At 66.3% G+C, this 115,063-nt stretch carries 101 protein-coding genes (1 of these 101 only partly in view); 50 read left to right on the forward strand and 51 right to left on the reverse strand.

What is annotated here, in order from left to right; genetic code table 11:
- The first annotated feature begins 14 nt into the window (after positions 1–14).
- Positions 15–587, forward strand: coding sequence for an energy transducer TonB (locus ACZK3W_RS14155; RefSeq protein WP_032127721.1), 573 nt, complete (start codon positions 15–17; stop codon positions 585–587).
- 158 nt (positions 588–745) lie between these two features.
- Here the strand turns inward: ACZK3W_RS14155 and aroA are convergent, their stop codons facing one another.
- The 4 genes from aroA to ACZK3W_RS14175 form a co-directional block, all read right to left on the reverse strand.
- Positions 746–2,053 (reverse strand): 3-phosphoshikimate 1-carboxyvinyltransferase, encoded by a 1,308-nt coding sequence (aroA, locus tag ACZK3W_RS14160; protein WP_197615102.1) that lies wholly within the window; start codon positions 2,051–2,053, stop codon positions 746–748.
- A 76-nt stretch (positions 2,054–2,129) separates the two neighbouring features.
- A complete protein-coding gene (gene pheA, locus ACZK3W_RS14165) occupies positions 2,130–3,329 on the reverse strand; it encodes a prephenate dehydratase (RefSeq protein WP_014037689.1) in 1,200 nt (399 codons plus the stop codon).
- 51 nt (positions 3,330–3,380) lie between these two features.
- Entirely contained in the window at positions 3,381–4,466 is a 1,086-nt protein-coding gene (gene serC / locus ACZK3W_RS14170; RefSeq protein ID WP_197615101.1) for a 3-phosphoserine/phosphohydroxythreonine transaminase, read from the reverse strand.
- 459 nt (positions 4,467–4,925) lie between these two features.
- Positions 4,926–5,732, reverse strand: coding sequence for an FHA domain-containing protein (locus ACZK3W_RS14175; protein WP_197615100.1), 807 nt, complete (start codon positions 5,730–5,732; stop codon positions 4,926–4,928).
- Positions 5,733–5,857: 125 nt separating this feature from the next.
- Here ACZK3W_RS14175 and ACZK3W_RS14180 point away from each other — a divergent pair, with 125 nt between their 5' ends.
- The 3 genes from ACZK3W_RS14180 to ACZK3W_RS14190 all read left to right on the forward strand — a co-directional run bounded on the left by ACZK3W_RS14180 (position 5,858) and on the right by ACZK3W_RS14190 (position 7,952).
- Positions 5,858–6,133, forward strand: a complete 276-nt coding sequence (locus ACZK3W_RS14180; protein WP_005417302.1) for a polyhydroxyalkanoic acid system family protein — start codon at positions 5,858–5,860, stop codon at positions 6,131–6,133.
- Positions 6,134–6,213: 80 nt separating this feature from the next.
- Complete coding sequence (locus ACZK3W_RS14185) at positions 6,214–6,705, forward strand: phasin family protein (protein WP_164080436.1); 492 nt, start codon at positions 6,214–6,216, stop codon at positions 6,703–6,705.
- A gap of 236 nt (positions 6,706–6,941) precedes the next feature.
- Positions 6,942–7,952 (forward strand): restriction endonuclease, encoded by a 1,011-nt coding sequence (locus ACZK3W_RS14190; protein WP_197615099.1) that lies wholly within the window; start codon positions 6,942–6,944, stop codon positions 7,950–7,952.
- Between the two features lie 180 nt (positions 7,953–8,132).
- Here ACZK3W_RS14190 and ACZK3W_RS14195 read toward each other — a convergent pair whose 3' ends face one another.
- The 4 genes from ACZK3W_RS14195 to ACZK3W_RS14210 all read right to left on the reverse strand — a co-directional run bounded on the left by ACZK3W_RS14195 (position 8,133) and on the right by ACZK3W_RS14210 (position 10,917).
- Positions 8,133–8,525: a type II toxin-antitoxin system HicB family antitoxin gene (locus tag ACZK3W_RS14195; protein WP_134951390.1), complete on the reverse strand. Its 393-nt coding sequence runs from the start codon at positions 8,523–8,525 to the stop codon at positions 8,133–8,135.
- A gap of 8 nt (positions 8,526–8,533) precedes the next feature.
- A complete protein-coding gene (locus tag ACZK3W_RS14200) occupies positions 8,534–8,716 on the reverse strand; it encodes a type II toxin-antitoxin system HicA family toxin (protein ID WP_197615098.1) in 183 nt (60 codons plus the stop codon).
- 73 nt (positions 8,717–8,789) lie between these two features.
- On the reverse strand, positions 8,790–9,518 hold the full coding sequence (gene hutC, locus ACZK3W_RS14205) for a histidine utilization repressor (protein WP_049422110.1): 729 nt from the start codon (positions 9,516–9,518) through the stop codon (positions 8,790–8,792).
- Positions 9,519–9,546: 28 nt separating this feature from the next.
- Positions 9,547–10,917 (reverse strand): formimidoylglutamate deiminase, encoded by a 1,371-nt coding sequence (locus ACZK3W_RS14210; protein ID WP_197615097.1) that lies wholly within the window; start codon positions 10,915–10,917, stop codon positions 9,547–9,549.
- A 67-nt stretch (positions 10,918–10,984) separates the two neighbouring features.
- Here ACZK3W_RS14210 and hutI point away from each other — a divergent pair, with 67 nt between their 5' ends.
- From hutI to hutU, 4 genes are read left to right on the forward strand one after another with little or no spacing between them, the layout of a single operon-like run.
- A complete protein-coding gene (gene hutI, locus ACZK3W_RS14215) occupies positions 10,985–12,208 on the forward strand; it encodes an imidazolonepropionase (protein ID WP_197615096.1) in 1,224 nt (407 codons plus the stop codon).
- Entirely contained in the window at positions 12,205–13,746 is a 1,542-nt protein-coding gene (hutH, locus tag ACZK3W_RS14220; RefSeq protein ID WP_197615095.1) for a histidine ammonia-lyase, read from the forward strand. Before hutI ends, hutH begins: the two co-directional genes overlap by 4 nt.
- Positions 13,743–14,597 carry an N-formylglutamate deformylase gene (gene hutG / locus ACZK3W_RS14225; RefSeq protein ID WP_197615094.1) on the forward strand — a complete coding sequence of 285 codons (855 nt, stop codon included), beginning with the start codon at positions 13,743–13,745 and terminating at the stop codon, positions 14,595–14,597. The genes hutH and hutG overlap by 4 nt, the downstream gene beginning before the upstream one ends.
- Entirely contained in the window at positions 14,594–16,261 is a 1,668-nt protein-coding gene (hutU, locus tag ACZK3W_RS14230; RefSeq protein WP_197631839.1) for a urocanate hydratase, read from the forward strand. Before hutG ends, hutU begins: the two co-directional genes overlap by 4 nt.
- A gap of 145 nt (positions 16,262–16,406) precedes the next feature.
- Here the strand turns inward: hutU and ACZK3W_RS14235 are convergent, their stop codons facing one another.
- Complete coding sequence (locus ACZK3W_RS14235; RefSeq protein ID WP_197615129.1) at positions 16,407–17,075, reverse strand: GAD-like domain-containing protein; 669 nt, start codon at positions 17,073–17,075, stop codon at positions 16,407–16,409.
- 190 nt (positions 17,076–17,265) lie between these two features.
- Between ACZK3W_RS14235 and ACZK3W_RS14240 the strand changes: the two genes are divergently transcribed.
- Both ACZK3W_RS14240 and ACZK3W_RS14245 read left to right on the forward strand, forming a co-directional pair.
- On the forward strand, positions 17,266–18,702 hold the full coding sequence (locus ACZK3W_RS14240) for a serine hydrolase (RefSeq protein ID WP_197615092.1): 1,437 nt from the start codon (positions 17,266–17,268) through the stop codon (positions 18,700–18,702).
- 187 nt (positions 18,703–18,889) lie between these two features.
- Positions 18,890–20,998 (forward strand): TonB-dependent receptor family protein, encoded by a 2,109-nt coding sequence (locus ACZK3W_RS14245; protein ID WP_197615091.1) that lies wholly within the window; start codon positions 18,890–18,892, stop codon positions 20,996–20,998.
- A 46-nt stretch (positions 20,999–21,044) separates the two neighbouring features.
- Here the strand turns inward: ACZK3W_RS14245 and ACZK3W_RS14250 are convergent, their stop codons facing one another.
- From ACZK3W_RS14250 to ACZK3W_RS14275, 6 genes are all read right to left on the reverse strand, one after another.
- Positions 21,045–21,563: a hypothetical protein gene (locus tag ACZK3W_RS14250; protein WP_197615090.1), complete on the reverse strand. Its 519-nt coding sequence runs from the start codon at positions 21,561–21,563 to the stop codon at positions 21,045–21,047.
- Between the two features lie 13 nt (positions 21,564–21,576).
- On the reverse strand, positions 21,577–22,449 hold the full coding sequence (locus ACZK3W_RS14255; RefSeq protein WP_197615089.1) for a hypothetical protein: 873 nt from the start codon (positions 22,447–22,449) through the stop codon (positions 21,577–21,579).
- Entirely contained in the window at positions 22,449–23,294 is an 846-nt protein-coding gene (locus ACZK3W_RS14260; protein ID WP_197615088.1) for an energy transducer TonB, read from the reverse strand. The genes ACZK3W_RS14255 and ACZK3W_RS14260 overlap by 1 nt, the downstream gene beginning before the upstream one ends.
- 52 nt (positions 23,295–23,346) lie before the next feature.
- Positions 23,347–24,126, reverse strand: coding sequence for a hypothetical protein (locus ACZK3W_RS14265; protein WP_197615087.1), 780 nt, complete (start codon positions 24,124–24,126; stop codon positions 23,347–23,349).
- Positions 24,127–24,279: 153 nt separating this feature from the next.
- Positions 24,280–24,663 carry a nuclear transport factor 2 family protein gene (locus ACZK3W_RS14270; protein ID WP_049463189.1) on the reverse strand — a complete coding sequence of 128 codons (384 nt, stop codon included), beginning with the start codon at positions 24,661–24,663 and terminating at the stop codon, positions 24,280–24,282.
- A 52-nt stretch (positions 24,664–24,715) separates the two neighbouring features.
- Positions 24,716–25,291 (reverse strand): TetR/AcrR family transcriptional regulator, encoded by a 576-nt coding sequence (locus ACZK3W_RS14275; RefSeq protein WP_197615086.1) that lies wholly within the window; start codon positions 25,289–25,291, stop codon positions 24,716–24,718.
- A gap of 69 nt (positions 25,292–25,360) precedes the next feature.
- On the opposite strand from ACZK3W_RS14275, the gene ACZK3W_RS14280 reads away from it, so the two are divergent.
- On the forward strand, positions 25,361–25,906 hold the full coding sequence (locus ACZK3W_RS14280) for a thioesterase family protein (RefSeq protein ID WP_032127705.1): 546 nt from the start codon (positions 25,361–25,363) through the stop codon (positions 25,904–25,906).
- Between the two features lie 37 nt (positions 25,907–25,943).
- Here ACZK3W_RS14280 and ACZK3W_RS14285 read toward each other — a convergent pair whose 3' ends face one another.
- Entirely contained in the window at positions 25,944–26,375 is a 432-nt protein-coding gene (locus ACZK3W_RS14285) for a hypothetical protein (RefSeq protein ID WP_183080245.1), read from the reverse strand.
- A gap of 69 nt (positions 26,376–26,444) precedes the next feature.
- On the reverse strand, positions 26,445–27,575 hold the full coding sequence (locus ACZK3W_RS14290; protein WP_197615085.1) for an agmatine deiminase family protein: 1,131 nt from the start codon (positions 27,573–27,575) through the stop codon (positions 26,445–26,447).
- A gap of 105 nt (positions 27,576–27,680) precedes the next feature.
- Between ACZK3W_RS14290 and ACZK3W_RS14295 the strand changes: the two genes are divergently transcribed.
- On the forward strand, positions 27,681–28,565 hold the full coding sequence (locus ACZK3W_RS14295) for a LysR family transcriptional regulator (RefSeq protein ID WP_164080423.1): 885 nt from the start codon (positions 27,681–27,683) through the stop codon (positions 28,563–28,565).
- Here ACZK3W_RS14295 and ACZK3W_RS14300 read toward each other — a convergent pair.
- A complete protein-coding gene (locus tag ACZK3W_RS14300) occupies positions 28,540–29,328 on the reverse strand; it encodes a GDSL-type esterase/lipase family protein (protein WP_197615084.1) in 789 nt (262 codons plus the stop codon). The genes ACZK3W_RS14295 and ACZK3W_RS14300 overlap by 26 nt on opposite strands.
- Positions 29,329–29,377: 49 nt before the next feature.
- The gene (locus ACZK3W_RS14305; protein ID WP_197615083.1) at positions 29,378–30,343 is read right to left on the reverse strand and encodes a DUF2268 domain-containing putative Zn-dependent protease; all 966 of its coding nucleotides are present in this window, start codon (positions 30,341–30,343) and stop codon (positions 29,378–29,380) included.
- A gap of 138 nt (positions 30,344–30,481) precedes the next feature.
- Here ACZK3W_RS14305 and ACZK3W_RS14310 point away from each other — a divergent pair, with 138 nt between their 5' ends.
- Entirely contained in the window at positions 30,482–31,465 is a 984-nt protein-coding gene (locus ACZK3W_RS14310) for a hypothetical protein (RefSeq protein ID WP_197615082.1), read from the forward strand.
- 10 nt (positions 31,466–31,475) lie between these two features.
- Here ACZK3W_RS14310 and ACZK3W_RS14315 read toward each other — a convergent pair whose 3' ends face one another.
- The 3 genes from ACZK3W_RS14315 to ACZK3W_RS14325 form a co-directional block, all read right to left on the reverse strand.
- Positions 31,476–31,796 carry a hypothetical protein gene (locus ACZK3W_RS14315; protein WP_182266377.1) on the reverse strand — a complete coding sequence of 107 codons (321 nt, stop codon included), beginning with the start codon at positions 31,794–31,796 and terminating at the stop codon, positions 31,476–31,478.
- A gap of 215 nt (positions 31,797–32,011) precedes the next feature.
- A complete protein-coding gene (locus ACZK3W_RS14320; RefSeq protein WP_197615081.1) occupies positions 32,012–34,474 on the reverse strand; it encodes a prolyl oligopeptidase family serine peptidase in 2,463 nt (820 codons plus the stop codon).
- A 167-nt stretch (positions 34,475–34,641) separates the two neighbouring features.
- Positions 34,642–34,971, reverse strand: a complete 330-nt coding sequence (locus ACZK3W_RS14325) for a hypothetical protein (RefSeq protein ID WP_006376346.1) — start codon at positions 34,969–34,971, stop codon at positions 34,642–34,644.
- 572 nt (positions 34,972–35,543) lie between these two features.
- Between ACZK3W_RS14325 and ACZK3W_RS14330 the strand changes: the two genes are divergently transcribed.
- From ACZK3W_RS14330 to ACZK3W_RS14345, 4 genes are all read left to right on the forward strand, one after another.
- Positions 35,544–36,050 (forward strand): hypothetical protein, encoded by a 507-nt coding sequence (locus tag ACZK3W_RS14330; protein ID WP_223224724.1) that lies wholly within the window; start codon positions 35,544–35,546, stop codon positions 36,048–36,050.
- A 12-nt stretch (positions 36,051–36,062) separates the two neighbouring features.
- Complete coding sequence (locus ACZK3W_RS14335; protein ID WP_197615080.1) at positions 36,063–37,484, forward strand: XVIPCD domain-containing protein; 1,422 nt, start codon at positions 36,063–36,065, stop codon at positions 37,482–37,484.
- A 70-nt stretch (positions 37,485–37,554) separates the two neighbouring features.
- Positions 37,555–38,331: a HipA family kinase gene (locus tag ACZK3W_RS14340; RefSeq protein WP_197615079.1), complete on the forward strand. Its 777-nt coding sequence runs from the start codon at positions 37,555–37,557 to the stop codon at positions 38,329–38,331.
- Positions 38,309–38,701, forward strand: a complete 393-nt coding sequence (locus tag ACZK3W_RS14345; protein ID WP_049400180.1) for a DUF3037 domain-containing protein — start codon at positions 38,309–38,311, stop codon at positions 38,699–38,701. The genes ACZK3W_RS14340 and ACZK3W_RS14345 overlap by 23 nt, the downstream gene beginning before the upstream one ends.
- Positions 38,702–38,713: 12 nt before the next feature.
- Here ACZK3W_RS14345 and ACZK3W_RS14350 read toward each other — a convergent pair whose 3' ends face one another.
- From ACZK3W_RS14350 to ACZK3W_RS14360, 3 genes are all read right to left on the reverse strand, one after another.
- Complete coding sequence (locus tag ACZK3W_RS14350) at positions 38,714–38,938, reverse strand: hypothetical protein (protein WP_125892069.1); 225 nt, start codon at positions 38,936–38,938, stop codon at positions 38,714–38,716.
- A gap of 62 nt (positions 38,939–39,000) precedes the next feature.
- A complete protein-coding gene (locus tag ACZK3W_RS14355; RefSeq protein ID WP_197615078.1) occupies positions 39,001–40,431 on the reverse strand; it encodes a serine hydrolase in 1,431 nt (476 codons plus the stop codon).
- Between the two features lie 219 nt (positions 40,432–40,650).
- A complete protein-coding gene (locus ACZK3W_RS14360) occupies positions 40,651–41,556 on the reverse strand; it encodes a LysR family transcriptional regulator (protein WP_197615077.1) in 906 nt (301 codons plus the stop codon).
- Positions 41,557–41,675: 119 nt separating this feature from the next.
- Here ACZK3W_RS14360 and ACZK3W_RS14365 point away from each other — a divergent pair, with 119 nt between their 5' ends.
- Positions 41,676–42,665, forward strand: coding sequence for a zinc-dependent alcohol dehydrogenase family protein (locus tag ACZK3W_RS14365; protein ID WP_478450068.1), 990 nt, complete (start codon positions 41,676–41,678; stop codon positions 42,663–42,665).
- A 43-nt stretch (positions 42,666–42,708) separates the two neighbouring features.
- Here ACZK3W_RS14365 and ACZK3W_RS14370 read toward each other — a convergent pair whose 3' ends face one another.
- The 7 genes from ACZK3W_RS14370 to ligA form a co-directional block, all read right to left on the reverse strand.
- Positions 42,709–45,237, reverse strand: a complete 2,529-nt coding sequence (locus ACZK3W_RS14370; RefSeq protein ID WP_478450070.1) for a membrane-bound PQQ-dependent dehydrogenase, glucose/quinate/shikimate family — start codon at positions 45,235–45,237, stop codon at positions 42,709–42,711.
- 131 nt (positions 45,238–45,368) lie between these two features.
- A complete protein-coding gene (gene gyrA, locus ACZK3W_RS14375) occupies positions 45,369–48,083 on the reverse strand; it encodes a DNA gyrase subunit A (protein ID WP_125892079.1) in 2,715 nt (904 codons plus the stop codon).
- 218 nt (positions 48,084–48,301) lie between these two features.
- On the reverse strand, positions 48,302–49,366 hold the full coding sequence (gene mtnA / locus ACZK3W_RS14380; RefSeq protein WP_049400195.1) for an S-methyl-5-thioribose-1-phosphate isomerase: 1,065 nt from the start codon (positions 49,364–49,366) through the stop codon (positions 48,302–48,304).
- Between the two features lie 47 nt (positions 49,367–49,413).
- Positions 49,414–50,142: a DUF3011 domain-containing protein gene (locus ACZK3W_RS14385; RefSeq protein ID WP_032127686.1), complete on the reverse strand. Its 729-nt coding sequence runs from the start codon at positions 50,140–50,142 to the stop codon at positions 49,414–49,416.
- A 142-nt stretch (positions 50,143–50,284) separates the two neighbouring features.
- Positions 50,285–51,241, reverse strand: coding sequence for an EF-P lysine aminoacylase EpmA (gene epmA, locus ACZK3W_RS14390; protein ID WP_197615075.1), 957 nt, complete (start codon positions 51,239–51,241; stop codon positions 50,285–50,287).
- On the reverse strand, positions 51,238–51,723 hold the full coding sequence (locus ACZK3W_RS14395) for a GNAT family N-acetyltransferase (RefSeq protein ID WP_032127684.1): 486 nt from the start codon (positions 51,721–51,723) through the stop codon (positions 51,238–51,240). Before ACZK3W_RS14395 ends, epmA begins: the two co-directional genes overlap by 4 nt.
- A gap of 49 nt (positions 51,724–51,772) precedes the next feature.
- Positions 51,773–54,244: an NAD-dependent DNA ligase LigA gene (gene ligA / locus ACZK3W_RS14400; protein WP_197615128.1), complete on the reverse strand. Its 2,472-nt coding sequence runs from the start codon at positions 54,242–54,244 to the stop codon at positions 51,773–51,775.
- A gap of 313 nt (positions 54,245–54,557) precedes the next feature.
- On the opposite strand from ligA, the gene ACZK3W_RS14405 reads away from it, so the two are divergent.
- Positions 54,558–55,682, forward strand: coding sequence for a pyridoxal phosphate-dependent aminotransferase (locus ACZK3W_RS14405; protein ID WP_197615074.1), 1,125 nt, complete (start codon positions 54,558–54,560; stop codon positions 55,680–55,682).
- A 123-nt stretch (positions 55,683–55,805) separates the two neighbouring features.
- Here ACZK3W_RS14405 and zipA read toward each other — a convergent pair whose 3' ends face one another.
- From zipA to ACZK3W_RS14440, 7 genes are all read right to left on the reverse strand, one after another.
- Positions 55,806–56,543, reverse strand: a complete 738-nt coding sequence (zipA, locus tag ACZK3W_RS14410) for a cell division protein ZipA (protein WP_006376490.1) — start codon at positions 56,541–56,543, stop codon at positions 55,806–55,808.
- Positions 56,544–56,589: 46 nt separating this feature from the next.
- A complete protein-coding gene (gene smc, locus ACZK3W_RS14415; RefSeq protein WP_182266386.1) occupies positions 56,590–60,093 on the reverse strand; it encodes a chromosome segregation protein SMC in 3,504 nt (1,167 codons plus the stop codon).
- Positions 60,094–60,352: 259 nt separating this feature from the next.
- A complete protein-coding gene (gene rplI, locus ACZK3W_RS14420; RefSeq protein WP_014037734.1) occupies positions 60,353–60,802 on the reverse strand; it encodes a 50S ribosomal protein L9 in 450 nt (149 codons plus the stop codon).
- A gap of 105 nt (positions 60,803–60,907) precedes the next feature.
- Positions 60,908–61,138, reverse strand: coding sequence for a 30S ribosomal protein S18 (gene rpsR / locus ACZK3W_RS14425; RefSeq protein ID WP_002804494.1), 231 nt, complete (start codon positions 61,136–61,138; stop codon positions 60,908–60,910).
- Positions 61,139–61,149: 11 nt separating this feature from the next.
- A complete protein-coding gene (rpsF, locus tag ACZK3W_RS14430) occupies positions 61,150–61,587 on the reverse strand; it encodes a 30S ribosomal protein S6 (RefSeq protein WP_006452997.1) in 438 nt (145 codons plus the stop codon).
- 160 nt (positions 61,588–61,747) lie between these two features.
- On the reverse strand, positions 61,748–62,290 hold the full coding sequence (locus ACZK3W_RS14435; protein WP_121505184.1) for a CbrC family protein: 543 nt from the start codon (positions 62,288–62,290) through the stop codon (positions 61,748–61,750).
- Between the two features lie 78 nt (positions 62,291–62,368).
- On the reverse strand, positions 62,369–62,707 hold the full coding sequence (locus tag ACZK3W_RS14440; RefSeq protein WP_006376495.1) for a HesB/IscA family protein: 339 nt from the start codon (positions 62,705–62,707) through the stop codon (positions 62,369–62,371).
- Between the two features lie 128 nt (positions 62,708–62,835).
- Between ACZK3W_RS14440 and asnS the strand changes: the two genes are divergently transcribed.
- The 12 genes from asnS to ACZK3W_RS14500 all read left to right on the forward strand — a co-directional run bounded on the left by asnS (position 62,836) and on the right by ACZK3W_RS14500 (position 73,336).
- Complete coding sequence (gene asnS, locus ACZK3W_RS14445; RefSeq protein ID WP_049400203.1) at positions 62,836–64,230, forward strand: asparagine--tRNA ligase; 1,395 nt, start codon at positions 62,836–62,838, stop codon at positions 64,228–64,230.
- 30 nt (positions 64,231–64,260) lie between these two features.
- Positions 64,261–64,560 carry a hypothetical protein gene (locus tag ACZK3W_RS14450; protein WP_005417403.1) on the forward strand — a complete coding sequence of 100 codons (300 nt, stop codon included), beginning with the start codon at positions 64,261–64,263 and terminating at the stop codon, positions 64,558–64,560.
- A gap of 7 nt (positions 64,561–64,567) precedes the next feature.
- Positions 64,568–64,882 (forward strand): hypothetical protein, encoded by a 315-nt coding sequence (locus ACZK3W_RS14455; RefSeq protein WP_006453002.1) that lies wholly within the window; start codon positions 64,568–64,570, stop codon positions 64,880–64,882.
- 7 nt (positions 64,883–64,889) lie between these two features.
- Positions 64,890–65,528, forward strand: coding sequence for an FMN-binding negative transcriptional regulator (locus ACZK3W_RS14460; protein WP_049400205.1), 639 nt, complete (start codon positions 64,890–64,892; stop codon positions 65,526–65,528).
- 72 nt (positions 65,529–65,600) lie between these two features.
- Positions 65,601–66,263, forward strand: a complete 663-nt coding sequence (gene can / locus ACZK3W_RS14465; RefSeq protein WP_014037740.1) for a carbonate dehydratase — start codon at positions 65,601–65,603, stop codon at positions 66,261–66,263.
- A 19-nt stretch (positions 66,264–66,282) separates the two neighbouring features.
- Positions 66,283–66,804 (forward strand): 3-hydroxyanthranilate 3,4-dioxygenase, encoded by a 522-nt coding sequence (locus ACZK3W_RS14470; protein WP_182266388.1) that lies wholly within the window; start codon positions 66,283–66,285, stop codon positions 66,802–66,804.
- A gap of 162 nt (positions 66,805–66,966) precedes the next feature.
- Positions 66,967–68,241 carry a kynureninase gene (gene kynU / locus ACZK3W_RS14475; protein ID WP_049400209.1) on the forward strand — a complete coding sequence of 425 codons (1,275 nt, stop codon included), beginning with the start codon at positions 66,967–66,969 and terminating at the stop codon, positions 68,239–68,241.
- A gap of 31 nt (positions 68,242–68,272) precedes the next feature.
- Complete coding sequence (locus tag ACZK3W_RS14480) at positions 68,273–69,640, forward strand: FAD-dependent oxidoreductase (protein WP_032127676.1); 1,368 nt, start codon at positions 68,273–68,275, stop codon at positions 69,638–69,640.
- Positions 69,640–71,079 carry an exodeoxyribonuclease I gene (gene sbcB / locus ACZK3W_RS14485; protein ID WP_197615073.1) on the forward strand — a complete coding sequence of 480 codons (1,440 nt, stop codon included), beginning with the start codon at positions 69,640–69,642 and terminating at the stop codon, positions 71,077–71,079. Before ACZK3W_RS14480 ends, sbcB begins: the two co-directional genes overlap by 1 nt.
- Entirely contained in the window at positions 71,076–71,762 is a 687-nt protein-coding gene (locus ACZK3W_RS14490; RefSeq protein WP_032127674.1) for a DUF2461 domain-containing protein, read from the forward strand. The genes sbcB and ACZK3W_RS14490 overlap by 4 nt, the downstream gene beginning before the upstream one ends.
- Positions 71,762–72,742 carry an aldo/keto reductase gene (locus ACZK3W_RS14495; RefSeq protein WP_197615072.1) on the forward strand — a complete coding sequence of 327 codons (981 nt, stop codon included), beginning with the start codon at positions 71,762–71,764 and terminating at the stop codon, positions 72,740–72,742. Before ACZK3W_RS14490 ends, ACZK3W_RS14495 begins: the two co-directional genes overlap by 1 nt.
- Before the next feature lie 42 nt (positions 72,743–72,784).
- Positions 72,785–73,336, forward strand: a complete 552-nt coding sequence (locus ACZK3W_RS14500) for a DUF2939 domain-containing protein (RefSeq protein ID WP_071227460.1) — start codon at positions 72,785–72,787, stop codon at positions 73,334–73,336.
- Positions 73,337–73,465: 129 nt separating this feature from the next.
- Here ACZK3W_RS14500 and ACZK3W_RS14505 read toward each other — a convergent pair whose 3' ends face one another.
- The 3 genes from ACZK3W_RS14505 to ACZK3W_RS14515 all read right to left on the reverse strand — a co-directional run bounded on the left by ACZK3W_RS14505 (position 73,466) and on the right by ACZK3W_RS14515 (position 80,477).
- Positions 73,466–74,410, reverse strand: a complete 945-nt coding sequence (locus tag ACZK3W_RS14505; RefSeq protein WP_005417414.1) for a 5'-nucleotidase — start codon at positions 74,408–74,410, stop codon at positions 73,466–73,468.
- A 47-nt stretch (positions 74,411–74,457) separates the two neighbouring features.
- Complete coding sequence (locus ACZK3W_RS14510) at positions 74,458–75,231, reverse strand: NAD kinase (protein WP_006376667.1); 774 nt, start codon at positions 75,229–75,231, stop codon at positions 74,458–74,460.
- Positions 75,232–75,500: 269 nt separating this feature from the next.
- On the reverse strand, positions 75,501–80,477 hold the full coding sequence (locus ACZK3W_RS14515) for an NAD-glutamate dehydrogenase domain-containing protein (protein ID WP_197615071.1): 4,977 nt from the start codon (positions 80,475–80,477) through the stop codon (positions 75,501–75,503).
- 250 nt (positions 80,478–80,727) lie between these two features.
- Here ACZK3W_RS14515 and ACZK3W_RS14520 point away from each other — a divergent pair, with 250 nt between their 5' ends.
- The 3 genes from ACZK3W_RS14520 to ACZK3W_RS14530 are packed head-to-tail and all read left to right on the forward strand — an operon-like array spanning position 80,728 to position 85,841.
- Positions 80,728–81,384, forward strand: coding sequence for a TetR/AcrR family transcriptional regulator (locus tag ACZK3W_RS14520; RefSeq protein ID WP_032127669.1), 657 nt, complete (start codon positions 80,728–80,730; stop codon positions 81,382–81,384).
- Positions 81,384–82,652 (forward strand): efflux RND transporter periplasmic adaptor subunit, encoded by a 1,269-nt coding sequence (locus ACZK3W_RS14525; protein WP_197615070.1) that lies wholly within the window; start codon positions 81,384–81,386, stop codon positions 82,650–82,652. The genes ACZK3W_RS14520 and ACZK3W_RS14525 overlap by 1 nt, the downstream gene beginning before the upstream one ends.
- A gap of 15 nt (positions 82,653–82,667) precedes the next feature.
- Complete coding sequence (locus tag ACZK3W_RS14530; protein ID WP_107433071.1) at positions 82,668–85,841, forward strand: multidrug efflux RND transporter permease subunit; 3,174 nt, start codon at positions 82,668–82,670, stop codon at positions 85,839–85,841.
- 139 nt (positions 85,842–85,980) lie between these two features.
- On the opposite strand, the gene ACZK3W_RS14535 is transcribed toward ACZK3W_RS14530, so the two are convergent.
- Together ACZK3W_RS14535 and ACZK3W_RS14540 are read right to left on the reverse strand one after the other, a co-directional pair.
- Entirely contained in the window at positions 85,981–86,244 is a 264-nt protein-coding gene (locus ACZK3W_RS14535; RefSeq protein WP_080355173.1) for a hypothetical protein, read from the reverse strand.
- 155 nt (positions 86,245–86,399) lie between these two features.
- Positions 86,400–87,548 (reverse strand): acyl-CoA dehydrogenase family protein, encoded by a 1,149-nt coding sequence (locus ACZK3W_RS14540; RefSeq protein WP_197615069.1) that lies wholly within the window; start codon positions 87,546–87,548, stop codon positions 86,400–86,402.
- Between the two features lie 153 nt (positions 87,549–87,701).
- On the opposite strand from ACZK3W_RS14540, the gene ACZK3W_RS14545 reads away from it, so the two are divergent.
- The 3 genes from ACZK3W_RS14545 to metH are packed head-to-tail and all read left to right on the forward strand — an operon-like array spanning position 87,702 to position 92,478.
- Positions 87,702–88,631 (forward strand): ArsR/SmtB family transcription factor, encoded by a 930-nt coding sequence (locus tag ACZK3W_RS14545; protein WP_032127664.1) that lies wholly within the window; start codon positions 87,702–87,704, stop codon positions 88,629–88,631.
- Between the two features lie 13 nt (positions 88,632–88,644).
- Positions 88,645–89,736, forward strand: a complete 1,092-nt coding sequence (locus ACZK3W_RS14550) for a homocysteine S-methyltransferase family protein (protein WP_197615068.1) — start codon at positions 88,645–88,647, stop codon at positions 89,734–89,736.
- 57 nt (positions 89,737–89,793) lie between these two features.
- Positions 89,794–92,478, forward strand: a complete 2,685-nt coding sequence (metH, locus tag ACZK3W_RS14555; RefSeq protein ID WP_197615067.1) for a methionine synthase — start codon at positions 89,794–89,796, stop codon at positions 92,476–92,478.
- A 212-nt stretch (positions 92,479–92,690) separates the two neighbouring features.
- Here the strand turns inward: metH and ACZK3W_RS14560 are convergent, their stop codons facing one another.
- The 6 genes from ACZK3W_RS14560 to ACZK3W_RS14585 all read right to left on the reverse strand — a co-directional run bounded on the left by ACZK3W_RS14560 (position 92,691) and on the right by ACZK3W_RS14585 (position 98,778).
- A complete protein-coding gene (locus ACZK3W_RS14560) occupies positions 92,691–94,763 on the reverse strand; it encodes an acyltransferase family protein (RefSeq protein WP_197615066.1) in 2,073 nt (690 codons plus the stop codon).
- 48 nt (positions 94,764–94,811) lie between these two features.
- Positions 94,812–95,501 (reverse strand): DUF2058 domain-containing protein, encoded by a 690-nt coding sequence (locus ACZK3W_RS14565; RefSeq protein ID WP_180845361.1) that lies wholly within the window; start codon positions 95,499–95,501, stop codon positions 94,812–94,814.
- A 10-nt stretch (positions 95,502–95,511) separates the two neighbouring features.
- On the reverse strand, positions 95,512–95,751 hold the full coding sequence (locus ACZK3W_RS14570; protein ID WP_019660397.1) for a SlyX family protein: 240 nt from the start codon (positions 95,749–95,751) through the stop codon (positions 95,512–95,514).
- The gene (locus ACZK3W_RS14575; RefSeq protein WP_032127659.1) at positions 95,744–97,093 is read right to left on the reverse strand and encodes a UDP-glucose dehydrogenase family protein; all 1,350 of its coding nucleotides are present in this window, start codon (positions 97,091–97,093) and stop codon (positions 95,744–95,746) included. Before ACZK3W_RS14575 ends, ACZK3W_RS14570 begins: the two co-directional genes overlap by 8 nt.
- Before the next feature lie 23 nt (positions 97,094–97,116).
- Positions 97,117–98,094, reverse strand: a complete 978-nt coding sequence (locus tag ACZK3W_RS14580; RefSeq protein WP_019337358.1) for an FKBP-type peptidyl-prolyl cis-trans isomerase N-terminal domain-containing protein — start codon at positions 98,092–98,094, stop codon at positions 97,117–97,119.
- Between the two features lie 96 nt (positions 98,095–98,190).
- Positions 98,191–98,778 (reverse strand): glutathione peroxidase, encoded by a 588-nt coding sequence (locus tag ACZK3W_RS14585; RefSeq protein ID WP_019337359.1) that lies wholly within the window; start codon positions 98,776–98,778, stop codon positions 98,191–98,193.
- Between the two features lie 368 nt (positions 98,779–99,146).
- On the opposite strand from ACZK3W_RS14585, the gene ACZK3W_RS14590 reads away from it, so the two are divergent.
- The 7 genes from ACZK3W_RS14590 (at position 99,147) to ACZK3W_RS14620 (ending at position 103,736) form a co-directional block, all read left to right on the forward strand.
- Entirely contained in the window at positions 99,147–99,392 is a 246-nt protein-coding gene (locus ACZK3W_RS14590) for a hypothetical protein (protein WP_080355172.1), read from the forward strand.
- 2 nt (positions 99,393–99,394) lie between these two features.
- Positions 99,395–99,754: a GntR family transcriptional regulator gene (locus ACZK3W_RS14595; RefSeq protein WP_006453095.1), complete on the forward strand. Its 360-nt coding sequence runs from the start codon at positions 99,395–99,397 to the stop codon at positions 99,752–99,754.
- The gene (locus tag ACZK3W_RS14600; protein WP_032130455.1) at positions 99,754–100,629 is read left to right on the forward strand and encodes an ABC transporter ATP-binding protein; all 876 of its coding nucleotides are present in this window, start codon (positions 99,754–99,756) and stop codon (positions 100,627–100,629) included. The genes ACZK3W_RS14595 and ACZK3W_RS14600 overlap by 1 nt, the downstream gene beginning before the upstream one ends.
- Positions 100,626–101,654 (forward strand): ABC-2 transporter permease, encoded by a 1,029-nt coding sequence (locus tag ACZK3W_RS14605; protein ID WP_049400228.1) that lies wholly within the window; start codon positions 100,626–100,628, stop codon positions 101,652–101,654. Before ACZK3W_RS14600 ends, ACZK3W_RS14605 begins: the two co-directional genes overlap by 4 nt.
- Before the next feature lie 25 nt (positions 101,655–101,679).
- Positions 101,680–102,567, forward strand: a complete 888-nt coding sequence (locus ACZK3W_RS14610) for a DUF4097 family beta strand repeat-containing protein (RefSeq protein ID WP_197615065.1) — start codon at positions 101,680–101,682, stop codon at positions 102,565–102,567.
- A gap of 31 nt (positions 102,568–102,598) precedes the next feature.
- Positions 102,599–103,204 (forward strand): YggN family protein, encoded by a 606-nt coding sequence (locus ACZK3W_RS14615; protein WP_164081210.1) that lies wholly within the window; start codon positions 102,599–102,601, stop codon positions 103,202–103,204.
- Between the two features lie 106 nt (positions 103,205–103,310).
- Positions 103,311–103,736 (forward strand): hypothetical protein, encoded by a 426-nt coding sequence (locus tag ACZK3W_RS14620; protein ID WP_032130459.1) that lies wholly within the window; start codon positions 103,311–103,313, stop codon positions 103,734–103,736.
- Positions 103,737–103,841: 105 nt separating this feature from the next.
- Here ACZK3W_RS14620 and ACZK3W_RS14625 read toward each other — a convergent pair whose 3' ends face one another.
- Positions 103,842–105,269 carry an aspartate ammonia-lyase gene (locus tag ACZK3W_RS14625; protein ID WP_197615064.1) on the reverse strand — a complete coding sequence of 476 codons (1,428 nt, stop codon included), beginning with the start codon at positions 105,267–105,269 and terminating at the stop codon, positions 103,842–103,844.
- A gap of 294 nt (positions 105,270–105,563) precedes the next feature.
- Between ACZK3W_RS14625 and purB the strand changes: the two genes are divergently transcribed.
- The 6 genes from purB to lpdA all read left to right on the forward strand — a co-directional run.
- Positions 105,564–106,931, forward strand: coding sequence for an adenylosuccinate lyase (gene purB / locus ACZK3W_RS14630; RefSeq protein ID WP_049422054.1), 1,368 nt, complete (start codon positions 105,564–105,566; stop codon positions 106,929–106,931).
- 735 nt (positions 106,932–107,666) lie between these two features.
- Entirely contained in the window at positions 107,667–109,079 is a 1,413-nt protein-coding gene (locus tag ACZK3W_RS14635; protein ID WP_197617112.1) for a cupin domain-containing protein, read from the forward strand.
- Between the two features lie 9 nt (positions 109,080–109,088).
- Positions 109,089–109,985 (forward strand): GNAT family N-acetyltransferase, encoded by an 897-nt coding sequence (locus ACZK3W_RS14640; RefSeq protein ID WP_197617114.1) that lies wholly within the window; start codon positions 109,089–109,091, stop codon positions 109,983–109,985.
- Between the two features lie 186 nt (positions 109,986–110,171).
- Positions 110,172–113,003, forward strand: coding sequence for a 2-oxoglutarate dehydrogenase E1 component (locus ACZK3W_RS14645; RefSeq protein ID WP_032129626.1), 2,832 nt, complete (start codon positions 110,172–110,174; stop codon positions 113,001–113,003).
- 40 nt (positions 113,004–113,043) lie between these two features.
- Positions 113,044–114,243 (forward strand): dihydrolipoyllysine-residue succinyltransferase, encoded by a 1,200-nt coding sequence (gene sucB / locus ACZK3W_RS14650; RefSeq protein ID WP_032129627.1) that lies wholly within the window; start codon positions 113,044–113,046, stop codon positions 114,241–114,243.
- A 63-nt stretch (positions 114,244–114,306) separates the two neighbouring features.
- Positions 114,307–115,063, forward strand: partial view of a dihydrolipoyl dehydrogenase gene (lpdA, locus tag ACZK3W_RS14655; RefSeq protein WP_008264626.1) — the 5' portion only. It continues 680 nt past the right edge of the window; 757 of the gene's 1,437 nt are visible here — the first part of the coding sequence; it begins with the start codon at positions 114,307–114,309; its stop codon lies beyond the right edge, outside the window.

Here is a 115,063-nt window from a genome sequence, read left to right on the forward strand (position 1 = left end):
GGAAGGAGTTTGCGATGACTGCCACCACCCACGAAGACCTTCATTCGCCGCAGCTGCAGCAGGATTCCAGCGTGCAGCACAAGCCCACGTCGCCCTGGATGTGGATCGCGCTGATTGTGGCGATGTTTGCGGCCGCCCTGCTGTGGCTGCGCCATTCCAACCAGGAGGATGTGGCGCCGGCACCGGTCGGTGAGCGCATGTTGCCCGCCCCTGAGCAGGCTGCGGTGACCGATGCAGCAGCACCTGCAACGCGCCAGGCCGCCCCGGCCTCCAGCCAGCACAAGACTGCGCCGGTCGCGCGTAATCGCGAAGCACGCCCTCTGGCCAGCAACCGCATGCCCACCTACCCCGCTGCTGCACTGCGCAGTGGCGTGCAGGGCAGCGTGATCGCCAGCCTCAATGTCGATACCCGTGGCAATGTCGCCAACGCTGCGATCGTTTCGCGCAGCGGCGAGCGCAGCCGCGACCTGGACCGTGCGGTGCTGAACACCGTGCAGAACTGGAAGTTCCAGCCTGCGGTGCATGACGGCCGCGCAGTAGCAAGCGTGGTGCGGGTCCCGGTGGATTTCCGCACCGAGCAGCGTTGATCGCGGACGAGGGGTTCGTGATGTTTCGACGGAGGCTTCGGCCTCCGTCTTTTTATGCGGAAAGGCGTGCCGACCAAGGTCGGCACCTACCGGGCGATGTGAGCGTGCCAACCAAGGTTGGCACCTACCGGGTTACGTCATCTGCCGGGCGTGGCCGCTCAGGCCAGGTTGAACCCGGCGCTGCGCGCCAGGCCATCGAAGTCCGGGAAGGAGGTGGCGACGTTGGCGATGTCGTTGATGCGCACTTCGCCGTCACTGATCTGGCCGGCGATGGCGAAGGCCATGGCGATGCGATGGTCACCGTGGCTTTCGATGGTGCCACTGCCCAGGCGCACGCCGCCGTGCAGGGTGGCGCCGTCTTCGGTTTCGTCCACCTGCATGCCCAGCGCGCGCAGGCCGGTGGCCATCGCCGCAAGGCGGTCGGATTCCTTCACCCGCAGTTCGGCGGCACCGCTCACCACGGTCTGGCCTTCCGCGGCGGCGGCGGCCACGAACAGCGCCGGGAACTCGTCGATCATGTCCGGCACCAGTGCTTCCGGAATGCGTGCGCCCTTCAACTGAGCGTAGCGCACCACCAGATCCGCCACCGGCTCACCGCCCTGCTCGGCCGGGTTCTCTTCGGTGATGTCCGCTCCCATCAGGCGCAGCGCGTGCAGCAGGCCGGTGCGGCGCGGGTTCAGTCCGACCTGCTTCAGGCGCAGCTCGGAGCCGGGAATGATACTGGCCGCAACCAGATAGAACGCGGCCGAAGAGAAGTCGGCCGGCACCACGATGTCAGTCGCGCGCAGGCGCTGACCACCACGCAGGCGTGCCTTGCCGGGCGAGAATTCGATGTCCACGCCGAACGCGGACAGCATGCGCTCGGTGTAGTCACGGGTCGGGTGCGGTTCGGTCACCTGGGTTTCGCCCTGCGCGTACAGGCCGGCCAACAGCACCGCCGACTTGATCTGCGCGCTGGCCACCGGCGAGGCGAAGTCGATGCCGTGCAGCGATTGCCCGCCATGCACGTGCAGCGGCGGCGTCCCGTCTTCCTGGGTGTCGATCTTCGCGCCCATCTGTGACAGCGGGCCGGTCACGCGGCGCATCGGGCGGCCGGACAGCGACTCATCGCCGATCAGCGTGCAGTCGAATGCCTGGCCCGCCAGCAGACCGGCCAACAGGCGCATGCCGGTGCCCGCGTTGCCGCAGTCCAGCGGCGCATCCGGCGCCTTCAGGCCGTCGATACCGACGCCGTGCACGATGCGCTGCGACGGGCTGGGGGTTTCGATGCGCACGCCCAGCTGGCTGAAGATGCGCGCAGTGGCGCGGGTGTCCTCGCCTTCCAGGAAACCCTCGATATGCGAGGGGCCATCGGCCAGCGCGGCGAACATCACCGAGCGGTGCGAGACCGACTTGTCGCCGGGAATGGTCAGGCTGCCCTGCAGCGGCTGGCCCTTGCGGGCAATCCAGTGTTGCGCGTTGCTCATCGTTCGATCATTCCGTAAACGCCGGCAGCACCGGCGATGCATCAGGGGGCGGCAGCCGCAGCCACCGCAGCAGCACTCAGGGCACGGCCACCGGATAGGAACCCAGCACCTTGATCTGTGCCGAGTGCGCTTCCAGTTCGGCCAACGCGGCCTGCATCGGCGCGTCGTCGATATGGCCGGCCAGGTCGATGAAGAAGCCGTATTCCCACTTGCCGTGGTGCGACGGGCGCGACTCGATGCGGTTCATGCTGATGCCGTGGCGGGCGAACGGACTGAGCACGTCGAACAGCGCACCGGGCTTGTCATGGATGAACACCAGCACCGAGGTGCGGTCATGGCCGGAGGTCGGGAAGATGTTGCGGCCCACCACCAGGAATCGCGTGGTGTTGTCGGCATCGTTCTGGATCGGCTTGGTGACCACTTTCTTCAGGCCGTACACATGGCCGGCACTCTCGCCACCGATGGCCGCTGCGTCGTCGGCGTTGCGCGCACGGCGCGCGCCTTCGGCGTTGCTCGACACCGGAATCTTCTCGGCCTTCGGCAGGTTGGCGCGCAGCCACGCCGAGGTCTGCATGAACGACTGCGGATGCGCGTAGATGCGCTCGATGTCCTCGATGCGGCCGCTGCGCGACATCAGGTACTGCTGCACGCGCAGTTCCACTTCGCCACAGATCTTCAGGTTGGAGGTCAGGAACATGTCCAGGGTGATCTGGATGGTGCCCTGCCCGGAATTCTCCACCGGCACCACGCCGAAATCGGCGTTGCCCGCTTCCACTTCCTGGAACACTTCTTCGATGCTGGCCATCGGCAGGCCCAGCGCCGAGCGGCCGAAGTGCTTGAGCACGGCCTGCTGGCTGAAGGTGCCTTCCGGGCCGAGGTAGCCGATCTTCAGCGGCTCCTGCTGGGCCAGGCAGGCCGACATGATCTCGCGGTAGACGTGCACCAGCAGCTCATCGCTGAGCGGGCCTTCGTTGCGGTCCACCACCATGCGCAGCACCTGCGCTTCGCGCTCGGGGCGGTAGTAGTCGACGGCCGCGGCGAGCTTGCCCTTGGCCTTGCCGACCTGGTGGGCGAAACGCGCGCGCTCGGCGATCAGGCTCTGGATGTCGCGGTCGATCTGGTCGATCTTCGAACGCACATCGGCCAGCGCCAGCGGCGCCAGGGTGGGTGCCGGATTCGACGCGGCCTTGGCCTTGCCCTTCGCCTTGGTGGGCGCGCTGTCCTTGGCCGGTTCGGCCTTCTTCGGCGCCTTCTTGCTGGATTTGCTGCTTGCCATCGGAATTCCTTGTTGCGGGGCACGCACCCGACGGTGCGCGCCGTTCATTGCTCAACCGTGACGCTGCTGGAAATCGGCCATGAAGGCGACCAGCGCCTCGGCCCCGGCCAGCGGCATGGCGTTGTACAGCGAGGCGCGGATGCCACCCACCACCTTGTGGCCCTTCAGCGCCAGCAGGCCAGCGGCCTTGGCTTCGGCGACGAAGCGGGCATCAAGCTCGGCATCAGGCAGGAAGAACGGGATGTTCATCCGCGAACGGGCCGCGTGTGCGACCTCGTTGCGGTAGAAGCCGCCGGAGCCGTCGATGGCGCCGTACACCAGCGCTGCCTTGGCGGCATTGCGCTTGGCGAACTCGGCCACGCCGCCCTCGGCCAGCATCCACTTGAACACCAGGCCGGCCAGATACCAGTTCCAGGTGGGCGGCGTGTTGAGCATCGAGTCGCGAGCGACGTGCGAGCGGTAATCGAAGATGTCCGCCCGCGGCTGGCCGCTGCGCTCCAGCAGATCGCGGCGGATGATCATCACCGCGATGCCGACCGGGCCCAGGTTCTTCTGCGCGCCGGCGTAGATCACGCCATAGCGGCGCACGTCCAGCGGCTCACTGGCGATGGACGAGCTGAAATCAGCGATCAGCGGGACGTTGCCGGTATCGGGTACATCACGGAACTCGACACCGTGGATGGTCTCGTTGGCGGTGAGGTGCACGTAGGCGGCATCGGGCGACAGCTGCCAGTCGGCGCGCGGCGGCAGCGTGCGGTAACCATCGGCCTCGCTGCTGGCGGCGATGTTGACATCAACGTAGACACCGGCCTGCTTGACCGCCGTCTTGCCCCAGTGACCACTGACCACGTAATCGGCACGCTGGCCGGGGGTGGCGAAGTTGAGCGGGATCAGCGCCTGCTGGGTGGTGGCACCACCGGACAGGAACAGCACCGCATAGTCTTCGGGGATATCGAGCAGTCGACGCAGGTCGGCCTCGGCCTCGGCGGCCACGGACATGAACTCCGCGCCGCGATGGCTCATTTCCACGATCGAGGCACCGGTACCGTGCCAGTCCAGCATTTCCGCCTGCGCCTGGCGCAGGACCGATTCCGGCAAGGTTGCAGGGCCGGCACTGAAGTTGAACGCGCGCGTCATGTCACACCTGTGGGGCAAGACCCCTAGTATGCCGCAGTGCACCAGCCTTGCGGCCTTGTGCGGCAAGGGAAATTTGGTTTCATTGGAATCCATTCGCCAGCAGCACTGCCCCGGTAGTCGCCGACCTTGCTCGGCGTACGCCGTCAGGCGTCAAACCCGGCGAAGAAGCGTGCCGACCAAGGTCGGCACCTACCAGAGCGGATCCAGCGGACTCAGGCCAGGAGCAATGCCCCGGTAGTCGCCGACCTTGGTCGGCATACGCCGCCAGGCGTCATCCCCGCCGAAGGAGCGTGCCGACCAAGGTCGGCACCTACCAGAGCGGATCCAGCGAATTCAGACCAGGAGCATTGCCCCGGTAGTCGCCGACCTTGCTCGGCGTACGCCGGCAGGCGTCATCCCCGCCGAAGGAGCGTGCCGACCAAGGTCGGCACCTACCAGAGCGGATACGGCCGGTTCAGATCAGCGCGCGCCGAACCAGAGCAGCAGACTGAGCAGTGCGGCCAGCAGCAGCGCACTCACCAGCAACCACGGCCAGCGCCGGACCTTGCGCGGCGCGGCCGGCATCACCGGCGCCTGCTCGGCGTCCTGGCTGGACTCGTCTTCATCCGGCAGCGGGCGCCGGCGCGGGTCATGCGGCACTTCCAGCACGAACCGGTGCTGGCCATCGAACACCACCTGGTCGCCTGCCTGCAGCCAGCAGTGGCGCACGGCCACGCCGTTGACCCGTGTGCCATCGGCATTGCCCAGGTCACGCAGCAGCACGCGTTCGCCATGCACTTCCACGCGGGCGTGCTGTTCGGCGAAGGCTGGTTCATTGATCTCGATGTCAGCGTCGCCACCGCGGCCGATCAGGCGGGACCGCGACAGCGTGAAGCTGCGGCCATGGTGCAGGCCACCGACACCGCGCAGCAGGCGCTGCTGCTCATTGGTGCCGTCACCGCTGTTCGGTGCGGGGGCCTGCAGCAGGCTCTCCACCTCGCCCTGCAGGACCATTTCCACGCCGTCCACATACACCGCATCGCCCGCACGCAGCAGCGCCATGCGCCGCACCGGGCGACCGTTCACATGAATGCCGCAGATACCGTTGCCGACCTGCAGCCAGAGGCCGCGATCATCCACGCAGAACTGTGCCAGCAGCAGGGCTCCGTGGCCGGCGTCGCCGAGCCTCACACTGCCATTGGCCTGGCGCACGATGCGTTGCACCCCGGGCCGCAGCGGCTGGTCGGGCTGTTGTTGTTGGCTGAAGTGAACAAGCAGGTTCTGCACGCGGCGCAGCCTAGCAGGTTGGTCGCCAACGAAGAAGAACCCACGATGAGTGCTTGGCGCGAAGGCCCTCGATGCGCACAATGCTCGCCCTCATTGATCATCCCCGCTTTGCGCCAGGAGCCTGCATGTCCACCATCGATGTCCGCCACGCCCACGCCCTGCCCGATGCACAGGCGCGCGCCGCGATCGAACAGGTCGCCGCCAAGCTGTCCGAGCGCTTCGGCCTGAAGTCGTCCTGGACTGCCGACGTACTGAATTTCTCCGGCAGCGGCGTGGACGGTGCGATCGAACTGCAGCCGGGCGCCGTGCGCGTCACGGCCAAGTTGGGCTTCCTGCTGTCGGCGATGAAGGGCATGGTCGAAGGCGAGATCCAGCGCGTGCTGAAGGAAAAGCTGGGCTGAACCCCGGCGGCGGCCATCACGGCCGTGCAACGCCAGCGCGCGCTACTCTCGGGGCAGGCCCAACTCCCACGGGAAGTGCGATGAACCACTACGAGAACGACGACCGCCGCAACGACGACGCCTCTTTCGGTGACCAGGCCGAGCGCTTCTCGCGCAAGCTGAGTGACTCGGCGCAGCAGGTCTGGTTGGCCGGCCTGGGCGCTCTTGGCCGTGCACAGGCCGAAGGCAGCCGCTTCTTCGACGGCCTGGTGAAGGAAGGCGAAGCCTGGGAAGCCCGCCGCCGTGAACGCAACGGCGAACAGGGCCCGGGCTGGCGCGACAACGTTGAAACGTCGCTGGACGAGGCCCGCGAGAAGGCTTCCGGTACCTGGAACAAGGTCGAAAAAGCCTTCGACGACCAGGTGCAGGGCGTACTCAAGCGCCTGCACGTGCCCACCGCCGACGAGGTGACTGCGCTGGAGGCGCGCATCGACGCACTGCAGGCACGCCTGGCCAAGCTGGAGAATCGCGACGCCTCGGGCACTGATGCACCTGCACCGGGCAGCCATCAGTCGCCAGGCAGCCTGCCCTGACCGGCAATTGTTGCAATGCAATAAATTTTGATTGACAATCGCGAGCAACCCGCCAATCGCTTCGGCTGCCGTTTGTTCCCTCCCCTCACGGCTTCAGGATTGGCGGGTTTTTCGTGCCCGCGGTATTCCGAATTGCGTGCTCCATCACGCTTCCTGTCAGGAACCTCCTGACTCAGCGGCACGGCGCGACCTTTACACTGTCTCCTTCGCATTCGCCCCTTCCGCGCACCTCCTGCATGCTCCCTTGGATCCTGGCCCTGCTGTCGGCCCTGCTTACCTGTTCCCTGGCTGTTGTCTATCTGTGGTGGATCAAGCGGCGGCAAAAGGAGATGCAACTCGGCCTGCAGGCCCTGGCGGGCATGCACTGGCGCGAGTTCTCGGTACTGGTCAAGCGCATGCTGCGCGAGCAGCGCGGCCTGCGCGAACTGGATGACCCGGGCGAGGAATCCCGTGAGCCCAGCAGCGATTTCCTGCTCAGCGACGGCCCCAACAGCTGGCTGGTCTCGTGCAAGCACGGCTTGGCCTATCGCATCGGCACCGCCGCGGTGAACGAACTGGGCGCGGCCGCGCGCCTGGCCGGCGCCAAGGGCGGCGTGCTGCTGACCGAAGGCCGGATGGAACGCGACGGCCGCAGCGCCGCCGAAAAGCAGGCGGTTGAGGTGCTGGACGGCCCGCGCCTGTGGCCGTTGCTGCAGCCCTACCTGCCGGTTGATATCGAAGCCCGTGTGCGTGCCAGTGCCCGTCATGAAGCCCTGCGCCGCATTGCCATAGCCGCGCTCGCCGCGGTGACGCTGGGCCTGCTGGTGGGATTGAGCCTGCAAGGGCTGCATGTGCAGGACGCTCCGTCCGTTGCCGAGGAGACGGGCGCCCCCGCGCCGGTTGCGCCTGCGGTTGAAGCGGCGCCCGAACCGGCGCCGGCCCCCGCCACCACGCCGCCGGCCGCTGCGCCTGCACCGGCCGCGCCCTCAGCCGATGCGCGCAGCAATCCCAACCCGGATGCCGCCACGCTGGAGCGCTTCCAGGCCGATCTGTCCCGTGCCTTGGCCGGCAAACCCGGCATCGCCAGCGGTGTCTGGCTGACCCGGCAGACGCTGGCGATCAACCGCACCGGCGAGCTGGACGCGGTGTGGCCGCAGGTCTGCGAGGAAGTGCTGCACTACCCCGCCCTGCGCAACGTGCGCATCCAGCTCAACGCCCGCCCCGGCGTGGATGAGCCGGTGCGCTGGCGGCAGTGCGCTACGTATTGAAGAGGCCGCATCCACGCATGGCGTGGATCTACTGAATCCCGGTTGGGAATACGCGATACGTGCGAACCCTCGGTAGATCCACGCCATGCGTGGATGCCTCTGCGGCGTCGAGCCACGCTCGACTCATCGCGCATCGCGCAAAAAGCAGCCGAGATGGGCTCGGCTCTACATGGCGCCTGCTCAGCCCAATGCTGCGAGATGGGCGATGTAACTGGAGCGCGATTCACCTGCCGCTCTGGCCTGCGCATCCAGCCTCGCCAGGATCCGGCGTGGCAGGCTGATATTGACCCGCTCGATGGTGTCGTCCAGCAGGGCCGGATCAATGCAGATGTACGCAAGAATCCAACGGATGTCCTTGGATGCCTCGGCGGCGATTTTCTGCGGTGCCGAAGGTGTCGGAATCGAGCGTCCCTCATCCAGGGCCGCATCAATCCAGGCGAGCGCGGCCTCTTCCGCCGCAGTGAGCGCATCATCAAGCGTGTCGGCCGCCGAGAAGCACCCCGGCAGATCCGGAACGACCACACCCCACGCGGTGCGCTCATCGCCTGCCTCGATCAAGACTGGATATCGCATGGGCCCTCCTACGTCAGTCCTGCGAGCTTCCGCAACGCCAGCAGCAGCCCTTTCCCCAGATCCTTCCTAGGGTGAGGCACGGTGATGATGTGAGGGTGCTGCGGGTGCACGAATACATGATGGGATCCGCGAATCCGGCGACAGGTCCAACCTGCCGCCTCCAGATCCAGGATGAGGTCCCTGCTCTTCATGCGGGGACGATACACATCGTACACACGCCCCGACAGAGTTCAAGGCGACAGCGTGTCCCGAGCGGGGCCGACCCTACCTTGCGCCAGGCGCAAAGCGCGCGACCAGGTCCCAGGCGTCGCCGAGGAACACCTGGCGCACACGGGTGATCGGCTGTTCGCCGCGCCAGGTCAGGCGCTCGATCACCAGACAGGCGGTGCCGGGCTTCACGTCCAGCAGCTTGGCGGTGGCGGTGTCCGCGCCCCAGGCACTGATGCGGTGCTGGGCACGGGTCCAGGACACGTTCTGCAGCAGCCAGCTGCCCGGCGCGGTGGTACTGAAGTCGACCTCCAGCACCTCGGGCACGCCCACCGGGCTGATCAGACGATGCTCCAGCGCCAGCGGGCGGCCGTCGGCCAGGTGCAGGCAGCGCATCGCCAGCAGCATTTCGCTGCCGGCCAGCTCGACTTCACCGGCATTGCCGGCATCTGCAAGGCGCAGGTCGCGCTGCAGCAGGCGATAGGCGTACTGATGGCCACGCGAACCCACTTCCATCGCGATGTCGGGAATCTCCAGCGCCACCTGTTCCAGGTGCGGGGGCTGCCGCGCCACGAACGAACCAGCGCGGCGGCGACGCTCGATCATGCCGCTCTCGGCCAGTGCGGTCAGCACCTTGTTCACGGTCATCCGCGAGCAGCCGTACTGCTCCATCAGCTCGTGTTCGTACGGAATACGGAAGCCCGGTGCCCACTCTCCGCTGAGGATGCGGCTTTCCAGATCGCTGCGGATACGCTGGTTGAGCGTGGCGGACTTGCTGGCCTTCACGTGATGGGGTCTCGGTGGCGGGAGGCGATCAGCCCAGCACGCCACGCAGGGCGGCAGCGAAGGCGGTGGTGATCGCCTCGCGCTGCAGGTGGCGGCCGTCGGCCACGCACTGGCGGCCATGGCGCCAGACCGATCGCAGCGCGCCATTACGTGCGGCGAACACCCAGCTGTCAAGCCATGCGTCATCCTGCCGCGCCTGTAGCGCGGGGTGTGCGGCATCCAGCTCGACCAGGTCGGCACTGGCGCCAACCTGCAGCCCGGCGGCCACGCCCAACGCCTGTGCACCGCCGTGCAGCGCACCCTCGAACAGGAAGCGGCCGGTGCTGCGGGTGGCATCCGGGGCCAGCACATTGCGCCCGCGCAAGGTCAGGCGCTGACCGTACTCGAGCAGGCGCAGTTCTTCGGCCGCGTCGATCAGCACATTGGAATCGGAGCCGACACCGAAGCGCCCACCCTCGCGCGCGAACGCCTGCATCGGGAACAGGCCGTCGCCAAGGTTGGCTTCGGTGATCGGGCACAGGCCGGCCACCGCCTGGCTGGCCACGATGGCGGCGCGCTCATCGTCGGTGATGTGGGTGGCATGCACCAGGCACCAGCGCGCATCCACCGGCGCATGGTCGTACAGCCACTGCACCGGGCGCTGGCCGCTCCAGGCCAGGCAGGCCTCGACTTCACGTACCTGCTCGGCGATATGGATGTGCACCGGGCCGTCGGTCAGCGGCAGCAAAGCACTCAATTCCTCGCCGGTGACTGCACGCAGGCTGTGCGGGGCAATGCCGAGCACCGCATCGGGCAGCGCGGCCAAAGACGGCTTCGCGGCGTCCAGCAGCTGCGCGAAGCCGTCCACGTCGTGGATCAGGCGTCGCTGTGCGGGGTTCGGTGCCGCTCCGCCGAAATCGGCATGCGCATAGAACACCGGCAGCAGGGTCAGCCCGATGCCGGTCTGGTCGGCCGCCGCCGCAATCCGCGCGCTCATCTCGGCACGGTTGGCATACGGCCGGCCGTCAGCATCATGGTGCAGGTAATGGAATTCGCCGACGCGGGTGAAGCCGCTTTCCAGCATTTCCATGTAGGCCTGGGCGGCGATGGCCTGCACCGCGTCCGGGCGCAGATGGGCCAGGAAGCGATACATCAGCTCGCGCCAGCTCCAGAAGCTGCCACCGTCGCCGCCGCCGATCTCGGTCAGCCCGGCCATGCCGCGCTGGAACGCATGGCTGTGCAGGTTGGGCAGGCCCGGCACCAGGATGCCGACGCGGGTATCGCCCGCCTGCGCGCCCTGCCCCGTACTGATCGCCGTGATGCGACCGTCCTGCACCTGCAGGCGGACATCGCGGGCCCAACCCTCGGCCAGCAGGGCGTGGGCGGCATGGAAACTGTGCGGGGAACGCGAATCGGACATGGCTGGACAACCCGAAATGGACGCCTATATTGTATAGACATATAAGCACAGCCGCGTTGTGGATGCCATGCACGTCGATACCCTCTGGTCCAACGTTCACCTGATCACCCTCGATGGCGAGGGGCTGGGTGTCATCCGCGATGGCGTGCTGGCCTGCGCCGACGGACGCATCGTCCACGTCGGCACCGCCGGCAGCGATGCCCACCTGCAACCGACCACCCGCATCGACGGCGAAGGCCGCTGGATCTCGCCGGGCCTGATCGACTGCCACACCCACCTGGTCTACGCCGGCAACCGCGCCAACGAGTTCGAGCAGCGCCTGCAGGGCGTCAGCTATGCCGACATCGCCCGTGCCGGCGGCGGCATCGTCTCCACCGTGCGCGCCACCCGCGCCGCCGCGCCGGAACAGCTGGCCCGCGAAAGCCGCCCACGGTTGCTGGCGATGCGCGCCGAGGGCGTGACCACCCTCGAGATCAAGTCCGGCTACGGCCTGACCCTGCGCGACGAACGCAAGCAGCTGCAGGTGGCGCGTGCGCTGGGCGAGGAATGCCGGGTCAATGTGGTGACCACCTTCCTCGGTGCGCACGCGATTCCGCCGGGCCGTGAAGCACAGGAGTACACCGACGAGGTGTGCAATGTGATGATCCCGGCCATCGCCGCCGAAGGCCTGGCCGAAGCAGTGGATGTGTTCTGCGAGAACATCGCCTTCTCGCCGGCGCAGGCACGGCAGGTTTTCGAAGCCGCGCACACACACGGACTGGCGATCAAGATCCACGCCGAGCAGCTGAGCAACCAGCATGGCGCCGAACTGGCCGCCAGCTTCGGTGCCCTCTCGGCCGACCATATCGAACACTTGGACGATGCCGGCATCGCCGCGATGGCCGCGGCCGGTACCGTGGCGGTGCTGCTGCCCGGCGCCTTCTATTTCACTCGCGATACCACGCTGCCGCCGATCGCCGCGCTGCGTGCGGCCGGCGTGCCGCTGGCGCTGGCCACCGACAGCAACCCGGGCACCTCGCCGCTGACCAGCCCGCTGCTGGCGATGAACATGGGCGCCACCCTGTTCCGCCTGACCGTGGACGAATGCATCGCCGGCTTCACCCGTGAGGCGGCGCGCGCATTGGGCCGTGGCGATCGCGTCGGTCGCCTCGCCATCGGCATGGACTGCGACCTGGCGATCTGGGACATCGACGCCCCCGCCGACCTGGTCTATCGCATTGGATTCAACCCGCTGCACGCGCGCGTGGTGCGCGGACAGCCCGACCTGCCTGCCTCCTGGAGCAACACATGAGCAACACCCTGGTTCTTCGCCCCGGCCATGTCACCCTCGCCCAGTGGCGGCAGGCCTATCGCGGTGCGCCGCTTGCACTGGACCCGGCCGCGCTGCCGGTGGTGCGTGCCAGTGCGGCGACCGTGGCTGCCATCGTCGCCAAGGGCGCGCCGGTCTATGGCATCAACACCGGCTTCGGCAAGCTGGCCAGCGTGCGCATCGAGCGCGAGGACCTGGCCACCCTGCAGCGGAACATCGTGCTCTCGCACGCTGCCGGTGTTGGCGAGCCGATGCCCGCCAGCGTGGTGCGCCTGATGATGGCGCTGAAGCTGGTCAGCCTGGCGCAGGGTGCTTCGGGCATCCGCGAGGAAACCCTGCTGCTGCTGGAAGCAATGCTGGTCAAGGGCGTGCTGCCGGTGGTGCCCGCACAGGGCTCGGTGGGTGCCTCGGGTGACCTGGCGCCGCTCTCGCACCTGGCCAGCGTGATGCTGGGCGTGGGTGAAGCCTTTATCGGTGACGAACGCCTGCCGGCAACCGACGCACTGGCACGTGCCGGCCTGCAGCCGATCGAGCTGGGCGCGAAGGAAGGCCTGGCGCTGCTCAACGGCACCCAGTTCTCCACCGCCTATGCGCTGGCCGGCCTGTTCGAGATCGAAACCGTCTTCCAGGCCGCGTTGGTCACCGGCGCGCTGTCGGTGGAAGCGGCCAAGGGCTCGGATACCCCGTTCGACCCGCGCATCCATGCCATCCGCGGCCAGCGCGGGCAGATCGCCACGGCCGCCACCCTGCGCACGTTGATGCAGGGCTCGGACATCCGCGAATCGCACCGCGACAACGACGTACGCGTGCAGGACCCGTACTGCCTGCGCTGCCAGCCGCAGGTGATGGGCGCGGCGCTGGACATCCTGCGCCAGGCCGCGACCACGCTGGAAATCGAAGCCAACGGCGTGTCCGACAATCCGCTGGTGTTCACCGATACCGGCGAAGCGCTGTCCGGCGGCAACTTCCATGCCGAGCCGGTCGCCTTCGCCGCCGACATGCTGGCGATGGCGGTGTGCGAGATCGGTTCGATCAGCGAGCGCCGCCTGGCGATGCTGGTCGACCCGGCGCTGTCGGGCCTGCCGGCGTTCCTGACCCCGCGCCCGGGCCTGAATTCCGGCTTCATGATTCCGCAGGTGACCGCCGCCGCGCTGGTCTCGGAAAACAAGCAGCGCGCCTACCCGGCCAGTGTCGATTCGATTCCGACCTCGGCCAACCAGGAAGACCATGTGTCGATGGCCGCGCACGGTGCGCGCCGCCTGATGCAGATGGCCGAAAATGCCGCCAACGTGATCGGCATCGAGCTGCTGGCCGCTGCGCAGGGCTGCGACTTCCACGCGCCGCTGCGCTCCAGCACCGCGCTGGAAGCCGTGCGCGCCACCCTGCGCGCGCAGGTGCCGACGCTGGAAGAAGACCGCTACTTCCATCCGGACATGGTGACCGCCACGAACCTGGTGCGCAGTGGCGCGCTGGCGCAGGGTTTGGCGGAGCTGCTGCCGACTGTGGAACCGCAGGCATGAATGTCCATCCCGAATGGCTGACGGTGCACGAAGGCGATGCCCCGCTGATCGTCAGCTTCCCGCATACCGGCAGCGAGCTGCCGCACGACCTGATCGGCGACTACCACTCGCCGTGGCTGGCCCGTCGCGACGCCGACTGGTGGGTGCACGAACTGTACGACTTCGTGCGCGGCATGGGCGCGACCACGGTGCGCTCGGCGATCTCGCGCTCGGTGATCGACCTCAACCGCGATCCCAGCGGCGTGTCGCTGTACCCCGGCCAGAACACCACCGGCCTGTGTCCGCTGACCACCTTCGACAACCAGCCGCTGTACCACGCCGGGCGCGAACCGGATGACGCGGAAATCGCCCGTCGCCGCGACACGTATTTCCTGCCTTACCACGATGCGCTGGCCGCACAGATCACGCGCCTGCGTGCGAGGTTCGGCACTGTCGTGGTGTATGACGCACACTCGATCCGCTCGCATATCCCGCACCTGTTCGAAGGCGAGCTGCCGCAGTTCAACCTCGGCACCGCCGGCCCGTCCGGCGCACCGGACACGTCCTGCGACAACGCCTTGAGCGATGTGGTGGAGAACCTGCTGAAGATCAGTGGCATGAGCCAGGTGCGCAACGGCCGCTTCAAGGGCGGCTGGATCACCCGCCACTACAGCAACATCGCCGGCGGCGTGCACAGCCTGCAGATGGAACTGGCCTGCCGCGGCTACATGCACGAACCCCTGCCGGACCAGGTGGACGAGCACAGCTGGCCCACCCCGCTCGACCCCGACCACGCCGCACCGCTGCGCCACACCCTGGCGCAGGTGCTCAACGCCTGCCTTGAATTCGCTACGAACCGGAGCGCCGCATGACCCGCAACGACCCGACCCGCACCATTGCCGCGCCCACCGGCACCACGCTCAACGCCAAGAGCTGGCTGACCGAAGCGCCGCTGCGCATGCTGATGAACAACCTGCACCCGGACGTGGCCGAACGGCCGCAGGAACTGGTGGTGTACGGCGGCATCGGCCGTGCCGCGCGCGACTGGGAGAGCTTCGATGCCATCGTCGAAACGCTCAAGCGCCTGGACGACGACCAGACCCTGCTGGTGCAGTCGGGCAAGCCGGTGGGCGTGTTCCGCACCCATGCCGATGCGCCGCGCGTGCTGATCGCCAATTCCAACCTGGTGCCGCGCTGGGCCAACTGGGACCACTTCAACGAGCTGGATAAAAAGGGCCTGGCCATGTACGGCCAGATGACTGCCGGCAGCTGGATCTACATCGGCGCGCAAGGCATCGTGCAGGGCACCTACGAGACCTTCGTGGAGATGGGCCGCCAGCATTTCGGTGGCGACCTGACCGGCAAGTGGCTGTTCACCGGCGGCTTGGGCGGCATGGGCGGCGCGCAGCCGCTGGCTGCCGTAATGGCCGGCGCGTCCTGCCTGGCCGTCGAGTGCCGCAAGAGCAGCATCGACATGCGCCTGCGCACCGGCTACCTGGACACCTGGACCGACAACCTGGACGAAGCGCTGCGGCTGATCGATGAATCGTGCAAGGCCGGTACGCCGAAGTCGGTGGGCCTGCTCGGCAACGTCGCCGACGTACTGGCTGAACTGCTCAAGCGCGGCGTGAAGCCGGACCTGCTGACCGACCAGACCTCCGCGCACGACCCGGTGAACGGCTACCTGCCGCAGGGCTGGACCGTCGAGCAGTGGGACGAAAAGCGCGTGAGTGCGCCGAAGGACGTGGAGAAGGCTGCACGCGCATCGATGGCCAACCACATCCGCGCCATGCTCGGCTTCCACGCGCTGGGCGTACCGACAGTGGACTACGGCAACAATCTGCGGCAGATGGCACTGGAAGAAGGCGTGACCAATGCCTTCGATTTCCCGGGCTTCGTACCCGCCTACATCCGCCCGCTGTTCTGCCGTGGCATCGGCCCGTTCCGTTGGGCCGCACTGAGTGGCGACCCGGAAGACATTGCCAAGACCGACGCCAAGGTGAAGGAACTGATTCCGGACAACCCGCACCTGCACCGCTGGCTGGACATGGCTGCCGAGAAGATCAAGTTCCAGGGCCTGCCCGCGCGCATCTGCTGGGTGGGTCTGGGTGACCGCGATCGCCTCGGCCTGGCCTTCAACGAGATGGTGGCCAACGGCGAGCTGAAGGCGCCGGTGGTGATCGGCCGCGACCACCTGGACAGCGGCAGCGTTGCCTCGCCGAACCGCGAAACCGAAGCGATGGCCGACGGTTCCGATGCCGTGTCCGACTGGCCGCTGCTGAACGCCCTGCTCAACACCGCCAGCGGCGCCACCTGGGTGTCGCTGCACCATGGCGGCGGCGTCGGCATGGGCTTCTCGCAGCACGCCGGCATGGTGATCGTCTGCGACGGCACCGAAGCGGCGGCCAAACGGATTGGCCGCGTGCTGTGGAACGACCCCGCGACCGGCGTGATGCGCCATGCCGATGCAGGCTATGAAATCGCGATCGACTGCGCGAAGGAAAAGGGACTGGATCTGCCGGGTATCCTGGGCTGATCGCAGGGGTGCCGGCCAGCGGCCGGCACTACCGCAAGGCACCTGTAGAGCCGAGCCATGCTCGGCTCAATGCTTCCGGGTGCACGACGCCTGACCCAAAGGCAGCCGAGCATGGGCTCGGCTCTACATGATTGATGCCTTCGGATCACTTCCGGGCCAGCGGCTTCACATTGTTCGTATAGTGTGGAAACGCAGGCGCGGCGAACTCCCTCAGCATGTGCAGGTGCGGCTGAAGCTTGAACCTGCGCAGATTGCCAATGGCTACTTCGCCGCCGCACACCAGCGCTGGCTCAAAGCCATAAATCTCATCCGCCATCAAGTGCCCGCAAGTGCTCACAACCCTGTCGAAAGGCAGCTCTTCGACCCCATCCATCAGATCAAAGTCCTCAAGCTCCGCGCAAGCGAAGAATGCCTTGATGCCACCCTCCTGCCGTGCCAGAGACTTGGGTCTCAAACAGTTCTGAAGAGCAAATACTTCACTGCGGATCGGATCGATGCTCACGCCAACGCCGGATGCTTCGCCGCATAGGTAGAGCCGTCCAAACCCGCTTCTGGCAAACACATGGTAGGTATCGATCAGGGAAAATGGAGTACCAGCCAACCACGAGTGCATCAGGCCTTCGTAGTCCTCGGGATTCACCGTCCACAGCCGACCATTGCCATAGTTCGCCCATCCATCCCGACGCCAATAGCTCAAGAGCGGTTCGGGCAAGATGCCCGTCCACTTGGAGAAGCTGCTCTCTGGCACCGAGTCGTGTTCAGTCGTCTCTCCGAAGCTCTCGATGAAGAGCGCGAAATCCTCATCCTCCTCCATTAACTCTCCCATGCAAGGCTATCTCGTCGGTTTGGACTGAGACGTTCTTATATCTGGCGCTTCATCAGGTTCTAAGAGCTGTTTACGACAGGCCATTGGAAATTCACGCATTCACATAGGCGCCCGCCTCCGCTTGACCAGGTGCCCGCCGCTGACCAACATGCGCCATCACCGCTGACGGATCACCGCGATGTACCGCACCCTTGCTGCTGCATTGCTCTGTGCCCTGGCCATCGCCTTGCCCGCCTCGGCACGTGACGTCCCTACCGGCCTCTCTTCCCGACTCGACGCCCAACTGCAGAGCAACCGCGAGCGCTACGGCATCGCCGGCCAGGCCGTACTGGTCGCGCACAATGGCCAGGTGCTCTACCAGGGCGCCAGCGGCGAACGCGATCCCGCTGCCCATGTGCCTGCCACTGTCGACACCATCTTCGCCGCGCAATCCATGGCCAAGCTGCTGACCAGCACACTGGTGATGCAGCTGGTCGACCAGGGCAAGGTGGATCTGGACGCACCGGCCAGCCGTTATGTTCCGGACCTACGGACGGCATGGCAGGCGATTCACGTACGCGATTTCCTCAACCACAGCTCGGGTATCGGCGAGTATTACGACCGGGTGGACAACCGCTGGGTGAGCAAGGGCTACACCAGAGTGGCGCCTAACCTTGGCGCTGCACTGAAGGTGGCCGGCGCGACACCGATGCAGTTCGTCACCGGCAGCCGAGTGCAGTACACGCAGGCCAACTACCTGGTGCTGACCGCCTTGCTGGAAGCGCATTACGGCAAGCCCTACCCGGCCATCGCGCGCGAACGCATCCTGCTGCCATTGAAGATGACCAGTACCTCGTGGGGCATCACCAGCGTGCCGGCGCAGCGCGCGGCGGTGCCGTACATCGGCAAAGACGGCGCATTGCAGCCGGCCAATGAAGACCCCTGGCCGAACTACGGTTGGGGACACGCCGACCTGCAGACCACCGTGGGCGACATGAACCGTTTCCTGCAGGCGCTGGCGACCGGCAAGCTGCTGCGCACGGCGACCCTGGAAAAACTCTGGCAGCCGCAGAAACTGGCCGGCGGTGGCAGCAATTTCTTCTCCACCGGTTGGGATACCACCCGCAGCGACGGCTACACCCAGGTCGGCCACGATGGCGGCACCCGTGTACGTGCGCGGCTGGCCTACAAGGGCACGCTGGCCAACGGCTACTGGGTGTTCGTGTACCTGACCAACGGCAGCGCACGCAATGTCTGGTCGAGCACGCTGGTGGAGAGCACGATGGCGGTCGCCGCACCGCGGGAGTTCCCGCATGCGGTGCTGTCCGAGCGGCTGATCGCGTATGCGCTGGATGACAGTGAGGATGCGGCAGAAGCAGTGCATCGCTGGCTGCGCGACAGCAATAAGGTTGCTGCCAGCGAACTGGAACGCGCGATCAATGCCGATGCGTACGCGGTCCGCGAAAGCCTCGGGGCACGCAAGGCGGTGAAGGTGTTCGCTCTCAATACCGAGCTGTATCCGGATTCGGCAAATGCGTGGGACAGCCTGGCGGAATGCCATGCGGCGCTGGGTGAGAAGGAAGCGGCCGATCGGCTGTATGCAAAGGCCAAGGCGCTGGCGAAGCCGGCTCTGTAGAGTCGAGCCGTGCTCGACTCCGGGACACAGAGGCAGTCGAGCAAGGCTCGACTCTACAGAAAGCGAAAGACAGTCGAGCAAGCTCGACTCTACAAGGAGCGCGGGCGGCCATACGCCGCCGATGGGTGACGTGACGTCGCCGACCTGTTAACTTGCGCGCCACTTTCGTGGTTTACAGCATTCCCGCATGTCGCTCTCGTCGTACCGCCCCGCCCCGTCGCTGTTGTTCCTGGCCGTTTCTCTTGGCCTCTCCTCCACCGCCGCTGCGGCCCCGCAGGCCACCACGCTGGATGCGGTGCAGGTCACCGCCGCCGATGCCAGCGCCCAGGCGCGCGAGGCGCTGAAGCGCGTACCCGGCGCCAGCAACGTCATCGACGTGGCCAAGGCGGACAGCCGGCTGTCCAGCAGTGCCGATGTGCTGGCCTACCAGCCGGGCATCAGCGCGCAGTCGCCGGGCAACGAAGGCACCAAGATTTCGATCCGTGGCTCAGGCATCAACCGGGGCCCGGGCGCGCATGCCTCGGGTATTGCGGTGTCGATCGACGGCCTGCCACTGACCGGCCCGGGCGGCACGCCCTACGAGCTGCTGGAATCGCTGTGGCTGTCCCGCGTGGAAGTACTGCGCGGCGCCAACGGTTTCGAGCGTGGCGCGCTGGCACTGGGCGGTGCCATCGACTACATCAGCCGCAGCGGCCGTGATTCGGCGGGCGTGCAGCTGCACTACGAAGCCGGCAGCCGTGGCTACCAGAAGCGCGGCATCAGCTGGGGCGGCGTCAGTGGCGATGTCGATTACTTCCTGGCCTACACCGATACCGAGTTCGATGGCTATCAGCGCCATGCGCGCGGCGACGGCAAGGGCGCGATGGCCAACATCGGCTGGCAGATCACGCCCGACCTGCAGACACGCTTCTTCGTGCGCTACCGCGAAACCAATCACGAAACACCCGGTCGCCTGACCCGCGATCAGATCCGCAATGACCCGCACGCGGCGAACCCAGCCAACCTGGCCATCGATGCACGTCGCCCGCAGCCCGGCAGCACGTGGGTGGGCAACGTCACCACGCTGCAGATCGATGAGGATTCCTCGCTGCAGGCGGGACTGGTCTATCACAAGTACCCGATGGACTTGAACGAGAGCCTGTACCGCCAGCAGCTGGACTACGCCAACCTCAACGCCACACTGGACTACCGCCACCGCCACCGGCTGTTCGGCCTGGACAGCGAAACCACGGTCGGCCTGCGCGTCACCCACGATCTGGACGCCGATGTGCGCGAGTCGCTGCGTTTTGCCAGCAACGGCTATGCCACCGGCACGCGCACGCGTGACTTCCGCCACCACGGCACCGACAGCACGCTGCACGTTGGCAATACCCTCACCTTCAATGACCGCCTGCGCATGCAGACCGGGCTGGCACTGATCAACACCCGTCGGAATGTACAGGTGACCTGGCCGAGCAGCGGCGGCCGCCTGCGCGACCACGACTGGGACTACGCGCCGCGACTGGGCTTCACCTGGCAGCACAGCGCCCAGACCCAGTGGTTCGGCAACCTCAGCCGTTCGGTGGAGGCGCCGCACCCGTGGTCGATGATCTGGGGCTCGAACCAGTACTTCGGGCCGGGCAATGGCCCGTCTACCGGCCGCCAACGCGCGCCGGTGCCGATGCAGAACCAGACCGCCACAACGCTGGAACTGGGCGCGCGCGGTGACGCGGCGCTGGGTCGCTGGGAACTGACCGGCTACTACGCGCACGTAAACCACGAACTGCTGAGCGTCGAACTGCAACCGGTGCCGAACCTGTTCATCGCCGAGAACAACGCCAGCCCCACCGTTCACCGCGGCATCGAAGCCGGGTTGGACAGCACCCTGTGGCAGGCTGCGCCGGGCCGCCTGTCGCTGCGCCAGGCGTACACCTTCAGTGACTTCCGCTATCGCCACGATGCGCGTTTCGGCAGCAACCGCCTGCCCGGCCTGCCGCGCCACGCTTACCAGGCCGAGCTGCGCTTCGATCACGCGTCCGGCCTGTACGCTGCGCTCAATACCGAATACGCCTCGCGCATCGCCGTCGACTACGCCAACAGCTACTGGGCCGACAGCCATGTGATCTTCGGCAGCCGCATCGGCTACGACGCACCCGGCGGTCGCTGGCAGGCCTGGGCGGAGATGCGCAACATCGGCAACCGCCACTACGCCGCCACGGTCACGCCAGGCTACAACGATGCCGGCAAGGATATTGCCCGCTCGACGCCGGGCGAAGGCCGTGGCATCTACGCTGGTGTGCGTTTGCGCTTTGACTGATGACCGCAGGCGGCGCCGGGGGTGATCCAGCGCCGCCGTTTCAATGTCAGCTGATGCGCCACGCCGGCAGGCGCTCGCTGCGTTTCCAGATGGAAGGCGCGAAGCCGATCAGCACCATCGCCGCCAGCCACTTCGGTGAGGTAGTGAGCAGTGTCGATGTGAGCGAGCCATCGACGGGGGCGGCCATTTCCTGCCACGGGTTGTAGCCCAGGTAGACGACGCTGCCAGCCCACCACAGCAACGCCACACCGACACCCACCAGCAACAGGGCCAGCGTGCGGCAGGTCCAGCGTTGCGAGGTGGTGCCCCATTCGCGGGATACCGCCACCAGCAGGCCCACCACCAGCAGCGAAATCAGGGCCACCAGGCCGATATCGACCTTGGGCCCAATACGCTCATAAGTGCAGGTGCGGCATTGCGCCTCTTCCGCGGCAGTAGCGGCTTCGGCGCCATCGGCCTGCCCGGCTGCAGGCTGTGCCAGTGCTGCAAACGGCAACAACACAGCCAGCAGCGTCACCATGATCCAACGAAACAACATCCTGTTCCTGCGTGCAGCGACATCCATGCGCTCTTCCTCGTCAGTGGTTGTACGTCCAGGGCCGCAGTACGCGGCCGTCCCATACGCCGCCCAGACCCCGTTCCGGGGGTTCGGCCATCCAGCGTCCTTGTTCCCGATGCAGTACGACAAGCTCCCGGTAGACGAAATCGTCGGAACACGAATCCCAGGCGACCGCGATCATAGCCCACTGCCCATCGACGCTGAAAACGGGCCGGGTCAGATAGACGACGTGGTCGTATGTCCGAGTCGGCCGATGCACCGTTGTCCCGCACCCCTGCTCCCGCAGCGCTCGAAGCCTCGCGCTGTCCATCCGCTGCGCACCGGCCAATGCGGCCGCAGGCACTGGCGTGGAACGGTGATTGGCGGGAACCAGGTCCGCCTGCAGCTGCAACCGCAGCGCATGGATGTCCTGCGGCCACCAATCGTCCAGCGGCAGGACCAGATCGTCCACCTCCTGGCAGGTGGAGGCACTGCTGCCCGGCCAGCAATAGGGCAAGGTCTGCTCCATCACGTAGATGTCCTCCCCCACCGGGCCGGTCAACTGTGGCTGCTCCTGCGGGCGCCATCGATCGACGCGCGTGAACGGCGTCTGCGGTGCGGTGGGCACCTCGCTCAGCGGCGATGGCAGAACTGGTGTTGGCTGCGGCTCTGGCGGGGGTGGAGGGGGGAAAGGCGGCCTCTGCCGGATCGCCAGCGCCATCGCCTCCGCCTGCATCTGCGCCGTTCCCAGGTTGACCAATGGCGGACCGATCGCCTGCTGCCACCTCGGGCGCAGGCTGCAGACTCCGGCCATGAGAGCCAAAGCCGACAGCGCCGCCGCCAACGACGCAATGCGTCGCCAGACGATCCGTTGTTGGCAGTCACGGTCCGGCTTGAACGAGGTATCTGTCATCACGACTCCGGCAACGCGGGCCACAGGCCGTGGCCAAAGCTCATATAGCGGACAGGATCCACTCGAACACGCTCCCATCCGCCCTTGCTGCGGTGCAGAAGGTAGAGGGCGCGCATCGCCGTTCCTCCACTGCACAGATCCGAGGCGATCGATGCCATTGCCCAGTTCCCGTCCAGGCTGAACACAGGACGCTGCAGATAGACAACGCCCAGATCCGGATTGCCCCGGCCACCCGTGCATCCCTCGACGCCGCGTGCGCGCCGTTGATGAAGCTCGTCCCACGTCATCCGTTGCGCTCGCACATGCGCAAGCTCAAACGCGAGGTCGGGTACGCGTACAGCCCGGCGGTTCGCAACCTGCAGCATCGCCTCCAGATGCTGCTGAAGTTGAAAGGACGCCGCACTGTCATCATCGCGCCACTCGACGACGCTGTGACGAACCTGGCAGACCGGGACGGGGTCTCCTTCACCGCAGGAAGGCGCAGTCCATTCCATCACTGCAAATGGCATGTCGGGTTCCCAGCCGCGCGGCTCGAAGTGTGCTGGCGCGACATCTGCCAGTGGCACCTCCGCGGTCGCGAACCCACTGTTGCCAGTCAGCATCGGGGAGGAGACTGCCTTCATTGGAATCGGTGGTACTGGCGGCTTTCCTGGCGGTGTCGGTCGCAGGTCGATGAGCTCTGCCATCACCTCGGCCTGCATCCGTGCCGTTCCCAGATTGATCGGAGGCGGGCTGACATCCTGCCGCCACTGCGGGCGCACGCTGGCCATCAGCGCTGCGCCAGCAGCCACGAACAGGACGACCGCTGTCGTCAGGATGCGCTTCCGTGCAATGCGCTGTCGCATGAAGCTCCTCGAAGAAATGAAGCAGGTTGGGATATCGGCCGGGAACGTGGCGCTACACTGCTTGAATGACCTGCAGCAGGTGGGTCGCTCCTGGAGCCAGCGCCTGCGCAAGCCAACCCAGCACAGCAAAGAACAGCAGCAGGCCGAGCAGCGGCCAGATCGTGTGCGTCACGCATACCCGCCACCATCCCTGCTCCTGCATACCCTGCATGCGCCGGTACAGGCCTCCGGCGATGGCCGCGTCCACCAGCAGCTCAGCCATCAGCACTGGCGCCGACCACACAATCCACACGCTGGCCAGCAGAACGGTCGCCACCAACGCGACGAGGCCGAGGATCGCGAGCAACGGCAGGCCCGCTTCGTCTTCGGCCAGGCCGGTCAACGGCAGCTCACCGGCATCGTCGCCGTTGACCCGCGCCGACTCATTCCACGAAGCTGACGCGCCGCCACCTCCAGAACGGCCACCGACGCCGCTCCACGGTGGTTCCACGGCACTTCCGCGAGGCGATGGGCTGCCACTGCCCACATCCGGCGACAGGCCATCCAGCACGTTGTCCCAGCGCCAGCGGATCCAGATCCACATCAGCAGCAGGAATACGCCATAGGCCAGCAGCACGGCCATCGGGTAGCGCAGCAGCATCGCGTCGATACCGGCCAGACGCAGCAGGTGCGAGGCGAGGAAACCGGCCGCACCGGTCAGGGCCACGATCAGCGCCATCTGCAGGCGCGGCCAGCCGAGCTGCTGCAGATGCTGCCGCGCGCGCACGACTTCACTGCCGCGATTAGCCGGCAGCTTCAATGGGCTGCGTGTAAAGAAACGGGTGCGTTTCATCGGCGCCGCTGGATGCCGCAGATCGTGCAGCGTGGAAGCTCGAAAACCTGATACTGCATGCGGACATCCTTGCCGGGCACGCGTAAGCGGTGGTGGGCGGATTCTACCGCGGGCAGGTCCGCTGTCCAGACGGCGGGCCTATGCCATCGATCCTCAGCTGCGGTCGATGATCCGCACGATGCGACCGTCCTCAAAAGCGAACTCGCTGCGTCCCTGCAGGGCCAGTTCCGTGCCCGCACTGGGACCATCGGGAATGTCCTGCGCGAACACGCCACGCCAGCCGATCCTGGCCAGCGCCATGCCATCCTCGAAGGTCAACTCGAGCAACCGCTGCTCGCGCTCGCGGAACAACGGCGCCGATTGCCGTGCCAGTTCGCCGAAGGCATCGATGCCTTCGGTGACCATCGTCAGCTGGCTGCCGCTGTGGTTCTCGAAACGCACGTTATGCGCCAGCACCGCCAGCATGGCGTCGATGTCGAAGCGGTTGTAGGCCTGCAGGTAGTGCTCAATCAGGTGGCGGCAGTGCGATTCGTCCATGGCGGCGTCCAGTCAGGGCCTGCGCCGAGTCTCCCGCGACCGTGCCGCCGGATCAAGGCCGCGCGGCGGTTTTCAACAACTGCGCGGCCACCTGGTCGAACGGGGCGATGTCCTGCAGTGCGCGGCACATCGCCACCGCACCTTCCACGCTGGCGATCACCAGACTGGCCAGCCCACCCGCGGCGGCCGGATCGTGTCCGTCGGCGACGAACGCTGCGGCCAGATGGCCCTGCCAGCGCGCGAATACCTCTGCAGCTGCCGCGCGCGGCTGGCTGTGCACCGCGTCAACCGGCTCCTCCACCGCAGCGGCCAACACCGGGCAGCCGGCGCGGAAATCGGTGCGCAGCAGGCGCTCGCGCCACATCGTCAGGAACTGCTGCAGGCCCTGCACCGCCCCGCCCTTCAGCAGCTCCACCAGCAACGCTTCGACCTTGTCGCCGGCCATATGGGTGGCACGCGCCAACAGCTCCTGCTTGCCGCCGGGAAAGTGGTGATAGGTGGAGCCCAGCGGCGCCTCGGCAAGCTTGGTGACCTCACGGATGCTGGTGGCATTGAGGCCCACACGCGCCAGCATCTGTGCCGCAGCATCAATCACGCGTTGTGGCGCATCAGACGGGCGCGGGCTCACGGCAGGCTCCTTGCCAGGACAGTCGTCATAGATTAGCGTACCGGCGATTATATAACAGTCGTCATAACCATGAATCTCTGGTTCCGCCTGCTCCATCTGCTGCTGTGCAGCCTGTTCCGGCCCAAGCTGGAGGCCCCATTCGGGGTCTCGCGGCTGCAGTTCCGGGTACTGCCCAATGACCTGGACAGCAACCTGCACATGACCAACGGCCGCTACTGGAACATCTTCGACCTGGGCCGGCTGGACCTGATCCTGCGCATGGGCCTGGGACGGGTGGCGCTGCGCGAGAAGTGGGCACCGATCGTCGGCGCCGGCACCATCCAGTTCCGCCGCGAGCTGAAGCCATTCCAGCGCTTCACCCTGGAAACGCGGCTGGTCGGCTGGGTCGGCTCGCGCGGGATCATGGAGCAACGCGTACTGATCGGTACCGAGCAGAAGATCGCCACCCGTGCGCTGCTGGTCACCGGCATCTACGACCGCCGCGCACGGCAGTTCCTGGGTATGCCGAAGATGATGGAAGCGATCGGCGTGGTCGCCCCGCCGTCGCCGCCGCTCAGTGCGGCCGCCGAGGCGCTGCTGGCTGCCGATGCGGCGTTGAAACAGGACGACGCCTGAGCGCGCTGGATGTGCGCGCCATGCAGGTGCTGCCGCCTCAGTCCGGCAGCCGCAAAACTCCGACCACACCACAGGCGACGCCTGCCAGCAGGATCGAGTAGATCAACCACACCGGCCCACCCTGCGAATATCCGAAGATCACCCATGCCTCACGGATCGGACGGCGGGTCATCCAGGGAATCAGCAGCAGCGCCAACAGCGGCAGACCGCAACTCATGCCGGCTGCCAGCAGCAATGGAAGTGAATCTGTACTGGCGTAGTGACCCAACGGCCAGATCAACAGGCCGCTGATCAACCCGAGCAGGAAAAGCGCGTTTGCACTCCAGATGGAAGCGCGATGGCGGCGTCGCAGGTAGACCAGACTACGGCCGCGGTAGTGACTGGGAAGTCGACCGGCAGCTCGCCGTGCAATCATCGTGGCGATACTGCCGCCCACCAATCCACTCCATATGCCCGTATCCAGATCCATCTGCTCTCCCCGAGCATGTGTACCTGGAGCATCATGACATGACCTCCGGCGCGTCAACGCAACAGTGGACTACACCTTCGGCATGTTCTTGGTCACGCAATGGATGCCGCCACCGCCGCCCGCGATGGCATCGATATCCACCTGCTCGATCACGCGGCCGGGATACATGTCTTCCATTAGTTCGCGGCAGAATCCATCGGCTTCGTCGTCTCCGAACTGCGGCGCGACCACCGCGCCGTTGATCGGCAGGTAGTTGATGTAGCCCATCGCAAGATCATCGTTGTCGCGGGTATGCACGTTATCGCGCCCGTCCAGCGGCGGCGGCAGCGTATGCACCTGCAGGCGACGGCCATCGGCATCGGTGGCCCCGCGCAGGATCCGCAGATGCTCGCGGGTCAGGTCGTAATCGTAGGACTCCGGATCGTTGTCCAGATTGGCGATCACCACGCCCGGCCGCACGAAACGCGCATAGAAGTCCACGTGCGCATCGGTGATGTCCTTGCCGGCGATGCCGGGCAGCCAGATCACCTTGCGCAGGCCCAGGTGATGCTTCAGCTCGGCCTCGATATCCGCGCGCGACCCGTCCGGATTGCGGTTGCGGTTGACCCAGCAGCTTTCGGTGAGGATGGCCGTGCCATGGCCATCGACTTCGATGCCACCGCCCTCGCCCACCAGATCGCTTTCCAGCAGCGTCGCGCCAGTCACCTGCGCCAGCCACGGCGCCACCGCGCCATCGTTGCGCGCGCTCTGCTTGCCGCCCCAGCCATTGAAGTTGAAGTCGACCAGGCCCAGCCCGCCCTGGCCATCGGTGACGAAGCACCCACCATAGTCGCGCACCCAGATGTCATCCAGCGGCACCTCGAGGAACTCGATGTTGTCGCGGCCACAGCGATCCTGTGCCTGCTTCAACTGCGCCGGGCGGCACAGCACGCTGACCGGCTGGTGGCGCGCGATGGTACGGGCCAACCGCGCCACGGCGGTGTTCACCGCATCGGCTTGCGCGCCCCACACCCTCGGCTGCGCGGCGAAGGCAAGGAACACGCGTTCCTGTGGGCCGTGCTCGTCCGGCATGCGCCAAGTCCCCGCACCTGGCCCTGCTGCAGCCACGCGACCCGGCAGCCCGGCCAGGCCCAGAGCAGCCAGGCCGCCAAGACCGGCGGCGCCCGCCAGCTGGGTGAGGAAGTGACGACGGTTGCTCATGACAGGCTCCATGGCCGGTGTGGGATGGGCGCTATGCTGCGCTTGCCGACACATAAGAACAAACGATAGATTCAGCCATCAATTGAACAGTTTTACTTATCTTAAATGCTCAAGCACTGGCCACCACTGAACGCGCTACGGGGTTTCGAGGCTGCGGCCCGGCTGGGCAGTTTCCACCGTGCGGCGGAGGAACTGCACCTGACCCAGTCGGCCATCAGCCAGCAGATCCGGGGCCTGGAAGCGTCGCTGCAGCAGCCGTTGTTCTTCCGGCAGGGCCGCAGCGTCACCCTCACCGATGCCGGCATCGACCTGCTGGAAACAACGCAGGCGCTGCTGCGGCAGCTGGCCAGCGGCATCCGCCGGCTCGATCAGTACCGCAAGCCCAATCAACTGATCGTCAACGCCAGCCCGGCCTTTGCTCGGCATTGGCTGGTGCCACGCCTGGCCAGCTTTCACCGGCTGCATCCCGACGCCGATCTGTGGCTGCTGACCAGCGAGGAAGCGCCGGACATGACCACGCAGACGCTGGACGTAGCGGTACGTGATGACCTCGACTCACAGGCGCAGTGCCAGCATCGCGTGCTGCTGCAGGATCGTCTCTATCCAGCCTGCCATCCGGCCCTGCTCGCCACACCGGCGCACGAACGCCTCACCCTGCATGGCGAGCGCGAGATGGACTGGAGCCAATGGCAGGTACAGGGTGGCGCCGATGTCGGCCAGCGTCGCGAGGGAATGAATTTCTCCGAGCCTGGGCAGTTGCTGGATGCAGCCTGCCAAGGGCTGGGCATCGCCTTGGTCAGCGAGCTGCTGGCAGCCCGAGCCTGCGAACAAGGCCTGCTGCAACCATTGGATGATGCACGCGTGCGCGGCCCCCGCTGGAGTTGGCTGGTACATGAGGAGAGTGCAACCGATCCGCTGGTGATCAGTTTCTGCGAGTGGCTGCTGGCAAGCCTGCCCGGCGGAGCTACTTCTGCTGCAGCGCGCGCTTGACCGCCGCCTCGGCCAACGGCGCCATCACCGCATAGCCCTTCGCCGTAGGATGCACGCCGTCCTCCGCCAACTGCGGGTCCAGTCCGCCGATCGCATTGGCCATCGGCGTGTAGTAGTCCAGATAGACCAGCTGCTGTGCATCGGCATAGCGCTTCAATGCCGTGTTCAATGCACGCACCTTGGGCGCAGGTGCTGTGCCCGGCAGCCACGGGTAATCGCTGACCGGCAGCACTGATGCCAGCACTACGGCGATGCCATGTGCACGGGCCAGGTTCACCATCGCGTGCAGGTTGTCCTCGATCATCGCCTGCGTGGACGGGCCGGTGTTGCCTGCAATGTCGTTGGTGCCGGCCAGGATCACCACCACCTGTGGCTTCAGTGCCAGCACGTCCTGCGGGAAACGCACCAGCATCTGCGCCGTGGTCTGGCCGCTGATGCCGCGGTTGAGCCAGCCCTTGCCGGGGAAGAAACCGGCACTGCCTTCCCTGCCCCAGCCCTCGGTGATGGAGTCACCGAAGAACACCACGCGCGGCTGGCCGGGCACCGCATCAGGTAGGCGCGCATTGGCATCACGATAGCGTTGCAGCTCCGGCCAATCGGCCAGGCGCTGCTGCATGAAGCGCACTTCGTCAGGGCGTAGCTGATCGATGGGCGTCTGCAGCAGCGGGTTGACTGCGACGGCCTCAACGGCGCCCAGCGGAGAAGCCAACGCGAGGCCCAACGTCACGACAGTGGCAGTGGCAAGCTCAACAGGTCCACGCATGCGGGTACTCCTGAAATCATCTTCAGCAGTCTAACGCCCCACCCTGTGCTCAGCGTGCAGCCGTACGCGCCGCCACACCCGTGACTTTCGCCGGCATCCACATACCCGGCGTCCAGCCGCTGGCGGCCAGGATCGCCTTCGGGTTGTCCTGCTGGATCAGCGCACGCACCGCGTCACGCTTGTCCTTGGCCTGCAGGTAATAGGCCTTGGCGATGCGGTATCCCACCCAGTACCCCAGGTCGTAAGGTTCCTGCGAGCCTGGCTTGTAGTTGTACAGCCACGGCGACAGATCGGTGCTGTCCAGATCCAGCGCGAACGCGCTTTCGATATGCACTTCCCGACCACGGGTCCAGGCCGCATGGCGCCCGTTGCCGACGTTGCCGGAAATCAGTTCGGCGATGAACTCAGCAATGCCCTCGCCCAACGAAACACGCAGCACGGTCGCATGCGGGTCGCCCGGCTCGAAGTCGGTCAGGCCGGTCTGCTGGATGTGCACGTACTCGTGCGCGATCACATGCACGAAGCGGTCCTGCACATTGGGATTCATGAAATCGGCTGCGCACAGCGCTTCCAGGCCGATGATCACGCCGCTTTTCGAGGTCAACCCTACCGGACGACCGCGGCCGACGGCGATGGTCACCGGCGGAAACGCAGCCTGCGGATAGATGGCCTGCAGGTTGGAAAACACCTGCGCCAGACGTTGTTTCACCGCCGGCAGTTCGGCCAGGCAGCTTCGCCCCTGCACATACAGCTCCGGCTGGCTGGCGATGGACTCGGCAATGCGCTCGGGGGTGACCCGGCGTGCCTTGGCCAGCTCGGCCAGGCCCGCCGAACCCTCGGCCATGTAGCCACGCAACTGCGCAACGCTGGGTTTGCCACCTGCGTTGTCGTACAGCGCGTAGAAGCGGCTGACATCGTCAGTGACAATCTGCGGCCCGGCCGGTGCCGCCGCCGTGGCCATGCCAACCACCCCGGCACAGGCCAGGGCCAACAGGCCGCGCAGGATCATGGACATCGCTCCGTCCTTGGTGGAGTGCATGCGAAGCGCGCAATCTATCACTCCGGCCCGGCCGCCGCAGCAAGCAGATGCGGGCACCCCGGCGCTGTGCCAGACTCGCGTTGGCACCTGCCACGGAAGATAGAGCCCCCCGCGATGATGATCGTTCCCGCCTACTGGGCCGAAGCCCGCCTGCAGGCCCGTTTCCGTGGCCGGCCGGTGGTGGTGCGCCGCTTCGGCTGGTCCGACGAAGGCCCTGCCGAGGCGCAGGTGCACGCCGACCGCCGCGCCAATGAAGCCCTCAATGCCATCCTCGCCGGGCAGGTGCTGCCGCGTCGCGAAGTGCGCAGCAACTACGGCGTGGAGGGCGTGCCGATCCGCGAGCAGATCGTGCTGCGCGACGGCGACATCATCATCACCCGCAACAGCTATGGCGCACTGTGCCTCAACAGCCCGGACGTACTGTTCGCCGACATCGACCATGCGCAGCCGCCAGCCGGCTGCGTGATGCCGGCCATCGTTGCGGCGGTCGTGCTGCTTGCCGGCGCCGTCACCGGCACGCTGCTGTGGCATTGGCTGGTGGGACTGGTGCTGGGCGTGGCGGCGGTGGTTCTGGTCAATGCGGCATTGCTGATGCGCCGCAGGCAGCGGCTGGCCGCCGCCGGGGGCGCCGAGGGGTTGGCGCTGCGACGCGTGGAAGCCTTCAGCGAACAACACCCCCACTGGCATCTGCGCGCCTACCGGACGCCTGCGGGACTGCGTGTACTGGCGATGCATGCCACGTTCTCCCCGGAGGACGAGCAGCTGCAGGCATTCTTCAAGGCACTAGGCACCGATACCCTGTACGCGCGCATGTGCCGGCTGCAGCATTGCTTCCGTGCGCGACTGACACCGAAGCCGTGGCGCGTCGGCCTGAAGTACCGCATCCGCCCGCCGGTAGCCGCGTGGTCAGCCGAACAGGCCAACAACCCGGACCGACTGGCCTGGATCGCCGAGTACGAAAAGAAGAGTGCGGGATTCGCTGCTTGCGCTTATCTGCGCAGCTTCGGCGATACCACTCAGGTGCATGCCAAGGCCGAGCACGTGCGCGATCTGCATGACCGGATGTCGCACGCGCAGGACCGCCTACCGCTGGCGTGAGCGCGAATGCTCAGTCAGCGCTCTGCACGAACGGTTGCCCTGCCAGGGTAGTGCCCAGCCGCACCGCGATCTGTTGGCCGTCCTTTTCGAAGGTCGTCGCACACTGCTTTCCGTCCTTCTGGCATCCGACTTCCGGAAAGCCCTCCAGCGACTCCGGCGCGCCCTGCGCAGGTTTCGCCTGCCAGCCTGCAGCATCCAGCAGGCGCTTGGCCTTGGCGTAAGGCATGCCGGCGATGATGCCCAATTGCGTCAGCTCAGCAGGAAACGACTGAGCATATGCCGTTGAAACCAGGGCCAACGACAACGTTGCAGCAAGGAGAATGGCTTTCATTGCACCGACCTGGAACGAGCGATCAGGTTCAGCCTAGACCATTTGCGTGGCATGCGAATGTGCCGGTAACACGTCGTTACCGAGTCTCCACAGTTGATTGCAAAGCACGTGCATCTGTTTACATGCGAACAGCAGCCGAGCATGGCGCGGCTCTACAGGATGCAGGAAGGCCGCCCGAAGGCGGCCTCGTGCAAAGCAGTCGAGCTCGCTCGACGCTACTTGGCGTTCTTCACGTAGGTGTCGAACCAGTTCAGCATCTCCGACACCAGCTGCTCGTTGGACTCCAGCGCGGTGTACCAGTGCGGTTCGTTCGGCAGCATCACCAGGCGGGTGGTGCCGCCGTTGCCACGAATGGCCTGGTACAGCTTGCGCGACTGGAACGGTTCGGTACCCGGGTTGGCGTCATCCTCACCGTGGACCAGCAGCAGCGGCAGCTTGATCTTGTCGGCATAGAAGAACGGCGAGGCCTTCAGGTACACGTCCTGCGCCTGCCATACCGAGCGACGCTCGTTCTGGAAGCCGAACGGGGTAAAGGTCTTGTTGTACGAACCGCTGGTCGCCACACCGGCCTTGAACAGGTTGGTGTGCGCGATCAGGTTGGCGGTCATCAGGCCGCCGTGGCTGTGACCGGTCACGCCGATGCGGTTCCGGTCGACCACGCCCATGTCCACGGCCTTGTCCACCGCTGCCTTGGCGTCGGCTTCCAACTGCTCCAGGTAGGTGTCGTAGGCGTTCTTCGGGTCACCCACGATCGGGAACGAGGCATTGTCGATGATCGCGTAGCCGGCCAGCAGCATCAGGCGGTACGGCTGCAGGCGGGTGAAGGTCTGCTGCGAACCAGACACCTGCCCCGCCTGAGCGGCATTGGCGAAGTCGGCCGGGTACGCGTACAGGATCGCCGGCACGCGCTGGCCTTCCTTGTAGCCCGGCGGCGTGTACAGAGTGAACGACAGGTCCACGCCGTCGGCGCGCTTGTAGGTCACCAGCTGCTTCTTGATCTGGCGCACTTCCGGGGTCGGGTCGACCAGTTTGGTCAGCGCGGTCGCGGTGGACGCGAACTGCGCCTCACCGGCCTTCGCATCGGCCACTGCCTCACCCTGCTGGCGGATGAAGGCGTTCGGCGGATCGATCACCGACTGGTGCCAGGTCAGGTAGCGCCCCGGCGTGTTGCTGAAGCCGAGGAACTGTTCGTAGGCGTCGGCACTGCTACGGAACAGGCGCTCGCTCTTCAGCGTGCCCAGGTCCAGGCGGTCGAGGAACGGACGATCGCCCTGCGGCGAGGCGCCACGGCCGCTGAGGAACACGTGGTTGCCCTCACGGCGCACGACCTGCGCGCCATTCGGCAGGCGGGTGAACACCAGGTTGCCGGGGTTGCCGTACAGCTCATCGCTGGACATGTCCCACAGCAGGCGGCCTTCCTTCTTCGGCTGGTCCACATCGACGATGCGGGTCTGCATCCAGTGACGGTTCTCGTCGTTCTCGTACTGGAAGGCTACGGCCGGATCGGCGGTCCACGCGAAGCCCTCGAAGCGCTGTGCGGTGCGCGTGATCTCGGTCGGCTTGCCGTTGAACGGGGCCTTCAGCATCAGCACGCGGTCACGGTGCGGCACGCTGACCTTCCAGTCGCCCTTGTCCAGCGCTTCGGCATAGACCAGGGTCGCCGGATCGGTGGCCCGCCAGTCGAAACCGCGCGGGCCTTCCGGTACGCCGTGCACCGGCACGCGATCCGCCAGCGGCAGGCTGGCGATCGGCGTGCTACGGCCATTGCTCACGTCCAGTACGGCCACGTCGTTGGCGAAGCGCTGGTAGGTCACCGCATGTGAGTACGGCGCCTTGATCGATTCGGTCAGCACGTGCACGCCATCGGGCGCGGCGCTGACCTCGTTGAACAGCGCAGGCTGCCCGACCGGGCGCACGCTGCCCGCGGCGGTATCGACTACGGCCAGCTGCGACACGCCGTAGTAGGCGAACAGCTTCTCGTCATGCACGCTGGTCAGCGTGTCGCGGGCTTCGTAGGTGCTGCTCTCACCACTGCTGCCCAGCGATTCCTGCGCATCCGGACCGGTCGGCACGCCACCGTTGGACGGCGCCGGGCCCTGATTGGCCGGCACCAGTTTCACCAGCAGGTTCTGGCTGCCGCCCAGCCACTGCACGGTGTAGCCGAAGATCGGGTTCAGCTGCACGTTCGGCACCTGCTTCACCTGGCCGGTCGCCGCATCGCCCACCCACAGCTGCACGCTGGTATCGACCGCATTCTGGAAGGCGAAGTGGCTGCCATCGGCCGACCACAGCGCGCCAGTGGCGCAGCCCTGCGGCAGGTTGACCTTGGTCTCCTTGCCGCTGCCGATATCGACCAGGGTGAAGTCGGCCACGCAGGCCGGAATACCGTAGCCGCCGGGGGTGTCATGCCGACTGCGGTTCTTCGGCTCCAGGCGAACGCCGGCCAGCTTCAGGTATGGCTGGGCGACGCGGCTGATCGACGGGTAGGTCTGCGCGGTGGTCAGCAGCAGGCGCTGGCCGCCCGGGGCCACGTTCGGTGCTGGCGGCGGCGGTGCCTTCAGCACCTTGAGCAGGTGCTCCGGCGGCTTCGCGTAATCGGCAAGCGCCGGGCCAGCGGCCAGCAGGCCGACGGTGGCAACGGCAACAGCCGCCGCCAGAGAGGTTCGACGGATCAGCATCCTTATCCCCTGGGGTGTGAATGGGTACCCGGAATCGGGCATGGCCCCGAATCTAGCACCGCAGGAGTTGTCGTGAATGGGCCGGAAGGGCTAGTGGCCGGATGGGGCAAAGTGCAGCTCCGGGAGGTGCCGGGGAGCTGCCGGCACCTGCCAGACTTGGCCTGGCACTACTGCTGGGCGTGCAGGTCCCAGGCGGTGAGATAGTCCGGGTCGACCACGATCATGCCGCTGTTGCTCATCCGGTACTCTCCCGGCTGGGCCGGCAGGTACTGGTCGAGCATCGGAGGCAGGTAACGCTCGTGGCCATCGTTCTCGTCGGCCAGCACCACGCCTTCATCGGCACTGATGCGCAGCACCGTTCCCGCGTACTGCTCCAGTCCCTGCACCTGGCCGTCGCCGCCGTAGCGGGTCACCCCGACCAGCACCAGTTTTCCGATCATTTCCTCGACCTTGGCATCGTCCAAGGCCGGCAGCATTCGTTCGTATTGGTCGCTCATCGGTGCACCTCCAAAGCCTGCAGGATCATCATGGACAAGCCAGCCTCCGCGCTGCGAAGGCCATCGGGCAACGCAGAGGACAATCTGGCGGGCGTATGTCTGTATTGCAGGGCCGGCAAGAGCATGCCGGGACCGCATCGGGTGAACAGTGGCAGATGCTGTGGGTGGCGGCCATCCGTGCCGGCAAAGTGGCCGTATCAGACCAGGGTCAACACCACGCGTTGCATTGCATGCAGGGTAAAGCGTGACAGCTGCGCAGTTGTTGCATGACGGCCTCCTGTTGAAGGTCACACGCGAAGTTGATGCTCCATGGACCCGATGCTGACATCGCGCGCGGAATGGTCAAGTGAAGAATGCGCACCCGTTCACCTTTTGTAACGCATTCGGGTGCCTCGATTACGCTTAACCTCTGCTTCATCCGGCTGGCCCTAGGGTCAGCCTTCAATCTGCAAGGAACGCACATGCCCCGGTACGCATTCATACGACCGTGGACGCTCGCACTTTCAGCGGCCGCGCTCTGCGCCTGCGCACATGCCGCCGACCGCACGCCGACTTCTCAAGGAACCGACACCATGGCCCCCGCCGTATCCGAGACCACTTCGCCCTCCCCGCTCAATGCCGAGCAGTTGCTGCTGCGCCTGCTGGACCTGATCAAGGTCACGACCTCCACCCGCGAGCTCACCGCTGAGCGCCTGTCCGCAGCGATGCAGGCGCCGGCGCAGGTCTTCGGCCCCGGCCACTTCGGCTATGGCGGCACGCTGACACCGGAATGGGGCTATGGACTGGAAGTGCAGCGGGCCGGCACTGCCGACGCGCGGCTGGACCTGAACTTCATGGACACCAGCAGCGATCGCAAGGCCTCGGCTGCGGCGATCTGCCAGGTCGACTTCAACCACTTCGCTTCCGCACTGGATGCCGCCGGCTTCAAGCGCGAGACGGTGCGCGGCGAACACGGCCGGGTGATCTACGACCGCTTCGATCGACCGCAGCTGAGCATCAAGGTCGACACCATGCCCGAGAACCCTCACGCCCTCGGCGACGCCACGCATGCCTGCGTGCGTCTTGTCACCGTGCAGTAAGGGGAGCCATCAATGACGATCCTTTCCGCAGAAACGGAACGCCTGCTGGGCGAGTTCGCTGGCAAGACCGACGTCACCAGCGACCAGGTCGACAACCTGCGCAACGTCATCGCGGGCTCGCCCGTGCTGGCAAAGCAGGTGGACGCCGCCATCGCGGCAGGCTATCTGGAACGCTTCGAACTGTTGCCCGCCACAAGCAACGCGGGCGGCACCTACGAGACCGGCACGAAATCCATCAACCTGCCCGCCAACAGCTTGTCGACCCCGGCGGCCCCGGACAGGTTCGACGCGGCCGAGGTTGCCTTTGTGCTCGGTCACGAGATCCAGCACGGCTTCAACGATGCTGATGTCGAGCGCGCCTACATGCAGTTCGAAGCCGACGTGGAGCAGGTCGCGGGCCGTACAACGAGTCATGATTACACCGAGGCCATCGGCACCCTGCTCGCGGCCAACCGCCGCGATGAGGCTTCTTCGAACATCGCAGGCTGGAATGCGCTGGTCAGCCAGGTACGTGCCAACAACCCGGACGCCACCCTGCGCGACCTGTATGAATCCAGCACCCGCTCGACAGATGTCATCCAGTCGCGACCCGGCCCGCCGATCACCTATGCCCCGCACCCGGAGCTGACCCTCAATGCGGACCTGACCATCTCCCCCACCGCAGCCAACATCGAGGGAATGGCCAGGCACTATTACGACCAGGGCGTCAGCACCGGCCTGGGCCATCATGGGAATTCGGACTACCAGAATTTCTACGGCGCCCTGGCGATCGGACTGGCCAGCGAATTCGAGGCCGCGAATCCAGCGCCCGATGGCGTCAGCCGGATGGAAGTGAACATGAAGAAGCTGGGCCTGGACGAGCGCCTGCTGGAGCAGAACGGGCTCAACCTCGGCGAGGGCTCGCCCCCGCGCCAGCCCTACTTCGATACCAGTACCTCGCCGTCGACGCTGCGTTACTTCGACCACACTGAGGGCACGCATACGCATGTGCCGATCACCACACAGCATGCGGTGGAGGTCGATGGCTTACCGACGCTGCTTGCGGAAGGCCGTGACCGTTCGCTGCACGAGCAGATCCGCGGCAAGGTAGCTGAGCTGGATGCTGCCAACGGACGCAGTTTCGATGCGTCCAGCGAGCGCCTGAGTGCCAGCCTGCTGGTGCTGGCCCGCGAAAACGGCCTGGACCGGGTCGACCATGTGGTGCTCAGCCGCCAGACCGAGGGTGCGGGCGCGGCGCAGAACATCTTTGTGGTGAAGGGGCCGCTGGATGATCCGGCCTCGCTGCGCGCCTCATCACCCACTGCCGAGGCCGCCCAGCGCCCGGTGCAGGACAGCCTGGATACGCTTGCCGTGGTCAACCAGCGGCAGGCCGATCAGGCCACGCAGGAACAGGTCCGCGTGCAGGAACAGCAGCGCGGTGCGCTGACGCACTGACGGGGAACGACATGGAGCCGCCGGGACGCGCCCGGCGCTCCCTTGGCGGCACCCACGCTAGAATGCGCGCATGCGCACCGTACATGCCCTCCGCTACATCACCCCCTTGCGGGAAGGTGGCTCCCTGCCGGCCGTGGTTGAGACCGACGACGACGGCATGGCCGTACTGAAGTTCCGAGGCGCCGGCCAGGGCCCGAAGGCCTTGATCGCGGAGCTGATCGCCGGCGAAATGGCGCGCACGCTGGGCCTGCCGATTCCGGAGATCCTGTTCGTGGAGCTGGACCGCGAGTTCGCCCGCACCGAGCCCGACCCGGAGATCCAGGAACTGATACGCGCCAGTGAAGGTTTGAACCTGGGCCTGGACTACCTGCCCGGTGCGATCAACTACGACCCGGCGGCGATGCCGGTGGATGCCGACCTGGCCTCGCGCATCGTCTGGTTCGATGCGTTCACCAGCAATGTCGATCGCACCACGCGCAATCCCAACCTGATGGTGTGGCATCGAAAGCTGTACCTGATCGATCACGGCGCGGCGATGTACTTCCATCACGACTGGGCCAACGCCGGCGATGCCTGCGAGAAGCCCTTCGTGCTGATCCGCGACCATGTGCTGCTGTCGTTCGCCAGCCGCATCGCCGAAGTGGATGCCGAGCTGGCCGCGCGCCTGACCGATGCCGAGATCGAGCGCATCGTCGGCCTGGTGCCGGACAGCTGGCTGGTCAACGAGCCGGCATTCGACAGCCCGCAGGCCTATCGCCAAGGCTATATCAACTATCTCAAGCATCGCCTGAAAGTGCGTGCGGTGTTCGTGCAGGAGGCCGTCCGTGCCCACGCTGCACACGTATGACTACGCGGTCATCCGCGTGGTACCGCGGGTGGAACGCGAGGAATTCATCAACGTCGGGGTGATCGTCTCCTGTCCCGGCGCGCGTCATCTGGAAGCGGCCATCGAGATCGATCCGGCACGCCTGCACGCCTTCGCGCCAGCGCTGGACCAGGAGGCGCTGCAGCCGTGGCTGGATGCGATAGTGGCCATCTGCCGCGGCGATGCCAGCGCCGGGCCGATCGCACAGCTGCCAGCGCGTGCGCGCTTCCATTTCCTCACCGCCAAGCGCAGCTCGGTGGTGCAGATGTCGAGCACGCATGTGGGCCGCACGGCGGACCCGGCGGGTGTGGTGGAACACTTGATGACGAAGATGGTGCGGGTGCCGCGCTGACGCGCCCGTCTCTCACTTCCTGGCGCGCGCCCTGTGCCAGGCAATGAGCGCACAGGCTGCTGCAGCGGCAATCAACACCCACCCGGCTGCCGCTTGTCCATGCAGGTAGCCTTGTGCATACGCAGCACTGGCACCTTCGCTGGCCATGGCCGGAACACCCTTGAGTATCACGTGCACTCCACGCAGCAGCAGCACCATGCTGGCGACCAGACACACCACGGGAAGGAGTCGGCTCATGGCCCGATTCTGGTCCGCCACCTGCCCCAGCGTCAACATCGCTGTGGCATAGTCGCTCGGGACTACAGCGGCACTCTTCGCGCGATGTAGTTGACCACATTGCCGATCGCATCCGGATCGACATTGGCCAGCCCAACGATCACATAGCCCTGCGCGGGTAGCACCACGATGGCACTGTTCGATCCGGGCGCACCGCCTTCGTGGCCGTACTGATGCTCCCTGCCCTCGCCCTGCACCACGAAGCCGAACCCGTACCAGCCCTTGTGGTTCTGCGCCGTGGTGGCCTGCTGCAGCAATGCAGGTGAGACCAGCTTTCCGCTGCGCAGCGCCTCGGCGAACTTCACCATGTCGCTCACCGTGCTGTAGCCACCACCGGCTGACATGCCGCGCCAGGGCAGCGACTTCGTTTCACGCACCCATTGCCCATCCTGCTTCGTATAGGCGACCGCACGCCGTGGCACCGTCACTGTTTCCGGTTCGAAGCCGGTGCCGGTCATGCCTGCCGGGCGCAGGATGTGTTGCTCCACATAGGCGTAGTACGACTGCCCGGAGACGGCCTCGATGATCCGCCCAAGCACGATGAAGCCATAGTTCGAGTAGCTGTCCTGGCTGCCGGGCGTGAACTGCGGTGCATCCTTGGCAAAGCGCTGCACATAGTCATCCAGCGTCTTCAGCGACGCGGAATACTGCTCGAAATCGTCGCCGAAGAAATCACCCAGGCCACTGGTATGGGTCAGCAGCTGGCGAACCGTCACGCTGTTGGCAACAGCCTTGTTCGGATAGTCCGGCAGGTGCTTGCCGATCGTGTCATCGAGACTGAGTTTGCCCTCCTGCACCCGCTGCAGTATGGCCACTGCGGTGAACATCTTGTTGGAGGACGCAAGGCGGAACTGCGTATCCACGCCCACTGGAATGCCAGCGGTGCGATCGGCATTGCCACCGCGCCAGTCCAGCAGCACCTTGCCGTTCCGTGCCACCTGCAACGCACCCGACAGCGCGTCCTGGGCCCGCAGCGCCTCCAGCCTTGCTGTGGCATCGGCCATCAGGGCAGGCAAAGCAACCCTCTCCGGTCTGTACTTGTCCGGCGTTTCAGTGCCTTCGATCTGGAACTGCTTCACATGCGCCGGGCTGGCCGGATCCATGACGACCGTCACCCACATCGCGCGCTCGCTCAGCTGGCCCATCACCAGCACCTTCGCGTGACCGGGCGCGCTCTGGCGTGTTTCCAGCACACTCAGCGGGCCGGTGCTCTCGCGGAACTCGAGATAGTCCTTGGGGCTGCTGCCTTCCTTCTTCGCGTAGGTATCGGCGAACGCCTGCAGGTGCTCGAGGCTGCCAGCGTTGAAGGCCGCCAGCCAGTCATCGATGGCGTCCTGCGCACGTGGATGTGCACGCTCGGAAGATGTGGCGCCGATTGCTGGAAAAACCGGGGTAACCAGTAGAACCGAACAGGCCAGTGCACTGCAGAGAAACAGGCGTCCAACAACCCTCATGGCAGTTCCTTTGCGGGGATTCCTGGACGCATCCTAGACCAAGGATGCGGCCGCCGCATCGACACCAGGGACTCTGCCGCAACACCTCAACGGTGACGCTGAATGCATCGATGCGCTGCCATCCACTCCGCCTGCGTGGTGGAATGCGCACAGCCCCGGATGCAACGTGAGTGCGAGATCCTTCGCAGTTGATGGAAACCCTGCTACCCGCTGGCCCCGCTATCGCCTTGCCATCGTCTGTTCGCTGAATCTCGCCACGCAGAAGTCCAGGAAGCTGCGCAGCTTGGGCGTCAGCTGGCGATCGCGCGGATACACCAGGTTGATCCAGGTCGACACCGGTACGTAGTCCGGCAGCACTTCCACCAGCTCACCACGCGCCAATGCTCCGGCCAGCATTTCGTGCGGTTGCAGGATCAGCCCCAGCCCTCCGATGGCGGCGGTCAGCAGCGGCTCGGCCTGGTTGACCATGAAGCGGCTGGACACCGGCACGGTCAGCACGCCGCCATCGGTATCGCGAAAGCTCCAGCGGGTGCGGATGATCGAATGAGCGAAGCCCAGGCACTCGTGGCGGCTCAGGTCATTGGGATGGGCAATGGCCGGGCGCGAAGCCAGATAGTCCGGCGAGGCACACAGGACCAGCGGATACGGCCCCAACCGCCGCGCCACCAGCCCACTGTCGGCCAGATCGCCAGTGCGGAACACCAGGTCGTAGCCGTCTTCAACGATGTTCACCAGACTGTTGGACAGGTTCAGATCGACCTGCACGTCCGGGTACTGCTGCATGTAGGCCACCACCGCAGGGCCCAGCGCGTGCACGCCGAAGGTGACCGGCGCACTGATGCGCAGGCGCCCCATCGGCCGCCCGCGCGCCACTTCGGCCAGCTGCTCGGCCCCCTCCACTTCCTCCAGGATCACCCGCGCCCGCGCCAGATAGGCCTGGCCGAAGTCGGTCAGGCTCTGCTTGCGCGTGGTGCGGTTGAGCAGGCGCACCCCCAGATGCTGCTCCAGCGCCTGGATGTGCTTGCCGACCAGCTGCGGCGACAGGTCCAGTGCCTCGGCAGCGGCGGCGAAGGAGCCGACCTCGGCCACCTTGGCGAAGGTCCGCAGGGGAACGATCAGGTCCATTGCAAACAATTGTTTTTCAATGAAACGCCAGATTACCCCTTATTCTGGATGCAGACTACGCGCACAGTAGCGCTCACCCTTTCGCCGGCGCCCTCGCCGACCCTTCCTCGGAGCCCCCCATGAGCCAGGTTGTCCGCATCCACGAATATGGCACTGCCGATGTACTGCGCATCGACGATATCGACGTTCCCGCCCCCGCCCCTGACGAAGTCCAGATCCGGGTGAAGGCGATCGGCCTGAACCGCGCCGAGGTGATGTTCCGTAACGGCGCCTACCTGCAGGAAGCGCAGTTCCCCAGCCGCCTGGGCTACGAAGCGGCCGGCGTGGTTGAAGCCGTCGGCAGTGCAGTGAGCGGATTCACCGCGGGCGATGCGGTCAGCGTGGTGCCGCCGCTGGATATCGCGCGCTGGGGCACCTACGGCGAACTGGCCAACGTGCCGGCACGACTGGTAGTCAAGCATCCGCAGGCACTGGACTTTGAAACGGCCGCCGCGGTGTGGATGCAGTACGTCACCGCCTGGGGGGCGCTGTTGGAGCAGGCGCACTTGTCCGCCGGGGATTTCGTCATCATCACCGCCGCCAGCAGCAGCGTCGGCCTGGCCGCCATCCAGATCGCCAATGCAGTCGGCGCCACGCCGATCGCGGTAACGCGCGGCCCGGGCAAGCGCCAGGCCCTGCTCGATGCCGGTGCCGCCCATGTCATCGCCACCCAGGAACAGGATCTGGTGGCCGAAGTGGCGCGCATCACCGGCGGCGCAGGTGCCCGCGTGGTGTTCGATCCGATCGGTGGTCCGCAGTTCGTACCGCTGACCGAAGCCATGGCGCGTGGCGGCATCCTGCTGGAATACGGCGCGCTGAGCAACGAACCCACGCCGTTCCCGTTGTTCAACGTGCTGGGCAAGTCGCTGACGTTGAAAGGCTACCTGTACTCGGAGATCGTTTCCGACGATGCCGCGCTGGCCCGCGCGAAGGCATTCATCGTGGATGGCCTGGACAAGGGCACCCTGGCACCGAAGATCGCCAGGGTGTTCCCGTTCGCGCAGATCCAGGACGCACACCGTTACCTGGAATCGAACGAGCAGATCGGCAAGGTGGTAGTGACGGTGTGATCCAGCGTCATGCAACGGGGGCGGCCCACCGCCCCCGTTGCGGTTACCTCGGCAACGCAAAAGCCATCACGTAATCGCCGTTCGGGGTTTCCATGAAATGGTGGCCGCCGGCCATGATCACCACGTACTGGCGCCCGCCCTGCTCATACACCATCGGATTGGCTTGGCCTCCCGCGGGCAGCTTGGCATGCCACAACTCCTTGCCGGTCCTCAGGTCGATGGCGCGCAGCAGGTCATCGGTGGCGGCGGCGATGAAGATCAGGCCGCTGGCGGTCACCACCGAACCGCCATTGTTCGGTGTGCCGATCTCGATCGGCAGGCCGGAGCGGATGCCGAACGGTCCATTGCCACGCGCACTGCCGAACGGACGGTCCCACAGCAGCTTGCCGGTGCGCAGGTCGATGGCACGGATGCCGCCATAGGGCGGCTGCTTGCACAGCAGACCGGTGAACGGCAGGCGCCAACCGGCATTGACCTGGATGGCGTAGGGCGTGCCCACCTGCGGGTCACCCGCGCCTTCTGCTCCGCCCTTGTCGAACCGGATCTTTTCGCGCGGCAGCCAGCCCAACCGGTCGGCCTCCGCGCGTGACACCAGCCGGTTGTAGTTCGGCATGTCGTTGTAGTTGGCCACGATCACGCCGCGGCGCGTATCGATGGACACACTGCCCCAGTCCGAGCCGCCGTTGTAGCCGGGGTACTCGATGGAATGGCGCTCGCTGCTCGGCGGCGTGTAGAACCCTTCGTAGTAGGCCTTGCGGAACTGGATGCGGCAGACCAGCTGGTCGATCGGGGTGATGCCCCACATGTCACGTTCGGTCAGCTCATGCTCGCGACGCAGCGTGTGGTACAGCGAGAACAGTTGCGTGGGCGAGCGCTGCTCGGGTTCGACGCCGCCCACCGGCACCTTGCGCTCTTCGGCCGCGGTCAGAAGCTGGCCGTTGCGGCGGTCGAGGATGTAGATGTCGCCCTGCTTGGTCGGCAACAGGATCGCCGGCACTTTGCCGGCAGCGGTCGGGTAATCGATCAGGCTGGCCTGCGAACCCAGGTCGTAATCCCACACGTCCTTGCGCACCGCCTGGAAATGCCAGGCCGGCTTGCCGGTGGCCACGTCGATCGCCACCAGTGAGGTCGAGTAGCGATTCTGGTTTTCCGTGCGCGAGCCGCTCCAGTAGTCGCCTGCGGAGTTGCCCAGCGGCAGGTAGACCAGGCCCAGCGCCTCATCACCGGTGGCGGTGGTCCACATGTTGGGCGTGCCGCGCGTATAGGTCTGCTCGCGCGGCGGCAGACCGCTGCGCTCGGGCTGGTCCATGTCCCACGCCCAGCGCAGCTTGCCGGTGATGGCATCGTAGGCCTGGATCACGCCCGACGGCGCATCGCGGCGCTGCCCGTCCAGCACCTGGTGACCGGTCACGATCACCCCGCGCACGATCGCCGGTGGCGAGGTGATCGACACGTAACCCGGTGGCACCTCACCCATGCCCAGGGTGATGTCGACCTGGCCGTTGTTGCCGAAGTTGGCGCAGGGGCGGCCGCTGTCTGCGTCCACCGCGATGATGCGGCCGTCCAGGGTGCCTTCGATGATGCGGGCCCAGCACGCCGGGCGATTGCCCGGTGCAGCACTGCGGGTGACGCTGGGCGGCGGCTCCGGCAGCGCCAGATCAGCGGCGACATCGGCCAATGCCGCATCGGCAATGGTCGGCGTGCGGGGCTGCTCGTAGTAGCTCACCCCGCGGCAGGCGGCGGTGTACGGAATCGAGGCGTCCTTCACTTTGGGATCGAACCGCCACAGTTCCTTGCCGCTGGCGGCATCGAGTGCGATCAGGCGGTTGCGCGCGGTGCACAGGTAAAGGCGATCGCCGATCTTCAGCGGCGTGGTTTCCGCGCCCCAGCGATTCTTGGGCATATCGCCGGTACGGAACTGCCAGGCTGGCTGCAGCGTGGCCACATTGGCCGGGGTGATCTGCTGCAGGGGCGAATAGCGGGTGCCCGCATTGCTGCGGCCCCACGCGGGCCAGTCGCCCTCGGCGGGCTGGTCAGCCGGCTGCAGACCGGTGGTGTCGCGCGTAGGTTCCAGCCCGGCGCTGACTGCGCCCTCCGGGAACGGCAGGTGCCCGTCCACTTCGCCATGCGGTGCGAATGCGAGGCCAAACGCAGCCACGAACACCAGCATCAGCACACCGGCGACACTGCGCGACAGACGTTTTGAAACCGGCTCGTGCAGGGTGGGCGCCAGCAAGGCCAGCACGATGCCGAGTGCGGTCACCAGGCCCAGCCGGGGCACCCAGCGCCAGTAGTCGCTGCCTGACTCCCACCAGGTCCACAGCAGCGTGCCGATGAACACCAGCGCGTACAGCAATGCACCGCTGCGGCGGTTGCCGAACAACAGGATGCCGCTGGCCAGCAGGCCGAGCCCGGCGATGGCGTAGTACGCCGAGCCGCCAAGGCTGAACAGCCACGCACCGAGCCCGCCGATGACCAGGCCGAGCACGACCAGCAGCAGCGACAGCACGGTGACAAGGGGATGCCGGGAGGCGCGAACGGGGGCAGGAGCAGACTGCGGCGTGGCGGACATCGTCGATCTCCGGGGGCAGCATGCGCCGTTATCCCACCGCCTGCGTGAAGCGCGCGCGTATGTGCGGCACCCGGATACGACGACGCCGGCACAGGGCCGGCGTCGTCGGGTACCTCAACCTGATGGCAGGATCACTCCTGCGCGGCGTCCTCGCTGCTGGCAGCCGCCGGTGCGCCGTCGGTCGCGGCCGGGGCGGCGACTGCCACCTCGTCCTCGTCCTCGTCGATCGAGGCATCCATGCGCTCCACCGCCTGCAGCTTCTCGTCCTTGGACAGGCGGATCAGGGTCACGCCCTGGGTGTTGCGGCCGACGCGGCTGATTTCCGAGCCACGCGTACGCACCAGGGTGCCACCATCGGAGATCAGCAGCACTTCGTCGCTGGAGCCCATCAGCACCGCGGCGACCAGCTTGCCGTTGCGCTCGGTGGTCTGGATGCCGATCACGCCCTGCGTGCCACGGCCCTTGCGCGGGTAGTCGGGCAGCGGGGTGCGCTTGCCGTAGCCGTTCTCGGTGGCGGTGAGGATGTACTGCACGCTGGCGTCATCGGCGCCGTCGATCACCGCATCGCCATTGGCTGCGGTTTCCTCGACACCGTTGTCGTCCTCGTTCTCATCCTCGCTGCCACCGGCACTCTCGGCCACGATCAGGCTGACCACTTCCTCGCCGGCCGGCATCTTGATGCCACGCACGCCGGTTGCGGTACGGCCCATCGAGCGGACCTTGTCTTCACCGAAGCGCACGGTCTTGCCGTTGGAGGCGAACAGCAGGATGTCGCGCTCGCCGTCGGTCAGGCCGACGCCGACCAGGGCATCGCCCTCGTCCAGATTGATTGCGATCTTGCCGCGCGCCAGACGGAAGGCGAACTCGCTCAGCGGGGTCTTCTTGACCGTACCGTTCTTCGTGGCGAAGAACACGAACTGGCCGTCGGCGTACTCACGCACCGGCAGCACGGCCTGCACGCGTTCGCCCGGCTCCAGCGGGATCCAGTTGATGATCGGACGGCCGCGGGCGTTGGAACCGGCTTCGGGCAGCTGGTAGACCGGCAGCCAGAACACCTTGCCCGAGCTGGTGAAGGTCAGCAGCGTATCGTGCGTGTTGACCAGCCACAGCTGTTCGATGAAATCCTCTTCCTTGGTCGCTGCCGCACTGCGGCCGCGGCCGCCACGGCGCTGTGCGCGGTACACGCTCACCGGCTGCCGCTTCACGTAACCAGCATGCGACACGGTGACCACCACGTCTTCCGGCGCGATCAGGTCGAGGATGTCCAGGTCTTCTTCGCTGTGGCGGATTTCGGTACGACGCTCGTCGCCGAACTCGGCCTTGACGTTGACCAGCTCCTCGCGGATCACCTGCAGCAGGCGGTCGGGATCTTCCAGGATGTGGATCAGCCCGGCGATCACTTCCAGCAGCTGCTTGTACTCGTCGGTCAGGCGGTCCTGCTCCAGCCCGGTCAGGCGGTGCAGGCGCATTTCCAGGATCTGGGTGGCCTGGATCTCGGTCAGCTGGTAGCCACCCTCGATCAGGCCCACGCCCTTGGGCAGGTCTTCCGGACGCGAGGCTTCGGCACCGGCGGCACCCAGCATCGCACCGACCAGGCCCGGCTCCCACACGCGCGCCAGCATGCGCTCGCGTGCTTCATTCGGGTTCGGCGAGGTCTTGATCAGCTCGATCATCTCGTCGATGTTGGCCAGCGCAACGGTCAGGCCTTCCAGCACGTGGGCACGGGCGCGCGCCTTGCGCAGCTCGAACACGGTGCGACGGGTGACCACTTCGCGACGGTGGCGGACGAACGCCTCCAGCATCTGCTTGAGGTTCATCAACTGCGGGCGGCCATCGACCAGCGCCACCATGTTGATGCCGAACACCGATTCCATCTGGGTCTGCTGGTACAGGTTGTTCAGCACAACCTCGGCAGATTCACCGCGCTTGATCTCGATGTAGATGCGCATGCCGTCCTTGTCGGACTCATCGCGCAGCTCGCTGATGCCTTCGATCTTCTTTTCCTTGACCAGCTCGGCGATCTTCTCGATCAGACGCGCCTTGTTCACCTGGTAAGGAATTTCGGTGACGATGATCGATTCGCGGCCGTTGTCGGCCACTTCGATATCGGCCTTGGCACGGATGCGCACACGGCCGCGGCCGGTGCGATAGCCGGCGACGATGCCGGCAGTGCCATTGATGATGCCGGCAGTCGGGAAATCCGGGCCCGGGATGTACTCCATCAGGCCGTCGACATCGATTTCCGGATTATCAATCAGCGCGATGCAGGCGTTGATCGATTCGCTCAGGTTGTGCGGCGGGATGTTGGTCGCCATGCCCACCGCGATACCGGCCGAACCGTTGACCAGCAGGTTCGGGAACCGGGTCGGCATGACCGTCGGCTCCAGTTCCTTCTCGTCGTAGTTGGGCTGGAAATCGACGGTTTCCTTGTCGATGTCCGCCATCAGCTCATGCGCGAGGCGCGACATGCGCGCTTCGGTGTATCGCATCGCCGCGGCGGAGTCGCCATCGATCGAGCCGAAGTTACCCTGGCCATCGACCAGCATGTAACGCAGCGAGAACGGCTGTGCCAGGCGCACCAGCGTGTCGTACACCGACTGATCGCCATGCGGGTGGTACTTACCGATGACGTCACCGACGATACGCGCCGACTTGAAGTAGGGCTTGTTGCTGTGCGCGTTGAGTTCGTTCATCGCGAACAGCACGCGGCGATGCACCGGCTTGAGGCCATCGCGCGCATCCGGGAGCGCGCGGCCCACGATCACGCTCATGGCGTAATCGAGGTAGCTCTTGCGCATCTCGTCTTCCAGGTTGACCTGGATGATTTCCTTGGCGTTTTCTGCCATTCGGGTTCCGTTGTCTGGTAGCGGTCCAGTCCGGCGCAGCCCTCTGCGGGAGGGGGTCGTGCCGGAACCTCGATTCAACCTGTGGATACTACCACAACAGGCCGTTCCCTGCCTCCATTTACGGGGATTTTACCGGCACAAATCAGGAACTTAGGGGGGTGCCGGCCAGCGGCCGGCACTACCGGGGGCGGAGGTCACGCTGCCCCCTCCCCTGTGCCTCAGCCACCAAAGGCGGCGCGCATGTTCTCGATGGTCGGGTTCAGGATCACCCCGCGCTCGGTCACGATGGCATCGATCAGTTCACCCGGGGTGACGTCGAACACCGGGTTCCAGGCGGCGATGCCTTCGGCCACGGTGCGGGTACCGCCCACGCCGTACAGCTCGCCCGGGTCGCGCTGCTCGATCTCGATCTGGCTGCCATCCACGGTCTCCATGTCCACGGTCGAGGACGGCGCCACCACCATGAACTTGACCCCGTGGTGGCGAGCGGCGATGGCCAGCTGATAGGTGCCGATCTTGTTGGCGGTATCGCCGTTGGCGCAGATGCGGTCGGCGCCGACGATCACCCATTGCACCGCACCGGTCTTCATCAGGTGCGAGGCTGCCGAATCGGCGATCAGGGTGGCGTCGATGCCATCCTGCTGCAGTTCCCACACGGTCAGGCGTGCGCCCTGCAGCCACGGACGGGTCTCGCCGGCGAACACGCGGGCGATGCGGTGCTGGGCCATGCCGGCACGGATCACGCCCAGTGCCGTGCCGAAGCCGGCGGTGGCCAGCGAGCCGGTGTTGCAGTGGGTCAGCACGCCGCTGCCGGCCTCGATCAGGCCCGCGCCCAGCGCGCCCATGTGGCGGTTGGCGGCCAGGTCCTCCTCGGCAATGGCCTGCGCTTCGGCTTCCAGCAGGGCCTTCCAGTCGGCGCCGGCGACGTTCAGGCAGCGACGCATGCGCGCCAGCGCCCAGGCCAGATTGACGGCGGTCGGGCGCGATGCGTTCAGGCGCTGCAGCGCCGGCTCCAACTGCTGAAGCGCATGCGCGCCATCAGCGGCCTGCACGTCCCGCGCCGCCAGCACCACACCCCAGGCTGCGGCAATGCCGATCGCCGGCGCGCCACGCACGGTCAGCGCGTGGATGGCGCTGGCAACTTCGTCACTGTCATGGCAGACCACGTGCTCGACCACGAACGGCAGCTTGCGCTGGTCCAGCAGTTGCAGGGCATCGCCGGTCCAGAGGATCGGGCGGATGTGGTCATAACGGGCGTAGTCGATGTCGGAGGCAGTGTTCATGGGCCCATTGTAGGGCCACGCCCCGCGTGGTTGGAGCCTGCCCGGGCTCAATTCACCGAGAATTCGGCGCGGCAGCCGCCGTCCACCCAGATCCCGTTGCGGTTCCAGCCCCAGGTGTTGCCTTCCTCGCACGGGGTGCTGGACAACTGCTCGGTAACGACCGCGCCGACCGAAATGCTCGCCCCACAGAAGCGGCGCTTCTTCGACTTCGACTCGCAGGTCAGGCGGCGTGGCACGTCGACAAAACGGCCGTCCTCGTCAGCCACTTCGAAATCGCCCTGGCAACCACGGCTGGTCCAGACTTCATTGCGCTTGTAGCCCCAGCCCTGCCCTTCGCGGCACGGCAGCACCGACAGCTGGCGCAGCAGGCGCACCGGCGCCCCGTCCAGGCGCACCGGGCAACTCTGCGGGCGGCCATTGGATTCGCAGCGCACCACACGGCGGACCAGGCGCTTGCCTTCCGTTGCCGCAGGCGCTGCACCTTCCGCACGACGCGCACGGAACTCGGCGCGGCAGCCAAGGGTGACCCACACGCCACTGCGGTCGGTGCCCCATTCGCTGCCACGGATGCAACTGTTGCTGGACAACTGGCGCACAAGGTCGATGCCATTGCTGACGTCGATATCGCAATGCACCCAGCCCATGTCGCGCGATTCGCAGGTCACCACTTCGCCGTCATAGCCCGCCTGCTGGGCCGACGCCGATGACGGCAGCCAGGCACCCCAGAGCGCGATGGAGTACACCGGTGCAGCGACAACCGCAAACCACTTGACCAAAGCCTTCCCCAGCAGGAATGGATGAACTGCGTGCCAGTGTCCGGCATCTGCCGTGATAAGAGCATCATCCTGCTTACCGAAGCAAGCGCGGAAACGCGGAATTCCGTTCAGTCTTCGATGTTCAGGAACGTGCGCACCGCGCTCACGCGTGGGCGAAGTCGTAGGCCAGCACATCGGCGATACGCGGCGTGCGGTTCATCGCCATCAACAACCGATCGACACCCACCGCCACGCCAGCGCAGGCAGGCATCGATGGCAACGCCGACAGCAGCGCCTCATCCACGGACGGTTGCACCTGGCCCCGCTCATGGCGGCGCTGCAGGTCACGCTGGAATCGCGCACGCTGTTCTTGCGCGTCGTTCAGTTCGTGATAGCCGTTGGCCAGTTCCACGGCCCCCAGATAAAGCTCGAAACGCTCGGCCAGCGGCGGCGTGCCGGCTCGAATGCGTGCCAGTGCGGCCTGGCTGGCAGGCCAATCATGGACCACGGTCATCACCGCGTCATCGAAATGCGGCTGGATATGATGGGTCATCAGCAGATCCAGCCAGTCATCGCGGGTCAGCCCGACCGGGTCGATATGTACCTCGCCCAGCGCGGCACGCAACGCGGCCTCATCGGCATCGAACGGATCCACACCCACGTACTGCTGGAACAGCTCGCGGTAACTGAGCACACGCAGCGTCGCACTGCGCCCGACCAGGGCCAGCGCCTGGCCGACCAGCTCGGCGGTTTCCTGCACCAGACGATGGTGGTCCCAACCGACCCGGTACCACTCCAGCATGGTGAATTCCGGATTGTGGCGGCCGCCCGCCTCGCCGTTGCGGAACACCCGGCCCAGTTCGTAACAGTCACCCACGCCCGCCGCCAGCAGGCGCTTGAGCGGATACTCCGGCGAGGTGCGCAGCCAGCGGCGGCGGCCACCGGCATCGACATGGCCGGTGAAATCGGTGTGGAAGCTGTCGATGTTCGGCTCGGTGTTGCCGGCCACCGACAGGATCGGCGTCTCCACCTCCAGCACATCTCGATCGGCGAAGAAGCGGCGCACCAGCGCGTTGAGCGCGGCACGCTGCTGCAGCGCGCGCAGCAGGGCCTCGCTCACAGGATGCCCTCCGGGCGCGGATGATCCAGCGGCAGGGTCAGCAGATCGCGGGTGTCATCGATGTAGCCACTGGCCAGGTACAGGCGCCGGGCCAGTTCGTTGTGGTGGTTCACTTCCAGCCGCAGGCGGCTGACGCCACGCCCGCGAGCGCGCTGTTCGCAGATGGCCAGCGCCTGCTTGCCGCGGCCGCGGCCGCGCGCGCGGTGGCTCAGGTACAGCTCGTCCAGCAGCATGAAGTGGCCGCCCTGCTCCAGGCTGAAACCCATCGCGATCACTGCGTAGCCCACCACCTCGGCGGCCTCGTCCAGCCACAGCAGCACCTCGCCATTGCGCGGATCGGCCAGCAGCGCGTCCACGCCGCGACGCACGCGCGCGTCGTCGAAGTCGATCTTGTCTTCGGCATAGAACTCGCGCATCAACGCGATCAACAGTTCTTCGTCGGCACGGGTGGCCAGGCGGAAATCCAGCGGAGCGGTCTGCATCGGTGTTCCTTTGTGTTTCATGCCGGGCGCCAGGCACCCGGCGGGGTCATCATTCGTGTTCGGCGAGGTAGGCCAGCAGGCGGTCTTCGTCCCATACCGGCACGCCCAGCGACTGCGCCTTGTCCAGCTTGGAGCCGGCCTCGGTACCGGCCACCACGAAGCTGGTCTTCTTCGACACGCTGCCGGAGACCTTGGCACCCAGCGCTTCCAGGCGTTCCTTGGCGGCATCGCGGGTGAGCTGGGCCAGGGTGCCGGTCAGCACCACGGTCTGCCCATCCAGCGGGCCGGCCACGATCTCGGCCAGCGCCGGCGCCTTGGCCAGGATCTGCTGCATCGCCTTCTCGGCCGCCAGCAGCATCGCGCCATGGCCATCTGCATCGAGCCACGCAGCCAGGCCGCGTGCAGTGTCATCGGGCAGGCCGGCGTTGACGAACTGGCCATGCTCGGCGTCGAGCACTGCTTGCGCGCCGGAAAGCGCAGCGACCAGTTTTCCGGCGCGCAGGCGGGTGATGCCCGGGATTTCCGATTCGACCAGCAGCTGCGCCAGATCCAGCCCTTCGCGCAGCTTGGCACTGGGCGCATGCACATCGCTGATGCGCACCTGACCGACCTGCAGCAGGTCATCGATGGCCTGCTGGTTGCCCTGCTGCTCGAAGAAATGACCCAGCGAACGCGCCACTTCGCCGCCGATGTCCGGCACACGCTTGAACAACGGCCACGGCAGGTGGCGGATCAGCTCCAGGTCACCAAACCACTGCGCCAGCGCCTTGGCCGTGCTCTCACCCACGTGCTCGATGCCAAGCGCAAACAGCAGGCGCTCCAGCGTGGCCGCGCGGCTGGCGTCGATTGCCGCGATCAGGTTGTCGGCCCACTTGGTGGCGATCTTCTTCGTGTTCCATTCGAAGCTGGCCGGCTGTGCCAGCGCCTGTGCGCGCCAGCCCGGATCGTTGCCATCCAGCTTGAGCACCGCATTGAGCACCGCACCACTGCCTTCGGCGGGCAGGTGCAGCTTCAGCGCAGCCGCCAGTGCGGAAGGGTCCTCGGCATCCAGCACCAGCTTCAGATGCAGCAGCTGGTCACGGTTGAGCCGGTACAGATCGGCCACGCTTCTGACGATGCCGGCGTCGACCAGGGTTTCGATGTACTTGTCACCCAGGCCATCGATATCCATCGCGCGACGCGAGGCGAAATGGGCGATGGCTTCCTTGCGCTGCGCCGGGCAGGACAGTTCGCCCGAGCAGCGCCATGCGGCAGCACCTTCCTCGCGCACGATTTCCGAGCCGCACACCGGGCAGCGCGTCGGCATCTGCCACGGCATGGTGCCCGGCGGGCGGCGATCAAGGATGACGCTGACCACTTCCGGAATCACATCACCGGCGCGGCGCACGATCACGCTGTCACCCACGCGCACATCCAGGCGTGCGATCTGGTCGGCGTTGTGCAACGTGGCGTTGGACACGATCACGCCGGCCACCGCCACCGGTGCCAGCCGCGCGACCGGTGTGGCAGCACCGGTGCGGCCGATCTGGATCTCGATCGCCTCTACCTTAGTGCTCTGTTCCTGCGCGGGGAACTTGTGCGCGATGGCCCAGCGCGGCGCACGCGAAACGAAGCCCATGGCCTGCTGGCCGGCGCGGTCATCCAGCTTGTAGACCACGCCATCGATATCGAACGGCAGGCCATCGCGGCGCTCACCGATATCGCGGTAGTAGCCGAGCAGGCCGTCGGTGCCTTCCACGACCTTGCACAGCTCACTGACCGGGAAGCCCCAGGCACCGAGCTGGGCCAGTGTGCCCGAATGGGTGTCCGGCAGCTCGCCACCCTGCACTTCGCCGGTGCCGTAGGCGAAGAAACTCAGCCGGCGCTGCGCACTGATCTTCGGGTCGAGCTGGCGCAGCGAACCGGCGGCGGCGTTGCGCGGGTTGGCCAGCACCTTGCCGCCCTGCAGGCGCGCACGTTCGTTGTAGGACTCGAAGTCGGCGCGGGCCATGTAGACCTCACCACGCACCTCCAGCACATCCGGCCAGTCCTTGCCGTGCAGCCGCTTGGGAATATCACCGATCTCGCGCAGGTTGGCCGTCACGTCCTCGCCGGTACTGCCATCGCCACGGGTCGCGCCCAACACGAAATGCCCGTCTTCGTAGCGCAGGCTGATCGCCAGGCCGTCCATCTTCGGCTCGGCCGAGAACCGCAGGCTGCGACGGCCCAGGCGCTCATCGATGCGGCGCACGAAATCGGCCACCTCCTCATCGCTGAAAGCATTGGACAGCGACAGCATCGGCACCGCGTGGCGCACTTCCGGGAAGCGGCCGGAGGGGCGCGCACCGACCTGCTGGGTCGGGCTGTCGGCACGGGCCAGTTCCGGGTGCTCGCGCTCCAGCGCTTCCAGCTCGCGCACCATCCGGTCGTAATCGACGTCAGGGATCTCCGGCGCGTCCAGCTCGTGATAGGCGCGGTTGGCCTGGGCGATCTGCCGGCGAAGGTCTTCGGCGCGTTCGGCGGGGCTGGGGCTCATCGGGATCCGGTGGTTCTGGGATGGCCGGGGATTCTACCGCGCCCGGCTGTCAGCCCCTGTAACGCCGCCGCCTTTTGTAGAGTCGAGCCAAGCTCGACTGTTCCTCCCTCGCTCTGGCAGGCGCCATCCACTCCCCCGCTCTGGTAGGTGCCAACCACTCCCCAGCTCTGGTACGTGCCAACCACCCTCCCGCTCTGGTAGGTGCCAACCTTGGTTGGCACATTTACAGTCGAACATGGTTCGACTCCGCAGAAGAGCAGCTTGCCGCCCACGCCCACCGGCGCTAGCGTGCGACGGTCTTCCCTTCGGAATCCCGCCCGTGACCCTGCCCGCTTCCCGTCGACGCTTCCTGCAACTGGCCGGTGCTGGCCTCGCCGTCGCCGGCACCGGGCTGCCGCAGCTCGGCCATGCCCAACCCGCGACAGCCGCCGCCCCAGCCCCTGCCGAAGGCGCCGTACTACTGAACTTCAACGAATGCCCGTACGGCCCCTCGCCCGCCGCCCAGCAGGCGGCGCGCGACAGCATCACCAGCTGCGGCCGCTACCGCTTCGAACTGGCGGGCCAGGTGCGCGATGCGTTCATCGAGCAGGCCGGCATTCCGGCCGACCATATGCGCCTCTATCCGGGCTCCAGCGAACCACTGAACCGCGCTGCCACGCTGTGGACCGGCCCGCAGGCGGGGCTGGTGGTGGCCGACCCGACCTTCGAGACGCTCGGCGAGGTCGCCGCCGCACACGGTGCACACGTGCAGAAAGTGCCGCTGCGCGAGGACGGTGCACACGACCTGCGTGCGATGGTCGCCGCCGCACACGCACGCCCGACCGGGCTGCTGTATGTGTGCAACCCCAACAACCCGACCGGCTCGATCAGCCCACCGGATGAGCTCGCTTGGCTGCTGGCCCACAAGCCCGCTTCCACCCGCGTGCTGTTGGACGAGGCGTATCTGCAGTACAGCGAACAGCCGAGCCTGATCGCGCAGGTGGCGCAGCGCGATGACCTGATCGTGTTGCGCACGTTCTCCAAGCTATATGGCATGGCCGGCCTGCGCCTGGGCGTGGCGGCCGCACATCCCGACCGCCTGCGCGAACTGGCCAGCCTGGGCGACAACCCGCTGCCGGTGCCGGCGCTGGCGGCGGCACTGACCAGCCTGCGCGATCCGCAGTTGATTCCACAGCGCCGCCTGCAGAATGCCAAGGTGCGCCAGGCCACCATCGCATGGCTGGGCAAGCGTGGTTTCAGCTGCGTGCCGTCGGAAGCGAACTGCTTCGTGGTCGACGTGCAACGCGATGGAAGCGCGTTCGCCAAGGCGATGGCGGACAACGGCGTGGTGATCGGACGCAGCTGGCCGATCTGGCCACAGCGTGTGCGCGTGACCGTCGGCACCGAAGAAGAAATGGCCGCGTTCCGCCATGCGTTCGCGAAGGTGGCCGGCGTACCGGCCTGATCCTGTTGGATGGGGCGAACCTTGGTTCGCCCCATCCACGCATGGCGTGGATCTACTGTTGTGGGTGCCGACCGTTGGTCGGGGTGGGTGCCGACCGTTGGTCGGCACACCGAAAAAATGCCTTTACCAGCGCGGGGTCTTGGTCAGCGGCGGGGCCTGGTGCTGGCGGTCGTAGGCGCGCAGCTCGTCACGGATGTGTGCGATGCGCTGGCGGCCCAGGGCATTGCGGCTGTCATCGAGCACCACGCCATCCAGCAGTTCAGCCATGCGCTGCACGGTCGGCAGCATCTTCTCCCAGGCGTCCAGCGCGGTCAGCGGCGCCGGCAAGGTCAGGAAGAAGGCGATGGCCGGGGTTTCCATGGCGCGGATGTTGGCCATGTCGAAGCTGCCCGGCTTCATGATGCTGGCCATCGAGAAAATCGGGCCGCGCTCGGGGTGGCCTTCCACCAGGCGGTGGAACACGTTCATGTGGCCGAACACCAGGCCGGTCTTCTCGGCCGCCACCACGATGTCCTCACCACGCAGCTGCTCGCCGGCCCGGGCAGCCACGAACAAGGAGACGATCTTGTCGAAATCCTGGGTGGCGCGCTTGCCGAGATCACTGGCGCCCGGGTCGGTTTCGCCCAGACCAAGTTCGGCCTGCTCGCCTTCCGTGCCCATGCCCGGTTCGACGCGGCCATCGGCCACGGCGACGCCGTCTTCGCCCAGTACCGGCTCGCGGCGCTCGCCGCTGGTCGGTTCCGCGCCTTCCACGCGGCGCCCCTGGGGCTTCTTTTTCGGACGGCCAAACAGGAAGATCGCGGCGATCAACAGCAGGCCGGCGGCCAGGATGCCGATGCGCAACAGTGCCGTGTCGGACATTCGATAGGTTCTCCGGCTAGTTCATTCAGGTAACTAGGATGGCACGTCAGGCCGCGCCCGCCAATCGCGCGGCTTCTTCCAGGTCCACGCTGACCAGGCGGCTGACGCCCGGCTCGCGCATGGTCACGCCCGACAGCTGATGCGCGGCCTCCATCGTCGCCTTGTTGTGGCTGACGAACAGGAACTGCACCTTTTCGCTCATTTCCTTGACCATGTTGGCCAGGCGGCCGACGTTGGCCTCGTCCAGCGGCGCGTCCACCTCGTCCAGCAGGCAGAACGGTGCGGGGTTCAGCTGGAAGATGGCGAACACCAGCGCCACCGCGGTCATCGCCTTCTCGCCGCCGGACAGCAGCGAGATGCTGGACACGCGCTTGCCCGGCGGACGCGCCATGATGGTCACACCGGTGTCGAGCAGGTCTTCACCGGTCAGTTCCAGGTAGGCGTGGCCGCCACCGAACAGGCGCGGGTACAGCGCCTGCACGCCAGCGTTGACACGATCGAAGGTGTCCTTGAAACGACCGCGGGTCTCGCGGTCGATCTTGCGGATCGCATCTTCCAGGGTTTCCAGCGCCGTGGTCAGGTCGGTGTGCTGCGAATCCAGGTAATCCGAGCGCTGCGAAGCCTCGCCGTACTCGTGGATGGCGGCCAGGTTGACCGGCTCCAGCCGGCGCATGCGGCCATCGATCTGGTGCACGGCCTGCTCCCAGTCACCCAGGCGGGCGTCCTCGGGCAATGCGTTGAGCACGTCCTGCAGTACGAACCCGGCCTTCTCCACCGCGCCCTGCAGGGTGTCCGCGCTGAGCACCAGCGCCTGCTGGTCCAGCTTGCGCTGCGAGATACGCTCGCGCTGGGCCAGCGCCTGCTCGTCGCGCTGGTGGCGAGTCTGCTCATAGTTGCGCAGCTCGGCGTCGATGCCGTCCAGCAGCGTGCGCGCCTCGGTCAGCACGCGGTCGGCCCGCACGCGTTCTTCCAGTGCGTTCTGGTGCTCGGCCTGCAGCGATTCGACAGGCGAATCACCTTCATCCAGCTGCGAGTGCAGTTCGCCCAGTCGCGAATCCAGCTGCCCGCGCTGGGTACCCATGCGTTCCAGCGCCTGGCTCAGTGAAGCCAGCTGCGCCCGCTGCGATTCCAGGGTCAGCGCCAGCGAATGCGAGCGCTCACGCACCGCGCGTGCAGCATCGCGCGCCAGGTCGCGAGCCTCTGTCAGCTGGCGGCGCTCGCCCTCCAGCCGCTGCCGGGTCGATTCCAGGTCGCCCATGCTGCTGACCGCGTTCTCCAACCGCGAACGCGCTTCACGCGCCTGCTCGTTGTTGGCTTCCAGCGTTTCCTGCAGCTGCTTCAGTTCACCTTCGATGCGGTCGATGCGCGTGCGCGCCGCCTCCACCTTGCCCTGCTGGCCCTGCAGCTGGCCAGCCAGTTCAGAGACCGCACGGTGGGCCTGGTACAGCGCACGCTGCGCGTCTTCGCGCTGCTGCTCGGCGGCCTGCAACTGCTCACGGAAACCACTCAGCTGTTCTTCCAGCTCGGCTTCGCGATCCTGCAGTTGCTCGATCTGCTCGCGCAGCTCGTTGATCTCACGTTCGCGCAGCAGCGCGCCCTGCTGGGCCGCACCGGAGCGCGATACTCTCAGCCAGCCCTGGCCCAGGCGCTCGCCGCTCTGGGTGATGATCGAATCGCCTTCCGGAAGACTGGCCTGCAACACCTTCGCCTCGGACAGGTCCTTGGCTGCGTGCAGGTGCGCCAGCAGGCGACGGATCGCTGCCGGGCCACGCACGTGGGCCGCCAGCGAGGTCGGCGCGACCTTCAGGTCCGCGCCATCGTTGGCAACCAGCGCGATGTGGCCCTCGCCCAATTCGCCGAGGGCATCGACCAGGCTCGCCGGATCATCAACCAGCACGCCTTCGATCAATTGGCCGAGCGCGCTTTCCACCGCGTTCTCCCAGCCGGCATCAACGTCCAGGCGTTCGCCGACACGCGCCGCCGAATCCAGTTCACGTGCCTTCAACCAGGCCACGGCCGCGCCCTGCTCCTGGCCCAGCGCGGCCTGCTGCAGGGTTTCCAGCGAAGCCAGGCGACCGCGCAGGCCGTTGGCCTGCTTGCGCAGTTCGGCCAGTTCGTTCTGGCCATTGCGCTGCTGTTCCTGCACCGCCGCCACGCCCTGCTTGCGCAGCTCGACGTCTTCGCTCAATTCATCCAGCGCGGTCTTCTGTGTGTCGTGCTGCAGGTGCAGCTGCTCGAAGGCTTCTTCCAGCGCGTCCACGTCCAGCCCGGCGCGCTCGGCGGCCAGGGCCTCGCGACGCCGGTCAGCGTCGAGGATCTGCTTGTCCAGGTAGTCCACGCGCGTGCGCTCGACATCGCCGGCGCGCGACGCCTCCGAACTCTGCGAGGTGTGCTGCTCCCAGCGCTGCTGCCAGCTGGCCAGCCGGTCCTCGGCCTCGCGCAGGCTTTCCTGCTTGATCTCGTTCTCTTCCTGCAGTTCTTCCAGCTGCGGGGTGGCGGCCTCCACCGCCTCGCGCAGCACCATCAGCTTGGCTTCGTCGCCGCTGATGTGCTGGCCCAGTTCGGCCAACGCCTGGCGGGTCTCGTCGCGCGCCTTGTGCAGGCGCTGCGACAGCTCGCGCTGGTGCTGGATCTGCTGCTCCAGGCGCGCCAGCGTGCTGCCGACCTGATAGACCGCAGCCTGCGCGGTGTTGAGCGCGTCGGCGGCCTCTTCGCGGCGCACGCGCGAGGTCTCGATGCGGGCCTCGGCATCACGCTGATCGGCGATCAGCTGCTGCAGCTTCGTCTCTTCCTGCGACAGCCCTTCGCGCAGCTTGGACAGGCGACCGTCCAACCCGCGGAATTCCAGGGCCTTCCACTCGGCATCCTTGACCCTGCGCTCTTCCTGCAGCGCCTGGTACTGCTCGGCCTGCTTGGCCTGGCGCTTGAGGTGTTCGAGCTGCTTGCTGATCTCGTCGCGCAGGTCGCCCAGCCGGTCCAGGTTCTCGCGGGTGTGGCGGATGCGGGTCTCGGTCTCCTTGCGGCGCTCCTTGTACTTGGAGATGCCGGCCGCCTCCTCCAGGTACACGCGCAGGTCTTCCGGGCGCGCCTCGATGATCTGGCTGATCATGCCCTGTTCGATGATCGAGTAGCTGCGCGGGCCCAGGCCGGTGCCGAGGAACAGGTCGGTGATGTCGCGGCGGCGGCACTTGGTGCCGTTGAGGTAATAGTTGCTGGTGCCGTCGCGGCTGACCGTGCGCTTGACCGAGATTTCGTTGAACGAGGCGTACTCGCCCGAGATCGTGTGGTCGGAGTTGTCGAAGATCAGCTCAACCGTGGCCTGCGACACCGGCTTGCGGGCATTGGAGCCGGAGAAGATCACGTCGGTCAGCGAGTCGCCACGCAGGCGGCTGGCCGAACTCTCGCCCATGACCCAGCGCACGGCGTCGATGATGTTCGACTTGCCGCAGCCATTGGGCCCCACCACGCCGGTCATATTGGTCGGCAGGTGCAGGGTGGTCGGATCGACGAACGACTTGAAGCCGGACAGCTTGATCGTGGAAAGACGCATAGGGGTTCCGGACTGGGGCCGGCAAGCGGCCTGCGTTTACCCTCCAAGTCATTGATCCCATTGAAATCAATGCCCGTGGAACGGGTGTGACGCCCTGAGTATACCGATGTGGCCGTGTTCTACGAATGGGCGTGGAACATTGTCCAACCTCACCCCGTCGGCCGGACGTGGCCCGACGCCGTGAAACGGCGCCATAAAACAAAACGGGCACCCTTGCGGGCGCCCGTTCTGCGGTGATTCCAGGCCTTGCGGCGTGGGATCAGGCTTCGGCGACGACGACGACCTTGACGGTGGTCTCGACGTCGGCGTGCAGGTGGACCAGCACGTCGTATTCGCCGATGTTGCGGAAGGCGCCTTCGCCCAGGATGACTTCGCTCTTGCTGACCGGCAGGCCGGCAGCGGTGAAGGCATCGGCGATTTCGCGGGCGCCGACCGAGCCGTACAGCTTGCCTTCGGTCGAAGCGTTGGCCGGGATGGTCACGCTCGCGCCTTCCAGCTTGGCCTTGCGTGCGTCAGCGTCGGCGTGGATGGCCTGGGCCTTGGCTTCGTATTCGGCGCGCTTGGCTTCGAACTCGGCCTTGTTGCTCTCGGTGGCCGGCACGGCCTTGCCCTGCGGCACGAGGAAGTTACGGCCGTAGCCCGGCTTCACGTCGACCAGGTCGCCCAGGTTGCCGAGGTTGGTGACTTTCTGCAGGAGGATCAGCTGCATGGTATTGCTCCAGATGAGTTATTCGTTAGCGAGGCGATGCCCCGCAACAAAGGCTGTCCGAATAGCTGGCACAGCGGGGGCGGCACCGGGCCGCCCCGCCGGGCATCAGACGTCGTGGTTGTCGGTGTACGGGATCAGGGCCAGGAAGCGAGCGCGCTTGACGGCGGTCGCCAGCTGGCGCTGGTACTTCGACTTGGTACCGGTGACGCGGCTCGGCACGATCTTGCCGTTCTCGGTCAGGTACTGGCGCAGGGTGTTGAGATCCTTGTAGTCGATCTCCTTCACACCTTCAGCCGTGAACTTGCAGAACTTGCGGCGACGGAAGAACTTGGACATGGGAAGGCTCCTTAGGCGGCGGAAGCGGCGTCGTCGCCGGCTTCGTTGTCAGCGGTGGTGGTGGACTCGCCTTCTTCGTCGTCACGACGACGGCGCTCACCGCGCTCCGGCTTGTCACCCTTCTCGTCCTTGCTCTTCATGATCAGCGACTGCTCGGTGTCAGCCTCGTCACGCTTGATGACCAGGTTGCGCAGCACGGCGTCGTTGAAGCGGAAGCTTTCGGTCAGTTCGTTCAGAACGGCCTGGTCGGCTTCGATGTTCATCAGCACGTAGTGGGCCTTCACCAGGTTCTGGATCGGGTACGCCAGCTGGCGGCGGCCCCAGTCTTCCAGACGGTGGATGGTGCCGTTGCCGTTCTCGACCAGCGACTTGTAGCGCTCGATCATGGCCGGGACCTGCTCGCTCTGGTCCGGGTGGACCATGAACACGATTTCGTAATGACGACTCATGTTTTTTCTACCTTTCGGATGTGGCCTCGCGGCCGGACAGCCCCCCGCCGTTGAGACCGCGGTGGGGCAAGGATTCCCGCCAGGAAGGCAGGAAGCCGCGCATTATGGCGCAGATGGGGTGGCCGGGCAACCGGCGGGCCACAGGGCAACCTGAACCGGGCTACCCCAGATCCACATGAAGGCGGTGCTGGCCGCATTCCAGGCACTGGAACAGGCAGCCAATCATCTCCCCGTCCCGGCTCAGGTGTTCAAGCACCCAGTCGGCGTCGCGCGGATTGACCTCGACCACGTCGGGCCGGACCTCGTCGAGGATGGGCTGGAGGTCCTCGCTACCGGCGTAACCGAGGAAGGCGCAGGGCCGCTCACAATGGCTGAGCCAGACCGACTGCTGCCAGGACGAGTAGCCCGGGGTGCGCTCGCAGATCTCCAGCAGCAGCTCGCGGGCGATGGTCGGCGGCGGATCGGCCGGATCCGGGGATACCCCTTCGATATCGCTCCAGCCGGTGAATTCACCCTCGTAACTGGCCGCTGCCCTGCCATCGGCGATACACCAGGGGCACAGGTAATCGGGGCTCAGAACGGAGTAGAACGGCCCCCGGTAGCGCAGTGTGCGCGGCTGACCGCAGCAGTCGCAGACCCCGTCGACCTCTTCGAAGGAGAGGGCGTAGGCGTTGGGGTGATAAATGAAAAGCGGTCGTTCCATCCGTGGATCCCTTCCCTGCCGACCAAGGTCGGCATCTACCACCGCCCGGCCATGCCCGGCGGACGCCAGAACCAGCCCTCAGGCCTTGTCGGCGTCGGTGGTGAAGCTTTCACCGCAGCCACACTCGGCGGTGGCGTTCGGGTTGCTGAACGTGAACGTTTCGCTCAGGCCGTGCTTGCCGAAGTCGATCACGGTGCCGTCCACCAGCGCCAGGCTCTTGGCATCGACATAGATCTTCACGCCGTCCTGGTCGAAAACGGTATCGCCCTCGCGCTCGTCGCGGGCCAGGTCGGTGATGTGACCCCAGCCCGAGCAACCGGTCTTGGTCACGCCGAAACGCAGGCCCAGCGCGCCGGGGGTCTGGGCGACAAAGCGCTGCACGCGCTCGAAGGCAATGGGGGTCAGGCTGACGGCCATGGGGCTACTCCATAGGTACGGGGACATTATAAGGAGCCGTTGCCACGAAAAATGCCTCGCAAGCAGAACGCTGCAACCGGTAAACTCCCGTGTTCACAGATCGAGTCGATCAGCAGAGGATTCAAGTCATGACGGTGGTCAGCGTTGAACATGCGCTTGCCGGGAAGATCCCGGAAGGCGGCGAAGTCACGGTACGCGGATGGGTGCGCACGGTGCGCGGTTCAGCGAATCTGGCCTTCGTGAATGTGAGCGACGGCTCCTGCTTCGCGCCGATCCAGGTCGTGGCCGGCGACAGCCTGGCCAACTTCGACGAGATCAAGCGCCTGACCAGCGGCTGCTCGGTCATCGCCACCGGCACCCTGGTGAAGTCGCAGGGCAAGGGCCAGTCGTTCGAGATCCAGGCCAGCACGCTGGAAGTGGTCGGCTGGGTCGAAGACCCGCTCACCTACCCGATCCAGCCCAAGCCGATGTCGCCGGAGTTCCTGCGCGAAGTGGCGCACCTGCGCCCGCGCACCAACCTGTTCGGCGCGGTCACCCGCATCCGCAACTGCCTGGCCCAGGCCGTGCACCGTTTCTTCCACGAGAACGGCTTCAACTGGATCAGCACCCCGATCATCACCACCTCCGACGCCGAGGGCGCCGGCCAGATGTTCCGCGTGTCCACCCTGGACATGGTGAACCTGCCGCGTGACGAGAAGGGCGCGATCGATTTCAGCCGCGACTTCTTCGGCAAGGAAACCTTCCTGACCGTGTCCGGCCAGCTGAACGTCGAGGCCTACTGCCTGGCGCTGAGCAAGGTCTACACCTTCGGCCCGACCTTCCGCGCCGAGAACAGCCACACCACCCGCCACCTGGCGGAGTTCTGGATGATCGAGCCGGAAATCGCCTTCGCCGACCTGGCCGAAGACGCGCGCCTGGCCGAAGAGTTCCTGAAGTACCTGTTCCGTGCGGTGCTGAACGAGCGTGGCGACGACCTGGCCTTCATCGCCGAGCGCGTGGACAAGAACGCGATCACCAAGCTGGAAGACTTCATCAATGCGCCGTTCGAGCGCATCGACTACACCGATGCGGTCAGCCTGCTGCAGAAGTCCGGCAAGAAGTTCGACTTCCCGGTCGAATGGGGCCTGGACCTGCAGACCGAGCACGAACGCTGGCTGACCGAAGAACACGTCGGCCGCCCGGTGGTGGTGACCAACTATCCGGAGCACATCAAGGCCTTCTACATGCGCCTGAACGACGACGGCAAGACCGTTGCCGCGATGGACGTGCTGGCCCCGGGCATCGGCGAGATCATCGGCGGCAGCCAGCGCGAAGAGCGCCTGGACGTGCTGGACGCGCGCATGGCCCAGTTCGGCCTGGATCGTGAGCACTACAGCTGGTATCGCGACTTCCGCCGCTATGGTTCGGTGCCGCACGCCGGCTTCGGCCTGGGCTTCGAACGCCTGGTGGTGTACGTCTGCGGGCTGTCCAACATCCGCGATGCGATCCCCTACCCGCGCGCCCCGGGCAGCGCGGACTTCTAAGCCCCACACGACCACGGAGGTACCGCTCCCATGACCCTGTTCTTCGCCCTCTGTTTCGTCGGCGTTGCAGTGGCCGGGTTCAGTGCCTTCGTGATCTTCTGGCCGCTGACCCTGGTGCACGTACGCGATCGCCATCCGGCGCTCGCCGAGCGCTTCGGCAGCGGTGCCTTCCTCAAGCCCGATGCCCTGGCCTGGCTGCTGCGCCGTGACTATCGCCAGCAGCCGGACCGCTCGCTGTCCGGGCTGGCGACGCCGGCCTGGGTATCGCTGCTGACCCTGCTGGCCGGACTGGGCATGGCCGCCCTGCTCTGGCTGGCCTCGCTCTGGTAACACATCCATGAATGACATCACCGCCTCGCGCGACAGCTGGTGGCTGGCCAGCCTCGGCAACACCCTGATCTGGGCGCGCCTGCGCGTGCGCCCGGCCGGCACCGCCGAAGTGCTCGACAGCGATGGCAACACGCTGAGCTATGACAGCGAAGACACCGCGCGTTCGCAGCTGTTCGACGCCGAATTCGTCGAGTACGACGGCCTGGACGAGGAAGACGCGCTGGTGCGCGGCTTCAGCCTGCACGAAGTGCAGCCGCCGCAGGCCGACAGCGATGAGGGCCTGCGCGGCCGCATGATCCAGTCGCTGGGCGGGCGCGCCTGACCTCTGCATGTTCACCCCGCGCGCCTTCGCCGAGACCGATCTGCTCTGGCTGGACCGCCTGCTGGCGCGCGACCCGTTCGTTACCGTGCTCACGCCCGGCAGCGATGGCCTGCCGGAGCTGACCCGGATGCCGGTGCTGTACCGGCGTGACGGCGACCAGATCGAACTGCGCGGCCACTGGGCGCGCGCCAACCCGCAGTCGCGCCACCGCGGCGCGGCCAAGGTACTGATCGATGGTCCGCATGGCTACGTCTCGGCCAGCTGGTATCCGGACAAGGAACCCGCTGCGCGGGTACCCACCTGGAACTACGCCGCCGCCGAGCTGCGTGGCCAGCTGCAGACCTTCGACGATACCGAGGCGCTGGCCGAACTGGTCGGCGCGATCAGCGACCGCTTCGAAGCGAGTGTCGGCCAGGCCTGGCAGTTCGATGCCACGCGTGCCGAACATGGCCCGGAGCTGCGCGCCATCGTCGGCTTCCGCTTCCAGGTCGAACAGGTGCAGCTGAAGCTCAAGCTGAGCCAGAACCATCCCGATGCGAACCAGCGCGCGGTGATCGCCGAACTGGAACAGTTGGGCACCCCCGCTTCCACCGAGTTGGCGCAGTGGATGCGCTGGCACCGCGAACAGGCCGCCCGCAGCGACTGAACGCCCCAGATTCCCGCGACGACGCAGCCGGACGGCTGCGGCGAGCCCCCACCCGACGCCAGGGACCCATACATGAAAGACATCCACAAACTGCTGCAGAACAACCGCGACTGGGCCGACCGCATCGAGAAGGAAGACCCCGAGTTCTTCCACCAGCTCGCCAAGCAGCAGCACCCCGAATACCTGTGGATCGGCTGTTCCGACTCGCGCGTTCCGGCCAACCAGATCATCGGCATGGCGCCGGGCGAAGTATTCGTGCACCGCAACGTCGCCAACGTGGTCGCCCACACCGATCTGAACTGCCTGAGCGTGGTGCAGTACGCGGTGGACCAGCTGAAGGTGAAGCACATCCTGATCGTCGGCCACTACGGCTGCGGCGGCGTGCATGCCTGCCTGCACAACACCCGCGTCGGCCTGGCCGACAACTGGCTGCGCCACGTTGGTGACGTGATGCAGAAGCACACCGGCATCCTCGATGCGATCGAGACCGACGAGCTCAAGCACGCACGCCTGTGCGAACTGAACGTGATCGAGCAGGTGGCCAACCTGTGCCGCTCGACCATCGTGCAGGACGCCTGGGCCCGCGGCCAGAAGCTGATGGTGCACGGCTGGGTCTACAGCCTGAAGGACGGACGCGTGCGCGAGATGGGCATCGACGTCGGTTCGCAGGAAGAGCTGCAGCCCGCCTATGAAAAGGCCCTGTCCTACGTCCCGCGCAAGGGCAAGCGCGACTGATCCCTTACGGATGACCACCATGCTCGCTTCGCCGATCAACCTGCACGCCTGGATCGAAGAAAACCGCCACCTGCTGAAGCCGCCGGTGGGCAACAAGATGATCGACAACGGCGACTTCATCGTGATGGTGGTGGGCGGGCCGAACTCGCGTACCGACTTCCACTACGACGAAGGCCCGGAGTGGTTCTACCAGCTCGAAGGCGAGATGGTGCTGAAGGTGCAGGAAGACGGCGCGGTGCGCGACATTCCGATCCGCGCCGGCGAGATCTTCCTGCTGCCGGCAAAGGTTCCGCACTCGCCGCGGCGCCCGCCCGGTGGTATCGGTCTGGTGGTCGAGCGCAAGCGCCTGCCGCACGAGATGGACGGCGTGATCTGGCACTGCGAGCGCTGCAACCACAAGCTGCACGAAGAGTATTTCCCGCTGCAGAACATCGAGACCGACCTGCCCAAGGTGTTTGCGCGCTATCACGCCAGCCTGGAACTGCGTACCTGCAGCCAGTGCGGGCACGTGGACCCGCTGCCGGTGCCAGCGGCAGGCTGAGCCATCGAACGGTAGTTGCCCACCTTGTTGGGCGCTTGCTTGTACGTGCGCCAACCAAGGTTGGCGACAACCGGGCCATGCGGCACCGGCGTTGGGTTGGCCGCTACCGGGCCCTGGCCCAGGCGCTACACTGGCGGTCCCGTTGCAGCCTGTTGCCCGACCATGTCCGACCTGCTCAGCCGCACCCACGCCATTGCCCTGGACGCCGCCGATCCGCTTCGCCCGCTGCGCAATGAATTCCTGATTCCGCGCCATGGCGGCGGCGAGCAGACCTACTTCGTCGGCAACTCGCTGGGCCTGCAGCCGCGTGGCGCGCAGGCGGCCGTGCAGGAAGTGATGAAGCAGTGGGGTGAGCTGGCGGTGGAAGGCCACTTCACCGGCCCGACGCAGTGGCTGTCCTACCACCGCCTGGTGAGCGCGCAGCTGGCCCGCGTGGTCGGTGCGCTGCCCAGCGAGGTGGTTGCAATGAACACGCTGAGCGTGAACCTGCACCTGATGATGGTCAGCTTCTACCGGCCCACGGCCGAGCGCCCGGTGATCCTGATGGAAGCCGGCGCATTCCCGACCGATCGCCACGCGGTGGAAGCACAGATCCGCTTCCATGGTTTCGACCCGGCCGAGTGCCTGGTGGAAGTGCAGCCGGACGAGGCCAACGGCACGATTTCACTGACCGCGATCGAGCATGCCATCGCCGAGCACGGTTCACGCCTGGCGCTGGTGCTGTGGCCCGGCGTGCAGTACCGCACCGGCCAGGCCTTCGACCTCGATGCGATCACCCGCGCCGCACGCCTGCAGGGCGCGCGTATCGGCTTCGACTTGGCACACTCGGTCGGCAACCTGCCGCTGCGCCTGCATGACGTGGCCCCTGATTTCGCCGTGTGGTGCCACTACAAGTACCTCAACAGCGGCCCGGGCGCGGTTGCCGGCGCCTTCGTCCACGAGCGCCATCACCGCGACACCACCCTGCCGCGCTTTGCCGGCTGGTGGGGCCATGAGGAATCCACCCGCTTCCAGATGGCGCCGCAGTTCACCCCGGCCATCGGTGCCGAAGGCTGGCAGCTGAGCAATCCGCCAATCCTCGGCCTGGCGCCGCTGCGCGCCTCGCTGGACCTGTTCGAGCGCGCCGGCATGGAGGCGCTGCGCAGCAAGTCGCTGGCACTGACCGGCATGCTCGAAGCACTGGTGCGCGCACGCCTGTCCGGCGTGCTGGACATCATCACCCCGGCCGAGCCGCAGCGCCGTGGCTGCCAGTTGTCGCTGCGCGTGATCGGTGGCCGCGAGCGCGGCCGTGCGCTGTTCGAGCATCTGCGCGGCATCGGCGTGCTCGGCGACTGGCGCGAACCCGACGTGATCCGCATCTCGCCCACGCCGCTCTACAACCGCTACCTGGACGTGCACCACTTCGTCGAGGAAGTGGAAGCCTGGGCCGGCCTCTAAGCCGGCCCCTCCCCTACTGCTGGACAGTTCGTTGATCGCACACGCTTCCCGCTCGTTGAGCATTATCGGTGCCGGCCTTGCCGGGTCCCTGCTGGCCATCCTGCTGTCACGCCAGGGCTGGCGCATCACCTTGTACGAACGCCGCGGCGATCCACGCGTGGCCGACTACGAGAGCGGCCGCTCGATCAACCTGGCGTTGGCCGAGCGTGGGCGCAACGCACTGCGTCAGGCGGGCGTGGAAGACGAGGTGATGGCGCGCGCGGTGATGATGCGCGGGCGCATGGTGCACCCGCGCGAGGGCGAACCGCAGCTGCAGCGCTATGGCCGCGACGACAGCGAAGTGATCTGGTCGATCCACCGCAGCGACCTGAACACCACGCTGCTGGAGCTGGCCGAACAGGCCGGCGCCACCGTGCACTTCCATCGCCGCCTGCACACCGTCGATTTCGATGCGGGTTACGCACGCTTCATCGATGACCGTGACGACAGCCCGCACGACATCCGTTTCGACACCCTGATCGGTGCCGACGGTGCCGGATCGGCACTGCGTGCGGCGATGAACCGGCGCGCGCCACTGGGTGAGGACATCGCCTTCCTCGACCACTCCTACAAGGAGCTGGAGATCCCGCCGGCTGCCGATGGGAGCTTCCGCATCGAGCGCAATGCACTGCACATCTGGCCGCGCGGCCACTACATGTGCATCGCCCTGCCCAACCATGAAGGCACCTTCACCGTCACTCTGTTCCTGCCCAACCAGGGCGACCCCAGCTTCGCCACGGTCAACACCGGCGCACAGGCCGAGGCGCTGTTCGCGCGCGAGTTCGCCGACACCCTGCCGTTGATCCCGAACCTGCGCGCGGACTGGGAGCAGCATCCGCCGGGCCTGCTTGGCACGCTCACTCTGGAACGCTGGCACCAGCAGGGCCGCGCCGTGCTGATCGGCGACGCCGCGCATGCGATGGTGCCGTTCCATGGCCAGGGTATGAACTGCGCGTTCGAGGACTGCGTTGCGCTGGCCCGTCACCTGATGGAGGCCGATGATCTGGAAGGCGCGTTCGCCGCGTTCGAAGCCGAGCGCAAGCCAAATGCGCGCGCAATCCAGCAGATGGCGCTGGAGAACTACCTGGAGATGCGCGACCGCGTGGCCGATCCCGCCTTCCTGCTGCAGCGCGAGCTGGAACAGGAACTGCAGCGGCGCTGGCCGACCCGCTTCGTACCGCACTACACGATGGTCACTTTCCTGCACACGCCGTACGCCGAGGCGCTGCGCCGCACCGAACTGCAGCGCGACATGCTGGTGGCCGCCACCGCCGGTCACGATTCACTGGACAACATCGACTGGACCGCACTGGAAGCACAGATCCACGCCCAACTACCGGTCCTGGAGGGCGCGCACTGATGGCTGACAGCTTCCTGTTCTACGACCTGGAAACCTTCGGCCAGGACCCGCGGCGCACGCGCATCTCGCAGTACGCCGCGATCCGTACCGACGCCGATCTCAACGAAATCGACACGCCGGTCAGTTTCTTCGTGCGCCCGGCCGATGACCTGCTGCCCTCGCCGATGGCCACCCTGGTCACCGGCATCACCCCGCAGCAGGCACTGGCCGAGGGCATCAGCGAAGCCGAGGCCTTCGATCGCATCAACGAGCAGCTGTCGCGCCCCGGCACCTGTGCGCTGGGCTACAACACGCTGCGCTTCGACGATGAGTTCGTCCGCTACGGCCTGTTCCGCAACTTCCACGACCCGTACGAACGCGAGTGGCGCAACGGCAATTCGCGCTGGGACCTGCTGGACATGCTGCGGCTGATGCGCGCGATGCGCCCGGACGGCATCCAGTGGCCGCTGCGCGAGGATGGCGCCACCTCGTTCAAGCTCGAGCACCTGGCCGAGGCCAACAACGTGCGCGAAGGCGATGCGCACGAAGCGCTGTCCGACGTACGCGCCACCATCGGCATGGCACGCCTGTTCAAGCAGTCGCAGCCACGGCTTTGGGAGTACGCGCTGAAGCTGCGCGACAAACGCTTCGTCGGCAGCCTGCTGGACGTGGCCGCGATGAAGCCGGTACTGCACATTTCCATGCGCTACCCGGCCAGTCGCCTGTGCGCGGCCCCGGTGCTGCCGCTGGCCGCGCACCCGACCGTCAACAACCGGGTGATCGTGTTCGACCTGGAAGGCGAGATCGACGATCTGCTGGAACTGCCGGCCGAGGTGATCGCACAGCGCCTGTACATGCGCGCCAGCGAGCTGCCCGAAGGCGTGGCGCGGGTGCCGCTGAAGGAAGTGCACCTGAACAAGGTGCCCGCGCTGATCGCCTGGAACCACCTGCGCGCCGATGACCACGCGCGCCTTGGCCTGGACGTGGCCGCGATCGAGGCCAAAGTGGAACGCCTGCGCGCGTTCGCCCCGCAGCTGGCCGAGAAGGCCCGGCAGGTCTACAACCAGCCCCGCGCCGCCACCGTGGCCGATGTCGATGCCTCGCTCTACGACGGCTTCCTCGGCAATGGCGACAAGCCGCTGCTTGCGCTGGCACGCACCACCGCGCCGGAGCAGCTGGCCGCGCTGGAAGGCCGCTTCCGCGACCCGCGCCTGCCGGAGCTGCTGTTCCGCTACCGCGCGCGCAATCATCCCGACAGCCTCGCGCCGGCTGAACGCCAGCGCTGGCAGGATTACCGCCGCCAGCGCCTGCTCGGAGACGGCGGGCTGGGCGAACTCAACCTGCCCCAGTACCAGCAGCAGCTCGATGCACTGGCCGCTGAAGCGCCCGACGATGCACGGCGCCAGGCCCTGCTGCAATCGCTGCGCGACTGGGGCCAGCACCTGCAGGAGACCTTGTGAGTACCTATTTCTCGGACGCCAGCTTCAAGTTCCTGCGCAGCCTGGCGCGGCATAACGACAAGGCGTGGTTCAACGACCACCGCCAGCAGTATGAAGACCACGTGCGGCAGCCATTCCTGCGCCTGCTGGGTGACCTGCAGCCGGCGCTGGCCGAGGTCAGCGACCACTTCCGCGCCGATACCCGCGGCGTCGGCGGCTCGCTGTTCCGCATCCATCGCGACGCGCGCTTCTCCAACGACAAATCCCCGTACAAGACCTGGCAGGGTGCACGCCTGTTCCATGAGCGCCGCCGCGAGGTGGCCGCGCCCTCGTTCTACGTGCACCTGCAGCCGGGCGAGAGCTTCGTCGGTGCCGGCCTGTGGCATCCGGAACCGGAGACCCAGCGCCGCGTGCGCCACTTCATCCTCGACAACCCGGGCAGCTGGAAGGCCGCAGCGCATGCACCGGCCCTGCGCAAGCGCTTCGACTTCGAAGAGAGCGAGAAGCTGGTGCGTCCGCCGCGCGGCTTCCCGGCCGACTTCGAATTCATCGACGACCTCAAGCACCGCAACTGGGTGATGTGGCGCTCGCTGGACGACGCCACCATGACCGGCCCACGCCTGCTGTCCACGCTGGGCAAGGACCTGGCCGCGCTCGGCCCGTTCGTCGACTACCTGTGCGCGGCGCTGGACCTGGAATTCTGATGCCGTTGGCACAGCAACGCCGCACGCTGGGCCGCACCGGCCTGCCGATTTCGCCGGTGGGCCTGGGCTGCTCCGGCTTCTGGGGGCATCGCCGCTTCCCTGAACAGTCGGCCGCGCACGTGGTCGAGCATGCACTGGCACAGGGCGTGAACCTGTTGGACACCGGCCACAACTATTCCGGTTTCCACGCCGAGCCGCGGCTGGGCCGCATCCTGCGCCCGTTGCTGAAGCGATACCCGCGCGAGTCGCTGGTGATTTCCAGCAAAGGCGGCACGCTGACCGGCCAGGCCGGCGTCAGCGGCGCCGAGCAACGCAATTTCTCGCCGGCAGCCATCACTGCCAGCTGCGAGGCCTCGCTGCGCAACCTCGGCCTGGATTACCTGGATATCTACCAGCTGCACGGTGCCAGCCAGCACGACGTCAACGATGACCTGCTGGCCGCGCTGCAACGCCTGCGCGAACGCGGGCTGATCCGGCACACCGGCATCAATACGCACACGGCATCGACCCTGCGCTGGATGATCGACCATCCCACGCTGTTCGACGTGGTGCTGCTCGATTACAACGCCCTGCAGCAGGACCGTGAACCCCTCATCGACCAGTTGCACGCGGTGGGCATCGGCGTACTGGCCGGCACCGTGCTGGCGCAGGGCCATCTGCTGCCACCACGCCCGCGCCTGCCACGACCGGCGGATGCCTGGTACCTGGCCAGGGCTTGGCTAAAACCGAGCAGCCGCACACTGATGCACAGCGCACGCAACATGCGGAAGACGCTGGCCGCCATCCGCAGCCAGCGCCCCGCCCAGACCGCGTTTGCCTACGCCCTGGGCCATCCCGGCGTGGCCAGTGGCATCCTGGGTACCACCCGCACCGCCAGCCTGGAAGAAGTACTGGCAACGCGGCTTGAGGCACTGACCGCAGCCGAACGCCAGCAGCTGGTGGACGCCTTCGGTGATGGCCGCGGATCTCCCAGTCATTGAGTCTTCACCCCATGCTGCTGCGGTTGCGGCAGTCTGGGCGGCATGAAGAAACTCACCGCACTCGTTGGGCTGCTGGTCCTGGCCTTGGCCGCCTGGTGGTTCGGCGGCCCGTACATGACCGTCAATGGCCTGTCCAAGGCCATTGAGCAACGCGACACCGCGCGCCTGGAGCGTTACGTCGATTTCCCGCGCGTGCGCAGCAGCCTGCGCGCGCAGCTCAATGACTATCTGGTGCGCCAAGCCGGCCCGGATGTGGCGGCCAGCCCGTTCGGTGCCCTGCTGTACGGGCTGGGCGACCAGCTTGGTGGTGCCGCGGTGGACACCATGGTGACCCCGACCGGGATCGGCGCGATGCTGCAGGGTCACGTGCTGTGGAAGCGCGGCCGCAATGAACTGCAGGGCGGCGATGCCTTCGGCGCGACCGAACCCGCGCGGCCGCTGAAGCATGCCGAACATCATTTCGAAGCGCTGGACCGCTTCGTGATCGATGTCGATCGCGGCCCCGGCCAGCCGCCGATGAAGGTGGTGCTGGAACCGCAGGGCCTGCGCTGGAAGGTGGTGGACCTGCAGCTGGGGATGTCGGGCAGCCCGTGACCGGACCCGTGGCCTGACGGCAATGCCAACCAAGGTTGGCGACTACCGGGGTACAGCGCTCTGGTAGATGCCCACCTTGGTGGGCATGCATCCAGAACAGCGCCAACCAAGGTTGGCAACTACCAGACCCTATCCTTCGTTGGCGACACCATGTGGTACGTGGCCGGCGGCTACATGCTCTCGGGCGCTGTCGATGTTGTGCTGCGAATCATCGAAGAAGATGTCGGCGCCGAACGCCTGCAGGAACGGTCCCTTGTGGCGGCCACCGAGGAACAGCGCCTCGTCCAGGCGCACGCCCCACTCGCGCAGGGTGCGGATCACCCGCTCGTGCGCCGGCGCCGAACGCGCAGTCACCAGCGCGGTACGGATCGGTGCGCTGTCACCGGCCGGAAACACTTCCTGCAGCGTGTGCAGCGCCGACAGGAAGCCACGGAACGGACCGCCGCTGAGCGGCTCGCGGGCGCGTTCGCGCTCGTGGCGGCCAAAGGCTTCCACGCCCTGCTCGCGCGAAATGCGCTCACTTTCGTCACCGAAGATCACCGCGTCACCGTCGAAGGCGATGCGCAGCTGACCGGCCGGGCGACCGGTATCGATCTGGTCGGCCGCCGCGGCGGCGGTTTCGCCAGGCGGCTTGGGCAGGATGGTCGCCGCCGCGATGCCATGGCGCAGCGCGCTGCGCACCGATTCGGGGTTGGCCGACAGGAACAGGTCGGTACCGAACGGCTTCACGTACGGCCAGGTCGGCTCGCCGGCGGTGAACGTCGCGCGGATGATGCCCAGGCCGTAGTGCTGGATCGAATTGAAGATACGCAGGCCGGTGTCGGCCGAATTGCGCGATAGCAGGATCACCTCGACCCGCGGATTCTCCGGGCTGGCGCCCTGGTTCAGCGCCAACAACTTGCGCACCACCGGGAAGGCCACGCCGGGCCCGAGGATATCGTCCTCGTGCTGGCGCTGGAATTCGGCATAGGCCGCCACGCCATCGCTCTCGAACAGCGCATGGCTTTCCTCGAGGTCGAACAGGGCGCGCGAGGTCACCGCGACGGTCAGCAAACGGGGGGAGTTGTCGCCCATCGGTGGGGGTCCTTCAAGCGGTCGGCGGGGCCGGCCGCCTATTGTCGTCAAAAAACGAACTGTTCGCTCAGGATCCGGTCTTCCAGGTTGTGCTCCGGGTCGAACAGCAGGGTCACGCGGCGGTCCTTCGACTCGCGGATGGTCACCTCGACCACGTCGCGGGTCTCGTGCGAATCCGCTGTAACGCTGACCGGGCGCTTGTACGGATCAAGCACGCGGAAACGCACCTCGGTGTCGGCCTTGAGGATCGCCCCGCGCCAGCGTCGCGGCCGGTAAGGGGCCAGCGGCGTCAGCGCGATGGTGTGCGAGCCCAGCGGCAGCACCGGTCCGTGCGCGGAATAGTTGTAGGCGGTACTGCCTGCCGGGGTGGCCACCAGCACGCCGTCTCCGATCAGTTCGGCGACACGTTCCTGGCCGTTGAGGTCGATGCCGATATGCGCCGCCTGCCGGGTCTGGCGCAGCAGCGACACATCGTTGTAGGCCAGCGAACCGGTACTGGTGCCCGACTCGGTCAGCGCCACCATTTCCAGCGGGCGCAGGTTGGCCGGTTCGGCACGGGCAATGCGGGCCTGCACGTCGTCGTCGCCACGGTACTGGTTCATCAGGAAGCCGACGGTGCCCAGTTTCATGCCGAATACCGGCTTGCCCAGGTGCCCGTGCCGATGCAGGGTCTGCAGCATGAAACCGTCGCCGCCCAGCGGGCACAGCACGTCCGCCTGCTCCGGCGCGTGATCGCCATAGCGCGAGACCATCGCGGCGCGGGCCATCTGCGCGGGCTCGGTGGTGCTGGCCAGGAAAGCGATGCGGGGGGTGTCGCTCATCGGTGGATCCGGGGGGGACTGGTGAAGAGCATAACCGAGCGCCGGGGGGTGGACCGCGCGGGGCGGATGACCGGCGTCGGGTCAGTGATCGCAGAAAAACAGGCAGAAACAGAACGGCCCCGCTTTCGCGGGGCCGTTCCTCCAACTGCTGCAGATCAGGAGCCCCCCTGAGTCAGGGGGGCGCGCCAACGGCGCGGGGGTCTGGGAGCATGGTTGGCATGGGGCCCACGGTTTGCAGAGCAAACCGTGGGGCGTCAGCGCGAATGCGCTTACGCACCATGCGCGGCCAGCTGGCCCAGGCGCTGCACCGCGACCGAGACGGTCGGGTAGTCCAGGGTCTTCTGCTCGGCCAGTTCGGCCAGCATCGCCAGGGTGAAGCGCAGGCTGTTGTCGTCGCGCCCCATCCAGGCCGCCACCTTCGCTTCAGCACTGCTGCCCTTGGTGCCCAGCACCTGGCCCGCCAGGTTGCGGTGGTTGGCGGCCAGCTCGTCACGCAGCACGCCACGTGCCACGGCGTGCCAACGGCCATTGACCTCCAGCGCGTCGACCTGCTCGAACAGCCACGGCAGCTGCAGGGCGTCGCCCAGGCGGAAGTGAACCTTGGACACGTCCACCGGCTTCAGCTTGCGGGTGCGGGCCAGTTCGATGATGTCGAACGCCGGCTCCAGGAAGTGCAGTTCGGCCAGCTGCTGCGCCAGCGCGGACGGCAGGCCCTTTTCCTTCCACTCGGCCACCAGGGCTTCGTAGGTCGGACGCTGCGAATCCGGCAGCACACCCGAAGCAACGCGGATGTCGTTGAACGGACCCTGGTAGCGGTTGACCGCTTCGGTGATGCCCGGCATCGCGCCCGGGCGCGACAGCAGCCAGCGCACGAACGAGCGCTGCAGCTTCCAGATCACTTCCAGTGCATCGATCTGCACCGACTCCGGCACCTTGCCGTCGAGGGCATCGATCTGCGCCCACAGCGCGCGTGCATCCAGCGTTTCACGGCTGATGGTGTAGGCCTTGGCGACCTCGGCGATGGAACGACCGGTGTCTTCCTGCATGCGCATCAGGAAGGTGGCGCCCATGCGGTTGATGGTCTGGTTGGTCACGGCCGTGGCGATGATTTCGCGCTTCAGGCGGTGACGCTCCATTGCGTCGGCGTACTTCTTCTGCAGCGGGGTCGGGAAGTAGCGCTGCAGCTCCTTGGACAGGTACGGATCTTCCGGAATGTCCGAATCCAGCAGCTGGGCGAACGCCACCAGCTTGGAGTAGGACAGCAGCACCGACAGCTCCGGACGGGTCAGGCCCTGGCCGCGTGCCTTGCGCTGCGACAGCTCGGCATCGGACGGCAGGAACTCGATCTGGCGATCAAGCAGGCCCTGCTGCTCCAGGGTACGGATGAAGTGCTGCTTGGAACCCAGGCGCTTGACCGCCATCCGCTCCATCAGGCTCAGCGCCTGGTTCTGGCGGTAGTTGTCGTTGAGCACCAGCTCGGCGACTTCATCGGTCATCGAAGCCAGCAGCTTGTTGCGCTGCTCGACGGTCAGCTTCTTGGCCCGCACCACATCGTTGAGCAGGATCTTGATGTTGACTTCGTGGTCGGAGGTGTCGACACCGGCCGAGTTGTCGATGAAGTCGGTGTTGAGCAGCACGCCGGCCTGGGCGGCTTCGATGCGGCCCAGCTGGGTCATGCCCAGGTTGCCGCCCTCGCCCACCACCTTGCAGCGCAGCTCGCCACCGTTCACGCGCAGCGCGTTGTTGGCGCGGTCGCCGACATCGCTGTGCTGCTCGCTGGCGGCCTTGACGTAGGTACCGATGCCGCCGTTCCACAGCAGGTCGACCGGTGCCTTCAGGATCGCGCTCATCAGGTCGTTCGGCGACAGCGCCTTGACGTTCTCGTCCAGGCCCAGCACTTCACGCACCTGCGGGGTGATCTCGATCGACTTCAGGGTACGCGGGTACACGCCGCCGCCCTTGCTGATCAGCTTGGCATCGTAGTCCGCCCAGCTCGAACGCGGCACGGTGAACAGGCGCTCACGTTCGACGAACGTGGTGGCTGCATCCGGGTTCGGGTCCAGGAAGATGTGGCGGTGATCGAACGCGGCGACCAGGCGGATGTGGCGCGACAACAGCATGCCGTTGCCGAACACGTCGCCGGACATGTCGCCGACGCCGACTGCGGTGAAGTCCTGGCTCTGGCTGTCACGGCCCAGCGCACGGAAGTGGCGCTTGACCGACTCCCACGCACCGCGTGCGGTGATGCCCATGCCCTTGTGGTCGTAACCGACCGAACCACCGGAGGCGAAGGCATCGCCCATCCAGAAGCCGTGCGCGATGGCCAGGCCGTTGGCAATGTCGGAGAAGGTCGCGGTGCCCTTGTCGGCAGCCACCACCAGGTACGGATCGTCCATGTCGTGTCGCACGACATCCACCGGCGGCACGATCTTGTTGTTGACGATGTTGTCGGTGATGTCCAGCAGGCCCTGGATGAACAGCTTGTAGCAGGCCACGCCGTTGGCGAAGATCGCGTCGCGGTCGCCGTTCACCGGCGGGGTCTTGGCGAAGAAGCCGCCCTTCGCGCCGACCGGCACGATGACGGTGTTCTTGACCATCTGCGCCTTGACCAGGCCCAGTACTTCGGTACGGAAGTCTTCGCGACGGTCCGACCAGCGCAGGCCACCACGGGCGACCGCGCCGAAGCGCAGGTGGGTACCTTCCACGCGCGGGCCGTAGACGAAGATTTCGCGGTACGGGCGCGGCTTCGGCAGGTCCGGCACCAGCGCCGAATCGAACTTGAAGCTGATGACATGGCCGTGCTGGCCGTTGGCATCGGTCTGGTAGTAGCTGGTACGCAGGGTCGCGTCGATCACGCCCATGAACGAGCGCAGGATGCGGTCCTCGTCCAGGCTGGACACGCGGTCCATCAGCTTCAGCAGCGCATCGCGCGCGGCCTGCATCTGCGCGTCGCGGTCACCCTTGCGGGCGTCGACCACGGTCTTGAGCACCTTCAGGGTGGCGTCGTCGCCAGCGGCCAGCACATCGAAGTGGGCCTTCAGCTGGGCCTGGCCGGCGGCGATATCGTCCTTGCTTTCCTGGCCGGTAGCCGGATCGAAGCGGGCTTCGAACAGCTCGACCAGCAGGCGGGCCAGCAGCGGGTAGCGCGCGAAGGTGCCTTCCACGTAGGCCTGCGAGAACGGCACGCCAGTCTGCAGCAGGTACTTGCAGTAGCCACGCAGCATGGCGACCTGGCGCCAGTGCAGGCCAGCGGCCAGCACCAGACGGTTGAAGCCGTCGTTCTCGGCATCGCCGTGCCAGACGCGGGCGAAGGTCTCGCCGAAGGCTTCATCGACGCTGGCGGCATCGATCGCGCCGGCGGTCGACTCGACCTCGAAGTCCTGCACGTACACCGGCGCGTTGTCGACCGACAGGCGGTACGGACGCTCGGCGATCACGCGCAGGCCCATGTTTTCCATCATCGGCAGCGCGTCCGACAGCGGAATGTCGTCCAGCTGGCGATACAGCTTCAGGCGCAGGCCATCGCCGCTTTCGCGCGGCACGGCCTGCAGGCTCAGGCGCAGGTCGTCCGGGCCGGTCAGGGCATCGAGCTGGCTGACATCGTTGGCGGCAACGGCGGTGCTGTTGTCTTCGATGTAGCCGGCCGGCAGTGCCTTGCCGATACGGGCAGCAATGCGCAGGCCTTCGGTTTCGCCGTGGCGGGTCACCAGCGCTTCGCGCAGGTCGTCCTGCCAGTTGCGCAGCACCTGGGCCAGCTTCTGCTCCAGTTCGGCGGTATCGACGTCCAGCATTTCGCCCGGCTTCGGGCGCACGATCAGGTGCACCTGGGCCAGCGGCGATTCGCCCAGCACCACCGAGCTGTCCACGTACTCGCCGTGCAGCGCGTCCTTCAGCATCGCTTCGATGCGCAGGCGCACGTCGGTGTTGAAGCGCTCACGCGGCAGGTAGACCAGCGCGGAGATGAAACGGCTGTACTTGTCGCGGCGCAGGAACAGGCGGCTGCGCACGCGCTCCTGCAGGCCCAGCACGCCCATGGCAGTGCGGAACAGTTCGTCCTCGCTGGACTGGAACAGTTCTTCGCGCGGCAGGGTTTCCAGGATGTGGCGCAGGGCCTTGCCGCTGTGGCTGGCCGAGGCCAGGCCCGACTGCTTCATCACGTGCTCGTGGCGCTGGCGCACCAGCGGGATTTCCCACGGGCGACGGTTGTAGGCGCTGGAGGTGAACAGGCCGAGGAAGCGCTGCTCGCCGATGATCTTGCCCTTGGCGTCGAATTCCAGCACGCCGATGTAGTCCATGTAGCCGGCGCGGTGCACGCGCGAACGGGCATTGGTCTTGGTCAGGATCAGCGCGTCCTTCAGCCCGGACGTGGTGTTCAGGCCCTGCGCGGCCAGGGTCTTGACCGGACGGGCGGCGGACTTGTCCTTGCCGCGCATCAGGCCCAGGCCGGTGTCGTTCAGCGGCGCCAGCACCTCTTCCTTGCCCTGCTTCTCGACGCGGTACTCGCGGTAGCCGAAGAAGGTGAAGTGGTTGTCGGCGGCCCAGCGCAGGAATTCCTGTGCTTCCTTGCGCGACGCGTCGTCGACCGGCAGCTGGCGGCTGCCCAGGTCGTCGGCCAGCGCCAGTGCCTTGTCCTTCATCGGCTGCCAGTCGCGCACGATCGCACGCACTTCGTCCAGCGCCTTGCTGATGGCCTGCTCGATGGCCGCCATGGCTTCGGCCGGCTGGCGGTCGATCTCCAGCAGCATCACCGACTCGGCATCACCCTCGCCGACCTTGACCAGCTTGCCGGCCTTGTCGCGGGTGAAGCGCAGCACCGGGTGGCCCAGCACGTGGACGCCCACGCCCTGTTCGGCCAGCGACATGGTGACGGTATCGACCAGGAACGGCATGTCGTCGTTGACGATCTGCAGCACGGTGTGCGGCGATTCCCAACCGTTGGCCTTCGCGGTCGGATTGAACACGCGGACGTTGGCCTTGCCGGCCTTGCGGGCACGGGCGAATTCCAGCGTCTCAGCCGCGAGCGCGGCCCACTCTTCAGCGCTGTGGTGCGGGAACTCGTCCGACTCCATGCGCTTGTAGAAGTCAGTGGCGAAGGCCACCGCTTCGGCCTGTGCGGCCGCGGGGTAACGCTTGCGCAATGCCGTGTACACCGGCTCCAGGGAGAAACCAGCGGTCACTGCGACCTCCGACTCTGCTGGTTTGGTCTTGTTTTTCACGGTCTTGGCTGCGGTTTTTTGCGGTTTCATGGCAGAGCGATGCGCTTGCTCAGTTGGGAAAATGAAATTGTAGCCCTACCGCACGAAAAGGCCTTGCTGCAGGACGGAATAACCAGATTCGGGTTTGCTGCGGTTTAGACGCCTATTCAGTTCGCACCGGTATGGTGCTGGCGCGCGCTTCAGCACTGCCGACAGGATCGGCAAAGCGTGTTACCGGAAGACACACGCGGCGACGCCGATTCGATTCCACAATCCTGAACTGGACGGTATAGTCCACCGCGTGAACCCGGCCTACCTCCCCGTTGCCCTCGACGCACGCGATGAGCGCGTGTTCGATGCCGTGCGCGAGCTGTTGGCCCAGCAGGGCATGCAGATGAGCATGGACGCGGTGGCCCAGCATGCCGGCTGCTCCAAGCAGACCCTGTACTCGCGCTACGGCAACAAGCAGGAACTGCTGCGCCGGGTGATGCAGCGCCATGTCGGCCACGCTACCGGAGCCATGGTTCGTGCACTCCGCACTGACGACCTGCGTGCCAGCCTGCTCCAGTTCGCCACCGACTTCCTGGAGCATTTCAACCAACCGCACGTAGGGCAGGCCTGTCGGCTGATCGCCGCCGACGCGGCCCAGTTTCCCGAAGAGGCGCGTACGCTGTACCGGCATGGCGCCGGCGCGCTGACGCTTCATCTTGCTGAATGGATTGAAACCGTTTGCATGCGTGGCCAGCTCCGGCATGACGACCCGCACTTCATGGCCGAACTGCTGCTGAGCATGATCGCCGGTCAGGATTTCGACAAACAGCGTTTCCATACCCCCCATCGTGATGACGCGCAGCTGCGTCGGCGCTGGGCAGAGTTCTCCGTCGACAGCTTCCTGCGCGCCTTCGCGCCTCAGCCGTCGGCGGCCCCGTCTTCAAACCAACCCCGGAGTTCCTCCTGATGACCGCCCCACTCCGCACCCTTGCCTTGACGTGCGCCGTTGCTGTCGCGCTGGCTGCCTGCAAGAAGCCGGAACAGCAGACGCCCCCGCCGCCGGAGGTGGGCGTGATCGACGCCAAGCCGCAGACCCTGCCGCTGCAGCGTGAGCTGGTCGGCCGCCTGTCGCCGTTCCGCAGCGCCGACGTCCGCGCGCGCGTGCCGGGCGTACTGCTCAAGCGCGTCTACCAGGAAGGCTCGCAGGTCAAGCAGGGCCAGCCCCTGTTCCTGATCGACCCGGCGCCGCTGCGTGCTTCGCTCAACGCCTCCGAGGCACAGCTGGCCTCGGCCCGCGCGACCTACGCCAATGCCAAGGTCGCCGCCGACCGCGCACGTTCGCTGGCCCCGCAGCAGTTCGTCTCCAAGGCCGACCTGGACAATGCCGAATCGGCCGAGCGCACCGCGCTGGCCGCGGTCAAGCAGGCCGAAGCATCGGTGACCTCCTCGCGCATCAACCTGGGCTACACCGAAGTGACCGCACCGATCAGCGGCGTGGCCAACAAGCAGCAGGTCACCGAAGGTGCGCTGGTCGGCCAGGGCGATGTGACCCTGCTGACCACCGTTGACCAGCTCGACCCGCTGTACGTCAACTTCTCGCTGAGCGTGGACGAGCTGACCCAGCTGCGCGCGCAGCAGGCCAAGGGCGCGCTGGCGCTGTCCGGCGACGGCAAGGCCACGGTCAACGTCAAGCTGGCCGACGGCAGCACCTACAGCGAGCCGGGCACGCTGGACTTCTCCTCGACCACGGTCGACCCGGCCACCGGCGCGGTGTCGCTGCGCGCGCTGCTGCCGAACCCGCAGCAGATCCTGCTGCCCGGCGCCTTCGTCAGCTTCCAGGCCAACCTCGGCGAGCGCAACAACGCCTACCTGGTGCCGCAGCAGGCGCTGCTGCGCGACACCACCGGCGGCTACGTGATGGTGGTCGGTGCCGACGGCAAGGTGGTGCGCAAGAACGTGAAGACCGATGGCGCGCAGAACGGCAACTGGCTGGTCAGCGACGGCCTGGCCGCCGGTGACAAGGTGATCGTGGCCGGCGTGCAGAAGGTCAAGGAAGGTGCGCCGGCGGTGGCCAAGCCGTGGCCCCCGGGGCAGGACGCCAACGGCAAGCCTGCCGCAGGCGGCGCCGCTCCGGCGGGCGCAGCACCGGCCGCAGGCAAGGCACCGGCCGACGCGGCCAAGCCCGAGCAGGCCGATGCGGCCAAGCCGGCCGCCACCGATTCGAACAAGCAGTAACGGGAACCTTCCGTCATGCCTAAATTTTTCATCGAACATCCAGTCTTCGCCTGGGTGGTTGCGATCCTGATCTCGCTCAGCGGCGTGATCGCGATCCTCAACCTGGGTGTGGAGTCCTATCCCAACATCGCCCCGCCGCAGGTCACCGTCTCGGCGACCTACCCGGGTGCCAGTGCGGACACCACGGAGAAGTCGGTCACCCAGGTGATCGAGCAGCAGCTGACCGGTATCGATCACCTGCTGTACTTCAGCTCATCGTCCGCTTCCAACGGCCGCGCGCAGATCACCCTGACCTTCGAGACCGGTACCGATCCGGACATCGCCCAGGTGCAGGTGCAGAACAAGGTCTCGCTGGCCACGCCACGCCTGCCTTCGGAAGTGACCCAGCAGGGCGTGGTGGTGGCCAAGGCCAACGCCGGCTTCCTGATGGTGATCGCGCTGCAGTCCGATACGCCGGCCATCAACCGTGACGCCCTGAACGACATCGTCGGCTCGCGCGTGCTCGACCAGGTCTCGCGTATTCCCGGCGTCGGCAGCACCCAGCAGTTCGGTTCCGAGTACGCCATGAACATCTGGCTCAACCCGGAGAAGATGCAGGGTTATGGCCTGTCAGCCAGCCAGGTGCTCGCCGCGGTGCGTGCGCAGAACGTGCAGTTCGCTGCCGGTGCGCTGGGTTCGGACCCGTCTCCGGAAGGCCAGCACTTCACCGCCACGGTCTCGGCCGAGGGCCGCTTCAGCTCGCCGCAGGAGTTCGAGAACATCATCCTGCGGGCAAATCCGGACGGTTCGCGGGTGCTGATGAAGGACATCGCCCGCGTTGCCTTCGGTGCCAACAACTACGGTTTCGACACCCAGTACAACGGCAAGCCGACCGGTGCCTTCGCCATCCAGCTGCTGCCGGGCGCCAACGCCCTGAACGTGGCCGATGCGGTGCGCGCCAAGATGGACGAGCTGCAGCCCAGCTTCCCGTCCGGGGTGACCTGGTTCTCGCCGTACGACAGCACCACCTTCGTCAAGATCTCCATCCAGGAAGTGGTCAAGACACTGTTTGAAGCAGTGTTCCTGGTGTTCCTGGTGATGCTGATCTTCCTGCAGAACTTCCGCGCCACGCTGATCCCGACCCTGGTCATCCCGGTGGCCCTGCTCGGCACCTTCCTGGGCATGTGGATGATCGGCTTCACGATCAACCAGCTGACCCTGTTCGCGATGGTGCTGGCGATCGGCATCGTGGTCGATGACGCGATCGTGGTGATCGAGAACGTCGAACGCATCATGACCGAGGAAGGCCTGGCGCCGAAGCCGGCCACGCAGAAGGCGATGACCCAGATCACCGGCGCGGTGGTGGCGATCACCGTCGTACTGGCCGCGGTGTTCATCCCGTCCGCCCTGCAGGGCGGTGCCGCCGGTGAGATCTACAAGCAGTTCGCGCTGACCATCGCCATCTCGATGGCGTTCTCGGCGTTCCTGGCTCTGGGCTTCACCCCGGCGCTGTGCGCGACCTTCCTCAAGCCGACGCACAACGACAACCCGAACATCATCTACCGCACCTTCAACAAGTACTACGACAAGATCAGCCATACCTATGTGGGGCACATCACTTCGGCGGTGCGCCATGCACCGCGCTGGATGATCCTGTTCGTGGTGCTGACCGCACTGTGCGGCTTCCTGTTCACCCGCATGCCGGGCAGCTTCCTGCCGGAAGAAGACCAGGGCTATGCGCTGGCGATCGTGCAGTTGCCGCCGGGCTCGACCAAGGGCCAGACCAACGAAGTGTTCGCGCAGATGCGTGGCATCCTGGAAAAGCAGGATGGCTATGAAGGCATGCTGCAGGTGGCCGGTTTCAGCTTCGTCGGTTCCGGCGAGAACGTGGGCATGGGCTTCATCCGCCTGAAGCCATGGGAGGAACGCAAGTTCACCGCGCCCGAGTTCATCCAGAACATGAACGGCGCGTTCTACGGCATCAAGGAAGCGCAGATCTTCGTGGTCAACCTGCCCACCGTGCAGGGCCTCGGCCAGTTCGGCGGCTTCGACATGTGGCTGCAGGACCGCAGCGGTGCCGGCTACGAGCAGCTGACCCAGGCGCGCAACATCCTGCTTGGCCAGGCTGCTCAGAAGCCCGATCATCTGGTGGGCGTACGCCCGAACGGCCTGGAAAACGCCCCGCAGCTGCAGCTGCATGTCGACCGCGTGCAGGCGCAGTCGATGGGCATGTCGGTGTCGGACGTGTACAGCACCATCCAGCTGATGCTGGCCCCGGTGTACGTGAACGACTTCTTCTACGAAGGCCGCATCAAGCGCGTGACCATGCAGGCCGATGGTCCGTACCGCACCGGCCAGGAATCGCTGAAGAGCTTCTACAGCCCCTCCAGCCTGACCAAGAACGCCGATGGCACCAGTTCGATGATCCCGCTCAATACGGTGGTCAAGTCCGAATGGGTGTCGGCACCGCCGTCGCTGAGCCGCTACAACGGCTACTCGGCGATCAACATCGTCGGCTCGCAGGCCCCGGGCACCAGCTCGGGTGAAGCGATGCAGACCATGGAAGGCATCGTCAACGACGATCTGCCGGCCGGCTTCGGCTACGACTGGTCGGGCATGTCCTACCAGGAAATCCTGGCCGGCAACGCGGCGACGCTGCTGCTGGTGCTGTCGATCGTGGTGGTGTTCCTGTGCCTGGCCGCGTTGTATGAAAGCTGGTCGATCCCGGTGGCAGTGCTGTTGGTGGTGCCGCTGGGCGTGCTTGGCGCCCTCGGCCTGTCGATGCTGCGTGGCCTGCCGAACGATCTGTTCTTCAAGATCGGCCTGATCACCGTGATCGGCCTGGCCGCGAAGAACGCGATCCTGATCGTCGAGTTCGCGGTGGAACAGCGCGCAGCAGGCAAGACCCTGCGCGATGCCACCATCGAAGCGGCCCGCCTGCGCTTCCGCCCGATCCTGATGACCTCGTTCGCGTTCATCATGGGCGTGATTCCGATGGCGATCTCCACCGGCGCCGGCGCCAACTCCCGCCACGCCATCGGTACCGGCGTGATCGGCGGCATGCTGTTCGCCACCCTGCTCGGCCTGCTGATGATCCCGGTGTTCTTCGTGGTCGTGCGCCGCATGCTGGGTGACAAGCTGGATGAGTCCTCCAAGGAATTCATGGAGCGCCAGCGTGACGCGGAAGCCGCGCATCGTCCGGATCGTTGATCCGGTGGTGAGTTGAAACGAAAAGGCCCCGGAGCGATCCGGGGCCTTTTCATTCGTGCCATGAAGCCGGTAGTCGCCAACCTTGGTTGGCGCCGCTGGATCCATGCCAACCAAGGTTGGCGCATGCCAAGCCGGCGTCTCAGCGCAGCAGTGCAACCACCACGCACACCACCACGAGAGCCAATGCAGCCCATTGCATCGGCACAAAGAAGAAATGATGGGGTGCAGCCATACCCTTCTGCCGGGGCGCACGGTTGAGCCACAAACCCAGCAATACGTTCACCGCTGCGCCGATGCCTGCACCCAACAGAACCTGGGGCAGCGGCGTGTTGCCCCTGGAGCCTTCATGCGGAAAGAAGTACGCCAGCAGCAGGATGGCTGCAATCGGCGTCACCAGCGTCATGAATCCCCAACCTCGATAGATCATCTTTGCAGACCGCGTAAAAACCGGCTTGCATTGGACCAGATCGGGTATCGCTCGGCCAAGAAGACCGTGTATCCACGCATGGCGTGGATCTACTGGCCGCGCCGCCGTTGCAGCGGCGCGGCCGGTCGAACTCAGCGCAGCCCGGTCTCGTTGCGGGCGATCACCAGGCGCTGGATTTCCGAGGTGCCCTCGTAGATCTCGGTGATCTTGGCATCACGGAAGTAGCGCTCCAGCGGCATTTCCTTCGAATACCCCATGCCGCCATGAATCTGCACGGCCTGGTGGGTGATCCACATCGCCGCTTCCGAGGCGGTCAGCTTGGCCACCGCCGCTTCGGTGCTGAAGCGCTTGCCCTGGCCCTTCACCCACGCCGCGCGCAGGGTCAGCAGCAGCGCCGCGTCCAGCTTGCACTTCATGTCGGCGATCTTGGCCTGGGTCATCTGGAAGGTACCAATGGCCGCGCCGAACGCCTTGCGCTCCTTCACGTACGCCAGGGTCGCTTCATAGGCGGCACGGGCGATGCCGATGGCCTGCGAGGCGATACCGATGCGGCCAGCATCGAGCACGCTCATGGCGATCTTGAAGCCCTCGCCTTCCTGGCCCAGCACGTCTTCAGCCTGCGCCACGTAGTCGTTGAACTCGATCTCGCAGGTGGCCGAAGCGCGGATGCCGAGCTTCGGCTCCGTCTTGCCGCGACCGAAGCCCGCCTTGTCGGTATCGATGATGAAGGCGGTGATGCCGCGCGCGCCCTTCTCCGGCTCGCTCATTGCGAACAGCACGATGTACTTGGCCACCGGGCCGGAGGTGATCCAGCTCTTCTTGCCGTTGATGACGAAGGTGCCATCGGCCTGCTTCACTGCACGGCAGCGCATGGCGGTGGCGTCCGAACCGGACTGCGGCTCGGTCAGCGCGAACGCGCCGATGGCCTCGCCTTCGGCGATGGCACGCACGTAGGTCTGCTTCTGTTCCTCGGTACCGTGGGTGAGGATGCCGTTGCAGAACAGCGAGTTGTTGACCGACATGATGGTCGAATGGGCTGCGTCGGCGGCGGCGACCTCCACCATCGCCAACACGTACGCCACCGGGTCCATGCCCGCGCCACCGTATTCGGTCGGCACTTCGATGCCCATCAGGCCGTTTTCGCCCAGCAGGCGGATGTTGTCCAGCGGGAACTCGCCGGTGCGGTCATGGTGCTCCGCGCTGGGGGCGATCTTTTCCTGCGCGATGCGCCGCGCCACGTCCTGCAGCATCAACTGCTCTTCAGTAAAGCTGAAATCCACAACACCCTCCCGGGTACATGAAGTTATGGGCCGCGCACCGCGCGCCCAGGTGCCTCGATTGTACCGGGGCCCGCCAGTTTCCGTACGCCAGCGACTTGACCGCGGCAGGCCTTCTCAGCGAATATATCTCTATATCGCGATAGGTAGATATTTATGGATCTGGAAGACTGGTCGACCCGCCTCAAGGTGTTCGCCGATGCCACCCGCGTGCGCCTGCTGGCGCTGCTGGAGCAGGAGGAACTGACCGTGGCCGAACTGTCGGCGATCACCCGGCTGGCACAGCCACGGGTATCCACCCACCTGGCGCGCCTGAAGGAAGCCGGCCTGGTCCGCGACCGCCGTGCGGGCGTGTCGGCCTATTACCGCTTCGACGAGGCCCAGCTGGACCCGGCGCAGCGTGCATTGTGGCATGCCTTGAGCAATGGAAGCGACGACCCCTTGCTGCGGCAGGACGCTGAACGTGTCGCCGCCGTGCTGGCCCACCGTGCCTCCGACCAGAACTGGGCCGACAGCGTGGCCGGCGACATGGAGCGCCACTATTCTCCCGGCCGCACCTGGGAAGCCCTCGCGCGTACCGCGTTGCCGCTGCTGGAGACCGGCGACGTGCTGGACATCGCCTCCGGTGACGGCGTGCTGGCCGAACTCGTCGCCCCGCATGCCAAGCGCTACATCTGCATCGATACCAGCGCGCGCGTGGTTGCCGCCGCCAGCGAGCGCCTGCGCCGCCTGCCCAATGTGGAAGTGCGCGAGGGCGACATGCATGCGCTGCCGTTCAAGGACGGCAGCTTCGACCTGGTGGTGCTGATGCATGCGCTGACCTACGCCAGCAAACCGGCGCAGGCGGTGACCGAAGCCGCGCGCGTGCTGCGCTCCGGCGGCCGCCTGCTGCTGTGCAGCCTGGCCCGCCACGAGCACAAGGCGGCGGTGGAGGCCTACGGCCACGTCAACCTCGGCTTCAGCGACAAGGAGCTGCGCAGGTTCGTCGACAAGGCCGGCCTGCAGGTATCCAGCCTGGAGACGGTCACCCGCGAAAAGCGTCCGCCGCACTTCGAAGTGATTTCACTGATCGCCAACAAGCCCTGAGCCCGAGATCGCCATGCCTGCCCTGCCCTGGTTGCATCCTGATCGTGCCAACGCCCTGCTCGACGCCCTGCGCGAGCGGATCCTGATCATCGACGGCGCGATGGGTACGATGATCCAGCACCATGGCCTGCAGGAAGATGACTACCGCGGCGAGCGCTTCGCCGGTGGCTACGATCATGTGCATGGCCCCGCTTGCGACCACGCCGTGCAGGAAGGGCATGACCTGAAGGGCAACAACGATCTGCTGCTGCTGACCCGGCCGCAGATCGTCGCCGACATCCATACCGCCTACCTGGAAGCGGGCGCGGATCTGGTCGAGACCAACACGTTCAACGCCACGTCGGTCAGCCAGGCCGACTACCACCTCGAACACCTGGTGTACGAGTTGAACAAGGCTGGCGCAGCGGTGGCACGCGCCTGCTGCGATACGGTAGCTGCAACCACACCAGGCAAGCCACGCTTCGTGATCGGGGTGATCGGCCCGACCAGCCGCACCGCCTCGATCAGTCCCGATGTCAACGATCCGGGCTTTCGCAACACCAGCTTCGACGAGCTTCGCGACACGTACCGCGAAGCCATTGACGGCCTGATCGACGGCGGCGCCGACACCATCATGGTCGAGACCATCTTCGACACGCTCAATGCCAAGGCCGCGCTGTATGCACTGGAGGAGGCCTTCGATGCACGCGGCGCAAGGTTGCCCGTGATGATCTCCGGCACCATCACTGATGCCTCGGGACGCACGCTGTCCGGGCAGACCGCCGAGGCCTTCCACGCGTCGCTCGCGCATGCGCGCCCATTGTCGATCGGCCTGAACTGCGCACTGGGTGCCGATGCGATGCGCCCGCACGTGGAAACCCTTTCGCAGGTCGCCGACTGCTACGTCAGCGCGCACCCCAACGCAGGCCTGCCCAATGCCTTCGGCGAGTACGACGAGACGCCCGAGGACATGGCCAGCACCCTGCGCGGTTTCGCCGAGGATGGCCTGTTGAACCTGGTCGGTGGCTGCTGTGGCTCCACCCCTGACCACATCCGCGCAATCGCCGAGGCCGTGGCCGGGCTGCCGCCGCGCGCCCTGCCCGGTGTCCAGGAGCAGGCCGCATGAATGTCGCCGCCACCGTTCCGCACTTCCCGCCCTATTGCTGTTGAGCTGACGCCTGCCATGACGCCTGTCCGCCCTACCCGCCTGTCCGGCCTGGAGCCTCTGGTCATCACTCCGGACCTGCTGTTCATCAACGTCGGCGAACGCACCAACGTCACCGGCAGCGCGCAGTTCCGCAAGCTGGTCAAGGAAGGCCGCTACGAAGAAGCGGTGGACGTGGCCCGCCAGCAGGTGGCCAGCGGTGCGCAGATCCTCGACGTCAACATGGACGAGGGCCTGATCGATTCGGAAGCGGCGATGACCCGCTACCTCAACCTGATCATGTCCGAGCCGGACATCGCCCGTATTCCGGTGATGGTCGACTCCTCCAAGTGGAGCGTGATCGAGGCCGGCCTGAAGTGCCTGCAGGGCAAGAGCGTGGTCAATTCGATCTCGCTGAAGGAAGGCGAGGCGCCGTTCCGCGAGCACGCACGCAAGGTCCTGCGCTATGGCGCGGCCGCGGTGGTGATGGCATTCGACGAAAGCGGCCAGGCTGACACCTGCGCACGCAAGGTCGAGATCTGCACCCGCGCCTACCGCATCCTGGTCGACGAGATCGGCTTCCCACCGCAGGACATCATCTTCGACCCGAACATCTTCGCCGTCGCCACCGGCATCGAAGAGCACGACAACTATGCGGTGGACTTCATCGAAGCCACCCGCATCATCAAGCAGACGCTGCCGCACTGCCATGTGTCCGGCGGTGTTTCCAACGTCTCGTTCTCGTTCCGCGGCAACGAAACGGTGCGCCAGGCCATCCACTCGGTGTTCCTGTACCACGCCATTGCCGCCGGCATGGACATGGGCATCGTCAACGCCGGCGCCATGCCGATCTACGACGAACTGGAACCGGAACTGCGCGAGCGCGTGGAGGATGTGATCCTCAACCGCCGCAGCGATGCCACCGAGCGCCTGCTGGAAATCGCCGAGCGCTACAAGGGCAAGAAGGGCGCGGCGAAGACCGAAGACCTCGCCTGGCGCGAGAAGCCGGTGGCGCAGCGCCTGGCGCACGCGCTGGTGCACGGCCTGGATGCCTTCGTGGAAGAAGACACCGAACTGGCCCGGCAGGCGTCCAGCCGCCCGCTGGACGTGATCGAAGGTCCGTTGATGGATGGCATGAACGTGGTCGGCGACCTGTTCGGCGCCGGCAAGATGTTCCTGCCGCAGGTGGTGAAATCCGCGCGCGTGATGAAGAAGGCCGTGGCCTACCTGCTGCCCTACATCGAGGCCGAGAAGGCGCGCAGTGGCGACACCGCCAAGAGCAACGGCAAGATCATCATGGCCACGGTGAAGGGTGATGTGCATGACATCGGCAAGAACATCGTCGGCGTAGTCCTGGCCTGCAACAACTTCGAGGTGGTCGACCTTGGCGTGATGGTGCCGGCGCAGAAGATCCTCGATGCCGCGCGCGAGCACAACGCCGACCTGATCGGCCTGTCCGGCCTGATCACTCCATCACTGGAAGAGATGAGCCACGTGGCCCGGGAGATGCAGCGCCAGGGCTTCGACCTGCCGCTGCTGATCGGTGGAGCGACCACCTCGCGCGCGCACACCGCGCTGAAGATCGACCCACATTACAAGGCGCCCACGGTGTGGGTGAAGGACGCCTCGCGCGCGGTCGGCGTGGCCCAGTCGCTGATCTCGCGTGACCTGCGCGAGGCCTTCGTAGCCGCCAACGAGGCCGACTATGCCGAGATCCGCGCGCGCCATCGCAACCGTGGCGATGCCAAGCGCCTGGTTTCGCTGGAACACGCGCGTGGGCAGAAGTTCCAGGGCGGCTGGGACACCTACACGCCGCCGGCACCGAACCAGCCCGGCCTGCACGTATTTGACGACTACCCGCTGGCCGAACTGGTCGACTACATCGACTGGACGCCGTTCTTCCAGGCCTGGGAGCTGGCCGGCAAGTTCCCGGCCATCCTCACCGACGAGATCGTCGGCACCCAGGCCAGCGATCTGTACAGGGACGCCCGCGCGATGCTTGAGCGCATCGTCAATGAGAAATGGCTGACCGCCAAGGCCGTGTTCGGCCTGTGGCCGGCCAACAGCATCGGCGACGACGTGCGCGTGCAGCACCCGCAGGGCGAGACCACCCTGCACTTCCTGCGCCAGCAGGTGGACAAGCCGGCCGAGCGCCCGGATTTCTGCCTGGCCGATTTCATCGCCCCGGCCGACAGCGGCAAGCAGGATTGGATCGGCGCCTTCGCCGTCACTGCCGGCATCGGCATCGACGCGCACGTAGCGCGCCTCGAAGCCGACCACGATGACTACAACGCGATCCTGCTGAAGGCCCTCGCCGACCGTTTCGCCGAAGCGCTGGCCGAGCGCCTGCACCAGCGCGTGCGCATCGATTTCTGGGGCTACGACCATGCCGAGACACTGGACAACGAGGCACTGATCGACGAGCAGTACAGCGGCATCCGCCCGGCACCGGGTTACCCCGCCTGCCCGGAGCACAGCGAGAAGCGCCGCCTGTTCGACCTGCTGCAGGCCGAAGCCAACGCCGGCATGGAACTGACCGAGAGCTTCGCGATGCTGCCTACGGCGGCCGTTTCGGGCTACTACTTCAGCCATCCGCAGAGCCAGTACTTCGTGGTCGGCCGCCTCAGCCGCGAGCAGGTCAGCGACTACGCCCGCCGCAAGGGCGTGGACCGCGCCCAGGCCGAGCGCTGGCTGGCCTCCAACCTCGACTACGACCCCGAATGACACAAAATGGGGACGGAGGGGATTAAGTCGTTTTGGGCACAAACGACTTAATCCCCTCCGTCCCCTTTTCGCTTCATCATTGCGCTGGGCTTTGACGGTTTCTCGTCCGGTGTCGTTTGCCCTGGTCGGCGCACTGCTGTGCTTCTTCGCACCGAGCCTGCCACTGATCCGCGCACGCCGGAGCCGCTTCAAGGCCTGACGCCGGCGCGGTCCTACTGCTGCAGCAGTACCTGCTGCAGCGACGGCAGCAGCACACGGTTGCCATGCGCGCTGAGGTGATCGCCATCGAAGAACAACGGCCGGCCATCGCGCTGCGCCGGGCACAGCACGTCATCACACAGCACCGGCATCGGATCCCACAGCACACCCCCTGGCAGGCCATCGACCACCTGCTGCAGGCTGCCCAGCATCGGCGCACGCAGCGTTTCCATCGCCTCACGCGTGCTGTCCAGGCCGTTGCGGCAGACCTCGTTGCGTGAATTGAAGCGGTCAGAGCAGCGATACGGCGGCGCCGGCAGCACCGGTTTGGGCGCCTCCAGCACAATTCGCACACCGCGCTCGGCCAACGGTTTCCACTGGGTGATCGCCTCGGCCACTTCGGCCTCGCGTCCTGCAGTGGCTTCCGGGGTCAGCTCGCCCGCCAGCTGCGCCTGCGCATCGAACAATACGAACTGATCGGACAAGCGCGGTATCCGCAGCGACACCAGCACCACGGCATCACCTGGCTGCGCACGCTGCGTGACATCGGCGAGCATCGCTGCGTCGAAATCACTGCAACCGGCACCCGCGCCGCGCCACTTCTGCAGGCTCACCTGCGGGCATCCACCACGACCGTAGAGAATTACCTCCGAGCCACTCTCAAGCGCCAGCCGCTGCAGCAGCTCGATGTAGGCCATTGCATGCGAATCGCCAGCAACGAACACCTGCTTCGGCGCACCGGCAGACGCCGGCCGATCGCAGTCACCACGCGCATAGGTCCGCATGCTGCCACCTTCGAAGCGTCGCTTGGTGGTCACCAGGCTGCAGTCAGGATAGTCGCCTGCCACGCTCTTGCCGTTGGGATACCAGTCGCCGGGATGCCGACTGACCGTGCTCAGTGATATCCGCGGTGCCTGCAGGTACAGCAGCGTCTGGGTGCCGGCCGCGACCAGCAGCACAGCCGAACCTGCCAGCACCCAGCGACCCGGGCGCAGACGCTGCGCCAAGGGGCCCCGGAACGGTTGCTCCACCCAACGCCACGACAACCACGACAGCAGCAGCACCAGCGCCATCGCAGCGCTCATCTGCAGGGGTGTCTGCAGGCCCACGGTCCAGCGCATCAGCACGAATACCGGCCAGTGCCACAGATACAGCGAGTACGACAGCAGGCCGATGGAGCGCATCGGCCTGCTGGCCAACAGGCGTGCCACCCAGGACCGGGGATGATGATGCAGCGCCCACAGCAGGCCTGCCGCAGCAAAGGTCGGCAGCAGGCCATCAGGCCACGGCGAACGTCCGGCCCGTGCGGTCCACAATGCCCAGCACAGCAAGGCCAGCGCCACCATCGCGAGCAGCGAGAACACGGGCGCAGCGCGCTTCAGTGCAATCGTCGTCACCGCATCCACTGGCTGGCGAACATGCAGCAGCTGGAACAGCAGTACGCCAACGCCCAGCTGCCACAGCCGCGTAGTGGTGGCGTAGAACGCCCACGATGGCGGCGCCTCGCGCAGGCCCAGCACCGCCGCATGCAGCAGCGACGCCGCACTGACCACGGCAAACAGGCCAAGGCTGATCCAGCGCCCGCGCGCGCCGCGCGCCCAGGCCAGGAACAGCAGCGGGAACAGCAGGTAGAACTGTTCCTCCACGCCCAGCGACCAGGTATGGGTATAGGGATTGAATTCGGCCTTGGGCGCGAAATAGTCGTTGCCGATCAGCGCCAGCACCCAGTTGCTGAAGCCGAAGAATGCCATCAGCCCGGTCTTGTCACTGGCCTCGCTGAGCCAGGACTCGGGAATGAACAGCACGCTGCCGACGGCGGTCAACAGCAGGCAGCTGATCAGCGCAGGTGCGATGCGGCGGATGCGACGCGAATAGAAGCGCAGCATCGACTGCCACAGCGACAACGGCGGCAGCCGGTGCACCGACGCGCTGACCACGAACCCGGAAATGACGAAGAACACGTCTACGCCGGTGAACCCGCCCGGCAACCAGGCCGGGTCCAGGTGGAACACGATGACGGCCAGCACGGCAATCGCGCGCAGGCCGTCAATGTGCGGCACGTAGCCGCGGCTTGGATCAGCGGTCATCCCTTCCCCCCAACCGCGGAGGCAGTGCCGTCCGCGGTGGTTGCGCCTTTACCAGACCAGGTCGTCCGGCACCTGGTACTGCGGATCCGCATACGGATCTTCCTCGGCCGGCGCATTCGGATCGACCTTCAGCGCCACCGAGGCAGCGAACACCGCCTCGGACTGTGCCAGCACGTCGGCCGTTACCAGCAGGTAGCGGCCATTGAGCTGGACCACACCCAGCTCACCGGCATTGAGCGCGGTCAGCTGTTCGGCGGTCACATAGATGCGCTTGATCTTGCCGCCATACGGGAAGTGGCGGGCGATGTCCGCTGCCTCGGCGTTGAGGCTCTTGTCCTTCAGCAGTTCTTCCAGCTTGGCCTTTGCCTCGCGGCGCACGCGTGCTTCTTCCTGCTTCAGGCGCTCGGTCTCGATGCGCTCTTCCTTCTCCCGCTGCGCCCGGATGGCATAGGCCTTGGCCAGATCCATCTCTTCGGTGCTGCGCGGCTTGCGCGGGCCCTGCTGGCTCTGGCCACCGCGCGCATGCCCGCCGGGCTTGCCCGCGCCATGGCCCTGCCCACGACGCTCACCGGGCTTGTGCTCGCCCTTGCCTGCGCCCTGCGGCTTTCCATTGCCGTTGCCGTTGCCACCCTTGCCCTGCGGGCGGCCATCACGGCGGGGGCCATCATTCTTGCGCTCGGGCTTGGGCGCGGGCTTGAAGCCCAGGCCCATCAGCTGGTCGCGGAGGGTATCGCTCATAGGATTCGGATCAGTAGTGCGGCGGCGGCGGTTCGCTCGCCGGATCGGAAGAATTCAGTGCGTTGCGGACCTTGCCCAGGTCTTCCAGCAGCACGCGCAGCACATCGGCGTTGCGCATGCCCTGCATGCGGGCATCAGCCAGCGCGTCGCTCAGCTCGGCCAGCGCCTGTTCCTGGAAGGACACGCGCATTTCCAGCTCGACCAGGCGCGCTTCCAGCGCCTGCTCGCGTTCAGTGGGCAGATCAGACATGCAACGAGCGCCCCCGGCCAATGCCGTAGTACGCAAGACCTGCGGCTTCCACTTCGCCCGGCTCATACAGGTTGCGGCCGTCGAACACCGCCGCATCCTTCAGCTGCTCGCGCAGCTTCTGGAAGTCGGGGCTGCGGAACTGCTTCCACTCGGTGACCACCACCAGCGCGTCGGCACCCTGCAGCGCTTCATCGGCACTGTTGCAGAACACCAGGTCATCGCGTTCGCCGAAGATGCGCTGCGACTCGTGCATCGCCTCCGGATCGTAGGCACGCACCGTCGCACCGCCTTCCCACAGCTGCGCCAGCAGTCGACGGCTGGAGGCCTCACGCATGTCGTCGGTGTTCGGCTTGAAGGCCAGACCCCATACGGCGAAGGTCTTTCCACGCACGCCCTCGTCCTCGCCCTTGTCGTAATGACGCTGGATGAGGGCAAACAGATGGCCCTTCTGCGCATCGTTGACCGCTTCAACCGCATTGAGCAGCTTCGGCTCAAGGCCATACTGCTGGGCGGTACGGGCCAATGCCTGCACGTCCTTGGGGAAGCACGAGCCGCCGTAACCGGCACCCGGATAGATGAAGTGCCAGCCGATGCGTGGATCCGAACCAATGCCTTGGCGGACCTGCTCGACATCGGCACCGACGCGTTCAGCGATGTTGGCGATTTCATTCATGAACGAAATCTTGGTCGCCAGCATCGCATTGGCGGCGTACTTGGTCAGTTCGGCCGAACGCACGTCCATTTCCACCACGCGGTCGTGGTTGCGGTTGAACGGCGCGTACAGGCGACGCATCACCGCCACCGACTCTTCGTTCGCCGCACCGATGATGATGCGGTCCGGGCGCATGCAGTCCGCAACCGCATCGCCTTCCTTCAGGAATTCCGGGTTGGACACCACGTCGAAGGCGATGTCCGCGCCACGCGCGGCCAGCTCTTCGGCAATGGCGGCACGCACCTTGTCGGCGGTGCCGACCGGCACCGTCGACTTGTTCACCACCACGGTCGGCACACTCATGTGCCGACCAATGGTCCGGGCTACGGCAAGCACGTATTGAAGATCGGCACTGCCATCCTCGTCCGGCGGCGTACCAACGGCGATGAACACCACCTGGCCATGATCGATGGCGGCCGCGGCATCCGTGGTGAACGCCAGCCGCGCTGCGGCATGGTTGGCCTTCACCATCGGCTCCAGGCCGGGTTCATAGATCGGGATGATGCCCTGGTTGAGGCCATCCACCTTGGCCTGGTCGATATCGACACAGACCACCTGATGACCAACATCGGCCAGGCAGGTACCGGTCACCAGTCCAACGTAGCCGGTACCAAAAATCGCAACGCGCATATCCGTATTCGCTCCTGAATGACTTACGGCAGAACGCCCAGCAGCTCGACGTCGAACGTCAGAGTCGCGTTCGGGCCGATCGGGCCGCCCGGGGTGCCGTTCTCACCGTAGGCGAGTTCGCCCGGGATCCAGAAGCGGTACTTCGAACCGACCGGCATCAGCGCGACGCCTTCGGTCCAGCCCTTGATCACCTGGTCCAGACCGAACTCGGCCGGCTGGCGGCCGTAGGAACTGTCGAACACGGTGCCGTTGAGCAGCTTGCCTTCGTAGTTCACGCGCACCTTGCTGCTCGGCAGCGGGCGCTCGCCGCTACCCGGGCGGATCACCTGGTACTGCAGGCCCGACGAGGTGGTCACCACGCCCGGCTGGGTCTTGTTCTTGGCCAGGAATGCGTTGCCTTCCGTGCGGTTGGTCTGCGCAGCCTGGGCGGCCTTGGCCTGCATTTCAGCCTGCTTGGCCCCCATGAAGGCCTGGATGGTGGCGGTCGCGTCAGCTTCCGTCATCTTCGGCTGGCCCTTGGTCAGGCCGGTGCTGATTGCGTCAAACAACGAGGCGACATCGATATCGTCCTTCAGCTGCGCCAGCGACGGACCCACCGAGTAGGAGCCGATCATCTGCGACACCTTGACGCGGTCGACCTTCGGCGGCTGCGAGCCCGGTGCCACGCCCGGCACCTGCTGGCCGCTGCGGGCCATCACGACCTGGCGCAGGGCGGCATCGGTGGCCTTGGCCTGTTCCTGGGTGATCTGCGGCTGCAGGCCCTCGAACGAACGCTCAACGGCGGTGCGCAGGGCGGCCACATCGATCTCATCGGCGATCGGGGTGAACGACTTGGCGACATCAAGGCCGATGGCGTAGCCGAGCTTCTGCTTGGGGGAATTCAAGGTTGCGGTCTCCTTGGCGGCTGCGGGGGCAGCCGGTTGTTGCGACAGAGCGACACCCGAAGTGCCCATCGCCAGAATCAGAACCGACGCCGCGGCGCCGCGCATTCCCATCTTCATTCGCTGCATTCCTGGAAGTGTCTGGGCGCCGACGTCGGCGCGAAAAGAAACATTGTCGCACGCATGCCGTCGATGTCGAGGCATGCGTGCTGGATATCAATGCGTGGCGGCTGCCGCCAGCGCCTTGTCGATGGCCGCGGTCAGCTGCGGATCGTCCGGCGTCACCTTGCTGGCGAACTGGGCAATGACCTTGCCATCGCGGCCCACGAGGTACTTGTGGAAGTTCCAGGCCGGCGCAACGCCAGTCGCTGCGGTCAACCGCTGGTACAGCGGCGTGGCCTGCGTGCCGACCACATGCACCTTCTCGAACATCGGGAACTTGACGCCGTAGGTCAGGGTGCAGAAGTCCTGGATCTGCTTCTCGTCACCCGGTTCCTGGCCCTTGAAGTCATTGGAAGGAAAGCCCAGCACCGCAAAACCGCGGCCTGCATAGCGCTTCTGCAGCGCCTCCAGCCCTTCGTACTGCGGCGTGTAGCCACACTTGCTGGCGGTATTGACCACCAGCAGCACCTGCCCGTGATAGCGCTGCTGCAGATTCACCTGCTGCTTGCTGGCCAACGGCCGGTATTCCAGATCGAGCAGGTCGGCCGCCAGCGCACTGGCGGAACCGGCGGCGCCGGCCACCATCAGGGCCAGCAGGGACAGGCCGCGCAGGCGGCACGGGGAAACGGTCGGCAGGGGCATCAGAGGCGGTCCGCGGTAGCCATTCACAAGGCCCGGCCAGTGCTGGCCGGGAATCGGCCGAACTATAGCACCGGGCTCTGGAGCCCCTGATGGCACAGGTCCATTCCGGGCTTTGCGCGGCGTGGCGAATGTGCTGCCCGGGCGCCATCGAAGGCGCAGTGATGACATAGCATGGACATCACTGAATGGAAGGCCGCCCCGAAAATCCCCTTGCAGAAGATTCATTTCCCTTTTAAATCAATCGACTAAAGGGATGTTTCAGCAATCTGACCACCCCTGCCATCAGTTGGGGACGGCAAGGGGTTGCACGTAGGCGTGCCGGTGTTATAGTTGCATACAACACCAGTCACCTGAGACAGGGGGAAGCCATGAACGTCCGGATCCGTCGCAACCTCACCGCACCCGCGGCCGTCGCTGTTTCGACCCTGCTCGTGCTGGCCTGGTGGGCCACGCCCACCGCCCCTGTTTCCGCCGCTGCTGAAAGTGCGCAGGACGCGACTCTCTCCCCCGCAGGGAACGCCCCCTCCTCCTCCCCCCCTCCCCCGCGTCGGCTGCACAGCGCGCTGTCCATGCCGTATTTCTCGTTCGCCCAGCCGCTGACCCCACGGAGCTGAATATGAGCGACATCCAGTGGAGCGACGGCGCTCCCATCTACCGTCAGTTGAAGGAGCGCGTGATCGCCATGATGCTCGACGGAATCCTCAAGCCGGGCGATGCCCTGCCTTCGGTGCGCCAGGTGGCCGCCGACTATCAACTCAACCCCATCACCGTTTCGCGCGCTTACCAGGAGCTGGCCGACGAAGGCCTGGTCGAGAAGCGCCGCGGCTTGGGCATGTTCATGACCGAGCAGGCGGCCACGCAGCTGCGCAGCAGCGAGCGCGACCGTTTCCTCAACGAAGAATGGCCGGCGGTTCTGGAGCGCATCCAGCGCCTGGGCCTGAGCCTCGACGAATTGCTGCCCCAGGGGAAAGTCTGATGAATAGCACTGCAAGTGAGTCGGTCATCACCGCCCGAGGCCTGCGCAAGGCCTACAAGACCACGGTCGCCCTCGACAACGCCAGTTTCAGCATTCCAAGCGGACGCATCGTCGGCCTGATCGGGCCCAATGGCGCCGGCAAGACCACCGCGCTGAAGGCCATTCTTGGGCTGACCTCGGTGGAGGGTGAACTGAGCGTGCTCGGCCGCGACCCGCGACTGCACCGCGACGAACTGATGAACGACATCTGCTTCATCGCCGACGTCGCCGTGCTGCCGCGCTGGCTGAAGGTGCGCGAGGCGATCGATTTCGTGGCCGGCGTCCACCCGCGCTTCGACCGCGCCCGCTGCGAGCGCTTCCTGGCCAACACCAAGCTGCAGCCGAAGCAGCGCGTGCGCGAGCTGTCCAAGGGCATGATCGTGCAGCTGCACCTGGCGCTGGTGATGGCCATCGATGCCCGCATCCTGGTGCTGGACGAGCCGACCCTCGGCCTGGACATCCTGTACCGCAAGGAGTTCTACCAGCGCCTGCTGGAAGACTACTTCGACGAACAGAAAACCATCATCGTCACCACCCACCAGGTGGAGGAGATCGAGCACATCCTCAGCGACGTGATGTTCATCCGCGATGGCCGCATCGTGCTCGACGCGGAAATGGACGACGTCGGCCAGCGCTATACCGAGCTGCTGGTCAATGCCGACCAGCTGGACACCGCGCGCGCCCTGAAGCCGATCGACGAGCGCAGCCTGGCGTTCGGCAAGACGGTGATGCTGTTCGATGGCGTGCCGCGCACCCAGCTTTCCTCTCTCGGCGAGACCCGCATCCCGGGCCTGGCCGACCTGTTCGTCGCCATCATGAAGGGGACCTACGCATGAATGCCGTCAACCACCCCGTCAGCCCGATCGGCACCCTGCGCTGGCTGCTCAAGCGCGAGTACTGGGAGAACCGCGGCGGCTTCCTGTATGCCCCGTTGATCGCGGGCCTGATCTCACTGGTGATGAGCATCGCCGGCATTGCCTTCGGCCTGTTCGCGCTGAACCGTGCAGCACGCGACGGCGGCCTGCACATCGATGGCGAGAACGTGAACATCAACGGCCTGAACCTGGCCCTGCTCACCCGTGACATCAGTGCCAAGGACCTTGCTGATCTTGGCAACGGCCTGGACCTGACTCTGGTACTCAGTTCAAGCTGGCCGTTCGTGGTGCTGGCCTTCGTCGTGTTCTTCTACTGCCTGGGCGCCCTCTACGACGATCGCCGTGACCGCAGCATCCTGTTCTGGAAGTCGTTGCCGCTGTCGGACACGCAGACCGTGCTGTCCAAGGTGATCAGCGCACTGATCGTGGCACCGTTGATCGCGGTCATCGCCGGCATCCTCACCATGTTTGGCTTCATGCTGATCATCAGCGCCGTCGCACTGCTGCACGGCGGCAGCCCGATGACCCTGATCTGGGGCCCGGCCAGCCCGCTGACCCTGGCCGCTGGGCACCTGGCCTGGATTCCGGTCTATGCCCTGTGGGCCCTGCCCACCGCCGGCTGGCTGTTGCTGTGCTCGGCATGGGCCAGGAGCAAGCCGTTCCTGTGGGCGGTAATGTTGCCGCTGTTTGCCGGCATCATTGTCAGCTCCACAAAGATGATGCCGCTGTTCGGCCTGACCACCGGCTGGTTCTGGCAGAACATCGTCGGCCGCCTGCTGCTGGGCGGCGTGCCCGGCATGGACCTGCTGTATCGCCTCGGCGCCGACGAAGCATCGCGCCGCGATCTGGACTCGGTCGTCAGCCTGATGTCCCCCGCCTCGCAGCTGAAGTCGCTGGCGATGCCGGAGCTGTGGATCGGCGCCGTCGTCGGTGCAGTGTTCATCTTCCTTGCCATCCGCCTGCGCAAGCGCGCCGGCGAGATCTGATCCCATCCATCCGGAGGCACCACCCATGCGTTCTTTGCTCGCCTGTTCTGCGTTGTTGCTGTTGCCGTTGTCGGCGCTGGCCGCCGATGCTCCGAACTGCAAGTTCACTGCCGCCCGCGCACTGAAGCTGGACGTGGCTGGTGCCAGGACGGTGGTGTTCGAGGTCAATCAGCATGACCTGAAGGTGGTCGCCAGCGCTGGCGGCGGCCAGCTGGACGGCCGCGCCTGCGCGTCCAGCCAGGAATGGCTGGACCAGCTGGTGCTGGAGCAGCGCAAGGTCGGCGACAAGCTGGTGGTGAGCCTGCGCCGCGACGGCCGCCAAAGCGGCATCAGCCTGGGCAACAGCTACGCCTGGCTGGATATCCGTGGCAGCGTGCCGGACAACATGCCGCTGCAGTTCAAGATCGGCTCGGGCGATGCCAGCGTGGAGAACGCACAGTCGCTGAGCGTGGATGTGGGTTCCGGTGATGCCGTGGCCCGCGGTACCCGCGGCAGCATCCACGCTGCAGTGGGTTCGGGCGACCTCAACATCGATGGCGGCAGCTCCCTGAATCTGCTGTCGCTGGGTTCCGGCGACGTCACCGTACGCAACATCAGCGGCGATGCCAGCACCGGTACCGTCGGCTCCGGTGACCTGAAGATCAGCGATGTGCGTGGCAACGCGCGGCTGGATACCGTGGGCTCGGGTGATATCGAGTTCAAGCGCGTGCAGGGCAGCGTTGAAGTGGGCGTGGTCGGCTCCGGCGGGGTCGATCTGGCCGACATCGGCGGCAATGTGCATGTCCGCAGCCACGGCTCGGGCGACATCAACGTCGACGGCGTGCGCGGCACCCTGACCGTCGACCACAGCGGCAGCGGTGACGTCGATCATCGCAACGTCAGCGGCCGGGTCACTCTGCCGCGCAGCAAGTAAACCCTCTTCCAGACACTACCAGGGGAACACCATGAACCTGTTGCGCCTGTTGCCCGCTGTGCTGCTGTCCCTGCCGCTGATCGCCTGCGGCGGCACGTCGTCAGCACCCGACAAGACCGTTGGCAAGAGTGTGGCCGAAGCCACAGGCGGCGTCGGCGAGACCGTCAGGAACGCCATGGACGATGCCCGCAAGGATATCGCCCAGGGCAACATCAAGATCTCGGCGGACAAGCAGCCGCGTGCGGAGATCACGCCGGATGGCCGCCTGCTGATCGCGGGCAAGGAGATCGCCGCCAACGATATCCAGCGCCGTCATCTGCAGGACTACCGCGGCCACGTGGTCGCCATCGCGATGGACGGCATGGATGTCGGCCTGGCCGGCGCCAAACTGGGTGCCAGTGCTGCCGGCGAAGCGCTGAAGGGCATTTTCAGCGGCGACAGCGAAGGTGTCGAAAAGCGCATCAATGCCGAAGCCGAGAAGATCGAAGCCCAGGCCAAGCGCATCTGCGACCGCCTTCCGGCGATGCTGGCCAGCCAGCAGGCGCTCGCACGTGAACTGCCGGCATTCAAACCCTACGCGACCATGGACCAGAGCGACGTGGACGACTGCGGCAAGGACACCGTGGTCCAGCGCTAGGCCTGTGACAGATCAGCGCACCCGGCCGGCAGCGGCGTCCGGCTGCCGGCCGTAGTGCGCCGCCCGGCTTACAATGGCGGCCCCGGACGCCCCCGAACCGAATGTCATGAAGAAGTTGTTTCTGCTGTTGACCGCCCTGCTCTGCCTTGGCCTGGCCGGCTGTGACCAGGAGTACCGCAACCACCGCGCCGAGCGTGGCAAGCCCAAGATTTCCGTCAGCGAAGGCATGGTCACCGTGCGTCGCCCGCCCGCGCCGAACATCATCATCCTCGCCGACGGCACGATGAAGATGGACGAGATCCAGATTCCGCTGGACGACGGGCAGAAACAGATGCTGCAGACCATGTTCGGCAAGCTGCAGGTGCTGCGCCAGAACACCCTGGTGGCCGCACCGGCCGATCCCAACATGCAGCCGGTGAAGATCCAACCGCCGGAGGGCATGGTCGTGATTCCGGCGGACCTGATCCAGCGCATCCCGGAGTTCAAGGATTACACCGACACCTTCGGCAACATCGTCGCCGACCGTCGCTGAAAAAAAAACGCCGCCCAAAGGGCGGCGTTTCTGCTTTCTGTAGAGTCGAGCCATGCTCGACTCCGGAACAACAGTCGAGCATGGCTCGACTCTACAACCGGCCGATCAACCGCCGGCGCCGCCGCCACCGGCCTGGATGCCACCGGCGGTCAGCGCGGTCGGATCCAGCAGGCGGCGCAGCTCGTCCTCCTCCAGTCCACTGTCCTCCAGCGCCACATCCAGCACCGGGCGCTGTTCCTTGTACGCACGCTTGGCAATCGCCGCAGCCTTCTCGTAGCCGATGATCGGGTTGAGGGCGGTAACCAGGATCGGGTTGCGTGCCAGCGCCTCGGCAACGCGGTCCTCGCGCACCTTCAGCCCGGCAATCGCACTGTCGGCCAGCAGGGTGGACACGTTGGCCAGCAGGCCGATGCCATCGAGCAGGTTCACTGCGATCAGCGGCAGGGTGACGTTGAGCTGGAAGTTGCCGGTCTGCCCGGCCACGGTGATCGCAGTGTGGTGACCGATCACCTGTGCACAGGCCATCACCGTCGCTTCCGGAATCACAGGGTTGACCTTGCCCGGCATGATCGAGCTGCCCGGCTGCAGCGCCGGCAGTTCGATCTCGCCCAGCCCGGCCAGCGGACCGGCGTTCATCCAACGCAGGTCGTTGGCGATCTTGATCAGCGCCACCGCCAGCGCATTGAGCTGACCGGAAAGCTCCACCGCGTCGTCCTGCGCGGCCAGGCCTTCGAACTTGTTCTCGGCACTGTCGAACTTGAAACCGGTCTGCTGCTTCAGTGCCTTGGCCACCTGTGCACCGAAGCGCGGATCGGCATTGATGCCGGTGCCGATGGCGGTGCCACCCAGCGGCAGCCGGCGCACGCGCTTGAGGCTGTCTTCGATACGCTCCTGCGCCGACGCCAGCTGCGCCGACCACGCGCCGAATTCCTGCTCGAAGGTCAGCGGCATCGCATCCATCAGGTGGGTGCGGCCGGTCTTGACCACCTTGCGCAGGCTGCGGCCCTTCTTGTCCAGGGTCTTGCGCAGGTGCACCAGCGCCGGCAGCAGCTGCTCATGCGTCGCCAACACCGCCGACACCCGCAACGCGGTCGGAACCACGTCGTTGGAGCTCTGCCCCTGGTTGACGTGGTCATTGGGGTGCACAGTGGTCTTGCCCGCCTTGCCGGCACGGTTGGCCAGGGTGGCGATGACCTCATTGGCATTCATGTTCGACGACGTGCCAGAACCCGTCTGGTAGACATCGATCGGGAACTGCGCGTCCCAGTTGCCGGCGGCCACTTCGGCGGCAGCGGTCTGGATGGCCTTGGCCACGTTCTTCGGCAGGTGGCCCAGTTCTGCGTTGACGCCCGCGGCGGCGCCCTTGACCAGGCCCAGGGCACGGATGAAACCGCGCGGCATGCGCTGGCCCGACACCGGGAAGTTCTGCACGGCACGCTGGGTCTGGGCGCCCCACAGGGCGTCCGCAGGTACCTGCAGCTCGCCCATGCTGTCGTGTTCGATTCTGAAACCCTTGCTTGCAGCTTTGCTCATTGCATCAACTCCGCACTACTTCAGTTGGGGAAAGGGAAGCGGCGGCTGGCAGGGTGTCGCTTCCCGGGCTGGCGGCTGCGCCAACGATACTCCCTTGCCCGCAGCGTGGGATGACGAGGGCGGGCCAGATCGTTTCATCCGCAGGGCCGATCTGCACGCGCAAGGGGTAGTGCCGGCCGCTGGCCAGCAATCCATGGAAGCGTGGGCCGGGCGTGGTTGCCGGCCAGCGGCCGGCACTACCTCACCGGCACGTCGTAGAATATGGCCCCCGCCGCTCGCCCCAGCCCTGCCGACATGTCCGATTCCGCCCTGCTCGCCCTGTCCCCGCTCGATGGCCGCTATGCCGGCAAGGTCGACGCCCTGCGCCCGATCTTCTCCGAGTACGGCCTGATCAAGGCCCGCATCACGGTCGAAGTGGAGTGGCTGCTGGCCCTGGCCGCCGAGCCGGGCATCGTCGAACTGGCCCCGTTCTCCGACGCCGCCATCGCGCGCCTGCGTGCCCTGGCCGCCAGCTTCAGCCCGGTCCAGGCCGCGCGCGTGAAGGAGATCGAGCGCACCACCAACCATGACGTCAAGGCGGTGGAGTACTTCATCAAGGAACAGCTGAAGGACGACGCCGAGCTGGCCCCGGCGCTGGAATTCGTGCATTTCGCCTGCACCAGCGAAGACATCAACAACCTCAGCTACGGCCTGATGCTGGAACAGGCGCGCCGCGAGGTGCTGCTGCCGACCCTGGACGGCATCGCCAACAGCCTGCGCAGCCTGGCCCACGCCCAGGCCGGCCAGCCGATGCTGTCGCGCACCCACGGCCAGACCGCCTCGCCGACCACCCTGGGCAAGGAACTGGCCAACGTGGTCGCCCGCCTGGAACGCCAGCGCAGGCAGATTGCCGCGGTCGAACTGACCGGCAAGATCAATGGCGCGGTGGGCAACTACAACGCCCACATCGCCAGCTACCCGGACGTGGACTGGCCGGCCTTCGCCGAGCGCTTCGTGACCGGCCTGGGCCTGGTGTTCAACCCGTACACCACGCAGATCGAGCCGCACGACAACATCGCCGAAATCGGCGATGCCGCACGCCGCGCCAACATCATCCTGATCGACCTGGCGCGCGACATCTGGGGCTATGTTTCGCTGGGCTACTTCAAGCAGCGCCTGAAGGAAGGTGAAGTCGGCTCGTCGACGATGCCGCACAAGGTCAACCCGATCGACTTCGAGAATGCGGAAGGCAACTTCGGCATTGCCAACGCGCTGTTCGAGCACTTCAGCGCGAAGCTGCCGATCAGCCGCTGGCAGCGTGACCTGACCGACTCCACCGTGCTGCGTGCGCTGGGCACCGCGTTCGGCCACAGCCAGGTGGCGCTGGATTCGCTGGCCAAGGGCCTGGGCAAGCTGGAAGTGAACCCGCAGCGCCTGGATGCCGATCTGGACGCGGCCTGGGAAGTGCTGGCGGAAGCCGTGCAGACGGTGATGCGCCGCCATGGCCTGCCGAACCCGTACGAGCAGCTGAAGGCGCTGACCCGCGGCCAGGGCATCACCGCCGAGTCGATGCGTGCGTTCGTGCAGGGGCTGGAGCTGCCGGCGGATGCGAAGCAGCGCCTGCTGGAGATGACCCCGGGCAGCTACACCGGCCTGGCCGAGTCGCTGGCGAAGAAGATTTAAGGGGTTTCCTTTGCGGCGGCGGCCGCGGGCGCTGCCTGCGGCAGGCAACAGCAACATCAACGTCAAGAGCGGCTCTGGGTTTTTGCCGTGCTTGGCGGGGCGGGTTGGATTCGCGGGACACGCCGTGAACCCGTCCTTGGGGGCTCGATGGCGCCATCCATGGCGCCAACGGTCCCGCGAACCCAACCCGCCCCACCTCTGACAGATTCCCGGTGACGGATCGAAGAGCTTTGGGTTGTCGGGACGGAATTTGATAAAGGGACGCGGCTTCGCCGCGTCCCTCTGTTGTTTTTGGCTGATTGTAGAGCCGAGCCCATGCTCGGCTGCTTGTTCCAACATCAAGCCGAGCATGGGCTCGGCTCTACAGGAGCATGAGCAAGCGCAGCGCGCGACCCGCCGTTGCCTTTGATCTTCTTCTTCCATTCCGTGGCGGGCCGCGCAGGAAACTGTCAGGGGCCGGGCGGGGTGGGTTCGCGGGACCGTTGGCGCCATGGATGGCGCCATCGAGCCCCCATGGATGGGTTTACGGCGTGTCCCGCGAACCCACCCCGCCCGGCCCAGCCCATGAAGCGAGCGCTTTACGCGACCAGACCCCGCCACGAGGGGCTCAGCCGTTGGCCGGAACCCCCGCGACAAACCCGCGCACGTGCGCAATCCCCACGAACGGCGGACAATGGAGATCTCAGGCGGCCCGCCGCGCCGCCCCTCCCGCTTTCCGCTGCAAGGAACTCCCCCATGGCCGCCCGCAAGTCCTCCGCCCCCCTCATCGAAGTCACCGCCCGCCCCGGCCAGCCGCTGGGCATGGCGCCGGCCACCTTCCTGCGCGACTTCTGGCAGAAACGCCCGCTGCTGATCCGCAACGCCTTCCCCAACTTCCAGACCCCGGTGCAGCCGGAAGACCTGGCCGGGCTGGCCTGCGAGGAAGGCGTGCTGGCACGCCTGATCGAGCACGACAAGACCCAGGACGGCTGGCGCGTGCGCACCGGTCCATTCCAGGAAGACGTGTTCCCCGCCCTGCCCGACCACGACTGGACCCTGCTGGTACAGGACGTGGACAAGTGGGACCCGGACGTGCGCGCCCTGATCGAGCACTTCAGCTTCCTGCCGCGCTGGCGCATGGATGACGTGATGATCAGCTTCGCCGCCACCGGCGGCTCGGTCGGCGCCCATGTCGACCAGTACGACGTGTTCCTGCTGCAGGCCCATGGCCATCGCCGCTGGCAGATCGATGCCAGCGAATCGATCAAGGGCAAGCAGCCGCCGCTGGGCTTCCGCCCCGACGTGGAGCTGAAGCTGCTGAAGGTGTTCAAGCCGACCCACGACTGGGTGCTGGCGCCGGGCGACATGCTGTACCTGCCGCCGAACGTGCCGCACCACGGCGTCGCCGAAGATCCCTGCCTGACATTCTCGTTCGGCATGCGCGCGCCGTCTTCGGCCGAGCTGATCAGCGACTACCTGGACACCCTGATCGCCGATGCCGACGAGAACATCCGCTACCAGGATGCCGACCTGAAGGTGCCGGCCGACCCGAACGAAATCGACACGGTGGCGATGGCGCGGGTGATCACCGCGCTCAACGCCATCCGCATGAACGACCCGGACAAGCTGGGCGACTGGTTCGGCCGCTTCATCACCACCTACCGCGCGGCCGGCGAAGTGATGGCCCACCAGGCCGCACCGGCACAGGAAGAAGTGGTCCAGGCCCTGGCCTCGGGCCTGCTGCTGCAGCGCCACCCGTGGGCCCGCCTGGCCTGGCGCCGGGCCAAGCGTGGCGCCAGCCTGTATGTCAGCGGCCAGGACTTCGCGCTGCCGGTGAAGGACGCGCAGCGCCTGGCTGGCACCGAACAGCTGGACGCCGCCGCTTATCGCGGCCTGTCCGACAAGGGCCGTGCCGTGGTCCAGCAGCTGCTGGTCGGCGGAGTGTTCCAGCTGATCGACCCGAATGAGGTATACGAGGCCGAAGACGAGGACGACGGCGAGGATGCCGTGGTGCTCGGCGAGGTCGTCGAAGGCCGCGACTGCGTGGATGCGATCGACGCCGACGCGGTGTCCGACGATGTCCACTCCGTGACCGTGCACGACGACGGTATCGAGGTCATCGTCAACTTCGAGGACGACGAAGAAGACGACAGCGCCGGCCGGGCCTGAGCCATCGCCATGATCCGGGTCCAGCAGGTCAGCCACGCCGATGCCCACGTTGCCATCCACGAGGTGCGCCAACGCGTGTTCGTGCAGGAACAGGGCATCGCCGCCGAGCTGGAACGCGATGCGCTGGACCCGGTCAGTGCCCATGTGCTGGCGCTGGACAGTGACAACCAGCCGGTCGGCACCGGCCGGCTGGCCCCGGATGGCCGCATCGGCCGCATGGCGGTGCTGGCCAGCCATCGCAGCCGCGGGGTCGGCGGGGCCCTGCTGGAAGCACTGGTGGAGGCCGGGCGCCGGCTCGGCCTGGCCGAGCTGCATCTGCACGCCCAGCTGCCCGCCCGTGACTTCTATGCCCGCCAGGGCTTTCTGCCCGAAGGCGAGGTGTTCGAGGAGGCCGGCATCGGCCACCAGCAGATGCGCCGCCGGCTGGGCGCGGCCAGCGCCATCGACAGCCGCGCCGAGGCAGTAGCCATCACCACGGCCATCATCCACCGCGCCCGTCGCCAGCTGTGGCTGCACAGCCGCCAGCTGGAGCCCGGGCTGCTCGATGCGCCCCCGGTACAGGCCGCCCTGCGCCGCTTCGTCACCGCCCGCCACGACAAGCAGCTGCGGGTGATCGTGCACGACGCCGCCGCGATCGCCTCTGCCGGGGCGCCGCTGCTGGCGCTGGCCCAGCGCCTGCCCAGCGTGATCCAGTTCCGCGAGGTCACCGACCCGGTCGACCGTGCGCTGGCCTCGGCCTGTCTGCTCAACGATGCGGGCGACTTCTACTTTCGTCTGATCGGCCATCGCCTCGACGGCGAAGCCGGCATCGCGCTGCCGGCACGTTCGCAGCCGTTCGAGCAGCAATTGCAGCGCGTCTGGGACCGTTCGCGTGATTGCAGCGAACTGCGCGCGCTCGGCATCTGAGCGGAGCGGGCTGACTCAACCTGTCTGGAACCGGCACCGGGGGACGCGCGATACCTCTGGTGCTGCCCCTTCGTGTCCGGTTGGGGGTACAATTTGGCTGTTTGAACGCGCCCGCGCAGGGCTATTCATCTTCCTGCCGGGTCCTTCTGAAGCCATACCCCACAAAGCGAATCAACACCCTCCATCGTGGACAATCAACTGAAGCAGTTTGCGCAATCTTCGCAACTCGCCGGCGGCAACGCCTCCTATGTCGAGGACCTGTACGAGCAGTACCTGGTCTCCCCGGATAGTGTCGATCCCAAATGGAAAACCTACTTCGACGGCTTCAAGGGCCGTGAAGCAGGTGACATTCCGCACTCGGCCGTCATCTCCCACATTGCGGACGCGGCCAAGGATGCGCTGAAGGCCGGTACCGGCAACGGTGCAGGCGACGAGCGCGAGCGCAATGTCGGTCGTCTGATCACTGCCTACCGTTCGCGCGGCCACCTGGACGCCCGCCTCGATCCGCTGGGCCTGGCCGCACCGGTCAACACCCCGGACCTGGGCCTGCCGTTCCACAGCCTGTCCGATGGCGACCTCAACAGCGAGTTCAGCACCGGCGGCGTCGGTGGCCAGCCGCGCATGAAGCTGCGCGACCTGCTGGCACGCCTGAAGGCGACCTACACCGGCTCGATCGGTGCGGAGTTCATGCACATCTCCGAGGTCGAGCAGCGCCAGTGGATCTACAAGAAGCTGGAACTGGCCGGTGGCAACTACCAGCTGGACGCTGATACCCAGCGCCGCACCCTGGAGCGCCTGACCGCGGCTGAAGGCCTGGAGCGCTACCTGCACACCAAGTACGTCGGCCAGAAGCGCTTCTCGCTGGAAGGCGGTGACTCGCTGATCCCGATGATGGACACCATCATCCGCAGCGCCGGCAAGGATGGCGTCAAGGACGTGGTGATCGGCATGGCCCACCGCGGCCGCCTGAACGTGCTGGTCAACACCCTGGGCAAGAACCCGCGCAAGCTGTTCGACGAATTCGAAGGCAAGTTCGAGCACGACGAGCACGCCTCGGCCGGTGACGTGAAGTACCACATGGGCTTCTCCGCCGACGTCGCCACCGATGGCGGCCCGGTGCACCTGGCGCTGGCGTTCAACCCGTCGCACCTGGAAATCGCCGACCCGGTCGTGGCCGGTTCCGTGCGTTCGCGCCAGGAGCGCCGCAAGGACACCGCGCGCAAGCAGGTCATGCCGATCCTGATCCACGGCGACGCGGCCTTCTCCGGCCAGGGCGTGGTCATGGAACTGTTCCAGATGTCGCAGGCCCGCGGCTTCGCCGTCGGCGGCACCGTGCACATCGTGGTCAACAACCAGGTCGGCTTCACCACCTCCAACCCGCTGGATACGCGTTCCACGCGCTATGCCACCGACGTGGCGAAGATGATCGCCGCCCCGGTGCTGCACGTGAACGGCGATGATCCGGAAGCCGTTGTGTTCGCCGCGCAGCTGGCCTTCGAGTTCCGCCAGAAGTTCGCCAAGGACGTGGTCATCGACCTGATGTGCTACCGCCGCTGGGGCCACAACGAGGCCGACGAGCCGGCGATCACCCAGCCGCTGATGTACCAGGTGATCCGCAAGCACGCCACCACCCGCGAGATGTACGCCGAGCAGCTGGAAAAGGCGGGCGTGATCGCCGCCGGTGCCGGCAAGGCGATGGTCGATGCCTACCGCGAGAAGCTGGACGCCGGTGAAGTGACCACCGAGCTGGCCAAGGTCGAGAAGACCCCGCCGACCAGCCCGCTGTTCGTCGATTGGCCGAAGCTGCTGGAAGGCAAGCTGTCCGACCCGATCTCGACCAAGGTCGAGAAGAACAAGCTGGTCGAGCTGGCCAAGCTGATCAACACCATTCCGGACGAAGTGCAGCTGCACTCGCGCGTGGCCAAGGTCTACGACGACCGCCGCAAGATGGCCGCCGGCGAGATCCCGGGCGACTGGGGCTTTGCCGAGAACCTAGCGTACGCCACCCTGCTCGACGAAGGCAGTGCCCTGCGCCTGGTCGGCCAGGACGTGGGTCGCGGTACGTTCACGCACCGCCACGCGATCCTGCACGACCAGAAGACCGACAACTACTACATGCCGCTGCGGCAGCTGGTGGATTCGCCGGAGAAGGCCACCGTCATCGATTCGCTGCTGAGCGAAGAAGCGGTGATGGCCTACGAGTACGGCTTCTCCACCACCGATCCGAACACGCTGTGCATCTGGGAAGGCCAGTTCGGCGACTTCGCCAACGGTGCCCAGGTCGTCATCGACCAGTTCATCGCCGCCGGTGAAGCCAAGTGGGGCCGCATCTCCGGCCTGACCCTGCTGCTGCCGCATGGCTATGAAGGGCAAGGCCCGGAACACAGCTCGGCGCGCCTGGAGCGCTTCCTGCAGCTGTGCGCACTGGAGAACATGCTGGTGGTGGTGCCGTCGACCCCGGCGCAGGCCTTCCACATGCTGCGTCGCCAGCAGCACCTGACCACCCGCAAGCCGCTGGTGGTGATGTCGCCGAAGTCGCTGCTGCGCCACAAGCTGGCCGTGTCGACCCTGGACGAACTGGCCAACGGCGAGTTCCAGCACCTGATCGGCGACGCCAACGCGGACGCCAAGAAGGTCAAGCGCGTGGTGCTGTGCTCGGGCAAGGTCTACTACGACCTGCTGGAAGACCAGACCAAGCGTGGCCAGGACGACGTGGCGATCATCCGCGTGGAGCAGCTGTACCCGTTCCCGCGTGCGCTGCTGGCTGCCGAACTGAAGAAGTACGGCAAGGCCACCGACGTGGTGTGGACGCAGGAAGAACCGCAGAACCAGGGTGCGTGGTACCAGATCCGCCACCACCTGCAGTTCTGCCTGGCCGATGGCCAGAACCTGCACTACGCCGGTCGCGCACGTTCGGCTTCGCCGGCTGCCGGTCACATGGCTGACCACGTCCGCGAACAGCAGCAGCTGGTCGCCGATGCACTGGTCAACCCGTTCAACGACACGTTCGCTGAATAATCCTCCCCCTATTTAGAAGACAAACCAGGAAGCTCCCGCAATGGCCACCGAAGTCAAAGCCCCGGTACTGCCCGAATCCGTCGCCGACGGCACCATCGCCACCTGGCACAAGAAGGTGGGCGACGCCGTCAAGCGCGACGAAAACCTGCTTGACCTGGAAACCGACAAGGTCGTCCTGGAAGTGCCGTCGCCGGTCGACGGCGTGCTCAAGGAAATCAAGTTCGCCGAAGGCTCGACCGTGACCTCCAGCCAGGTCGTGGCGATCATCGAGGAAGGCGCCGTCGCTGCTGCCCCGGCTCCGGCCGCTGAAGAGAAGAAGGCCGAGGCCGCTCCGGCCGCTGCCGCTCCGGCCGCCGCTGCTGCTCCGGCCCCGGCTGCCAAGTCGGCCGCCGACACCCTGCCGCCGGGCGCCCGCTTCACCGCCATCACCGAAGGCGTGAACCCGGCCGACGTCGACGGCACCGGCCGTCGCGGCGCAGTGACCAAGGAAGACATCGTCAACTTCGCCCGCAATGGCGGCGCCGGCAAGGCCGGTGGCGCACGTCCGGAAGAGCGCGTGCCGATGACCCGCATCCGCAAGCGCATCGCCGAGCGCCTGATGGAGTCGAAGAACTCCACCGCCATGCTGACCACCTTCAACGAAGTCGACCTGTCCAAGGTCTCGGCTGCGCGCAAGGAACTGCAGGACGAGTTCGTCAAGGCACACGGCATCAAGCTGGGCTTCATGAGCTTCTTCGTGAAGGCCGCGGCCAATGCCCTGCAGCGCTTCCCGCTGGTCAACGCCTCGATCGACGGCGACGACATCATCTACCACGGCTACTCGGACATCTCGATCGCCGTGTCGACCGAGAAGGGCCTGGTCACGCCGGTGCTGCGCAACGTCGAGCGCATGTCGTTCGCCGACATCGAGAAGACCATCGCCGACTACGCCAAGAAGGCCCGTGACGGCAAGCTGAGCCTGGAAGAACTGCAGGGCGGCACCTTCACCGTGACCAACGGCGGCACCTTCGGTTCGCTGCTGTCGACCCCGATCATCAACCCGCCGCAGAGCGCCATCCTGGGCATGCATGCCATCAAGGAGCGTCCGATCGCCCAGAACGGCCAGGTCGTGATCGCGCCGATGATGTACCTGGCGCTGTCGTACGACCACCGCATCATCGACGGCAAGGACTCGGTGCAGTTCCTGGTGGACATCAAGAACCAGCTGGAAAACCCGGGCCGCATGCTGTTCGGCCTGTAAGACACCTCCCGCCCCTCCGCGCCCGCGCGGAGGGGTTCTGGTAATGCATCAAGGAATAATTCAATGGCTGAACAATTCGACGTCGTCGTCATCGGTGCCGGCCCGGCCGGTTACCACGCTGCCATCCGCGCGGCCCAGCTGGGCCTGAAGACCGCCTGCATCGACGCAGCGCTGGGCAAGGACGGCAAGCCGGCGCTGGGCGGCACCTGCCTGCGCGTGGGCTGCATCCCGTCCAAGGCGCTGCTGGATTCCTCGCGCCAGTTCTGGAACATGGGCCACATCTTTGGCGACCACGGCATCAGCTTCAAGGATGCCAAGATCGACGTCGAGGCGATGGTTGGCCGCAAGGACAAGATCGTCAAGCAGTTCACCGGCGGCATCGGCATGCTGTTCAAGGCCAACAAGGTCGCCGCCTACTACGGCTTCGGCGAACTGCAGCCGGGCAACGTGGTCAAGGTCACCCAGCATGACGGTTCCATCGTCGAGCTGAAGGGCACCAACGTCATCATCGCCGCCGGTTCGGATTCGATCGAACTGCCGTTCGCCAAGTTCGACGGCGAGACCATCGTCGACAACGTCGGCGGCCTGGACTTCACCGAAGTGCCGAACCGCCTGGCGGTGATCGGCGCCGGCGTGATCGGCCTGGAACTGGGCAGCGTGTGGAAGCGCCTGGGCGCTGAAGTCACCATCCTGGAAGCACTGCCGGAGTTCCTGGCCGTGGCCGACGCCGAAGTGGCCAAGACCGCTGCCAAGGAATTCAAGAAGCAGGGCCTGGACATCCGCCTCGGCGCCAAGGTCTCCAAGACCGAGATCACCGGCA

It is taken from the genome of Stenotrophomonas sp. 80084_Sma, assembly GCF_056481995.1.

Coding starts and splice junctions, on each gene's coding strand:
- metH (WP_197615067.1), top strand. CDS start 89,794: ATGACGCCTGTCCGCCCTACCCGCCTGTCCGGCCTGGAGCCTCTGGTC.
- ACZK3W_RS14250 (WP_197615090.1), bottom strand. CDS start 21,563: ATGGATGTCGCTGCACGCAGGAACAGGATGTTGTTTCGTTGGATCATG.
- pheA (WP_014037689.1), bottom strand. CDS start 3,329: ATGGCAAGCAGCAAATCCAGCAAGAAGGCGCCGAAGAAGGCCGAACCG.
- ACZK3W_RS14455 (WP_006453002.1), top strand. CDS start 64,568: ATGAATGACATCACCGCCTCGCGCGACAGCTGGTGGCTGGCCAGCCTC.
- ACZK3W_RS14560 (WP_197615066.1), bottom strand. CDS start 94,763: ATGACCGCTGATCCAAGCCGCGGCTACGTGCCGCACATTGACGGCCTG.
- ACZK3W_RS14570 (WP_019660397.1), bottom strand. CDS start 95,751: ATGTCTGATCTGCCCACTGAACGCGAGCAGGCGCTGGAAGCGCGCCTG.
- ACZK3W_RS14435 (WP_121505184.1), bottom strand. CDS start 62,290: ATGGAACGACCGCTTTTCATTTATCACCCCAACGCCTACGCCCTCTCC.
- ACZK3W_RS14450 (WP_005417403.1), top strand. CDS start 64,261: ATGACCCTGTTCTTCGCCCTCTGTTTCGTCGGCGTTGCAGTGGCCGGG.
- ACZK3W_RS14635 (WP_197617112.1), top strand. CDS start 107,667: ATGGCCGCCCGCAAGTCCTCCGCCCCCCTCATCGAAGTCACCGCCCGC.
- serC (WP_197615101.1), bottom strand. CDS start 4,466: ATGACGCGCGCGTTCAACTTCAGTGCCGGCCCTGCAACCTTGCCGGAA.
- ACZK3W_RS14440 (WP_006376495.1), bottom strand. CDS start 62,707: ATGGCCGTCAGCCTGACCCCCATTGCCTTCGAGCGCGTGCAGCGCTTT.
- ACZK3W_RS14180 (WP_005417302.1), top strand. CDS start 5,858: ATGTCCACCATCGATGTCCGCCACGCCCACGCCCTGCCCGATGCACAG.
- ACZK3W_RS14510 (WP_006376667.1), bottom strand. CDS start 75,231: ATGAGCGACACCCCCCGCATCGCTTTCCTGGCCAGCACCACCGAGCCC.
- ACZK3W_RS14185 (WP_164080436.1), top strand. CDS start 6,214: ATGAACCACTACGAGAACGACGACCGCCGCAACGACGACGCCTCTTTC.
- ACZK3W_RS14240 (WP_197615092.1), top strand. CDS start 17,266: ATGTACCGCACCCTTGCTGCTGCATTGCTCTGTGCCCTGGCCATCGCC.
- ACZK3W_RS14585 (WP_019337359.1), bottom strand. CDS start 98,778: ATGCCCCTGCCGACCGTTTCCCCGTGCCGCCTGCGCGGCCTGTCCCTG.
- ACZK3W_RS14535 (WP_080355173.1), bottom strand. CDS start 86,244: ATGACGCTGGTGACGCCGATTGCAGCCATCCTGCTGCTGGCGTACTTC.
- ACZK3W_RS14265 (WP_197615087.1), bottom strand. CDS start 24,126: ATGAAACGCACCCGTTTCTTTACACGCAGCCCATTGAAGCTGCCGGCT.
- ACZK3W_RS14295 (WP_164080423.1), top strand. CDS start 27,681: ATGCTCAAGCACTGGCCACCACTGAACGCGCTACGGGGTTTCGAGGCT.
- ACZK3W_RS14285 (WP_183080245.1), bottom strand. CDS start 26,375: ATGGATCTGGATACGGGCATATGGAGTGGATTGGTGGGCGGCAGTATC.
- ACZK3W_RS14600 (WP_032130455.1), top strand. CDS start 99,754: ATGAATAGCACTGCAAGTGAGTCGGTCATCACCGCCCGAGGCCTGCGC.
- can (WP_014037740.1), top strand. CDS start 65,601: ATGAAAGACATCCACAAACTGCTGCAGAACAACCGCGACTGGGCCGAC.
- ACZK3W_RS14470 (WP_182266388.1), top strand. CDS start 66,283: ATGCTCGCTTCGCCGATCAACCTGCACGCCTGGATCGAAGAAAACCGC.
- ACZK3W_RS14190 (WP_197615099.1), top strand. CDS start 6,942: ATGCTCCCTTGGATCCTGGCCCTGCTGTCGGCCCTGCTTACCTGTTCC.
- ACZK3W_RS14200 (WP_197615098.1), bottom strand. CDS start 8,716: ATGAAGAGCAGGGACCTCATCCTGGATCTGGAGGCGGCAGGTTGGACC.
- zipA (WP_006376490.1), bottom strand. CDS start 56,543: ATGTCCGACACGGCACTGTTGCGCATCGGCATCCTGGCCGCCGGCCTG.
- ACZK3W_RS14310 (WP_197615082.1), top strand. CDS start 30,482: ATGATGATCGTTCCCGCCTACTGGGCCGAAGCCCGCCTGCAGGCCCGT.
- ACZK3W_RS14495 (WP_197615072.1), top strand. CDS start 71,762: ATGCCGTTGGCACAGCAACGCCGCACGCTGGGCCGCACCGGCCTGCCG.
- ACZK3W_RS14595 (WP_006453095.1), top strand. CDS start 99,395: ATGAGCGACATCCAGTGGAGCGACGGCGCTCCCATCTACCGTCAGTTG.
- mtnA (WP_049400195.1), bottom strand. CDS start 49,366: ATGAACACTGCCTCCGACATCGACTACGCCCGTTATGACCACATCCGC.
- ACZK3W_RS14155 (WP_032127721.1), top strand. CDS start 15: ATGACTGCCACCACCCACGAAGACCTTCATTCGCCGCAGCTGCAGCAG.
- ACZK3W_RS14300 (WP_197615084.1), bottom strand. CDS start 29,328: ATGCGTGGACCTGTTGAGCTTGCCACTGCCACTGTCGTGACGTTGGGC.
- ACZK3W_RS14370 (WP_478450070.1), bottom strand. CDS start 45,237: ATGTCCGCCACGCCGCAGTCTGCTCCTGCCCCCGTTCGCGCCTCCCGG.
- asnS (WP_049400203.1), top strand. CDS start 62,836: ATGACGGTGGTCAGCGTTGAACATGCGCTTGCCGGGAAGATCCCGGAA.
- ACZK3W_RS14395 (WP_032127684.1), bottom strand. CDS start 51,723: ATGCAGACCGCTCCGCTGGATTTCCGCCTGGCCACCCGTGCCGACGAA.
- smc (WP_182266386.1), bottom strand. CDS start 60,093: ATGCGTCTTTCCACGATCAAGCTGTCCGGCTTCAAGTCGTTCGTCGAT.
- sbcB (WP_197615073.1), top strand. CDS start 69,640: ATGGCTGACAGCTTCCTGTTCTACGACCTGGAAACCTTCGGCCAGGAC.
- ACZK3W_RS14315 (WP_182266377.1), bottom strand. CDS start 31,796: ATGAAAGCCATTCTCCTTGCTGCAACGTTGTCGTTGGCCCTGGTTTCA.
- ACZK3W_RS14335 (WP_197615080.1), top strand. CDS start 36,063: ATGACGATCCTTTCCGCAGAAACGGAACGCCTGCTGGGCGAGTTCGCT.
- ACZK3W_RS14515 (WP_197615071.1), bottom strand. CDS start 80,477: ATGAAACCGCAAAAAACCGCAGCCAAGACCGTGAAAAACAAGACCAAA.
- rpsF (WP_006452997.1), bottom strand. CDS start 61,587: ATGAGTCGTCATTACGAAATCGTGTTCATGGTCCACCCGGACCAGAGC.
- hutI (WP_197615096.1), top strand. CDS start 10,985: ATGCACGTCGATACCCTCTGGTCCAACGTTCACCTGATCACCCTCGAT.
- ACZK3W_RS14590 (WP_080355172.1), top strand. CDS start 99,147: ATGAACGTCCGGATCCGTCGCAACCTCACCGCACCCGCGGCCGTCGCT.
- kynU (WP_049400209.1), top strand. CDS start 66,967: ATGTCCGACCTGCTCAGCCGCACCCACGCCATTGCCCTGGACGCCGCC.
- purB (WP_049422054.1), top strand. CDS start 105,564: ATGTCCGATTCCGCCCTGCTCGCCCTGTCCCCGCTCGATGGCCGCTAT.
- ACZK3W_RS14565 (WP_180845361.1), bottom strand. CDS start 95,501: ATGAGCGATACCCTCCGCGACCAGCTGATGGGCCTGGGCTTCAAGCCC.
- sucB (WP_032129627.1), top strand. CDS start 113,044: ATGGCCACCGAAGTCAAAGCCCCGGTACTGCCCGAATCCGTCGCCGAC.
- ACZK3W_RS14305 (WP_197615083.1), bottom strand. CDS start 30,343: ATGTCCATGATCCTGCGCGGCCTGTTGGCCCTGGCCTGTGCCGGGGTG.
- gyrA (WP_125892079.1), bottom strand. CDS start 48,083: ATGGCAGAAAACGCCAAGGAAATCATCCAGGTCAACCTGGAAGACGAG.
- ACZK3W_RS14245 (WP_197615091.1), top strand. CDS start 18,890: ATGTCGCTCTCGTCGTACCGCCCCGCCCCGTCGCTGTTGTTCCTGGCC.
- ACZK3W_RS14355 (WP_197615078.1), bottom strand. CDS start 40,431: ATGAGGGTTGTTGGACGCCTGTTTCTCTGCAGTGCACTGGCCTGTTCG.
- ACZK3W_RS14460 (WP_049400205.1), top strand. CDS start 64,890: ATGTTCACCCCGCGCGCCTTCGCCGAGACCGATCTGCTCTGGCTGGAC.
- ACZK3W_RS14625 (WP_197615064.1), bottom strand. CDS start 105,269: ATGAGCAAAGCTGCAAGCAAGGGTTTCAGAATCGAACACGACAGCATG.
- aroA (WP_197615102.1), bottom strand. CDS start 2,053: ATGAGCAACGCGCAACACTGGATTGCCCGCAAGGGCCAGCCGCTGCAG.
- ACZK3W_RS14330 (WP_223224724.1), top strand. CDS start 35,544: ATGGCCCCCGCCGTATCCGAGACCACTTCGCCCTCCCCGCTCAATGCC.
- ACZK3W_RS14605 (WP_049400228.1), top strand. CDS start 100,626: ATGAATGCCGTCAACCACCCCGTCAGCCCGATCGGCACCCTGCGCTGG.
- ACZK3W_RS14340 (WP_197615079.1), top strand. CDS start 37,555: ATGCGCACCGTACATGCCCTCCGCTACATCACCCCCTTGCGGGAAGGT.
- ACZK3W_RS14360 (WP_197615077.1), bottom strand. CDS start 41,556: ATGGACCTGATCGTTCCCCTGCGGACCTTCGCCAAGGTGGCCGAGGTC.
- ACZK3W_RS14640 (WP_197617114.1), top strand. CDS start 109,089: ATGATCCGGGTCCAGCAGGTCAGCCACGCCGATGCCCACGTTGCCATC.
- ACZK3W_RS14280 (WP_032127705.1), top strand. CDS start 25,361: ATGAATCTCTGGTTCCGCCTGCTCCATCTGCTGCTGTGCAGCCTGTTC.
- ACZK3W_RS14255 (WP_197615089.1), bottom strand. CDS start 22,449: ATGACAGATACCTCGTTCAAGCCGGACCGTGACTGCCAACAACGGATC.
- ACZK3W_RS14530 (WP_107433071.1), top strand. CDS start 82,668: ATGCCTAAATTTTTCATCGAACATCCAGTCTTCGCCTGGGTGGTTGCG.
- ACZK3W_RS14545 (WP_032127664.1), top strand. CDS start 87,702: ATGGATCTGGAAGACTGGTCGACCCGCCTCAAGGTGTTCGCCGATGCC.
- rpsR (WP_002804494.1), bottom strand. CDS start 61,138: ATGTCCAAGTTCTTCCGTCGCCGCAAGTTCTGCAAGTTCACGGCTGAA.
- ACZK3W_RS14620 (WP_032130459.1), top strand. CDS start 103,311: ATGAAGAAGTTGTTTCTGCTGTTGACCGCCCTGCTCTGCCTTGGCCTG.
- ACZK3W_RS14575 (WP_032127659.1), bottom strand. CDS start 97,093: ATGCGCGTTGCGATTTTTGGTACCGGCTACGTTGGACTGGTGACCGGT.
- ACZK3W_RS14580 (WP_019337358.1), bottom strand. CDS start 98,094: ATGAAGATGGGAATGCGCGGCGCCGCGGCGTCGGTTCTGATTCTGGCG.
- rplI (WP_014037734.1), bottom strand. CDS start 60,802: ATGCAGCTGATCCTCCTGCAGAAAGTCACCAACCTCGGCAACCTGGGC.
- ACZK3W_RS14500 (WP_071227460.1), top strand. CDS start 72,785: ATGAAGAAACTCACCGCACTCGTTGGGCTGCTGGTCCTGGCCTTGGCC.
- ACZK3W_RS14195 (WP_134951390.1), bottom strand. CDS start 8,525: ATGCGATATCCAGTCTTGATCGAGGCAGGCGATGAGCGCACCGCGTGG.
- hutU (WP_197631839.1), top strand. CDS start 14,594: ATGACCCGCAACGACCCGACCCGCACCATTGCCGCGCCCACCGGCACC.
- ACZK3W_RS14505 (WP_005417414.1), bottom strand. CDS start 74,410: ATGGGCGACAACTCCCCCCGTTTGCTGACCGTCGCGGTGACCTCGCGC.
- ACZK3W_RS14270 (WP_049463189.1), bottom strand. CDS start 24,663: ATGGACGAATCGCACTGCCGCCACCTGATTGAGCACTACCTGCAGGCC.
- ACZK3W_RS14320 (WP_197615081.1), bottom strand. CDS start 34,474: ATGCTGATCCGTCGAACCTCTCTGGCGGCGGCTGTTGCCGTTGCCACC.
- ACZK3W_RS14290 (WP_197615085.1), bottom strand. CDS start 27,575: ATGAGCAACCGTCGTCACTTCCTCACCCAGCTGGCGGGCGCCGCCGGT.
- ACZK3W_RS14350 (WP_125892069.1), bottom strand. CDS start 38,938: ATGAGCCGACTCCTTCCCGTGGTGTGTCTGGTCGCCAGCATGGTGCTG.
- ACZK3W_RS14235 (WP_197615129.1), bottom strand. CDS start 17,075: ATGGAGGAGGATGAGGATTTCGCGCTCTTCATCGAGAGCTTCGGAGAG.
- ACZK3W_RS14525 (WP_197615070.1), top strand. CDS start 81,384: ATGACCGCCCCACTCCGCACCCTTGCCTTGACGTGCGCCGTTGCTGTC.
- hutH (WP_197615095.1), top strand. CDS start 12,205: ATGAGCAACACCCTGGTTCTTCGCCCCGGCCATGTCACCCTCGCCCAG.
- ACZK3W_RS14365 (WP_478450068.1), top strand. CDS start 41,676: ATGAGCCAGGTTGTCCGCATCCACGAATATGGCACTGCCGATGTACTG.
- hutG (WP_197615094.1), top strand. CDS start 13,743: ATGAATGTCCATCCCGAATGGCTGACGGTGCACGAAGGCGATGCCCCG.
- ACZK3W_RS14260 (WP_197615088.1), bottom strand. CDS start 23,294: ATGCGACAGCGCATTGCACGGAAGCGCATCCTGACGACAGCGGTCGTC.
- ACZK3W_RS14550 (WP_197615068.1), top strand. CDS start 88,645: ATGCCTGCCCTGCCCTGGTTGCATCCTGATCGTGCCAACGCCCTGCTC.
- ACZK3W_RS14610 (WP_197615065.1), top strand. CDS start 101,680: ATGCGTTCTTTGCTCGCCTGTTCTGCGTTGTTGCTGTTGCCGTTGTCG.
- ACZK3W_RS14615 (WP_164081210.1), top strand. CDS start 102,599: ATGAACCTGTTGCGCCTGTTGCCCGCTGTGCTGCTGTCCCTGCCGCTG.
- ACZK3W_RS14325 (WP_006376346.1), bottom strand. CDS start 34,971: ATGAGCGACCAATACGAACGAATGCTGCCGGCCTTGGACGATGCCAAG.
- ACZK3W_RS14210 (WP_197615097.1), bottom strand. CDS start 10,917: ATGTCCGATTCGCGTTCCCCGCACAGTTTCCATGCCGCCCACGCCCTG.